Here is a 115343-nt window from a genome sequence, read left to right as displayed (position 1 = left end):
TGCTGGCCCACCAGCGCGATCACGCTGCCGCCCACCAGCAGCGTCAGTGCCACCACAGCCAGGTGGTCCATCCCCAAGCGCGCCCCACCGGTGCCGTCCCTGCCCCTGTCGCCGTCCATCGCAAGTTCCCTTGATATCCGCCCAAGCGCGGTCGACAGCAGGCTGGCAGCCTGCGTCGTCCTGCGGAATCGGAATCGGTGCTGCGTGCGCCACGATGTGATGGCAGGCACGCTGCCATCGGCAGGGTCGGTCCAGCAACGACAGAAAAATCGTCGCTAAGCAGAATTGATGAAGTTGATCACGACAACGCAGCGCAGCGCCGCCGACGCCGCAACGCCGGGATCACTCGCGTGGCGGTGGCAGGTGCGGTGCGACCAGCGCAAGCGTGCGCTGCAGCGCGCCACGGCCATTGCTGACCAACGTGCAGCCCGCACGCGCCATGTCTTCGCGGGCCTGCGCATCTTCAAGCAGATGCTGCAGCAGGTCGCCCACCGCCTGCGCATCTTCGCCGATCAGCAGCGCACCGGCCTCGCGCATGCGCCGGGAGATTTCCGCGAAGTTGTGCAGGTGCGGGCCGGTCACCGCCGCGGTTCCCATCGCAGCGGGCTCCAGCAGGTTGTGGCCACCGATGGCCTGCAGGCTGCCGCCGACGAAGGCGACCTGGGCGCAGGCGTAGAACGGCATCAGCTCGCCGAGGGTATCGATGACGAACACGTCTGTGGCGGCGTGCGGCCACTGGTCCACGCGGCGGGTCGCCACGCTCCAGCCCTGTTCGCGCGCCAGCGCTTCCACCTTGGGGAAACGTTCGGGATGGCGCGGTGCCCACAGCAGCAGCAGATCCGGATGCTGCTGGCGCAGGCGGCGGTGCAGGTCGATCACCGCCTGCTCTTCGCCGTCATGGGTACTGGCGGCGATCCATACCGGGCGCGCGCCCGGCACCCGTGCATGGAACTGTTCGACGAAGCCCTGCACGTCCGGCGTGGTGATGTCGAACTTCAGGTTGCCCAGTGCCTGCACCTGGCCGGGCTCCGCCCCCAGCTGCACGAAGCGCTCGGCATCGTCCTGCGACTGCGCGGCCACGCAGGTGACGGTGCGCAGGGCGCGGCGGATCAATGCGGCCAGCAGCCGGTAGCCGCGCAGCGAACGCGCCGACAAGCGGGCATTGAGGATGTAGACCGGAACACCACGGTCACGGCAGCCGAACAGCATGTTCGGCCACAACTCGGTTTCCAGGATCAGCGCCAGGCTGGGCTGGAAATGGCCGAGGAAGCGGTTGACGCTGCCCGGCACGTCGTACGGCAGGTAGACATGGTCCAGCGCGTCGCCCCAGAGCGCACGCACGCGCTCGGAGCCGGTCGGAGTGATGGTGGTGATGACCCAGCGGATGTCCGGGCGCTGCTGGCGCAGGGCATTGACCAGCGGCGCGGCGGCATTGACCTCGCCCACCGAGACCGCGTGCAGCCACACCCGTGGCTGGCCGGTCGGCTGCGGATAGGAGGCGTAGCGTTCGTCCCAGCGCCGGAAGTACTCACGGACCCGGAAACCGCGCCAGACCAGGTGGTACACGGTGATCGGCAGCAGGATATAGAGCACGACCGAGTACAGGCCGCGCAGGATCCATTCGACAGGGTCTTTACGCATGCGGCAAGGATACGGGAGCCCCCCGGGAAAGACACGCGGCCGCCTTGGTAGAATGGCCCCATGTCAGATGCCTCCACCGCCGTCCGCCCGTCGCTGCGCGATCCGCGCAACTGGCCGATGTTCGCCGCCATGTTCGGCGCCTTCGCCATCGCCCGCCTGCCGTGGATGCTGCAGCGCGCGCTGGGCCGGGGCGTCGGCTGGATCACCTGGCGCCTGCTCGGCAGCCGCCGCCGCGCCGCCGAGGTCAACCTGCAGCTGTGCTTCCCCGAGAACGACGAAGCGTGGCGGCAGCGCCTGGTGCGCGACAGTTTCGATGCGCTGGGCGTCGGCGTGTTCGAGTGCATCCGCGCCTGGTGGGGCAGCATCGACAGCATCCGCCCGCAGGTACGGGTCGAAGGCCTGGAACACCTGCGGCAGATGCAGGCCGAAGGCCGCGGCGTCCTGCTGGTCTCCGGCCACTTCATGACCCTGGAGATGTGCGGCCGCCTGCTGTGCGACTACGTCGATCTTTCCGGCATGTACCGCAAGCACAAGAACCCGGTGTACGAGTGGGCGGTCAAGTTCGGCCGCCTGCGCTATGCCAAGGCGATGTTCGCCAACGAGGACATCCGCGCGACCGTGCGCCACCTGAAGAAGGGCGGTTTCCTCTGGTACGCGCCAGACCAGGACATGCGAGGCAAGGACACGGTATTCGTGCCGTTCTTCGGCCACACCGCTTCGACCATCACCGCCACCCATCAGCTGGCGCGCATGACCGGCTGTGCGGTGATTCCGTACTTCCACCGGCGCGAAGGCGGAAAGTACTTCCTGAAGATCGGCGCGCCGCTGGAGAACTTCCCCAGCGAGGATGTGGAAGCCGATACCACCCGGGTCAACCAGGCCATCGAAGCGATGGTGCGAGAGGCTCCCGACCAGTACCTGTGGATCCACCGCCGCTTCAAGCGCCAGCCCGGCGGCCGGAGTGATTTCTACAAATAGCGGTGCGGCGGGAGGGTTTCATCCACGCATGGCGTGGATTTGATGACGCGGAGCATTCTGAAGTAGATCCACGCCATGCGTGGATGCTCTACATCCGGATGGCGGCACCTACAACGGCCAACGGCACCATGCGTGCGGGTACTCACCCAACGTGCTGGCCAGGCCCGCACGGACCGGATTGGCCATGATGTACATCGCCTTCTCATGAAGGGATTCATCGCTGCGTACGGCGTGATCGTGGTAACCGCGCTGCCACAGCGGCCCTTGTCGCTCCAATCGCCGGTTCAACAGACGGCTGCTGCGTGATTTGAGCAGGGCCATACACTCGGCCAGGGTTCCTCCGCGCAGCTCCATCAGCCAGTGCAGATGGTCGGGCATGACCACCCAGGCGAGGCTATGGCTGAAGCCCTTGCGCTCTACGAAGCGCAGTGTGTCGATAAGGATCGCAACGTTTGCCGCATCGGCGAACAACGGTTCGCGGCCGAGGGTTGCTGTGGTCAATGAGTACACGTTGCCGGATCGGGAATACCGACCGTAGCGAAGTCTGGGGCTGGCCATGCCTCCAGCGTGCGATACGCATGGAAACACCGGTAGTGGTGGTTGACCGGTATTCGCGTCGGGAATGCTCCATCCACGCATGGCGTGGATCTACCAAAGCACGCTCCGTTCGGTACATGCAGTAGAGCCGCGCCATGCGTGGATGGACGATCAGAGCACCGTCGGCGTGTCGTCCGCGTCCCGCGCCAGCAGGCTGCCGGCGAACAGGGCTGCCAGCAGCACCGTCAGGCCACCCCAGAAAGCGGAATAGAACGCCAGGTGCGTATTGAGCGGGAACACCGTGACCGCCAGCGCCAGCATCGCCGGCCGGGCGCGATCACGCGCAGCCGCCGGGGCATAGCGCCAGGCCCGCCAGGCCTGCGCCACCGCCGCCAACCACAGCAGCAGGCCCAGAACGCCGGTCTCGGCAAGGATTTCCAGCACGATCTGGTGGGCGTGCAACGCCGGTTGGTTGCCCCACACGGCGGGGCCCTCATCTGACACGCAGGCCGGATACGCATCGCGGAAGCCGCGCGCACCGACACCGTTGACCGGATGCTCCTCGATCATGCACACCGCTGCGGTCCAGATGCGCGCGCGCCCCGAAAGCGCCTCGTCAACGCCCTGCCCGTCTTCGTTCCATGCCTGCGCCGTGCGCGCGACACGCTCGCGCAGCTGCGGCACGCCCGCTGCCAGTGCGGCCGTACCCAGCGCTGCCACCAGGGCCAGCAGCAGCAGCCGCTTCCAGCCGAACTGGCGCACGCCGCTGTAGGCCAGCACCAGCACAAAGGTGATCCACGAGGCGCGCGAACCTGCCAGCAGCAGCACGCACCCCAGTGTTGCAGCGGCCAGCAGCCACCCTGCATTGCCGAAACGCCGCGCCATCGGCAGCAGCAGGAACGGTGACAGGCTGGCCAGCACCTGGCCGAATTTCAGATTGCAGGGCCCAAGCGCGCCACTGAGGCGGTCGGCCAGTGCGGCTTCGTCGGCCGGGCACAACGCGTGGCCACTCACGGCCAGCTTCAGGTGTTCCAGCGACCAGAACCACGGGCTGGTGCCAGCCAGCGCCTGCACCAGCGCGTCCAGCGTCCACACGCCGGTGATCAGCGCCAGGCCACCGAAGGTCAAGCGCCGCCGTTCCGGCGTGGCCACCGCGATCGCCACCAGCCACATGAAGGGCAGGTAGCGCAGTCCGGCGGCCGCCTTGGTCCACGAGGCCGAAGGGTCGATCGCATCGATGGCCGAAATCGCCTGCGGCAGCCAGTAGCCGAGGAACAGGATCGAGGTCAGCGCCCACGCCGCCGTGCTCAACAGGTGCGGGCGGCGCTGCAGCCGGCGCATCACCATGCGCGCGGCAGCATAGACCGCGCCAAGGCCCAGCACGGTTTCGGCAATGCCCGGCAGCGGCCACATCGCCACGTACGCCAGCACCCACCAGGGCGCCCAGCGCCCGGCACGGTCGTCGCGCACGATGGCAGCGGGGTCAGCCGGCGAGATCGGCATAGAGGCGGAGGGTGTCGCGCTGCATGGCCTGCAGGGTAAACGGGATGCGGGTCGGCAGGGACGGCGGCTGCGCCAGCAGGGCCAGCGCACGTTCACCCAGCGCGTGCGCGTCGCCCAGCGGCACCGCACCGCTGGGCTGCAGCTGCTGCAGCAGTTCGCCGACGCCACCGTGGTCCCAGCCCAGCACCGGGCGGCCGACCGACAGCGCCTCGAGCACGGTGCGGCCAAAGGCTTCCGGCTTGTCCGACAGCTGCAGCACCAGATCGCTGGCGGCGTAGGCCTGGGCGATGCGGACGGTAGGCGTGCTGATCTGTACGGCCTCGGCCACGCCCAGCGCCGCGGCCTGGCGGCGCAGGCCAGCCACGTAGGCCTCGCGCCCGGGTTCGTCGGTGCCCAGCATCCACAGCTGGGCAGGCACGCCGGCGGCACGCACGTCGGCCAGCAGCTGCAGCGCGTGGGCGTGGCCCTTCAGCCGGGTGCCGCGCCCCGGCAGCAGCAGCAGCGGGCCCTCAACCTGCGCCAGCCAAGGGTAGTCGGCCGCCAGGGCCAGCCGCGGGCGGCGGTCGGCGCGCGCCACGCGCGGGAACTGGTTGACGTCGACACCTCTCGGTACGACCCGCAGTTTTTCTTCCGGCACCGTCGGGTAATGGCGTTGCACGTAGGCACGCACGGTGTTGGACACGCAGATCACGCGTTCGCCACTGGTCATCACCGCGCTGTAGCGGCTGGGTGAGTTCAACCCGTGCACGGTGGTCACCCAATGCGGGCGCTGTGCGGCGGGCATGGCGCGGATCGCGTACAGGCCCAACCAGGCCGGCAGCCGCGAACGGGCATGCACGATGTCCGCACCAACTTCGGCAAACAGCCGGCGCAGGGTCGGCAGATGGCGCAGGGTCAGCAGCGACTTGCGGCCGATATCCAGGGTGAGGTGCTCGGCACCGCTGTCCAGCAGCGGCTGCACCAGGCGGCCGCCGGCAGACACCACCAGCGCGCGATGGCCGGCGGCAACCAGGGCCGCAGCGATTTCCAGGGTCGAGCGCTCGACACCACCGGAGTGCAGCGCCGGCAGCAACTGCACCACGGTCAATCGGCGCATCGAAGGGGCCGCCGTTTAGTCGGCCAGCACGAACACGGACCCGCAGTACGGGCACTGCGCTTCGCCGTTGGGCTCGTCCTCGATCGGCAGGTACACGCGCGGATGCGAGTTCCACAGCGCCATTTCCGGGGTCGGGCAGCTCAACGGCAGATCGCTGCGGTGCACGGTGTAGCGCTTCTCGGCGTTGGCGGGCGCGGTGGCGGTATGGCTCATGGCGGATTCGGTGAACGGGTTGCGAGGCCTGTGATTCTAGCATCTGGGCCGCAACGACATTGCCCCGCAACGGGCCTTTGCACGCCGCCGCCGATGCCTCGCATCTCCCCGCCGCACGCCGGGCGGCGGTGATTCCGGGGATTTCGCGGTCGTTCCGGCAGGTTCGCTCGCCAGAATCGGCTCCAGCGATATTTCCCGCATTTGGATCGAACTAAATGGCACTTGCCAGCGCGCGGCGGCTGTTGCAGGATCGGGCCAGGTCGCACCTCGACCCACCCAATCCAACCCGATCGCATGGCCCGCCCCCACCGGACCGGCATCGCCTCTTCCACTGCCAGCCTGGCGGGCGGAGCGATGCTGTCCGTGGTGTCCGCCGATGCGGGTTCGCCCGCCGCCAGCCCTTCCGGGAGACCCTTGCATGACCCTGTCCGATCCGCGCCGCGCCCTGCTTCCGCTCGCCCTGGCCCTGGCCTGTGCGACCACTGCGATGCCGGCGCGGGCGCAGGGGCTGCAGACCTCGTTCGAACCGGGCGAACCTGTCCCGGCGCAGGCCACCGGTGCGCTTCAGGTCACGATCGGCAATGGACCGGCCGCGCCCTACGCCGCCAAGCGCAATGCCGGCTACAGCGGCCTGCATGCGCTGCGCTACAGCAGCGAAGGCGGCAGCGCGCGGCGCGAACTGTTCAAGGCCGACCTGCCCATCGAGGCCGATACCACGCTGTCGTGGCTGGTGCTGCCGGAAATCGTCGGCAAGGATACCGTCGCCTCGACCTATGTATCGCTGGACCTGCTGCTGGACGATGGCAGCCGCGTTTCGGCCGGTGCGGCACGCGACCAGCATGGCGTGGCGATCGGCGCGCGCGCGCAGGGCGAATCGAAGACGCTGTACCCGCAACAGTGGGCCCGCAAGGCGGTGCGGCTGGGCGACGTGCCCACGCTGAAGGGCCGCCGCGTGGTGGCGATCGAGCTGGAGGTGGCCAGCGCCGAGGGTGCGCCGGTCTCTGGCTGGATTGATGACGTGCGCCTGGATGCCCAACCGCGGCAGCGGCCGCAGCGCGTCTCCGACTGGGTGCTGACCACCCGCGGCACCCAGGCCAACGGCACCTTCTCGCGCGGCAACAATTTCCCGGCCACGGCGGTGCCGCACGGGTTCAACTTCTGGACCCCGGTGACCGACGCCGGCGCACTGAACTGGCTGTACCGCTGGAACGAACAGAACGATGCGCAGAACCGCCCGCAGCTGCAGGCACTGGCACTGAGCCACCAGCCCAGCCCGTGGATGGGCGACCGCCAGACCTTCCAGGTGATGCCCTCGGCCAGCCGTGGCGTGCCGGACGCCGACCGCCGCAAGCGCGCGCTGTCGTTCGACCGCCGTCATGAAAGCGCGCGCCCCTACCGCTACGACGTGCGCTTCGACAATGGCATCGCTGCTGCCATCGCACCGACCGACCATGCCGCGCTGTTCCGCTTCGAGTTCCCCGAGGGCGGCGACGCCAACCTGCTGTTCGACAATGTCGATGCGCGTGGTGGCCTGACCCTGGACACGGCCACGCAGACCCTCAGCGGCTACACCGATACGCGCAGTGGCCTGTCCAACGGCGCCAGCCGCATGTACGTGGTGGCCAGCTTCGACAAGCCGTGGCGCAGCAGCGGCCGCCTCGACACCGGCCGCCCGACCGGTTACATCAAGTTCGATGCCGGCAGCGACCGGCAGGTGACGATGCGTATCGCCACCTCGCTGATCTCGGTGGAACAGGCGCGTCACAACCTGGCGCTGGAAATCGCCGCCGCCGACACGCTGGAAAGCGTGGCCGGCCGTGCGCAGGATGCATGGGACGCGCGCCTGGCCCGCTTCGACATCGGCAATGCCACTGACGACCAGAAGACCACCTTGTATTCCAGCCTGTACCGGCTGTACCTGTATCCCAACTCCGGCCACGAGAATGCCGGCAGCGCGGCCGCGCCTGACTGGCGCTACGCCAACCAGGCCAGCGCCAGCGACGACAACACCGAGGGCAGCGCGAACCGCAGCTTCACCGGCGTGCGCGACGGCAAGGTGTTCGTCAACAACGGCTTCTGGGACACCTTCCGCACCACCTGGCCAGCCTATGCGCTGTTCACGCCCGACGATGCCGGGCAGATGGTGCAGGGTTTCATCGAGCAGTACCGTGCCGGTGGCTGGATCGCACGCTGGTCGTCGCCGGGCTACGCCGACCTGATGGTCGGCACCAGTTCGGACGTGGCCTTCGCCGATGCGTGGCTGAAGGGCATCGGCGGCTTCGATCCGGCCGAGGCCTACGCCGCCGCGCTGAAGAACGCGACCGTGGTACCCCCTGACCGCCATGTCGGCCGCAAGGGCATGGACCGTTCGACCTTCCGTGGCTACGCCAGCGCGGACGTGCACGAAGGCATGTCGTGGACGATGGAAGGCGCACTGAATGACTTCGGCATCGCCAACATGGCCGAGGCCCTGGCCAAGCGCGCGACCACGGCGGCGGCACGCGAGCGCTACAGCACCGAGGCCGACTACTTCCGCCATCGCGCCGCCAGCTACGCGACGATGTTCGATCCGGCCGCCGGCTTCTTCCAGGGCCGCAAGGCCGATGGCCAGTGGCGCGTGGACGCCAGGGCCTACGACCCGCGCGTGTGGGGCCACGACTACACCGAATCCAATGGCTGGACCTTCGCCTTCACCGCCGCCCACGATGGCGAAGGACTCGCCGCGCTCTATGGTGGCCGTGACAAGCTGGCAGCGAAGCTGGATGCCTTCTTCTCCACCCCGGAAACCGCCGACCCCGCGTTTGCCGGATCCTACGGCGGCACCATCCACGAGATGACCGAAGCGCGCGATGTGCGCATGGGCATGTACGCGCACAGCAACCAGCCGGCGCACCACATCCCATGGATGTACCTGTACGCCGGGCAGCCGTGGAAGACCCAGCAGCACGTGCGCGAGATCCTGTCGCGGCTGTATGTGGGCAGCGAGATCGGCCAGGGCTATCCGGGCGACGAGGACAACGGCGAGACCTCCGCGTGGTACGTGCTGGCTTCGCTGGGCTTGTATCCGCTGCGCATGGGCGCCCCGGAGTACGTGATCGGTTCACCGGCGTTCGAACATGCGAGGGTGGAACTGCAGGGCGGTGCGGTGCTGACCGTGAACGCGGCCAACAACTCACGCGAGAACGTCTACGTGCAGTCGCTGAAGATCAATGGCAAGCCGTGGACGAAGACCTGGGTGCCGCACGAGCTGATCGCCAAGGGCGCGACGCTGGACTTCGTGATGGGGCCGCAGCCGTCGCGCTGGGGCAGCGGCGTGGACGATGTGCCGCGCTCGCTGACCGCGCGGGGCCAGCGCCCGCAGCTGCTGCACGACCTGCTCGGCAGTGGCGCCAAGGCGACGCTGGCCGATGGTCGCGCCCTGCCAGCGCTGGTCGACGACGATGCCGCCACGACCGTCGGCCTGGGCGGCGGCGCAACCATCGCACTGACCGGCCTGGGCGACGGCGTGCCGACCATGTACACGCTCACCAGCGGTGACGGCCGCATCCAGGGCGGCGAATGGACGCTGGAAGCGCGCAGCGGCAACGGCCGCTGGATCGTGCTCGACCAGCGCAGCGGCGAAGCCTTCGAGTCTGCCCGCCAGACCCGACCGTTCCACATCGCCAAACCCGGTCGTTACAGCGAGTATCGGCTGCGCCTGGCCGCACCGGGCCGGCTGCCGCTGGCGGAGATCGAACTGTTGGCGCCCAGCGCCGTACAATGAGCCCCATGCGCTACCGTCTGCTGCCTCTGGCCCTTGTTGCCCTTTCCTTCTCCAGCTTCGGCCAGACCCAGGCCTTTGATGCGCAGCTGATCCGCGACGGCGTGACGCTGAACTACCAGGACGCCCGTGGCGCCCTGGCCGCGCCGCAGCGCAAGCGGGTGATCGATACGTTCTACTTCGCCTACCTGCGCGAACGTGCGGACTTCCACCCGGCCGCGCCGTCGATGGTGCGCATCGTGATCGACCCGGCCTACACCGGGATCGCCTTCGTCGGTGACAAGGACCAGGCCGCAACGATCACCATCAACCCGGGTTGGCTGGCGCAGCACCCCAACGACATCGACCTGGTCACCCATGAGGCCATGCACATCGTGCAGGGCTATCCGGGCTATGGCGACGCACGGGTGCCGGGTTGGCTGGTGGAGGGCATCGCCGACTACGCACGCGACCGCTACGGCATGGACAATGCCGCCGCGGGCTGGGCACTGCCGGGCAAGGTCGAGAAGGGGCAGAACTTCGACAGCGGCTACCGTGTCACCGGTGCGTTCCTGAAATGGGCCGACGCCGAACATCCAGGCCTGGTGCTGGCACTGGACAAGGCCCTGCGCGACGGCCGCTATGCACCGGCGCTGTGGCAGAAGCACACCGGCAAGGCACTGCCGGCGCTGTGGGCGCAGTACGCCAAGCCGCGTTCCGACGCTCCGCCGCCGGCCCCTGCACGCCGCGGCAAGCGGCGCTGACGCCCACGCTGTCGCCGGCGCCTCAGCGCGACTGCACGAAACCGGCGTACAGCGCGAACAGCTGCTGGAAGTACCGCCGCGTCACTCGATTGCGCATGACACCCTCGCCGATGGGAAGTTGGTCGGGCCCAGGGTGGGAAGGCCGGTCCGGTCCCTTCCCACGGCCGGGCCGCGTGGGCGTATTGGGCCGCAGCGGCGTTGCAGGGAAATGACCGGGTTGCGTAGCGCGTGTGGCACAGCCCGGGGTAGAACCGGCCGCTGGCCGGCTGTCGTCGTGTATCTGGACATGATTGAGGTTGCCGGCCAGCGGCCGGCACTACCCGTTTCCGCTGCGCGGAAACAAAAACGCGCCACGTGGGGCGCGTTTCCGCAGCTGTCGCTGGAAAGAAGGCTTATGCCTTCTTTTCCGCTTCCAGCTGCTTCCTGATCTGCGCATCGACCGCCGCAATGGCGGTCATGTTCAGGATCCGGCGCGAGGTCGCGCTGGTGGTCAGGATGTGCACCGGCTTGTTCACGCCCATCAGGATCGGACCGATCGCCACGCCGTCGGTGAACACGCGCACCAGGTTGTAGGCGATGTTGGCCGCTTCCAGGTTCGGCAGCACGAACAGGTTGGCGCGGCCCTGCAGGGTCGAGCCCGGCAGCAGCTTCTGGCGCAGCGCTTCATCCCATGCGGTGTCGCCCTGCATTTCGCCATCCACGTTCAGGCGCGGGTTGCGCTTGAGCAGCAGCTCGCGCACCTGGCGCATCTTCAGCGCATCCTTCGAATCATGGCTGCCGAAGTTGGAGTGTGACAGCAGCGCCACCTTCGGCTCGATGCCGAACAGCTTCATGCGATAGGCCGCCTGCAGGGTCGCCTCGCACAGCTGCTCGGCGGTCGGGTCTTCCTGCACGTGGGTATCGACGAAGAAGAACACGCCCTGCTGGTTGATCACGCCGGTCATCGCCGAGGTCGAGGTGACCTTCGGCTCCAGCGGCAGCACGCTGCGCACGTAGCCCAGCTTCTTGTGGAAGCGGCCGACGATGCCGGTCAGCATCGCATCGGCTTCGCCACGGGCGACCATCACCGCTGCGATCAGGGTCGGGCGCGAACGCATCAGGTTCTTCGCCGCGGCCACGGTCACGCCACGACGGCCGGTCAGGCCGTGGTAGTACTGCCAGTATTCGTTGAAGCGCGGGTCGTCGTTGATGTTGGTGACTTCAACGTTCTCGCCGATCTTCAGGCGCAGGCCGAGGCGCTCGATGCGCGACTCGATCACTTCCGGGCGACCGATCAGGATCGGATGCGCCAGGCCGTCATCGACCACGTTCTGCACTGCCTGCAGCACCACTTCCTCTTCGCCCTCGGCGTACACCACGCGCTGCTTGTCGCTGCGCGCGCGGTCGTACACCGGCTTCATCATCAGGCTGGTGCGGTAGACGAACTGGGCCAGCTTGTCGCGGTAGGCGCCCATGTCCTCGATCGGGCGCGAGGCCACGCCCGAATCCATCGCGGCCTGGGCCACGGCGGCCGACAGTTCCACCAGCAGGCGGCGGTCGAACGGGCGCGGGATCAGGTATTCACGGCCGAAGCTCGGGGTCTCGCCGCCGTAGGCCGAGCCCATGTCGGTGGCTGCACGGCGTGCCAGTGCAGCGATGGCGCGCACGCAGGCGATCTTCATTTCCTCGTTGATCGCGGTGGCGCCCACGTCCAGCGCACCACGGAACAGGTAGGGGAAGCACAGCACGTTGTTGACCTGGTTCGGGTAGTCCGAACGGCCGGTGCCGATGATCGCGTCCGGACGCGCAGCGCGCGCCACCTCCGGCATGATTTCCGGGGTCGGGTTGGCCAGCGCGAAGATCACCGGATCCGGCGCCATGGTCTTGACCATGTCGGCGGTCAGGATGCCCGGTGCCGACAGGCCCAGGAAAATGTCCGCGCCGTCGACGATCTCGGCCAGGGTGCGCTTGTCGGTGTCGCGCGCATAGCGCTGCTTTTCCGGGTCCAGGTCGGTACGACCGGTGTGGATCACGCCCTCGCGATCGAAGGCCAGGATGTTCTCCGGCTTCAGGCCCAGCTGCACCAGCATGTTCACGCAGGAAATGCCGGCCGCGCCCATGCCCGTGGTCGCCAGCTTCACTTCCTCGATCTTCTTGCCGGTGATCGCCATCGCGTTGAGCACGGCCGCGCCGACGATGATCGCCGTGCCGTGCTGGTCGTCATGGAATACCGGGATCTTCATGCGCTCGCGCAGCTTGCGCTCGACCACGAAGCATTCCGGCGCCTTGATGTCCTCCAGGTTGATGCCGCCAAAGGTCGGTTCCAGCGAGGCGATGATGTCGACCAGCTTGTCCGGGTCGGTCTCATCCACTTCGATGTCGAACACATCGATGCCGGCGAACTTCTGGAACAGCACGCCCTTGCCTTCCATCACCGGCTTGCCGGCCAGCGCGCCGATGTTGCCAAGGCCCAGCACCGCGGTGCCGTTGGAGATCACCGCCACCAGGTTGCCGCGGGCGGTCAGCTCGCTGGCCTGCTGCGGGTCGGCCTTGATCGCTTCACAGGCGTACGCCACGCCCGGCGAATACGCCAGCGACAGGTCGCGCTGGGTCAGCATGGGCTTGGTAGCGGAAACCTTGATCTTTCCCGGCGGGGACATCCGGTGGTAATCGAGGGCGGCCTGTTTGAAATCTTCGTTGGACATCGATGTGGGTTACATGAATGGGCAGAAGGGACAGGGGATGATACCCCCGTTGGAGCGTCCGGACCTGTCGCAATCCTGTCGCAAGCATGCTGCGACCGCACAATTCCGTGCCGTATGCGACGGTACCGCGATACCAGCTTCGGCGCTGCCCATGACAGCCATGGGACGCCCTGAAACGCCGCGGGGCCGTACCACTGACGTGATCGGCCCCGCGGTACCACACACCTGGATCAGCCCTTGGCCGGCAGCGCCTCGGGCAGCGCATCGACCGGCGGCGGCAGTTCGCTCTCGCGGCCATCCAGCGCCAGCTGCAGGCGGTTGCGGTCCAGCGCGCCTTCCCAGCGCGAGACCACCACGGTGGCCACCGCATTGCCGATGAAATTGGTCAGCGAGCGGCATTCGCTCATGAACCGGTCCACGCCCAGGATCAGCGCCATGCCAGCCACCGGTACCTCCGGCACCACGGCCAGGGTGGCGGCCAGGGTGATGAAACCGGCGCCGGTGACACCGGCCGCGCCCTTGGAGCTGAGCATGGCGACCAGCAGCAGGGCGATCTGGTGGCCCAGGGTCAGTTCGGTGTTGGTGGCCTGGGCGATGAACAGTGCCGCCAGGGTCATGTAGATGTTGGTGCCGTCCAGGTTGAACGAGTAGCCGGTCGGGACCACCAGGCCCACCACCGACTTGCTGCAGCCGGCGCGTTCCATCTTCTCCATCAGCGACGGCAGCGCCGACTCCGACGAGGAGGTGCCGAGCACCAGCAGCAGTTCGGCCTTCAGGTAGCGCGCCAGCTTGAACACCGAGAACCCGCACAGGCGGCAGACCACACCGAGGATCACCGCCACGAACAGGAAGGCAGTGAGGTAGAACGAGCCCACCAGCCAGGCCAGGTTGATCAGCGAGCCGACGCCGTACTTGCCGATGGTGAAGGCGATCGCACCGAAGGCACCGATCGGGGCGGCCTTCATCAGGATGTGCACCAGCTTGAACACCGGGGCGACCAGCGCCTCCAGGAAGTTCAGCACCGGCTTGCCCTTCTCGCCCACCATCGCCAGCGCGATGCCGAACAGCACGGCCACGAACAGCACCTGCAGGATGTTGCCATCGACAAAAGCGCTGAGCAGCGTCTTCGGGATGATGTCCATCAGGAAGCCGACCAGGGTCAGGTCATGCGACTTCTCGACGTAGCTGTGCACTGCGGTCTGGTCCAGCTCGGCCGGGTTGATGTTCATGCCCGCGCCGGGCTGCACCACGTGCGCCACAATCATGCCGACAATCAGCGCCAGCGTGGAGAAGAACAGGAAGTACGCCATCGCCTTGGCGAACACCCGGCCCACCGTGCGCAGGTGGGTCATGCTGGCGATGCCGGTGACGATGGTGAGGAAGATCACCGGCGCGATGATCATCTTCACCAGGTTGATGAAGGCATCGCCGAGCGGCTTCATCTTCTCGCCGACCAGCGGTTCGTAGTGGCCGAGGATGGCACCCAGGACGATCGCCACGATCACCTGGAAGTACAGCTGGCGATAGATCGGCAACGGCTTTGCAGGCACCGGTGCTGCGGTCGGGATGTGCATGGCGGACTCCGGAAGGGGCGTTTTCAGGCACGTACGGCCCCGGGACTGCACGGGAGCCGTTACCGTGGAAACTGATCGCAGGCCCTGTACTGCACGCACAGGGGGTGCGACCAATGGACGCCTTTGTACGCGCCAGGCACGCCGGCGCAGATAACCTATTGGTACTAGCCCCCCGGTTCAGGTGGCACAGGTGCCTACACTGGCGCCGCACCGCCCGGAAACGGGAAGGCCGGTGGCCCGGGCTGAACGGCTGGGCATGTCCCTGCGAAAGTTTCGGCCCCTGCGGCCGTTGATGTCCTGTCCACACGCAATCTGAGAGAGCCGCACCCAACATGCGCCCGAATCCCACCTTGCTGGCCCTGTCGCTGGCCGCCCTTCCCGCCTTCGCCTCGGCCGCCGATTTCGACAACTGGCCGACCAAGTACACCTTCGGCGATGGCACCGAGCTGGCGGCCACCGCCAACATCGCCTACGACTACAACGACTTCTCCTCGGCCAGCGGCCTCGAGGACGACGACGCTGTGCGGCGCAAGGAATTCGGTGCGACGCTGAAGAAGAAGGGCGTGTACGACGCGATGGTCTACTACGACTTCCAGGCCGATACCTGGCTGGACGTGTTCGTGCGCTTCGAGAGCAAGGCCTTCTTCGGCCGTGACGTCGGCCGCTTCCGCTTCGGCTACATGAAGACCCCGGTCGGCCTAGATGCGAACACCTCTTCGCGTGCCGGCAGCTTCCTGGAAACCTCGCTGCCGGTGCAGGCCTTCTACGAAGGCCGCCGTACCGGTGTGGAATGGGTGCTGGAGCGCCCGCAGTACCTGCTGCAGGCAGGCGCCTATGGCGGCAAGGACCTGCAGGGCGACAACCCCGGAACCACCCAGGCGGTGCGGGCGGTGTGGACGCCGGTGAAGGCACCGGGTGACGTTATCCACCTGGGCCTGGCCTACTCGCAGGAGAACCCACGCGGCTACAGCGACGGCCGCGACGTGCACCACGAGGCCAGCGCCCGCCTGCGCGCGCGCCCGGAAGCCGGCCTGACCGACATCCGCTACGTCGATTCCGGCGCGCTGGTCACCGCCGACCAGATCCGCCGCACCGGCCTGGAAGGCATCTGGATCCGCGGCCCGTTCTCGCTGCAGGCCGAAGCGCTGCGCGCCACGGTCACCCGCCATGACGGCAAGCCCGACTTCACCGGCAGCGGCCAGTACGCGATGGCCAGCTGGGTGCTGACCGGCGAATCGCGGCCGTACAACGCCGGCGCGGTGGCCAACATCAAGCCGGCGCACAACTACGGTGCGGTCGAACTGGTGGCGCGTTACAGCCGCCTGGACCTCGACGATGGTGACATCCTGGGTGGCCGCCAGCACGACCTGACGTTGGGTGCGAACTGGTACCTGACCAGCCACTTCAAGTTCCAGGCCAACTACGTGAAGGTCGACGCCAGCCGTCGTGGCGTGCACAGCACGCCGGAGATCTTCGAACTGCGCGCGCAGATGCACTTCTGACCCCTTCCACGTCAGACCCCGGCGGGCGTGCACGCCGCGCCCGCCGGCCCTGCGTAGACTGCCGCCATGTATTGGCTCAGCCGCCACCGGATGCTGTTGCTGACCATCCTGGTGATGGTCGGTGGCACCGTGCTGTGCGCGGTCGCCGCTGGCCATTACGCCTGGCGGCGCGCGCTCGGCGACGAAAGCAGCCAGGTGCAACGCCAGCTGCAGCTGTATGGCCAGGGCCTGCAACAGCGCATCGACCGCTTCGGCACCTTGCCGCAGGTCATGGCGCTGGATCCGGATCTGCTGCACGCACTGCGTGTGCCGCCCTCGCCCGGCGAACGTCAGCGACTGAACCTCAAGCTGCAACGTGCCAATGAAGTCACCCGGGCCTCGACCCTGACCCTGGTCGGCCACGATGGTGTGGCGGTGGCGGCCAGCAACTGGGACCAACCGACCAGCAACGTCGGCGAGAACTACAGCTACCGCCCCTACTACCGCCAGGCGCTGGCGCAGGGCCGTGGCCGCTTCTACGGCATCGGCATGACCACCGGCGTGCCCGGCTATTACCTTTCGCAGGCCATCGAGGCTGACGGCAAGCGGCTCGGCGTGGTGGTGATCAAGGTCGAGCTGTCCGCGCTGGAACAGGAATGGTTGAGCAGCCCGGACGTGGTGCTGGCCAGCGACGACCATGACGTCGTATTCCTGTCCAACCGGGACAGCTGGCGCTACCGGCTGCTGCGTCCGCTGCGTGCCGGTGAGCGCCGCGAAATGCTCGATGCACGTCAGTACGCCGACCGTGCCCTGCAGCCCTTGCGTGCACGTACCGAAGACGTGCTGTCCGATGGCGGCCGCATGGTGCGGCTGCTGGATCCTGCGCTGCCGCAGCCGATGCTGTGGCAAAGCCTGGCGCTGCCCGCCGAGGGCTGGAACCTGCACCTGCTGCACGACGCCGGCGCCGCTACTGCAGCAGGTCGCGCGGCCGCCCTGACCGGCGGTGCCGCGTGGCTGGCCTTGGGCTTCCTGGTGCTGTTCGTGCAGCAGCGCAGGCGCCTGGCCAAGCATCGCCTGCGCAGCCGCCGCGAACTGGAAACCCTGCTCAAGCAGCACGCACAGGAGCTGCGCACCGCACAGGATGGCCTGCTGCAGGCCGCCACCGACGCCGACAGTGGTCTCAGCCGCAGCCTCGAACACCTGCCGCAGGGTGTGGTGGTGATCGACCGCGACCTGCGCCTGGTCGCGTGGAATTCGCGCTATCTGGAACTGTTCCGGTTCCCGGCAGACCTGGTGCGCGTCGGCCGGCCGATCGAGGAACTGTTCCGTTTCAATGCCCGTCGTGGCCTGCTCGGTCCCGGCCCGGTGGACGAGGCCATCGAGCGCCGCCTGAACCACCTGCGCAGTGGTCGCCCGCACATGCGCGAGAGCGAAAAGGACGACGGCACGGTGCTGGAGATCCGCGGCAATCCCCTGCCTGATGGCGGCTTCGTCACCAGCTACGCCGACATCACCAGCTACAAGAATGCGGCGCGCGAACTGCGCTCGCTGGCCGATGCGCTGGAACACCGCATCGCCGAGCGCACCCGTGACCTGGACGAGGCGCGACGCGAGGCCGAGCAGGCCAACCGCTACAAGACCCGCTTCGTCGCCTCGGCAGTGCACGACCTGCTGCAGCCGCTCAACGCTGCGCGCATGTTCGTCTCAGTGCTGCGCGGCAAGCTGGGCGACCCGGCGCAGCAGCAGACTGCCGATCATATCGATGCCGCGCTGGCGGCGCAGGACGCGATCCTCAACAGCCTGCTGGATATCGCGCGGCTGGAATCAGGCAGCCTGCCCACCCGCGTACAGGCGTTCCGGCTGGGCCCCCTGCTGCAGACACTGGCGCGCGAGTTCGGCATCGCCGCGCAGTCACGCGGGCTGGTGGTGGACTGGGTCGATAGCCATGCCGTGGTGGTCAGCGATGAAGCGCTGCTGCGCCGCATCCTGCAGAACTTCCTGTCCAACGCGCTGCGCTACAGCGAACGCGGTCGCGTGCTGCTTGGCTGCCGCCGCCGTGAAGGACTGCTGTGGATCGAAGTGCACGACCAGGGCCCGGGTATTCCCGACGCGTTGCAGGGCGAGATCTTCGAGGAGTTCCGTCGCCTGCACGACGGCCAGCAGCGCGGCGCCGGCCTTGGCCTGGCCATTGTCGACCGCATCGGCCGCCTCCTCGGCCATCCGATCCGGCTGCGCTCGCAGCTGGGCCGGGGCAGCGTGTTCGCGGTAGGCGTACCGTTCGGCGAAGCCAGCGCGATTCCGGCCACCGCGCCTGCGCCGGTACTGGCGCAGGAACCGGGCGCGGACAACCCGCTGCGTGGGCGTCGGGTGTGGGTGATCGACGACGATCCGCACGTGTGTGCGGCCAGCCGTGCGCTGCTGGAGCGCTGGGGCTGCGAGGTGGCGCTGGCCGATGGGCCACAGGCGGCGCTGCAGTTGGCCAGTGCCGAGACGGTTCCGGAGCTGGTGCTGCTGGATGTGCGCATGGGCGATCACCACGGGCCGGTGCTGTACGAGACGCTGGCGGAGTTGTGGCAGGCACGCCCACCGGTGGTGCTGGTCACTGCAGAGCGCGATGCGGGATTGCGTGAGATGGCCGCCGAGCGCGGCTGGGGAATGATGGCCAAGCCGGTAAAGCCGCCGGCGCTGCGGGCGCTGATGAGTCAGTTGTTGATCCGGCATCGCGGGTAGTTTCCAGCCAACGGCGCAGCCATCTGCCCGGCCGCGGACACATTCCGTGCGCGTCCACCCACGGAAGAGAAAAGAAGATCAAAAGCGGGTCCTGCGCTACGCTTGCTCGTGTAGAGCCGAGCCCATGCTCGGCTTCGCGGACCGGCCGCAAAGCAGCCGAGCGTGGGCTCGGCTCTATAAAAAGCGGCCTGCCAGGCTGCCTTTGCTTTTGATCCTCTTTTCTCTTCCGTGGGTGGACGCGCACGGAACCTGCCCAGCCTCTCCCATGAACTGCTCTACGTGTCCACCCACGAGGGGCTGTGCCGTTGGCTGGAAATTACAGCCCGATGCCGGCGTCGCCTTCAGGCTCCAGCGCCTTCACCAGCACCGCGGCCTGGGTGCGGCTATGGCACTCGAGTTTTTTCAGGATGGCTGTGACATGCACCTTCACCGTGTTCTCAGCCAGCCCCAGCGTGTAGGCGATCTGCTTGTTGAGCAGGCCATCGGCCAGGCAGAGCAGCACGCGGAACTGCTGCGGGGTCAGCTGGGCCAGGCGGCTGGCCAGCAGCGCATCGGCCTCCGAGCGCTCGGCGGCCATTGCCGGGAACCACAGGCCGCCGTCGAGCACCGCCTGCACGGCCTCGCCGATGGTCTCGGCCGGGGCCGACTTCGGGATGAAACCGGCCGCGCCGAACTGCTGGGCACGGCGGATCACCCGCGGGTGGTCGTTGGACGAGAGGATCACCACCGGAATGTCCGGATGCGAGCCACGCACGTGCAGCAGCGCGGAAAAGCCGTGCGCGCCAGGCATGGTCAGGTCGAGCAGCACCAGGTCCACGTCCGGCTGCGCGTCGAGCGTCTCGGCCAATGCCTCGGCGCTCGCAACCTCGCGCACCTGTGCCAATGGCAGGCTCTGCCGCAAGGACTGCACCACCGCCGAACGCAGCAGCGGGTGGTCATCGGCGATCAGGATGGTGTATTCGCTCATACCGCCATTGTACGGGCAGGTCGCCGCCTCAGCGCCCGGCCGGCTCGACGCTGCTGCGCCAGGCATCGAGGAACTGGCGACGCTTGAGCGCGTCCAGGTACACCAGCAGGCCCGGGCCGAGCTGGATCGGACGGCGGCTGCGGCCGGGCGCATCGTCACCGCGTGCGTTGCCGGTCACGATCGGCATCAGCCGCGCTTCGCGCGACAGCACCTGCTGGCCACGCGGCGACAGCAGGTAATCGAGGAAGCGCCGCGCTTCTTCCGGGTGTGGGCCGGTGCGCGGGATGACTGCGGTGCGCAGCACCACCAGCGTGTAGTCCTCGGGCTCGATGATGGCCAGTGGCGCGCCGGCATCGACACGTGCCTGCGCGTAGGAGCCGAGCACGTTGTAGACCAGCGACAGCTGGCCACTGGCCACCTGGTCCAGCAGCACGCCAGTACGCTCCTCGCGCACCACGTCGTTGTCGCCGAGCGCGCCCAGCAGCGCACCGGCAATGCTGCCGCGCTGCGCGTCCTGGGTGGCCAGCAGGTAGCCGACACTGCTGCGCTCGATGTCATAGGTGCCGACCTTGCCGCGCAGCGGTGCACCTTCAGCACGCAGCCGGTCGAGCAGCTGGCGGCGCGTGTGCGGCACCTTCGCTGCCGGCAGTGCGCGGGTGTTGTAGACCATCACCACCGGCTCGTAGCTGATGCCGAATGCCTCGTTGCGCCATTGCGCCCACGCCGGCAGCGCCGCAGTCTGCGCCGAGCGGTGCGGCAGCGCATGGCCATCGTTGACCAGCTTGGTCTGCAGGTCCATGCCGCTGGAGATCAACAGGTCCGGTGATGCCGGCCCGCCACGGTCGTGCAGGTAACGCGCGTACAGGTCCTGGGTGATGATGTCCTCGTACACCACTTCGGTGCCGGGGTGAAGGCGCTGGTAGTCGGCGATGACCACCGCGAACACTTCGATGTCGGTGGTGCCGTGGATGCGCAGCTGAGCGGTGGCCGCTCCCTGTGCGGGAAAACGGCGCACATCGCCGGGCGCGGCCAACACCGGCAGGGCCAGCAGCAGGGCAACGGCCGTCGCGAACAAGCGGATCATGGACTGCTCCGGGGCAGGCGGATGGTGGCGACCAGCCCGCCCTGCGGGCGGTTGCTGAGGTCAATGCGGCCGCCATGGCTGTCGACCACGCGCTTGACGATGGCCAGGCCCAGCCCCGCACCACCTGAGGGCGCGCCTTCGCCACGGGCGAAACGCTCGAATACGCGCTCGGCATCGGCCGGGGCGATGCCTGCGCCGTGGTCGGCGATGGTCAGCACGGCCTGCTCGCCTTCCACGGTAAGGGCAATCTGCAAGTCGCCGTCACCGCCGTACTTCAGTGCGTTGTCGACCAGGTTCTTGATCGCCTCGCGCAGCAGCAGCGCATCGCCGTGCACCAGTGCCGGTTCGGCGGTCATCGCCAACTGCACGCGCGGCGCCGGACCGGCCTGCGGCAGCGCTTCATGCAAGGCCTGGTGCACGGTCTCGGCCAGGTCCACCGCTGCAAAGCGCTGCAGATGCGAACGATGGATCACGCTGGCATCGCTGAGCAGCTGGTTCAGCAGCCGGCTCATATGGGTGGCGTTGCGCTCGATCGCCTGCAGGCTGCGCCGCATGTCCTCCGGATCGTCATCATCCAGCGCCAGCTGTGCCTGTGCGCGCAACGCAGCCAGTGGCGTGCGCATCTGGTGCGCAGCCTCGGCCATGAACGCGCGCAGTGTCTCGTTGCTGCTGGACAGGCGTTCCATGAAGCGGTTCAGCGCCGCCACCATCTGGTCCATCTCGCGCGGAACGCGGGCATCCAGCGGCTTCAGGTCGGACGGCTCCCGTCGCGACAGCTCGCGCTCCACCCGCACCAGCGGCCGGAATGCGCGATGCACGCCGAACGCCACCAGTGCCAGCAGCAGCCCGGACAGCACGCCGATCGCGAGCAATGCGCGATTGACCATGTCCTGCGCGACCGCTTCACGCGCACGCCGGGTCTGGCCGACCTGGACCTGCACCTCGCCCTGCGCCGAGGCAGCGGCGAAGCTGCGACCGACCACCACGAAGCGCACGGTCTCGCCGCTGTAGGTGGCATCGAACAGCTGCGGCTGGGTACCGGGCCGGCGCGGCGGTGCCGGCAGGTCGCCGTAGCCGGTGATCAGGGTGCCGCGGCTGTCGGCCACGCGATAGAACACGCGGTCCTCGGGCGCCATCGCCAGCAGGTCCAACGCCGCATACGGCAGATCGACCTGCCACTGCCCATCGACCAGGGCCACCGAATCGGCAATGGACAGCGCCGAGGACACCAGCAGGTGATCGTAGGATCGATTGGCGGCGCGCTGGCCGTAATCGCGCGCGGCGAACAGCAGGGCCACTGCGAACACCGCCAGCAGCACGCCGAGATAGAGCAGCAGCGTTCGCCGCAGCGAACCCGGCGCCGCAGTCGCAGCGCGCGCGTCAGCCATCGGCGTCGGCATGGGTATCGCTGGCCTCCAGCAGATAGCCGACACCGCGCACCGTGGTGATGCGCAGCGGTGCGCCCGCCAGCTTCTTTCTCAGGCGGCCAACATACAACTCGATGGCATTCGGGCCCGCTTCGTCATCGAAACCGAACAGGCCGTTGCCGATCTCATCCTTGCCGACCACTTGGCCGAGGCGCCCGACCAGGATCTCCAGCAGGCGGTACTCGCGGTTGGGCAGTTCGATCGGTTCGCCGTCGAGGCTGACCCGGTGCGCAGCGTTGTCGAACTGGAAGCCGCCGATCTGCACCACTTCGCTGGCCTGGCCACGCGCACGCCGCAGCAGCACACGGCAGCGCGCTTCGAACTCGCGAAAATCGAATGGCTTGCCCAGGTAATCGTCGGCACCGACATCCAGCGCCTGCACGCGATCCTCGATGCCATCGCGCGCGGTCAGCATCAGCACCGGCGTGCTGTCACCGCGCTCGCGCATGCCGGCCAGCACGCGCAGGCCATCGAGCTTGGGCAGGCCGATGTCCAGCACCACCAGGTCGAAGCTCTGGTAGCGCAGCACGCTGGCGGCGGCCAGGCCATCAGCCTGCCAGTCCACAGCGTGCCCGCTACGGCGCATCCGGCGGATGATCGCATCGGCCAGATCCGGGTTGTCTTCGACCAGCAGCAGGCGCATGGGCACACGGGTGGGAGGGAAACCGAATGCTACCGCATGCCGCCGCCGCGCTTGCCGGGCACGGCACGGCGAGATCGACGACAGCTTTTCGCTGCACCGCACAAACCGCTGACAGGACGATGACAGCTTGCCCGACCCAGACTGCGGCCGCGCACCGTCCGGTGCCCACGATTGCCGCGCGCCTGGCGCGCACCTGGGAGGGTTTGTGGAATTCACGTTTGCCTGGCGGCGTCCTGCCGCCATGATGGCGCTGGCTGCCCTGTCGGCGCCGGCCTTCGCTGCCGAAGACGACCGCCCGGTCACCGCCACTCTCGGTGGCCGCCTGCACCTGGACTTCGCCACCTTCGACAACGACAACCGCGGCACCCCGAACAAGGACGACACCGAGGTCCGCCGCGCCTGGCTGGACGTGTCGGGCAAGTTCTTCGTGGTCGACTACAAGCTGGAAGCCGATTTCTCCGGCGACCGCGTCGAGGCCAAGGATGTCTATCTGGCACGCAGCTTCGGCAAGGCCGGCAAGCTGACCGTGGGCCAGTTCAAGCAGTACTTCTCGCTGGATGACCGTACCAGCTCCAACTACGGCAGCTTCCTGGAGCGCGGCAACGCCGGCACCACGCTGGCGCCGCTGTACCGCCTGGGTGCGTCCTGGCAGGCCAACCCGGGTGACTTCACCTGGGCGGCCAGCATCTACAGCCTGGAGAGCATCGACGCCTGGCAGGTGAAGGGCCGCGCGGCGGGTGGTCGCGTCACCTGGGCGCCCTCGCCCAGCGACGGTGACGTGCTGCACCTGGGCCTGTCGCTGGCCCGCGAGGCCTACGACAACCCGGGTGCCAACGGCGTGCCCGGCCTGCGTATCCGCCCGCGCCCGGCCGGCCACCTGTCCGACAACAGCCGCCTGACCCTGGTCGACTTCTCCGCCGGCCGCGATACCGACGTCAACAAGTGGTCGCTGGAATACGCGCAGGTGCGCGGCCCGCTGTCGTGGCAGGGCGAGTTCAGTGGCGCCACCTTCGATGATGGCGCCCAGCGCGGCGACGTGATGGCGGCCTACGGCATGCTCAGCTGGTTCGTCACCGGCGAAAGCCGTGCCTACGACCGCAAGACCGGCCGCTTCGCACGGGTCAAGGACATCCGCCACAAGGCTGGGGCCTTCGAAGTGGCGCTGCGTTACGACCAGATGTGGGGCGCGCAGCACCTCGATGGCGCGCCGGACCTGCGCCGTGGCAGCACCGAAGCGTGGACGCTGGGTGGCAACTGGTACCTGCGCGACAACCTGCGCTTCATGCTCAACGTGATCGAAAGCCGCAATCGCGACCGCCTGGCCGGGGTCACAGTGGACCGCACGCGCGCGGTCACCGGCCGCCTGCAGTACGACTTCTAAGCCAGCTGTCCCGGGCAAACCGACCGCCCCCCTTCCACTCCCCCACATCCTGTTTTCGCAAGGAGTCCGCAGATGATGCTGAGCATCCTCGGCTTTGGCATGGTCATTACGTTCATGTACTTGATCATGAGCAAACGCCTGTCGCCGCTCGTCGCCCTGATCACCATCCCCATCCTGTTCGCGCTGATCGGCGGCTTCGGTGCCGGCATCGACGAGATGATGCTGGAGGGCATCAAGAAGATCGCGCCGACCGGCGTGATGCTGATGTTCGCCATCCTCTACTTCGGGGTGATGATCGACGCCGGCCTGTTCGATCCGCTGGTACGGGTGATCCTGCGCTTCGTCAAGGGCGATCCGATGAAGATCGTGCTCGGCACCGCGGTGCTGGCGATGCTGATCTCGCTCGATGGCGACGGTTCGACCACCTACATGATCACCGTCTCGGCGATGCTGCCGCTGTACCAGCGCCTCGGCATGAACGCGCTGAACATGACCTGCGTGACCATCCTGGCCGGCGGCGTGATGAACCTGACCCCGTGGGGCGGCCCGACCGCACGCGCGGCCACCGCGCTGCACGTGGACCCGGCCGATGTGTTCGTGCCGCTGATCCCGTCGATGGTGATCGCCTGTGCCGGCGTGCTGCTGCTGGCCTGGTACCTGGGCCTGAAGGAACGACGTCGCCTCGGCGTGGTGACCCTGCCCAAGGGCGGCAGCTGGATGGACAACAGCGTGTCCGATGACAGCAACCCGCTGCCGACCGTGGAAGACGCCGAGGACATCAAGCGTCCGAAGCTGCTGTGGGTCAACCTGGCCCTGACCGTGGCGCTGATGACCGCGCTGATCATCGGCGTGCTGCCGATGCCGGTGCTGTTCATGGTCGGCTTCGCCATCGCCCTGGTGATCAACTACCCGAACCTGGCCGAACAGCGCCGCCGCGTGGTCAACCACGCCGGCAACGTGCTGTCGGTGGTGTCGCTGATCTTCGCCGCGGGCATCTTCACCGGCATCCTCAACAACACCGGCATGGTCGAGGCGATGTCACACAGCTTCCTGGCGGTGATTCCGGAGTCGTGGGGCCCGTACCTGGCGGTGATCACCGCCGTGGCGTCGATGCCGTTCACCTTCTTCATGTCCAACGACGCGTTCTACTTCGGCGTGCTGCCGATCCTGTCCGAGGCCGCCGGCAACTACGGCATCACCCCGGTGGAAATGGCGCGCGCCTCGCTGGCCGGCCAGCCGGTGCACCTGCTCAGCCCGCTGGTGCCGTCCACCTACCTGCTGGTGGGCCTGGCCAAGGTCGAATTCGCCGACCACCAGAAGTTCACCCTGAAGTGGGCCATCGCCATCTCGATGCTGCTGATGATCGGCAGCCTGCTGTTCGGCCTGTATCCCCTCGCCGCCTGACCCTTTGCCAAGGAGCCTTCTGCAATGACGCTTCGAATCGCTTACGTCACCAGTGGAATGGGCAGTGTCGGCACTGCCATCTGCCAGAGCCTGGCCCGCAGCGGCCACACCGTGGTCGCCGGCTGCGCGCCCAACTCGCCGCGCAAGGCCAACTGGCTGCGCGAGCAGCGCGAACAGGGCTTCGACTTCATCGCCTCCGAAGGCAACGCCACCGACTGGGCCTCGACCAGCGCCGCGTTCGCCAAGGTCCGTGCAGAAGTCGGTGAAGTGGACGTGCTGGTCAACAACTCCGGCGGCAGCCGCGACCTTCTTTTCCGGCAGATGACGGTGGAAGACTGGAACGCGGTGATCGCCTCCAACCTCAATGCGCTGTTCAACCTGACCAAGCAGGTGGTCGATGGCATGGCCACGCGCGGCTGGGGTCGCATCATCAACATCGGTTCGGTCAGCGCCCACAAGGGCCAGATCGGCCAGGTGAACTACGCCACCGCCAAGGCCGCGATGCACGGTTTCAGCCGTGCACTGGCCGCCGAAGTGGCCTCGCGCGGGGTCACTGTCAACACGCTGTCGCCAGGCTACATCGCCAGCCAGGCGATCAGCAGCTTCCCGCCGGATGTACTGGATCGGCTGGCCGCCTCGGTGCCGGTGCGCCGGCTGGGTCGGCCCGAGGAAGTGGCCGGCCTGTGCGCGTGGCTGGCCTCGGATGAAGCCTCGTACGTGACCGGTGCCGACTATCCGGTCAACGGTGGCCTGTACATGGGTTGAGCCCTCCCCCACGGAGTGCGCGGGGCCGGTGAATCTTCGTTCGCGAGGGGGATCCGGCCCCTTTTTCTATCGGGTTGCAGGACACGCACGGGGGCCTGCGTCGTTCGTTGGTTTCTCGTAAAGAAGGTTTCATGTTCCGTTCGCATAGTGGCCATGCACCGCGCACGTGTGCCGGTGACCATCCCCCATGCAACGGACCACCATGCAGACCCGACACCTGACGATCGCCGTGGCGATCGCGCTCTCCGCCGCCACCAGCGCCCATGCCGCCACCGCTGCCGATACCGGCGCCAGCACCGATGCCGCGCTGAGCGCGCAGACGCTGGATACCGTCTCCGTGATCGGCCAGGGCGAGACCCGCCAGGTGCAGCGCATCGCCACCGTCGACAAGCAGGTGCTGCCGCCGGGCACCAGTGGCCAGAAAATCCTCGACCGCCTCCCGGGCGTGTCGGTGCAGTCCAACGATGCCTTCGGCGCCAACGAAGAATCGCAGACCATCAGCCTGCGCGGCTTCGACAAGAGCCGCCTCGGCTATACGCTGGACGGCATCCCGTTGGGTGACAACAGCTACGGCAACTACAACGGCCTGAGCATTGCCCGCGCGATCATTGCCGAGAACCTGGCCGGTGCCGAGCTGTCGCAGGGCATCGGTTCGCTGGGCGTGGCTTCGACCAGCAACCTGGGCGGCACCATCCAGTATTTCTCGATGGACCCGTCCACTGAATTCGGTGGCCGTGCCAGCGTCACCGTCGGCGACAACAACCAGCGCCGTGGCTACCTGCGCGTGGATACCGGCGACCTCAACGGCTTCTCGGCCTATGTGTCCGGCGTGCACCAGGACCAGGACATGTGGGCCGCGCCGTACCAGAACCAGACCACCCGCCAGTTCAACGCCAAGGCCGTGTGGAATGTCGGCGACCACCGTTTCGGTGCGTTCGTGGCGACCTCGCGCGCCAGCCAGGCCAACTACGCCTACCTGTCCAAGGACATGCTGGCCCGCGGCCTGGGTTATGACTGGAACATCTACGCGCCGGACTGGGATCGCGCCGTCGCCGCCGCGTACTGCGCGCCGGGCACCTACAACAAGGCGCGCTGCAGGTTCAGCGGCGGCGTCAACAGCATCGACGATGCGTACTACCAGAGCCGTGCACTGCGCGACGACAACCTTTATTCGGTCGATGCCGACCTGCGCCTGGGCGAGCAGGGCCGCCTGAAGCTGCTGGCCTACCACCACGACAACCGTGGCCAGGGCCACTGGTGGGCACCGGGCCAGCCGTCCTACCCGGGCACCGACAGGATGCTGCCGATTTCGATCCGCAGCACCAACTACACGATCAACCGCGATGGTGTGACCGCCGCGCTGTCGTGGACGGTGGGCATCCACGAACTGGAGGCGGGCCTGTGGTACGAGCAGAACGACCACAACGTGTCGCGCAACTTCTACTACATCAGCGGCCCGTTCCTGGACGACCTGTACCTGAAGAACCCGGACCGCCTGCTGTTCAACCAGGATTTCGACATCCGCACGCGCCAGTTCTACGTGCAGGACCGCATGCGCTTCCTGGACCAGCGCCTGACCGTGGACGTGGGCATCAAGAGCCCGAACACCCGCATGCGCGCCACCGCCCAGCCGGGCGTGGAAACCAGCATCGCCTCGGGCACGCTGACCGCCAAGAAGTCGGTGCTGCCGCAGGTGGGCCTGGGTTTCAAGCTCAACGCCAACAATGAACTGTTCGCCTCGTACGCCGAGAACATCGCCGCCTTTGTCGGTGGCGGCAGCGGTGGCCCGTTGCAGGTGTCGCCGGAATCGTTCGCGGCCAGCGCCGGGCTGGAACCGGAGAAGTCCAAGAGCCTGGAAGCCGGCTTCCGTACCTTCGGCGAGAAGTACCAGGCCTCGATCGCCGCCTACAACGTGAAATTCGACAACCGCCTGCTGTCGCTGAACCCGTGCTCGAGCATCGAAGTCGGCACGCGTCCGGAGTGCGTGACGCGCTTCATCAACGTCGGTTCGGTAAAGAGCCACGGCGCGGAACTGACCTTCATCCTCGAGCCGATCGACGGCCTGCAGTGGTACAACGCGCTGTCCTGGAACAAGACCACCTACGAGGATGACTACACCTCGGGCGGCGCGATCGTGCCGGTGGCCGGCAAGATCACGGTGGATACGCCGCAGCGCATGGCCTCCAGCGAGATCAGCTGGAACCGCGATGGCTTCTTCGCCAGCCTGCGTGCCAAGTACACCGGCAAACGCTACTACACCTACACCAACGACCAGTCGGTGCCGGGCGTGACCACCTTCGACGCCGGTGCAGGCTACGACTTCGGCCCGGGCCTGGGCCTGCGCAACATTCGGGTGTCGTTGAATGCGACCAACCTGACCAACAAGCGCTACGCCGGCCAGCTGAGCTCGTTCGCACCGACCGATCCGAAGGGCACGCGCTATGCGATCCATGCGAGCGCACCGCGGCAGCTGTTCATGACGGTGGCGGCGGAGTTCTAAGTCAAAAGCGGGCGCTGCGGCGCATCAGTACCGCAGCGGGGCGAGGTGGGACGGGCCGAGGCAGGACACGCCGCAAGTACGTCCATGTAGGCTCGGTCGGCGCATCCATGCGCCTCACGGTCCTGCCTCGGCCCGTCCCACCTCGCTCGACAATCCCCTGCGCCGGCGCGGAGGCAATGGAAAGCAAGAGCAGAAGCAAAGCGCCGGGCAGTGCCCGGCGCTTTGCTTTTCAAGCTTTTCAAACGCAATCCCTCTGGTGGATTGCTGGCCGTCTCGCGGAAATTGTTCAGAGCGGGGGGCTTGCGCTGGCCAGGACCGTCCACGGCATGGATGCCGTGGCCGAGCCTACAGGGACGTACTTGCGGCGTGTCCTGGCCAGCGCAAGCCCCCCGCTCTATCCGATATCAATCAAGACGCCACAAACCGCCAACGCATTTCATTCCGGCGCCAGCTGGTCCATCCGTATCCGGTTGGCAAACAGCGAAAACGCCAGCATGCCGGCCAGGCCGTTCGCCCGGCTCACCCAGTGCGGCAGCCAGCGCGGTGGCTTCAATACCCCCGCCTCGAACAGCGGCGCGAACGCGATCGCATCGGTCAAGCTCATCTTGCCGGCGAACAACCAGCGGCAGACCTGCAGGCGGTCCTCGGCCAGCATGTGGCGGAAGAAGGTGTGCACCGACACCAGGCCGCGCAGGTACACCGTGTCCTTGGTGAAGGCCAGGCCGCCACTCGGCGGCACGCCGCGGAACACGCGCTGCGCCGAGGCGAAACTCTCTTCCGCGTTCTGTCCCGCGTCGCAGAAGTAGCGGAACACCTCGATGAAGTCGGCGCCTTCGCGTGCCATGGCAATCGCTTCGGTACGCAGGCTGATGCGCTTGAGGCGCTCGATGTCGATGCTGCCGGTGATCTGCTCGGCAAACGTCGCCAGCCCTTCCTGGGTGGCCGTCACCCGCGGCGACGACAACGCCAGGCTGGGCAACACCGGTTGTTCGCGGCCGTTCAATGCGGTCAGCGAATGCACCAGCGCTTCGTGGTGGAACAGCTGCGCGCGGTCGTAGGCGCTGAAGCGGGCACTGGTGCGCAGTCGAATACGGGTCGGGCCGGCAGCCGCCTTGGACACCAGCTCCGGATCCAGCTGTACCTGGATGATGCGCGATTCGAAGAACGCATCCAGGTCGTTCTGCAACTGCAGTTGCAGGGCGATGGCCGAGACCGGTACCTGCTCTTCCGGTGCCAGCAGTTCGTGGTCCAGTTCTGCGGCAATCTGGATGAAGTGGCGTGCCGCGTCGCGCGTGCTCGGGCCATTGCCCGGCAGTGGCTGCTCGGGGGCACCGAACAGCTGCACCGAACAGGTATCGACGGCGGCAGTGCCCAGCCCTTCCAGCAGCTGCGCGGCCAGGTCCCAGCTCTGCGCCGACTGCTGCACATAGTGGCCCAGCGGGTGGCTGTCATCGCAGTCGGCAGCGATCGCGGCCAGGGCGCGGCGCTCTTCGCTGAAGTCCAGCCGAGGGTAATCCACCTTCGGCAGCACCGGCTGGCCGCGCGCCACGCTGTCCAGGAACGGTACCTGCACCGTGGCCGGCCAGCTGGTCAGCCCCAGCAGGCGGATGCCTCCCACGGCCTCGACCAGGCGCGCATCGAGCGCTGCATGGTGGGCCACCTCACGGTCCAGCGTCGCGGTCGGTTCCATGCGCGGACTATAGCGCCCCGCCGTGCCCGGCGCAGTGCGCCGCCGCCCGAGCATTGGCTCGGGCGCTACAAGGTGTCCCGGGATACAACCGTTGTAGAGCCGAGCCCACGCTCGGCTGCACTGTCAGCGCCGGCGTGGCTTTCCGGCCGGGCGGAACTGCTGGCCTTTGCCCTTCTTGCCGCCACGTTCCTGCGCGGTCTCGGCCTGGCGCACCGCCAGCTTGGCGGCAGCGGCAGCCACTTCTTCCTTCAGCTTGAAATAGTTCAGCAGCCGGCTCTCTTCGATCTCGCCAGCGTCGATCGCTGCACGAACAGCGCAGCCCGGTTCCTGCTGATGCTTGCAGTCGTTGAAACGGCACTGCGTGGCCAGCGCTTCGATATCGGCGAAGCCACCTTCGGACAGCGTTTCTTCGCCGGTCGGTTTCAGCTCGCGCATGCCGGGGGTGTCGATCAGGCAGGCGCCGGTCGGAAGCGGCATCAACGCGCGATGGGTGGTGGTGTGGCGGCCGCGCGAATCGTTGGCGCGGACCGCGTTGGTCTTCATCCGCTGCTCGCCGAGCAGGGTGTTGGTCAGCGTGGATTTGCCGGCACCGGAGGAGCCCACCAGCACCACCGTGCGCCCCGGGCCCAGCCACGGCCGCAGCACCGCCACGCTGTCGGCATCCAGGCCGTTGATCGCATGCAGCGCGATGCCCTGCATCTCCAGCTCTTCCAGCACTGCCAGCGCATCCTCGCTGTACCCGGTCTGGTCGGCCTTGGTCAGCACCACCACCGGTTCGGCGCCGCCACCACCGACCAGCAGCAGGTAGCGCTCGATGCGGCGCGGATTGAAGTCGGCATCCAGCCCACAGACGATGAACACCGTATCGATGTTCGCTGCGATCACCTGCTGGTGGTAGTGCTCACCGGCGGCGCCACGCTTGATCGCGGTGCGACGCGGCAGCAGCGCAACGATGCGGATGCCGTCCAGCAGCACCCAGTCGCCCACGGCCGGCCGCTCGTGGCTGGGAAAGCGCGGGCGCTGCCATTCCGGCAGTGACTCGGCCTTGATCGCCGCATCCGGGCCATCGGCCACCACGTAATGGGTCCGGTGCTGCTCGATCACCCGCGCCGGGCGGGCCTGCGGGTGTGCGGCCATCACGGCCTGCCAGTCGGCCTGCTGCGCCGGGCCCGGCCAAGGCCAGCCGATGGTCTGCAGGGCGATGAAATCGGGGGTCTGGGTCATCGCCGCCATTCTACCTGTGACGGCCCCCGGCCAGCCCAGCAATAGCAGGCCCGGAGCCATTGCCATGCACTGCAGCAATTCCGGTAGGATGGAATCCCCATGCCTTTTGACGGCCCAGCCTCATGTCCACCATCTCGCCCAAGCCCCTGGCCATCCGCGAGCGCCTTTCCGAAGTGCGCTACGAAATCCGCGGAGAACTGGCCCGGCGAGCGCGGGAGCTGGAGGCGCAGGGCCGCAAGCTGATCAAGCTCAACATCGGCAACCCGGGCAACTTCGGTTTCCGCGCACCCGAGCATCTGCAGCGCGCAATCGCCGACGACATGGGCCGCACCGACCCGTACACCCACCAGCAGGGCCTGCCGGTGGCGCGTGAAGCCATCGCCGATTACTACGCCCGCCGCGGCGCACCGGATGCACACCCGGACCGCGTATTCGTCGGCAACGGTGTCAGCGAGCTGATCGACCTGTCGCTGCGCGCACTGCTCAATCCGGGCGATGAGGTGCTGGTGCCGTCGCCGGACTACCCACTGTGGTCGGCCTCCACCATCCTCAACGATGGCCGACCGGTGTACTACCGCTGCGCCGCCGAGAACGGCTTCCAGCCGGACCCGAGCGAGATCGAGACGCTGGTGTCCTCGCGCACCCGCGCCATCGTGCTGATCAACCCGAACAACCCCAGCGGCGCCAGCTACCCGCGCGAACTGCTGGAGCGCGTGGTCGAGATCGCACGCCGCCACAACCTGCTGCTGCTGGTCGATGAGATCTACGACCAGATCCTGTACGACGATGCGGTGTTCCAACCGGTCGCGCCGCTGGCCGGCGACCATCCGTGCCTGACCTTCAGCGGCCTGAGCAAGGTGCACCGTGCCTGCGGCTGGCGCGTGGGCTGGGCCCATCTCAGCGGCGACGACGCGCGCCTGGGCGACTTCCGCGCCGCGCTGGACCTGCTGGGCGCGCTGCGCCTGTGCGCCAACGTGCCGGGCCAGTACGCCATCGAGGCCGCAGTGAACGGCCCGGACACCATCTCCGAACTGTGCACCCCGGGCGGCCGCCTGTATGAAACCCGCCGCGCGGTGATCGACGCCTGCGAAGCCAGCGAGCACCTGTCGCTGGTCGCGCCAGCCGGTGCGCTGTATGCGTTCCCGGCCGTGGTCGGTGCCGCTGCCAAGAGCTTTGACGACCACACCTTCGCGCTGGACCTGATGAACAACGAAGGCGTGCTGGTGGTACCGGGTTCCAGCTTCAACGTGCCCTACCGCCACCATTTCCGCGTGACCCTGTTGCCGGAAGCCTCGGTGATGCGCGATGTGTTCGCCCGCATCGACCGCGTGCTGGCCCGGCGTGCCGAGGACGCGACCAAGGTCGTGCCGCTGAAGCCGCGCCGTTCGGTGGCCTGAGCGGTGGCGCTGTCCTACCTGGCGCTGGGCGACTCGTACACCGTCGGAGAAGCCGTTGCTGTCGAAGGCCGCTGGCCGCACCAGCTGGCCGCCGCCCTGCGTGCGCAGGATGTGGCGCTGGCCGACCCGCAGACCATCGCCACCACCGGCTGGACCACCGACGAGCTGGACGCCGGCATCGATGCGGCTGCACCCCAGGGCCCGTTCGATTTCGTCAGCCTGCTGATCGGCGTCAACAACCAGTACCGCGGCCGGCCGCTGGACGAGTACCGCGTACAGTTCCAGGCCCTGCTGCAGCGGGCGATCGGCTTTGCCGGGGGCCGCCCCGGGCGCGTGCTGGTGCTGTCCTTCCCCGACTGGGGCGCGACGCCGTTCGGTGCCGGCAGCGGCCGCGACCTGGCCACCATCGAGATCGAGACCGACGAGTTCAACGCAGCTGCCGAGGTGATCAGCACCCAGCAGGGCGTGGCCTTCGTCGACATCACCGACATCAGCCGTGACCAGGGCGGCAACCCGGCAATGATCGCCGAAGACGGCCTGCACCCGTCGGCGCGGATGTACGCATTGTGGAGCGCGCGCGCGCTGCCGGTCGCCGCACGCCTGCTCGGTGGAACGGACTGATACGATGGATGGTAAGCCACGGAACGGCCCGCCGCTGCCCTGCACACCGCTGACCGCCCCGCAGGCCCGCGCGATCGCCGAAGCGTTCCGCCCGGCACGGGCCTGGGGCAGCCGTCGCGACTACTACTACACCCGCGGCAAGCTCGGCAGCGACCCTCTGTATGACGGCGTGCTGCAGCATCTGCGCGACGACGGGCAGCCGGTGCTGGACCTGGGCTGCGGGTTGGGGCTGTTCGCCCATGTGCTGCGCCAGCGCGGCGGCACCCACCCCTACCTCGGCGTGGACGTGGATGCCAGCAAGATCACCCGTGCCCAGCGTGCCGCCACCGGCCTGCACGCTGTGCGCTTCGACTGCCTGGACGTGCAGGCGCCACTGCCGGCGCAGCCCGGACACGTCCTGTTGCTGGATGTGTTGCAGTACCTGGACGCGGGCCCACAACTGGCACTGCTGCGTGCGGCCAGCGCGCGGGTGGCCGCCGGTGGCCGCCTGCTGCTGCGCACGCCACTGGCCACCGGCGATGGTCGCGACCGCACCACGCGGGTGGCGGACCGGTTGGCCTGGCTGGTCGGCTGGATGGGCACGCGGCCGCGCCACTACCCCGACCCGCACGTGCTGCAAGCGACACTGGCCGAGGCCGGATTGCAGGTGACGGCGCCGCGTCCCCTGCATGGGCGCACGCCATTCAACAGCTGGTTGCTGGTGGCCCAACGCCCCGCGCTGTAGAGCTGCGCTGCGACGTTTTTCCGGTGCTGCGCACCGCCGCCCGAGCATCGGCTCGGGCGCTACAGTAGCGCCCCCCTTGTAGAGCCGAGCCCATGCCCGGCTGCTCTACATTACCAGGGCCGGCGTTACGGGACCGGCAGCCGCGCTTTCAGCCCGCGCTCGTCCAGTGCCTTCAGCACGCCCTCAATGATCGCCAGGTTGTGGCCGTGGGCGGCCCCCTCATGCAGCAGCACGATGGCCCCCGGTCGCAGATCCGGCAGCAGGCGGTCGAGCACCCCCTGCGCCGTGCAACCGATGCCGTCGAAGCCGCGCGCGCTCCAGCCGACCCGGACCAGGCCCAGCCGCTGCAGCACCGGCGCCACGAACGGATTGGTCATGCCCACCACCGAGCGGTACCAGCGCACCGGGCGACCGCTTACCGCCTGCAGCGCGTGCTGGCAGCCCTCGATCTCGGCGCGCATCGCCGCCGGGCCCAGCCGCCAGAAGCGCGCCTGCGGATGGCTGTGGCTGTGGTTGCCCAGGTCGTGGCCGCGGCGCAGGATCTCCTGCACCAGTTCCGGCTGCGCCAGCGCGCGCTCGCCCACCAGGAAAAAGGTGGCATGGGCCTGGTGGCGGTCCAGCAGGTCGAGCACGGCACGGGTTTCCGGGCCAGGACCGTCATCAATGGTCAGCCAGACGCTGTTGCCGGCATCCGGCAACCGGCTCAGCACCGGCGCATAGAAGCGACTGTTGGGCAGGAACACCGGCACCAAGAACAGTGCGTGGCTGGCCACCATCAGCGGCACCCCCCAGTGCCAGCCCGCCAGGGCCCAGACCAGGATCACCAGCAGCTGCGACGCCACCAGCCAGGGCAGCCAGCGCCAGGGCCGGGTCGGAATGCGATGCAATGTTCCTGCGTTGCTCATCCCCCATGATGCCATGAGGGGTAGAATCGATGGTTCGAATTCCCGGAACCCCGACGTCCATGTCCCTCGATCCCGCCCTGCGTTCGCGCATCGAATCCATCCTCAACGCCAACCGCGTCGTGCTGTTCATGAAGGGCCAGCCGTCGATGCCGCAGTGCGGTTTCTCGGCCAAGGCCGTGGGCGCCCTGCAGGACCTGGGTGTCGAGTTCGCCCACGTCAACGTGCTGGCCGACCAGGAAATCCGTGAAGGCATCAAGGCCTATGGCGACTGGCCGACCATCCCGCAGCTGTACATCGACGGCGAACTGGTCGGCGGCAGCGACATCGTGCTGCAGATGGCCGCCAGCGGCGAGCTGAGCAGCGTGCTGGGCCTGGCTGCGCCGGACCGTACCCCGCCGAGCATCACCGTCACCCCGGCCGCCGTGGAAATGCTCAAGGGCGCGCTGGCCGATGCCCCGGGCGCGGCCCTGCAGCTGTCCATCGACGCCGGTTTCCAGCCGAACTTCCAGCTGGCCCCGCACGACGAAGGCGCCATCGCTGCCGAGTCCAATGGCCTGCGCGTGCAGTTCGACCTGGCCAGTGCCCGTCGCGCCAACGGCATCACCATCGACTGGGTGGACGACATCCGCGGCAAGGGCCTGGCCATCGACAACCCGAATGCGCCCAAGCCGGTGCAGGAAATCAGCGTGCGCGATGCCGACGACCTGGTGCGTGCCGGCAACATCACCCTGGTCGACGTGCGCCCCGCCGACGAACGTGAGATCGCCGCCGTCGGCGTGCCGTTCAAGACCTTCGACGGCAACGGCCGTGCCGCGCTGGAAGCCCTGCCGAAGGACACTGCACTGGCCTTCATGTGCCACCACGGTGGCCGCAGCGCGCAGGCCGCCGAGCAGTTCCGCGCCCTGGGTTTCACCAAGGTGTTCAACGTGACCGGCGGCATCAACGCCTGGTCGGAAGACGTCGACAACGGCGTGCCGAAGTACTGATTGACGGCGCGGGGTCAGCGCCCTTTCCTGCGGAAAGCGGATCTGGCCCCCGAAAAAAGAGGACGGAGGGGATTAAGTCGTTTATGCCACAAACGACTTAATCCCCTCCGTCCCCTTTTTTCAGCCGGCGAAACCGCCTTCGGCCAGGTAGTCCAGTTCCTCCGGCGAGGGAATGCGCCCCAGCACTGCGTTGCGGTGCGGGAAACGGCCGAAGCGGCGGATGATGTCGCGGTGCAGCTCGGCGTACTGCAGGTATTCCTTGTCGCCCAGCACATCGAACATCGCCACCGAACGGTCCTGGTCCAACGGGTCCTCGGAGTGCTCGAACGGCAGGTAGATGAAGGCGCGCAGCTTCGGCACCAGCTGCAGGTCCAGGCCTTCCTCGATGGCGCGCATGGCGTAGTGCCGGGCCAGGCCATCGGTGGCATAGGAATGGGCAGTACCGCGGAAGCAGTTGCGCGGGAACTGGTCCAGCAGCAGCATCAGCGCCAGTGCGCCCTCGGCACTGCCCAGCCAGTGTTCACGCCCACGCGAAGCGGCGGCGAAATGCTCATCCAGGAACAACTGGCGGAACTGCGCGTCGAACGCATCGTCGCGGGCGAACCACTTCGCAGGGCCCGCTTCTTTCCAGAAATCCACCACTTGCGCGGCAACGTCCATCACCTACTCCCCAGGGCCGGCGCGCCGCGCCAGGCCGTCATCATCATTCATCGAAGCGCAGGTGGCGGACCGACTTGCCGTTGCGCCGGATAAGCTTAAGCGCCTCGATACCGATCTGGATATGGTTTTCCACGAACTGGGAGCTGACCTTGGCATCGGAAGCCTCGGTCTTGACCCCGTCGGGGATCATCGGCTGGTCCGAGACCAGCAGCAGCGCGCCACTGGGAATGTGGTTGGCGAAACCGGCCGCGAACACGGTGGCGGTTTCCATGTCGATGGCCATGCAGCGCATCGCCCGCAGCCGCTCCTTGAAGGCCTCGTCGTGCTCCCAGACCCGGCGGTTGGTGGTGTAGACGGTGCCGGTCCAGTAGTCGTGGCCGAGGTCGCGGATCATGGTCGAGACTGCACGCTGCAGCGCAAACGCCGGCAAGGCTGGCACTTCCGGCGGCAGGTAGTCGCCCGACGTACCTTCGCCGCGGATCGCCGCGATCGGCAGCACCAGGTCACCCAGCTGGTTCTTGCGCTTGAGGCCACCGCACTTGCCCAGGAACAGTACCGCCTTGGGCATCACTGCCGACAGCAGGTCCATGATGATCGCGGCATTGGGGCTGCCCATGCCGAAGTTGATCATGGTGATGCCGTCGATGGTGGCACTGGCCATCGGCCGGTCCAGGCCGATGATGGGCGCACCGGTCAGCTCGGAAAAGGTGTGCAGGTAGCCGCCGAAGTTGGTCAGCAGGATGTGCTGGCCGAACTGGTCCAGCGGCACGCCGGTGTAGCGCGGCAGCCAGTTGTCGACGATTTCCTGCTTGCTCTTCATGGGCGGTCCGGTACGGCGTGGGGGCCGCCATTGTAGGCGTGCACGGGCCAACCCACACCTGGGCCGGCAACGAAGAAGGGCGGCCCTGCGGCCGCCCTCCTGGTTTCCCTGCGGTCACCGGCGGCTTAGAAGCGCACCGACCAGCGCAGGTTGGCACTGTGGTCACGGCTTTCGTCGCCATACTGGCCGCTATAGCCCAGCTCCAGCTGCTGGCGTGCGGTCAACCATGCCGACAGCCCCAGTTCGGCCACCACCGTCCTGTCAGCCATCGGGGCACCGCTGACCACGAAGCTGTCGCTGCCGGTGGCAAAGGCGAAGCGGGCCGCCGGGTCGCGATCCCCGCTGGCATGGCGGTACCCGACGCCACCGCGCAGGTGCAGCCAGCTGTCCTGCTGGAACGAAGCCTTCAGGCCCTTGTCAAAACGCAGGCCGGCCGTGGCCACGGTGGTACGCAGATCGTCCACCTCACCCTGCAGTGCAGCCGCACCGCCGCGCTCGTTGACGCGCTTCATGTCCACTTCCACACGTGCGAGCTGCAGGTAAGGTTCCAGCCCCGCCTCGCGGCCGCCGAAGCGATAGCTTGCCTCGACGAACGCCTGGCGGGTGCGGCCGTCATAGCGTGCCGCCAGCGTATCGCTGTAACCGGAGAAGGCCAGCTCACGGGTGCTCTTCACCTCATGCTCGCTCCAGGCCAGGCCACCCCGCAGGCCGAAGGCGCCCCAGTCGTGACTGGCATAGGCCCCCAGGTGCGTATTGTCGACCTTGGCACGCGCACGGCGTCCTTCCTGCTGCTTGGCATCGGTACGGCCGGTACCGGCCAGCATGCCCACCTGCCAGCCGTTGATCTCGCGGTCCACGCCTGCCAGCAGGCCGCTGCTGTTGGCTTCGGTGCGTGCGGTGTTGCCATTGCCGTCCAGCGTGGTGCTGCCACCGATGGCCTGTACCCAGACCCCCGCGGCGGCGTCGCCGTCTGCTCCCGGCGCGCGTACACCGACGCGGCGCGACAGTGCGGCATCACGCACGTAGCGGCTGCCCTCGACCAGGGCCATCGCGGTGGCCGCATGCAGCTCGCCGCTGAGGCCGTCCAGTGCAGCGCCTACCTGTTGAGGGAACAGCAGGGTCAGTGGGCGCGGCAGGCCCTGGTTGACCGCCAGCCGGTCGGCCACAGTGGCCACCGCGCGCTGGTTGTCGGTACTGGCGGCACTGGCGAGCGGATTGCCACGGGTGACTTCAATGCGCGCGCCACCGGTGCCATAGGACAGCCCGAATTTCAGGAACGGCGAGAACGCACTGAAGTCGGTGGTGGCGAACTGGCCACGGATTCCGCCGTCGGCACGGATGAAGTTGAACTGCTCACCCAGGTAATAGGTGCCCGCTTCCGGCAGGGCGATCAGGGTGCCGCCCAGGGTGGCGGTACCGGTGACGCGCAACTGGTCACTGTGCCCGCCCGGGGCCAGCTCGGCCTGGTACACACCGGTGGCGGTCTGCACGTAGTCGCCGTTGATGGTCAGCGTGCCGATCGAGTTGCCCGGTGCAACGATACCGGCCACGGTGGTATCGCCCAGCTGGCCGATGCCCTTCAGTGTGCCGTTGCGGCCAACGAGGGTGTGACCACCGGTCTGCGTGCCGTTGAACGACAGCACGCCACCGTTGACGGTCAGGTCGGAGCCTGCGAGTAACCCGCCTGCATTCACACGGCTGTTGCCCAGGCTGGTCAACGCGCTGTTTTCCAGCCTTCCGTTCAATTCGAACGTCCCCTGCGCGGCCACCGAGGTCTGGGCGCCGCGCTGCACGCCGTCGAAGATGACCACGCCACCGTTGACGTTCAGGTCGGAGCCATCCAGCACACCGCGTGCGTTGATGTGGCTGGAGCCCCCCTGGCTGTTCAGCGCAGTGTTCTTCAATGTGCCATTGAGCAGGAAGCTGCCGCCGGCCACGTCCACCGCTCCGGTGAGCGTATTGACACCATCCAGTTCAAGCACGCCCTCGCGCACCAGCGCACCGTTGAAGCTGTTGTCGCCGCTCAAGCGCAGCCAGCCGATGCCGCTCTTGGTCAGCTTGCCGGGGCCGCCGATGTCGTTGGTCCAGTTGTCCCAGGCATCGCCTTCCCACACTTTCAGGCCACCGGCACGCTGGTTCATCACCACGTCGGTGTCGACGCGCAGCGAACCGTAACCCTCGATGGCCTTGGCCAGGTTCAACAGGCCCCAACCGTAGATGTCGTCGATGCCGGGCGCGCCCAGATCGGTGGTCGTGGTCAGCAGCACATCGCGCACCTGAGCGCTGTCCAGATAGGGGAAGCGTTCAAACAGCAGGCCCAGCGCGCCGGTGACGTGGGGCGCGGCCATGGAGGTTCCACTCAGCAGCGCATAGCCATAGGTAGGCACGCGCTGCTGGATGTCCAGGCTGACGTTGCCGTTGGCGTCGATGCCGACGCTGCCGGCCAGGCTGGAATCATCACCATAGGCGGTCGATACGATGTCCGAACCCGGTGCGGCAAGGCACCAGTTGGCACTCAGGCCGCACTTGTTGGAACGATTGCTCAGGGTCAGATTGGTACCGACGTTGACCACGCTCAACCAGTACGGCTCGATGTCGGCGAATGCGCGCGGCAGCGTGGCGTAGAGGCCGGCGATGGGGCTCTGCGCAGGCGCCGGAATGACCGAACTGGTATTGCCGGCCGCCCACACCTGGATCATCCCGCGCGCACGCGATCCGTCGGCAAAGGTGTTCAGGTACTGGCGGTCGTCCGGGTCGTTGTAGATCGCGTCCATGTCCGTCGCTGTCGTCGGTTCCGTGACCAGGCCCCAGCTATGGTTGATGGCACGCACGCCCTGCGCGTTCATCTGGGCATACAGGTCCTGGAAGGCGCTGACTTTCGGGCCGATCGCGCCCAGTGTCACGACCGAGTAGCCAGTCGCCGTGCGCTGCCACTCGCGGATGCTGTCGGAGAACAGCCGGCCAACGGTCAGGTCCGAACCGAAGGACACACCGTGCATGCCGCTTCCGTCCCGGTTCGCCGCGATGGTGCCAGCAACGTGCGTGCCATGGATCTCGAACTGCATCCCCGGCTGCACATAGGGGCCCGACTCGATGATCCTGCGGATGTTGTCGGGCACGTTGGCGTTGTACCCGACATAGCTGATCTGGACGTCATCGCCATCACTGGCGAAGCAGGCCGCCGGCCCACGCACTGCGGTGGTGTTGGTGCAGCGCGTGCCGTCAGCCATCAGATCGGCGATGCGGATGCTGCGGTTGTCCTTGCCGGCGAATTCCGGATGGTCCAGACCCGTGCCACTGTCGAATACGCCCAGGCGGATGCCCGCACCGGTCAGCCCGCGCGCATAGGCCACGTCGGCATTGATCGCAGCCAGGCCCCAGTCGAGTTCGAATTCACTGGTACGCCAGCTCGCTGCGTCGCCGGGCTTGCCCATGACCGGCTTCGCGGAAGCACCGGCGCTGGGAGCCAGCGCCGCCACCGGAATCGCTACCGAGGGAGCGATCATCGCGGGAGCGGAGGCGCTCACCCCGCTTTGCGCGGCGAACGCCGACTGCAGGCTGCGCTGCAGCTGGTAACGGGCCAGGGCGTCGTCACTGTCCTGGGCCAGGACCGGTAGTGCGGTGGCCACCAGCAAGGAACCGACAATGGCCGACGCCAGCGGCGAGGGCAGGAAGGAACGGCGCGAAACGGTCGAACGGCGGAGCTTTGCAGCAGTCATCGGTTGCGTCCTTGATTCCATGAAAGGTACGGGCCCGGCTCCGTCGTTGGAGCAGGTGCGTAAGCTGGTGATACAGGTCAGCGCAAGACGTAATCAGCCCATCGCTTCATCCAACGTTAATATTTCCTTCACAAATCCTCCATCAGAAAATTCCTACCCCCCACGCCCCTGTCCAAGGTCACTTGGCAAGCCACACCGGCCCCGGCTAGCGTCGGTGGATTCATGTTTCTGGCGAGGGGAACTGCATGGCATCGACGTTGTTGCGCACCGGGGTGGCACTGGCGCTGGTTTCATTGAGCACGGCACCGGCGGTGGGCGCCTCGCGCTTCGTCGCCGATCCCTACCCCAGCACCTACCAGGCACACCCCGATGCACCGGTGCTGATCCAGAACGCCACCGTGCTGACCGGCACCGGCCAGCGCCTGGACAACGCCGACGTGCTGCTGCGCGAGGGCCGCATCGTTGCCGTCGGCCGCCAGCTGCAGGCCGATGCCGGTGTCACCCGCATCGATGCGCAGGGCAAGTGGGTCACACCCGGCCTGATCGACGTGCACTCGCACCTGGGCGTGTACCCCAGCCCGGGCGTCGGCGCGCACAGCGACGGCAACGAGATGACCGCGCCGGTCACCGCCAACGTCTGGGCCGAACACTCGGTGTGGCCGCAGGACCCGGGTTTCGCCACCGCACTGGCCGGCGGCGTGACCAGCATGCAGGTGCTGCCGGGCTCGGCCAACCTGGTCGGTGGTCGTGGTGTGACCCTGAAGAACGTCCCCGCCATCACCTACCAGGCGATGAAGTTTCCCGGCGCACCGTGGGGGCTGAAGATGGCCTGTGGCGAGAACCCGAAGCGGGTCTACGGCGGAGGCAAGGGCGTCGCCCCAGCCACGCGGATGGGCAACGTTGCCGGTTACCGCGCCGCCTTCATCGATGCCGCCGACTACATCGCCAAGAACAAACCGAGGCCGGCCAAGCGCAAGGGCTGGTTCGGCAGCGATAAGGGCGACAGCGCCGGTGATGCCGGCGGCAAGCGCGATCTCAAGCTGGACACGCTGGCCGGCGCGATCGAAGGCGACATCCGCGTGCACATCCACTGCTATCGCGCCGACGAGATGGCCACCATGCTCGACCTGGCCAAGGAATTCGGCTTCAAGGTGGCCGCCTTCCACCACGGCGTGGAGGCCTACAAGCTGGCCGACCGGCTGGCCGCCGACGGCGTCTGCGGCGCGCTGTGGGCCGACTGGTGGGGCTTCAAGATGGAAGCCTTCGACGGTATTCCGGAGAACATCGCATTGGTCGATCGGCCGAAGAACAGCTGCGCCATCGTCCATTCCGACTCCCCCGAAGGCATCCAGCGCCTGAACCAGGAAGCGGCCAAGGTGATTGCCGCCGCGCGCCGCGCACGCATGCCGGAGATCCCCCCCGAACACGCCATCACCTGGATGACCGCCAACGCCGCCAGGGCGCTGGGGATTGAAGGCCAGACCGGCACCCTGGAGGCCGGCAAGATGGCCGACGTGGTGGTGTGGAACGGCAACCCCTTCAGCTCGTACGCGCTGGCCGAGCAGGTCTTCATCGACGGCCGCCGCCTGTACGACCGCAGCGCACCTGCGGCCACGCCACGTTCCGACTTCCAGCTTGGCCAGGAGGTGCACTGATGCGCGCGTTGAACAAGCGTCGCCGGGCATGGCTCGGCGCTACGGTCATGGTGCTGGCCTGCCTCTCCGCATCCGCGCAGGCGCAGGACCTGCTGGTGCGCAACGCGACCGTGCATACGGCCAGCACGCGCGGCAGCCTGCAGCACGCCGATGTGCTGGTGCAGGGCGGGATCATCCGCGCAGTCGGCAGCGGGCTGTCCGCCCCGGCCGGCGCCAGCGTGGTCGAGGCCGATGGCCGCCCGCTGACACCGGCGCTGTTCGGGGGCATCACCGAGATCGGCATCGAAGAGGTCTCCGGTGAAGCGAGCACGGTCGACAGCACGTTGAAGATCGGCGAACAACCGTTGCGCCCCGAGTTCGATGTCACCCTGGCGTACAACCCGGCCTCGGTGCTGATCCCGGTGGCACGCCTGGACGGCATCGGCTTCACCGCCCTGGGGGCGGCCACCGGTGGCGGCTTCGTTGCAGGCCAGGGTGGCGTGATGCGGCTGGACGGCAGCGCCGATCCCCTCGGGCCGCGCGCGCTGTTCCTGCGCCTGGGGTCGGCCGTAGTGGAGCTGACCGGGCAGTCGCGTGCAGCGCAATGGATGCTGCTGCAGCAGATGGTGGACGAGGCGCGTGGCCAGGTTGCCGCGGACTCACCGCACGCGCTGCTGACGCCGGCCGGGCGCCGCACGCTCAGCCGCTACCTGGCCGGGCACGGCCGCATCGTGGTGGAGGTGGACCGCGCGGCGGACATTCGCCAGCTGCTGCGCTGGGCCGCCCGCGAAAAGGTGAAGATCGCCATCGCCGGTGGCAGCGAAGCCTGGCAGCTCGCGCCGGAGCTGGCCGCCGCACAGGTACCGGTTTTCGTCGATGTGTTGTCCAACCTGCCGGCCAGCTTCGACCAGATCGGCGCCACGCTGGAAAATGCGGCACGCCTGCAACGTTCCGGCGTGGCGGTCTCGTTCGTGCAGCGTGGCGACGCCTCGCACAACGCCCGCAAGATGCGCCAGCTGGCCGGCAATGCCGTGGCCAACGGTTTGCCCTGGGCCGACGGCCTGGCCGGCCTGACCCGGGTGCCGGCGCAGGCGTTCGGCGTGGCCGACCAGATCGGCAGCATCGAGCCGGGCAAGCGTGCCGACCTGGTGCTGTGGGAGGGCGACCCGCTGGACGTGGCGCACTATGCCGAACAGGTCTGGCTGGGCGGCCGGGCGATGCCGATGCGCTCGCGCCAGACCGAACTGCGCGACCGCTACCTGCAGCGCAACGCGCAGCCCTGACCTCCAGTTATTCAAGGAAACCTGCATGGCCACCCTGCGCTGGTACTTCGACTTCGTCTCGCCCTATTCCTACCTGCACTGGCAGAAGCTGAAGCAGCTACCCCAGTTCGCACAGATCCAGACCGTGCCGATCGCCTTCGGTGCCGTGCTGCATCACCTGGGCAACCTCGGGCCGGCCGAGATTCCGGCCAAGCGCCGCTTCATGTACCGCCAGCTGCTGTGGACTGCGCAGGCCGAAGGAACACGGCTGCGGTTCCCGCCGGGCCACCCGTTCAACCCGTTGTCTGCCCTGCGGCTGTGCCTGGCCGCCGGTGGCAGCGTGCAGGCGGTGGACGTGCTGTTCGACTGGATCTGGCGCGACGGCAATGCCGCCGATAGCGCCGAGGCCCTGCGCGAACCGGCTGCGCGGCTGGGGATCGAGGATGTCGCCAGCGCCATCGCGGCCCCCGCGGTCAAGGAGCAGCTGCGGAGGAACACCGAGGCCGCCATTGCTGCCGGCGTGTTCGGCGTACCAACCCTGGCCATCGATGACGAACTGTTCTGGGGCAACGACGCCCATCCGTTGATGGCCGCCGTGCTGGCCGATCCCGCCCTGCTGCAGCAGCCCGAATGGCAGCGCCTGGCCGAACTTCCGGTGGCCGTGCAGCGCAGTCGCTGAACAGGGCCTGGCGCGTTTCCCTCGCGCGCCACGCCGGAATTTGAGATAGATTTCACGTTTCCGAACCTACAACCGCCCTGGAGGGGGAGCCGCGGATGCGCATCGGAATCGTCGTCGACTCGGCCTGCGACCTGCCGCAGGACTTCATTGCCGAGCACAACATCGTGCTGCTGCCGATCACCGTCCGCATCGGCGAAGCCGTGCTGGCTGATCATCGCGATGAGCAGGCCACGCTGAGTTTCCTGCATGCACACGTGGCCGAGCACGGTGCCGAGGCGGAGACCATCCCCTTCAGTGTCAACCAGATCCGCGACCTGTTCCTGCAGCAGCTGGTGATCGATTACGACCACGTGTTCTGCATGACCATCACCAAGACCCGCAGCCCGATCCACGATAATGCGCTGCAGGCCAGCTTCGCCATCCTCAACGACTACAAACCGGTGCGGCAGGCGGCGGGCTACAACTCGCCGTTCGCGCTGCGCGTGCTAGATACCCAGAACCTGTTCGCCGCGCAGGCGGTGACTGCGGTGGAGGCGGTTCGCCTGCGTGACAGTGGCGCCAGCGTGCAGCAGATCCGCGAGCGGCTGGAAGAACTGGCCGGCAACGTGCACGGCTACATGGTCACCCGTGATCTGTACTACATGCGTGCGCGCGCCCGGCACAAGGGCGACCGCAGCGTCGGCCTGCTCAGTGCGGCGCTGGGCAGCGCACTGGACATCAAGCCGGTGCTGCACGGCTACCGCGGCGAAACCGGGCCGGTCGCCAAGATCAAGGGCTTCGACAGCGCCGTGCAGAAGCTGTTCGCGGTGGTCGGCCAGCGCGTACGTGCGGGGCTGATGACGCCGACGGTGTGCGTCAGCTACGGCGGAGAACTGGACGAGTTGCGTGCCCTGCCCGGCTACGCACAGCTGAAAGAGGTCTGCGCCGGCCATGGCGTGACCGTGTACGAATCGGTGATGAGCCTGACCGGCATGGTCAATGTCGGCAAGGGCGCGGTCACGGTGGGTTTCGCCGATGGGCCACATCGGTTTGAATGAAGGCCGACCGTGGCTGGAATCTGCACATCGATTCCACCGCGGTTGTGCCAGTCTTGCCGCACTTCAAGGAGAACTTCATGCCCGCGCAGTACCACATCAGCCTGCCCGACCCGTCCAAAGCCCGCGGCAACGACCCTGACCTGTCCTTCCATTCGCAGGGCGCCGCCGGGTTCGCCGAAGAGCTGCAGGACGCCCTGCGCAGCGGCACGCTGTTCGAGCGCTGGAAAGCCAAGCAACCCGACCCGGATGCGGTGGAACCGCAGTGGGGCGTGACCGATCCGGACGCCACCGTGACTGGCGAGCAGAAGGACCTGCGCATCAACCTGGTCGCCACCACCCGTATCGACAGTGACGTGTTCAAGCAGCGCCTGCGCCTGCTGGCCGGCCACCACTGGGAACTGCGCGACGTGCGTTGAGGCCACGCCGTGGTAGGGCCGGCCGCTGGCCGGCAACCGAGGAGATGCCGGCCAGCGGCCGGCACTACCCAGTGCGATGTCCCTGGACGGGCGGCACGCCATGGGCTGGTCCGCTCAACAGTCCATGGTGCCGTGCGCGTTGCCCTCGTCATCCAGCACGCGCGCATGCAGGACCACCCGGTTGCGGCCGGCACGCTTTGCGGCATACAGGCCGGCATCGGCATCGGCCAGCAGCTGGTCGGCACTGGCCAGCGCCGGTGGGTGCAGGTAGCCCACGCCGACGCTGATGCTGACCGGGCCTTCCGGCAATGGCAGCGCTTCGACCGCTTCGCGCAGGCGCTCGGCCAGCGCCAGCACGCCCGACAGTGGGCTTCCAGGCACGATGACAGCGAATTCTTCACCGCCATAACGCGCAACGCTGTCACCGCCGCGACCTGCGACGCCCTTCAGCACCCCGGCCACCGCCTGCAGGCAACGATCACCGGCCGGATGGCCGTGCCGGTCGTTGAAGGCCTTGAAGTGGTCGATATCCACCAGCAGCAGGCCCAGCTCGGTGCCGCTGCGCCGCGCGCGATTCCACTCGGAGGTCAGCCGCGCGTCGAACTCGCGGCGATTGGCCACGCCGGTGAGGCCATCCTGCCGCGCCAGTTGATCCAGCGCCGCCTGACGCTCCAGCAGATCGGTCTGCAGCAGGACGCTGCGCAGGCCGAAACCAAGGGTGGCTACGACGAAGCCCGCGACGGCCAACGGCCGCGCATGATCGACCACCAGCGTGCCGACCACCAGCAGCAGCAACGGCAGGATGATCGGACCGGCGGCTTGCACCGTCCTCGCCAGCCGCGGGTGTGCCGTGGTGCCTGTGTCCGGCGCCGTGTCCAGCGCCATGCAGGCGATCAGCAGAAAAGGTACGTCGATCAGCAGGTCGTTGAACGCACCGAATGCATCATCGGAGGTGTAGTGGTTGATGTAGTAGGCCACCAGCAGATAGGCCAGTGCGTACAGCGCCAGTGCACGGAAGAACCTGCGCCGTTCGGGCACGTCGCCGGCCAGCCATCGCACCACGGCGAACGCGGCGATACACAGGTTCTGGATGTCGAACATGCGCTGCATGTTGGACATGGCATGGGCGTCGACCTCGACACGGGCGGCGAACGATGCGGTGTGCACGAAGAACAGCACACCCAGCAGCGCCGCCATCGCCGCGTCGATCAGGCTGATGCTCGGGCGCTCGCGGCGTGCCCGGGCCAGGATGAACACCAGCGGCACGCCATACAGCACGTACAACAACAGGCTGACGCGTGGGGTGAAGTCAGCCCGGCCGGCACCCAGCGCATCCACCATGTTGAACGTCATGCCACCGGCCCACAGCAGCAGTGCCATCGCGGTAGAACGCCAGCCCAGAGCGGCGCGGTCACGTTGCGCCCGCAGCAGGCACGCGGCGGCGGCCAGCAGCGGTGCGCCGGTCAGGAACAGGAAAGAACCCACGCCCGCCGGGCTCGGCCAGAACGCCACGGCCAGCCCATGGCAGAGCACGTACAGCAGCGCCAGCACTACCGGCATGCATCCCCCCGATCCGCAAGGCCGTCTGAGCGCACGATAGCGCGCCGGCACGCCACAGCGGCGTGATCCACTGCGGCAAAACGACACTCCGCGTGCACCACCACGGTAGTGCCGGCCGCTGGCCGGCAACCCGCAGCCCTGTGATCCCCTGGGATTGCCGGCCAGCGGCCGGCACTACCGGAAAGCCCTCAGGCGTGCAGGGCGCGGGCGTGGTGGGCGACGTGCTCGCCGATGAAGCTGGCGATGAAATAGTAGCTGTGGTCGTAGCCCGGCTGCAGGCGCAGGGTCAGCGGATGGCCGGCTGCGCCGCAGGCCTGCTGCAGGCGCTGCGGCTGCAGCTGGGTCTGCAGGAACTCGTCCGCCTCGCCCTGGTCGACCAGCAACGGCAGGCGCTCGCTGGCCGTCGCCAGCAACGCACACGCGTCCCACTGCGCCCAGTCGGCTGGGTTGTCGCCCAGATAAGCCGTGAACGCCTTCTGCCCCCACGGTACGTGGCTGGGCGCGACGATCGGCGAGAACGCCGACACACTGCGGTAGCGCCCCGGGTTGCGCAGCGCGATCACCAGCGCACCATGGCCGCCCATCGAATGGCCGCTGATCGCGCGTGCATCGGTCACCGCGAAGTTCGCCTCGATCAGCGCCGGCAGTTCCTGCGCCACGTAGTCGTGCATGCGGTAGTGCTTCGCCCACGGAGCACGGGTGGCATTGAGGTAGAAGCCTGCCCCCTTGCCCAGGTCGTAGCCTTCGGCATCGGCCACGTCATCACCGCGCGGGCTGGTATCCGGCGCGACGATGATCACACCGTGCTCGACCGCATAGCGCTGCGCGCCGGCCTTGGTGATGAAATTCTGCTCGGTGCAGGTCAGGCCGCTCAGCCAATACAGCACCGGCAGCTTCTGCGTTTCCGCCTGCGGCGGCAGGTACACGGCGAACTGCATGTCGCAGCCCAGCGTGGTGGAATGGTGCCGGTAGACGTCCTGCCAGCCGCCGAAACAGGCGCGGTGTTCAATGCATTCCATGGTGCTCTCCTGCGCGGCGGCGTCAGCCGTCACGTGTGTTGATCAACTCATCCAGCTGCGACAGCAGGCGCAGAAGCGATTCGACGCCAGGCTGGCCATCCAGATTGCGGTACGCCGCCACCGCCACGTCGCTGCGCGGTGGCCATTGGCCGTCAGCGCGGGCTTCGTGCAGGCGCGGCAGGAATACCTGCGCAAGCCAGTGCTCGAACGGCATGCCATCGTCGCTGCCGAAGGCCGAAGTCACCGCACGCGGTGGCCCCACCTCGCCGTCGACCCAGCCCAGCGCACGCAACGCCTGCTCGATCGGGTCGACCAGGGCCGCGCGCGGATCTTCCGCACGCGGCCTGCGAAGGGCATCCAGCCAGCCCATGACGCGCCTCAGTAGTGGACCACCGAACGGATCGACTTGCCTTCATGCATCAGGTCGAAGGCGTCGTTGATCCTGTCCAGGTCCATGGTATGGGTAACGAACGGGGCCAGTTCGATGTCGCCCTTCATCGCGTCCTCGACCATGCCCGGCAGCTGGCTGCGGCCCTTCACGCCACCGAAGGCAGTGCCCATCCACTTGCGGCCGGTTACCAGCTGGAACGGGCGGGTGGAGATCTCCTGCCCGGCACCGGCCACGCCGATCACCACGCTCTGGCCCCAGCCACGGTGCGCGCATTCCAGCGCCGCGCGCATCACGTTGACGTTGCCGATGCACTCGAAGCTGTGGTCCACACCCCAGGTGGTCATTTCCACGATGACCTGCTGGATCGGCTTGTCGAAGTCCTTCGGGTTGATGCAGTCGGTGGCGCCGAATTCGCGCGCCAGTTCGAACTTGGACGGATTGGTGTCCACCGCGATGATGCGGCCGGCCTTGGCCTGGCGCGCACCCTGGATCACCGCCAGGCCGATGCCCCCCAGGCCGAACACCGCCACGCTGTCGCCTTCCTGCACCTTGGCGGTGTTGTGCACCGCGCCGATGCCAGTGGTGACGCCACAGCCGAGCAGGCAGACGTGCTCCGGGTTGGCGTCCGGGTTGATCTTCGCCAGCGAGACTTCGGCCACAACGGTGTACTCGCTGAAGGTCGAGCAGCCCATGTAGTGGTACAGCGGCTCGCCGTTGTAGCTGAAGCGGCTGGTGCCGTCGGGCATCACGCCCTTGCCCTGGGTGGCACGCACCGATACGCACAGGTTGGTCTTGCCGCTCTTGCAGAACAGGCACTCGCCGCACTCGGCGGTATACAGCGGAATCACGTGGTCGCCCGGCTTGACGCTGGTCACGCCCTCGCCCACTTCCACCACGATGCCGGCGCCTTCATGGCCCAGCACCACCGGGAACAGGCCTTCCGGGTCATCGCCGGACAGGGTGAACGCATCGGTGTGGCAGACACCGGTGTGGGTGATCTTCACCAGCACTTCGCCCTTCTTCGGCGGGGCGACGTCGATCTCGACGATCTGCAGCGGCTGGCCGGGACCAAAGGCGACGGCGGCACGGGACTTCATGATGGCTTCTCCAGGATCAGGCGGAAATGGGATACAGCGTGAGCGGCGCGACGTCGCGCCGTCGTTATTTCAGGTACGAGCGGATCAACGCGCTCATGTCGCGCACGCGTTCGGCGCGTTGTTCGTCGGAGGCGGCGGGCTGGCCGAATTCCTCGCGCAGATGGGCCTCCATCACCTCGGACATCAGGCCGTTGACCGCGCCACGGATGGCGGCGATCTGCTGCAGCACCGGCCCGCAGTCGGCGCCGGCTTCCAGCGCGCGGTCCAGCGCATCGCACTGGCCGCGGATGCGGCGCACGCGGGCCAGGACCTTCTTCTTCTCTTCGGGGGAGTGCGGCATGGCGGGCCAGCTCGGAACTATACTGGGGGATAGTATATACGCAAAAAGCAGAAGGGTTGACGCAATAGGCTGCTTGGCAGCTCTACGCCGGGTGCCTGCAGAAACCAGATGCAGCCACCGCACTGTCCTAGATGCACGTCATCCGCCGCGAGCTGGCCCAGCTGCCGCCGGCCCATGCCATCTGGTCGTTCGATGATAGGTAGCTGGAGCACGACCGATGGCGGCGCTCCGGCCTACCGGGTTCAGGCCTCCTCGCGCACGTAAGCGAACGACTCGTCCAACCGCTCGAAGCCGATCACATCAGCGACGATGGCCTGTGCGTCGTCTTCGCTGATGTTTCCTTCTTCAATATCGTCAACGCGGGCGAACAACCGCTGCAACGCCGCGAACTGGTCGCCGCGCAGGAACGACTGGTGGCTCTGCAGCCAGCGCTGCAGATTGCCGGCCAGCTCGCCATGCGACAGCAGCGTATACGGCGCTTGGTAGTCGGCAACGGCTTCGACCATCTTGCGGAACAGGAAATCCTGGTAGTTGGCGGCCAGCACATCGGCACGATCATCGTCATGCCACACGAGCACGACGGGCGGCTCGGCAGAATCGGGCGCGTTGCTCCAGAAGCAGTAGCTGTCGCCGCCGCCGGTCCGCGCGAACGGCAGCAGCTGCAGGTCGGAACGCAGGGGATTGTAGTGGTCCTCGGCGGTCAGCTCCTGCCACGCTTCGAGCAGCTCATCGTGTTCCAGGGGTTCGTATTCCTGCGCGTACAGCAGCACCGGCGGATCCGCCTGCAGCGTCGGGAACACCACCTCGGACCAATCCGGATGCGGACTGCCCCAGCTCAATCGGCCTGCTGTCTGCAACTGCTTGAACAAAGGGGGGAAGGCCTGCCCGGTGGCCTGTTCGATGTCAGAGAGTGCGCTCATGGAAGTCCTTGTCGATAGAGGTCGCCCAGCTTGCCCGAATCCTCGCAGGAGATGAACCGGCAGCAACAGGTGGCGGGACTAGACTGCAACCACCGGATGCAGGAAATCACTGCCATGAACGCCACTGCCCGCAACTTCATCATCAACATCGACGTGCCCGACCTGGCCGCCGCCGAAACGTTCTACCTGGCCGCGTTTGGATTGCGCATCGGTCGTCGGCTCGGCCCCGGCGCGGTGGAACTGCTCGGTGGACCCACGCCACTGTACCTACTGCAGAACGACGCCGGCAGCGCCGCCACCGAAGACGGCGACGTGCGTGACTACGAGCGCCACTGGACCCCGCTGCACCTGGACTGGGTGGTGGAGGACATCGACGCCGCGTTGATGCGTGCGGTCGCGGCCGGGGCGATGCTCGAGCAACCGGTGCGCGAGCGCCGCTGGGGCCGTATCGCCGTGCTGGCCGATCCGTTCGGGCACGGCTTCTGCCTGATCCAGTTCAGTGGCGAAGGCTACGACGCGCTGGTCGAATGAATTGCCGTCTGCATTGCGGGCGCCAATCCACGCATGGCGCGGATCTACTGGTCTGGTCCTGGTGGACGCCATCCGGTAGATGCCGACCGTTGGTCGGCACTCCTGCAGCACCTCACTCCCGCAACATATCCACGAACGCACGCAACGCACCGGGCATCTGCCGTTGCTTCGGGTAGTACAGCGCAAACCCGGCGAACGGTTCGCTCCAGTCTTCCAGCACCGCCACCATCTGCCCCGATTCGATGTACGGCCGCGCGGTGTCTTCCAGCACGTAGGCCAGGCCGATGCCATCAAGCACCGCGCCGACCACGGTGCCCTGCTCGCTCAGCGTCAGCCGTCCGGGCACGTCGATTTCCAGCGCCTGCCCACCGCGCTCGAACTGCCACTTGTACAGATGCCCGCTGGCAAAGCGGAAGCGGATGCATTCATGCGCGGCCAGGTCGCGCGGATGCAGCGGCGCCGGATGCCGCCGCAGGTAATCCGGCGAGCCGACGATCAGCCCGCGCAGCGGTGGCCCCATCGGCACCGCCACCATGTCCTCGGGCACGAACTCGTGCAGGCGCACGCCCGCGTCGTAGCCCTCGGCGACGATATCGACCAGCCCATCATTTTCGGTCAGCTCCACCCGCACGTCGGGATGAGCGTGCAGGAAGCGCGCCAGCCGAGGCCGCAGCTGGGTCGCCACCGCCGCGCGGGTGGCGTTGATGCGCAGCAGGCCGGCCGGGGCGGCGCGGAAGTGGTTCATTTCTTCCAACGCGTCATGCACCTGCCCCAGCGCCGGCTGCAAGCGCTCCAGCAGGCGCTGCCCGGCCTCGGTCAGGGCCACGCTGCGCGTGGTGCGGTGGAACAGGCCCACGCCCAGTCGTTCTTCCAGCGCGCGGATCGCATAGCTCACCGCCGAGGTCGACAGCGCCAGCTCGGCGCCAGCGCGGCGGAAGCTGCGGTGGCGGGCAACCGCCGCGAACGCGGCCAGGTGGGAAAGGTTGTCAGTGGCCATGATTGTGCAGTTTCACTTGATGAATCATGCCGATATCCACGCTTCTTGCCATTGGGAACGCGGCGTATTGTAAAGCGCCTTTCGATAAACCCTGCCAAGGATTCCCCATGTCCCTCGCCCGTGGTTACGCCGCCCATTCCCATACTGCTCCGCTGGTCCCCTATGAGTTCGAACGCCGTGCGGTCGGTCCCGACGATGTGCGCATCGAGATCCTCTACAGCGGCATCTGCCACTCCGACCTGCACCAGGCCCGCGATGACTGGGGTGGCTCGATCTACCCGATGGTGCCGGGCCACGAGATCATCGGCCGCGTCACCGAGGTCGGCAGCAACGTCACCCGCTTCAAGGTCGGCGACCACGCCGGCGTGGGTTGCATGGTCGACTCCTGCCGCCACTGCGACGCCTGCCAGCACGACCTGGAGCAGTACTGCGCCGAGGGCGCGACCTGGACCTACAACGGCCGTGAACGCGAAAGCGGCGCACCGACCTACGGCGGCTATTCCGACCACGTGGTGGTAGAGCAGCGCTTCGTGGTGAAGGTCTCCGACACCCTCGACCTGAAGGCGGCCGCACCGCTGCTGTGCGCCGGCATTACCACGTGGTCGCCGCTGCGCCATTGGAAGGTCGGCCCGGGCCAGAAGGTCGGCGTGATCGGCCTCGGCGGCCTCGGCCACATGGGCGTGAAGTTCGCCAAGGCGCTCGGTGCGCACGTGGTGATGATCACCACCACCCCGGAAAAGGGCGCCGATGCCAAGCGCCTGGGCGCCGATGAGGTGCTGGTCTCGCGCGATGCGGCGCAGATGAAGGCGCACGCCGGCAGCTTCGACTTCCTGCTCAATACCATCCCGGTCAGCCATGACACCAATCCGTACATGGGCCTGCTCAAGCGCGAAGCCACCATGTGCCTGGTGGGCGTGCTGACCGAACTGGACCCGCCGTTGACCGGCGGCAGCGTGATCTTCGGCCGCAAGCACCTGACCGGCTCGGCGATCGGCGGCATGGCCGAAACCCAGGAAATGATGGACTTCTGTGCCGAGCACGGCATCGTCAGCGATGTGGAGATGATCGACATCAGGAACGTCAACGAAGCCTGGGAGCGCATGGCGAAGAACGATGTGCGCTACCGCTTCGTGATCGACATGGCGACGTTGAAGAACGCGGCCTGAGCCAAGGCAGATGTGGAAATGAAAAACCCCGGCAATGCCGGGGTTTTTCTTCTGGTAGTGCCGGCCGCTGGCCGGCAACCCCGCATGACGGTCAGTACGCGAACTCGCGGAACACCGGATCGACGTCACCATGCCAGCGGCCATGGAACAGCGCCAGCTTGCGCTCGGCCGGGGTCAGGCCGGATTCGACGATCTCCTGCAGTACGTCCAGGAACTTGCTCTCGTCCTGGCCATCGGCATTGCGCGCAGCACGGCGCTTGAGGCCTTCCACGGAAATCCTGACCGCTTCCCGGGCCAGGTCGCGCACCGTGCCGTTGCGGAACGGCAGGTTCATTGCATGCTTCGGCACGCCGTCACGCAGCGCATGGCGCTCGGCCAGGGTGAAGTCACGCACCAGGTCCCAGGCAGCGTCCAGCGCAGTGTCGTCGTACAGCAGGCCCACCCAGAACGCCGGCAGCGCACACAGGCGGCTCCACGGGCCACCATCGGCGCCGCGCATTTCCAGGTACTTCTTCAGGCGCACTTCCGGAAACGCGGTGGTCATGTGGTCCGACCAGTCGCGCAGGGTCGGCAACGCGCCCGGCAGCACCGGCAGCTTGCCCTGCATGAAGTCGCGGAAACTCTGCCCGCTGGCGTCGTGGTAGGTGCCGTCGCGATAGGAGAAGTACATCGGCACGTCGAGCAGGTAATCGACATAGCGCTCGTAGCCGAATCCATCCTCGAACACGAAGTCGAGCATGCCGGTGCGGTCGGCGTCGGTGTCGGTCCAGATGTGCGAGCGATAGCTCAGGTAGCCGTTCGGCTTGCCTTCGGTGAACGGCGAATCGGCGAACAGCGCGGTGGCGATCGGCTGCAGCGCCAGGGACACGCGGAACTTCTTCACCATGTCCGCTTCGGTGGCGTAGTCCAGGTTCACCTGCACCGTGCAGGTACGGGTCATCATGTCCAGGCCCAGCGAACCGACCTTGGGCATGTACGCGCGCATGATCTTGTAGCGGCCCTTCGGCATCCACGGCATTTCATCGCGCTTCCACTTCGGCTGGAAGCCCATGCCGAGGAAGCCCAGCTGCAGTTCGCCGGCCACCTGCGCCACTTCGTTGAGGTGGGTGCCGGTCTCCACGCAGGTCTGGTGGATGGTCTCCAGCGCCGCACCTGACAGCTCCAGCTGGCCGGCCGGTTCCAGCGTCACCGAGGCCCCATCGCGCAGCAGGGCGATGGTGCAGCCATTCTCCTGTACCGGCTCCCAGCCGAAGCGGACCAGGCCGTTGAGCAGTGCTTCGATGCCGCGCTCCCCCTCGAAGGTCGGCGGTCGCAGGTCATCCAGGCGGAAACCGAACTTCTCGTGCTCGGTGCCGATGCGCCACTGCGCGCGGGGCTTCTCGCCGGAGGCGATCACCTCCACCAGCTGCGAGCGGTCGGTAATGGGGGTATCGGCGACGTGGCTGGGGCTCGACAAGGGGAAGGCTCGCTGGACGGTGGCGGGGGATGTGGGGCTCGCGGCCTTCCATCGCAAGGGCGCACTATAGCGTGGCACCTCGTTGCGTCATGCGACGGTGACGGGTTTCAGCATCCTACCGACGCCCTCTTGACCCTCGTACACTCAACGTCATGAGCCGCCATTCACGACACCCCGAACTGCACCGCTCCGAGCGCGTCGGCTGGCTGCGTGCCGCCGTGCTGGGCGCCAATGATGGCATCGTCTCGGTGGCCGGCCTGGTGGTCGGCGTGGCCGCCGGCGGCGCCTCCGCTACCACCATCCTCGCCACCGGCGTGGCCGGCACCGTGGCCGGCGCGATGTCGATGGCCGCCGGCGAGTACGTCTCGGTACAGACCCAGGCCGACACCGAGGACGCAGACCTGGCAATGGAAAGGCGCGAGCTGCGCGAAAATCCGCACAGCGAGCTGGAGGAGCTGGCTTCGATCTACCGCCACCGCGGCCTGGAGCCTGCGCTGGCACGGCAGGTGGCCGAACAGCTCACCGCCCATGATGCGCTGGGTGCCCACGCCCGCGACGAACTGGGCATCACCGATACCCTGCGCGCCCGCCCGCTGCAGGCAGCGCTGGCCTCGGCCGGTGCGTTCACCTGCGGCGCGGTGCTGCCTGTGCTGACCGCCCTGCTCGCACCGGTCGACAGGGTCGCACTGATGACCACGGCCAGTACCCTGCTCGGCCTGTGCCTGACCGGCGCAGTGGCGGCCAGGGCCGGCGGCGCACCGCCGGTTCGCGGCGCGATCCGGGTGATGTTCTGGGGCGCATTGGCGATGGCCGCGGCGGCCGGCGTCGGTCGCCTGTTCGGTGCCCACGTGTCATGACCGCCATGCTGCCACCGGCCACCGCACTGCTGGCCGAGATGGCCAGCCTGGCCGGCTGCGCACGCGCCGAAGGTTATGCGTGCATCACCGCTCGGCGCGAACATGGCGCCAGCTCGGTGGAGATTCCACAACCGCAGTTCGCGATCCTGCTGGAAGGCCGCAAGCAGGTGCGTACCGCGCACCAGTCGCTGGAGTTCATCCCCGGCGACATCCTGCTGCTGACCCAGCGCTGCCGCATCGATGTGGTCAACACCCCCGACCCACGCAGTGGCCGCTACCTCAGCGCCATCGTGCCGCTGTGTGCCGAAGTGCTGGCGGCCGCACGTACGCTGTGGAGCGGGGAGCTTCCCGCCGCCGGTCATGCGATGGCGCGACTGCCGTTGATCGATCATGGCGTGGTGCTGCGCCAGTGGCGGCAATCACTGCAGGACGGCCGTTACAGCGAAGCGCGGCTGGCCCTGGCCTCGTTGGTACTGACCCTGTGCCGGCAGGGCCACGGCAACCTGCTGCTGCCGCAGGCGCCGAGCCTGGGCGAACAGATCCGCGACCGCATCGCCGCCGAACCGGCTCGCGACTGGCAATCGCGTGATGTGGAAGCGCTGTTCGCGCTGAGCGGCGCGACCCTGCGCCGTCGGCTCGCCGCCGAGGACACCAGCCTGCGCCAGCTGCTCACCGAGGCCCGGCTGGCGCATGGCATGCAGTTGCTCTACACCACCGACCTGCCGCTGAAGACCGTGGCCGCACGCGCGGGCTACCGGTCTGCGGCCAGTTTCAGCAAGCGCTTCGCCGAGCAGTACGGGCTGGCTCCCACAGACATTTGAGGGGGTTCGGCAGGGCTTGCAGCCCTGCACCTGCAGACGCGACGGCAACAGCCGAAGCAACAGCAACAGCGTGCATTCCGTGAGGTGGCGGGACGGTGTCGGAGTGCGGGGACGCCGCAAGTACGTCCCTGTAGGCTTGGCAGCCGCATCCATGCGGCTGACACCCCGCACTCCGACACCGCCCCACCTCTGACAGATCGTCGCGGCTGTTGGTAGGTGTCGACCTTGGTCGACACATCTGTCAGACATCGAAATCGATCTGACCCCAAGAGAATTTCCAACAGATCACGGAAAACTGTCGAAGGCGGGGTGGGTCCGGTTGCGGGAGTGTCCGCGGCATGGATGCCGCGGCCAAGCCCCCATGGACGGGTTTACGGCGTCTCCCGCAACCGGACCCACCCCGCCATCCCACGGATAGCCCGCTGTTGCTGTTGCTGTTGCTGTTGCTGTTGCTTCGGCCGTTGCTCTGGCTCGTAGCGGGTGCAGGGCGCAGCCCTGCAGACAACACCCCCTTCCCTGAGCATTCCACGCAGTGGTTTGAGCGCCGTGCGCACGCCAGTCACGGCACGCTAGGCCAACGGAACCCCCGTCATCCACCGAGAACCCTCATGACCCTGCGCCACCTTCCCCTGCGCACCGCCCTGCTGCTGGCCCTGTCCGCCCTGCCACTGGCCGCGCTGGCCGAAGCCACCTCGCCCGCGCCCACCCAGCAGGTGCCCGGCGTCTACCACCAGCGCGTCGGTGCGCTGCAGGTCACCGCCCTGTTCGACGGCGTGGTCGCGCTGGGCCGGCAGGAAGTGGTCGACGTGCCGCCGACACTGGTCAGCCGCCTGTTGGAAGGCCGCTACGTGCCCGAAGACAAGAAGGGCCTGCAGACCGCGATCAACGCCTTCCTCGTGCGCCAGGGCAACCACCTGACCCTGGTCGATACCGGCACCGCGCAGTGCTTCGGCCCCGGCCTGGGCCAGGTGCTGGGCAACCTGCGCGCCTCCGGCGTGGACCCGGCCGAGGTGGACGAGGTGCTGCTGACCCACGCCCATCCGGACCACCTGTGCGGGGTGCTCGATGCGCAGGGCAAGCCGGCCTACCCGAATGCCACCGTGTGGCTGTCCAGGGCCGATGCCGACTACTGGCTCAATCCGGCCAGCGAGGCTTCTGCGCCGAAGGGTGTGCGCTTCGCCTTCCCGCTGGCACGCAACGCGGTGGCGCCGTACCAGGCCAGTGGCCACCTGCGCACGTTCAACCCCGGCGATGCCCTGCCCGGCGGCGCGGTGGCAATGGACACCCATGGCCACACCCCCGGCCACGTCTCCTACCGGTTCGACAGCCAGGGCCAGTCACTGCTGGTGTGGGGCGACGTGCTGCACTTCCATGCGGTGCAGTTCGCGCACCCCGAGGCCGCGTTCGAGGCCGATTCGGACCGCAAGGCGGCCATCGCCAGCCGTCGCGGGCTGCTGCAGCAGGCCACCGCCAACGGCTGGTGGGTGGCCGGTGCGCACCTGCCGTTCCCCGGCCTGGGCCACGTCCGCAGTGAAGGCCAGGCCTATGCGTGGGTCCCGGCGGAGTATTCGCCGTTGAAATGACCTCGTGTAGCGCCGAGCCCATGCTCGGCTACCACGCGCAGCGTGCCGGGATTCCGCAGCCGAGCGTAGGCTCGGCTCTACAGGAAGGCAGGGAAGGCCTTATTCCAGCCCCAGCCAGCCGCCGATCACGGCGCGGGCTTCGTCCACGCCGGTACGGTCTTCGCCGGAGAACACCTGCACGCTGACGCTGTCACCGTAGGCCGATTGCAGCTCCTTGCGCACCTTCTGCAGGGACTGCATCTGCTGGCTGCGGCTGAGCTTGTCGGCCTTGGTCAGCAGGGCGTGCGCCGGCAGGCCGCGCTGCACGGCATAGGACAGCATCTGCCGGTCGTAGTCCTTCAGCGGATGACGGATGTCCATCACCACCACCAGCCCCTTCAGGGCCTCGCGGGTGCGGAAGTACTTGTCGATGAAGGCCTGCCAGTGCGCCTGCAGGTCCAGCGGCACCTTGGCGTAGCCGTAACCGGGCAGGTCGACCAGATGCGCCTCCGGGGTGACCTGGAAGAACACCAGCTGCTGGGTACGGCCGGGGGTCTTGGAGACACGCGCCAGGGCGTTCTGGCGGGTCAGCGCGTTGAGCGCACTGGACTTGCCGGCGTTGGAGCGGCCGGCGAAGGCCACTTCGGCCCCTTCGTCGGGCGGCAGCTGCCGCACGTTATGGGCCGAAAGGTGGTAACGGGCGCGTTCGATGAGCAATGACATGTGCCTAGGATCGCATGTTGCGGCGCCGCGCGCCCGTGCCGGCGGCCTTTGCGGGCATTTTGCTGCACTGCTGCGTTGACCGTGCGCGGAAACGGCGTTGATAATCCGAACGATGCCGGCGGCCACCGCCCGGCCCGGTCCATACGGAGCTTCAGCATGCGCCACGCTCGCGTTCTTGCCGTATCCGCCCTTGCCACTGCTGTAGTCGTTGCCGCTGCTGCGTTCGCGCAGACCACGTTGACCCCGCTGCCCGACAATGGGCCGATCAACACCGCCTCGCTGGAGGTGGATTTCAGCAAGACCCACTGGGGCGATGCCAAGGCCGGCCAGGCCAAGGCCTCGGCCTGCGCGGCCTGTCATGGCGTCGACGGCAATTCCACGGTGGACATGTATCCGTCCATTGCCGGCCAGAGCGAGCGCTACGTGGCCCAGCAGATGGCCCTGATCGCCAATGGCCAGCGCAGTTCCGGCGCGGCAGTGGCGATGGTGCCGTTCGTGCAGAACCTCACCCCGCAGGACATGCGTGATATCGGCGCCTACTTCGCCACGCAGAAAGCCAACGCCGGCATCGCCGATGACACGGCGGTGACCGAGGGCCCGTACAAAGGCATGAAGTTCTACGAGATCGGCCAGCAGCTGTACCGCGGCGGCGATGCCAAGCGTGGCCTGCCGGCCTGCATGGCCTGCCATGGCCCCAGCGGTGCCGGCAATCCCGGTCCGGCCTATCCGCACCTCGGTGGGCAGCACGCCAGCTATGTCGCGCGCCGCCTGCAGGAGTACCAGGCCGGCCAGACCAACGAGACCGACAAGGCGCACTTCCAGATCATGGCCACGGTCGCGCAGAAGCTCAGCGAGCAGGAGGTGCAGGCGCTGTCGAGCTACCTGCAGGGCCTGCACAACAAGGCCGACGATGTGGCCGGCGCGGCCACGCCAACACAACCGGCTGCCGCCCCCTGACCACCACTGGTCGGCCCGGGCCGCGACGACGGCCCACGGCTGCGGTATGTTTCCTTCACGCCGGCGGCTGCGCCGGCGTTGCTTTTTTCAACGGAGATGCGTGTCGATGAGGTTGATTTCCCGCCTGCTGTTGTCCGTGCTGGTGCTGCTGCCGCTGGCAGCCTGCGCCGCCACCCCCGCCAATGCCCCGCTGGTCGAGGGCAAAGACTACGAGCGCATCGCCCAGCCGGGCCCGTTCCAGCCGCTGGCCGGCAAGATCGAGGTGGTCGAAGTCTTCGGCTACACCTGCCCGCACTGCGCCCATTTCGAACCGCAGCTGGAAGCCTGGGCGGCCAAGCTGCCGGCCGACGTGCGCTTCATCCCGGTCCCGGCGGCCTTCGGCGGTGCCTGGGATGCCTGGGCCCTGGCCTACTACGCCGCCGATGAAGTCGGCGTGGCCAAGCGCAGCCATGCCGCCGTGTTCAAGGCCCTGCACGAGCAGGGGTCGCTGCCGATGCAGAACGTCTCGGCCGATGAGCTCGCCACCTTCTACAAGGCCTACGGCGTGACCCCGGACCGCTACATCCAGGCCCTGCGCGGCGATGCCGTGCAGAAGAAGGTCGACGCCGCGCGCGCGTTCGCCCAGCGCACCAAGATCCCGGGCACCCCGGCCCTGATCATCAACGGCCAATACCTGGTGCGCGGCGAGAGCTTCGACGACCAGCTGCGCATTGCCTCGGCGCTGATCGCGCAGGCGCGCGCCGCCCGCGGCCGCTGAACCAACACCCACCACCGACACGGCGTTGTCGCCGCCGCATGTCATCATTTCCCCTTGGCCGGCGCTTGCCGCCGGCCCCACCTTTCCAGATGCTGGAGACGTTTCCATGAAGATCCGTTACGCCCTCGCCCTCGCAGCGCTGCTGCCGATCCTGGCCGCCTGCAAGGCCGACGACGGCAGCACCAACACCACCGCGGCCCCGGCCGAACCGGCAGCCACCCCGGCAGCCACCACCGAACCGGCTGCTGCGCCGGCAGCGGGCAGCGAAGGCGCCGCGCCGGCTGCCGCTGAAGGCGAGAAGGCCCCGGCCGAAGCGGCGCCGGCCGCCGCACCGGCCCCGACCACCGCCGCACTGACCGGCCCGGCTCCGGTGGAAGGTGCCGACTACCAGGTGATCCCGAACGGCCAGCCGTTCCAGCCGGCCGCCGGCAAGATCGAAGTGACCGAGATCTTCGGCTACGTCTGCCCGGCCTGCGCCGCGTTCCAGCCGCTGGTCGGCCCATGGAAGGCCGGCCTGCCCAGCGACGTGAACTTCGTCTACGTGCCGGCCATGTTCGGCGGCACCTGGGATGACTACGCCCGTGCCTTCTACGCCGCGCAGACCCTGGGCGTGCAGGAGAAGACCCACGAAGCGCTGTACGCCGCCATCCACTCGCAGAAGACCCTGAAGGGCGAGCGCGGCCGTGACTCGGTAGAAGACATCGCCAAGTTCTACGCCGCCTACGGCGTTGATCCGAAGCAGTTCGCGGCCACCATGGGCAGCTTCGCGGTGAATGCCAAGACCAACTCGGCCAAGCAGTTCGCCCAGCGCAGCCAGATCAGCGGCACCCCGTCGATCATCGTCAACGGCAAGTACCTGGTGAAGGGCAAGAGCTTCCCGGACATGCTGCGCATCGCCGACCACCTGATCGCCCGCGAACGCGGTGCGGCCCAGGCTCACTGATCCAAGAGAAGCATTTCCCGGCCGTGAATTCCCCCCGTACACGGACCCTGCGCTTGCTGACGGCCAACATCCAGGCCGGCTCAAGTACCCGCCGTTACAGCGACTATGTGACCCGCAGCTGGTCACATGCGTTGCCGGCGGGTCGCAAGCGCAGCAGCCTGGACGCGATCGCCACCCTGGCGCGCGAACATGACATCGTCGGCCTGCAGGAGGCCGACCCGGGCAGCCTGCGTTCGGGCTTCACCAACCAGACCCACTACCTGGCCCAGCGCGCCGGCTTCAACTACTGGAGCCACCAGCCGAACCGGCGCATGGGCGGGGTCGCATCCAGCGCCAATGGCCTGCTGAGCAAGCTCGAACCGGTGGAAGTGCAGGACCACGCCCTGCCCGGCCGCATCGGCGGGCGCGGCGTGCTGCTGGCCAAGTTCGGCGACGGTACCGACGGCCTGGCGGTGGCGGTGGCGCATCTGTCATTGGGCGCGGGATCGCGTATGTCGCAGCTGGGCTTCATCGCCGAGCTGCTGTCCGACCACCCCAACGCGGTGCTGATGGGCGACTTCAACTGCCTGGCAGAACGCCCGGAAATGCAGGTGCTGTACCAGAAGACCCGGCTGCAGCCGCCCGGCTGCATCGTGCCGACCTTCCCCAGCTGGCGGCCCGACCGCGCCATCGACCACATCCTGGTCAGCAGTGGCCTGCAGACCCGCACCGTGGAAGCCATACCGGCCGCGTTTTCCGATCACCTCGCCCTGGCGATGCAGATCGACGTCCCGGCCGACGCCCTGCGCTGAACGCTCCCGGTAGGTGCCAACCTTGGTTGGCACGCCGCTCTGGTGGGTGCGGACCGTAGGTCCGCACGCTGTCCGGCGCTACCCTGCCTGCACCACCGGCACCTTCAATCGCCGCGCCGTCATCGTGCTGCCCACCGAGGCCAGCACCGTGCAACCGATCGCCAGCCACTGCAATCCATGCAGGTGCTCGTGCAGCAGCAGCATCGCCCACAGCGCGGCCACCGCCGGCTCCATGCTGATCAGGATGCCGAAGGTTTCCTTTGGCAGGCGCTTGAGCGCCATCATCTCCAGCGACATCGGGATCGCACTGGACACCAGCGCCACCAGCAGGCCGGCCGCCAGGATCTTCGGATCGAGCAGCGCGGCACCGGCATGCGCCACGCCCACCGGCACCACCACCAGCGAAGCCGCCAGCAGCCCCAGCGACACCGAATGCCCAGCGTGCAGGTGGCCGGCACGCTTGCCGAACACGATGTACAGGCCCCAGCACGCCGCTGCGCCCATCGCATACAGCACGCCTGCCGGATCCAGTGCCGGCCCGCCGCCGATCGGCAGCAGCAGCAACAGCCCCACCGCCGCGCACCCCACCCAGACGAAATCGATGGGGCGTCGTGATGACAGCATCGCTACCGTCAGCGGCCCGGTAAATTCGATGGCCACCGCAATGCCGAAGGGAATCGTGCGCAGGGCCATGTAGAACAGCAGGTTCATCAGGCCCAGGGTGAGCCCGTAGCGCAGGAGGGTGATGGCATCCACGCGGCGGGTCTTCCAGCGCCAAGGCCGCCAGAACAGCAGCAGCAACAGCGCCGAGAAGCCCACGCGCAGCGCACTGGTGCCCTGTGCGCCGATCAGCGGGAACAGGTGTTTGGCGTAGGAGGTGCCGATGGCCAACGAGGTGACCGAGCCGAGCACCGCCAGCGCCGGCAACATCGGCGCAAGTCGTGAGGTCTGCATGGGCAAAGTCTATTGCGCCGGCGCCGAGCACTTGGCTCAATTGACAGCCTGTTCGTGCAACTTCTGCTCGCCATGGCCACCGCCCCCGTGCTCGACAGCTTCGACCGCGCCATCCTCGACCTGCTGCAGCGGGACAACACCCTGCCGCAGCGCGAGATCGCCGAGGCCGTGCACCTGTCCACCCCGGCCGTGCAGCGACGCATCAAGCGGCTGCAGGACAGCGGCGTGATCGCGGCCAATGTGGCGGTGATCGATGCCGCAAAGATCGGCCGGCCGCTGACCATCATCGTCGAGGTGCGCGTGGTCAGCGAACTGCGTGAACGCGTGGCGCCGTTCAAGCGCCGCGTGCAGGACGACCCGGCCGTGCAGCAGTGCTACTCGATCACCGGCGATGGCGATTTCCTGCTGCTGCTTTCGGCCGCGTCGATGGAGGAGTACGAAGCGATCACCGAGCGCCTGTTCGGTGACGATGACAACATCGAGCGCTTCCGCACCTCGGTGGCACTGGGAACGTTGAAGCGCAGTTTCGAAGTGCCGCTGGCCCCGGTTCTGTAGCGCTGAGCCATGCTCGACTGCGCTTTGACCACAAAGTAACAGCCGCCGAGCATGGCTCGGCGCTACAGTCGGAGACCATGAACATACCGCCCTCCCCCGCCCGTCGCCTGCGCCGCTGGCTGCTGCGCGGCCTGTGGCTGGTCATCGCGATCGTTGCCGCGATGGCGCTGTGGAACAGCCCATGGGCTGCTGCACCGAAACTGCTGTGGACACTGTCGCGGATGCCTCCGGCCACCGAGCTTCCGGTGCCGGTGGAAGGCGTGCGGCCCCGCCAGATCGCCGATACGTTCGGCGCTCCGCGCGGCCGTGACCGCTCCCACGCCGGCATCGACATCTTCGCCAGGCGCGGCACCCCGGTGCGCAGTGCCACCGCCGGCGTCGTCGTGGATGTCAGCGACCGCGGCCTCGGTGGCCGCCAGGTGTGGGTGATCGGGCCCGGGCGCGAGCGCTACTACTACGCCCATCTGGACGACTGGGCCGAGGGCCTGGCGCGCGGCCAGGTGGTCCAGGCCGGCGACCTTCTCGGCCACGTCGGCGACAGCGGCAACGCCAAGGGTACGCCGCCGCACCTGCACTGGGGCATCTACGGCGCCGACGGCGCCCGCGATCCACTGCCGCTGCTGCGCTGAACGCCGTGTGCTGCGTCGAGTCCTGCGCGAGCGCCTTCCGCGTTCATCATTTGTAAATAGGAATAGTTCGTATTACCATTTCTTTCGTTTCCGGTGGTGCCAGGACGGCCTGCCCGCCCGTTTCCCACCCGTAGCGCCTCGCCTTCTGGATGCTGGCCGAGCGCGCGTGCTCGTCCAGGACCCCCATGAACCGTTCCGCCTTCCGTATCCCGCAGCCGCAACGGCTGTCCGTTGCCGTGCTCGCTGCACTCTGCGCCGTGGCCCCGGCCGCCTTCGCCGACACCGCCGCCGACCCGACCACGCTCGACAAAGTGGTGGTCAAGGGCGAACGCGCCGAAGGCTATTCGGTGCGCCGCACCTCGGCCGGTACCCGCTTCGACCTGGCGCCGCGCGAGATCCCGCAGTCGCTCAGCATCATCAGCCACCAGCGCATCGAAGATCAGAACCTGGACGACATCATCGACGTGCTGGCCAACACCACCGGCGTCAGCAGCACCCAGTCCGACAGCGAGCGCACCGAGTTCTATTCGCGTGGCTTCTACATCGACAGCTACCAGTTCGATGGCCTGCCGACGCAGATGGTGCAGAACTGGAGCTACGGCGATTCCGGCCTGGACCTGGCGCTGTATGACCGCGTGGAAGTGGTGCGTGGCGCCACCGGCCTGCTGACCGGTGCCGGCAACCCGTCGGCGTCGGTGAACCTGGTGCGCAAGCACGCCGACAGCGCCGAACTGACCGGCAGCGTCTCGGTGAACGTCGGCAGCTGGGGCCGCACCCGCAGCACCGTGGACGTGACCACCCCGCTGAACAAGAGCGGTTCGGTGCGCGCCCGCGTGATCGGCAGCTACCTGGACACCGACGCGCAGATGGACCGCTACAACCAGCACAAGACGCTGGGCTACGCCGTCATCGACGCCGACCTGACCCCGGACACCCAGCTGAGCGTGGGCTACGACTACCAGCAGAAGCGCGCCAACGGCGCCACCTGGGGTGGTTTCCCGATGCTGTTCTCCGATGGAACCAGCACCGGCTACGACGAATCGTTCAATCCGAACCCGAGCTGGACCTACTGGGACACCACCAGCAAGCGCGCGTTCGCCACGTTGGAACACGCCTTCAACGATGACTGGAAAGTCCGCATCGGCGCCACCCACGACGAAACCAGGGCCGACGACAAGCTGTTCTACCCGGCCTACAACGACTGGGTCACCGGCGCTTCGTTCTTCGACAGGAACACCGGTGCCGGCATTTCGCCGTCGGCCGGCTTCTACAACACCGAACGCAAGGTCAATGCGGTGGACGGCTACTTCAGTGGCACGTTCGAGCTGTTTGGCCTGAAGCACGAAGTGATGGGCGGCCTGAGCTACAACAGGCGCGAGTACGCCAACTACGGCGACTACCAGATCGGCGGCGCCGGCCTCGCCTGGGACCCCTTCTCCAGCTACCTGAACTGGAACGGCAACATCAGCGAACCGAACTGGAATCCGCTGGCCCTGGCCAGCGAAGGCACCATCACCCAGAAGGCCGCCTATGCTGCAGCACGCCTGTCGCTGGCTGATCCGCTGAAGTTGATCGTGGGCGCGCGCTACACCGACTGGAAGAGCGAAGGCGAAGGCGCCGACCGTTCGCACAAAGTCACCACCCCGTATGCGGGCCTGGTGTTCGACATCAACGACACCTACTCCACCTATGCCTCGTACACCGAGATCTTCCAGCCGCAGATGCTGAAGGACCGCAACGGCAGCTACCTGGACCCGGTGGACGGCAAGAGCTACGAAGTGGGCGTGAAGGGTGCCTGGTTCGACAACCGACTGAATGCCTCGGTGGCGGTGTTCCGCATCGAGCAGGACAACGTCGGCCAGTCCACCGGCGAGCCGGTCATCGGCGGCACCGGCGGCGAAACGGCCTACGTGGCCGCGCGTGGCACCGTCAGCCGTGGCTTCGAGTTCGAACTGAACGGCGAACTGGCACCCGGCTGGAACGCGACCTTCGGTGCTTCGCGCTACGTGGCCAAGGACATCAACGGCGCCGACATCAACACCAACCTGCCGCAGACCGCGCTGAAACTGTTCACCAGCTACACCCCGCAGTCGCTGCAGGCACTGACCGTCGGCGGCGGCGCCAACTGGCAGAACCGCATCTACTACGCGGTGCCGGCTTACGGCCGCATCGAACAGAGCGGCTACGCCCTGGTCAGCGCCTTCGTGCGTTACCGCCTGTCGCCGGAATGGAGCGTGCAGGCCAACCTGAACAATCTGCTGGACAAGAAGTACTTCTCGCAGATCAACGGCTACGGTGCGTACGGCGATGGCCGCAATGGCTCGCTGACGTTCACCTGGGCGTTCTGATCAGACGCGGGGTACGACCGCCCCGCACCTGTAGAGCCGAGCCCATGCTCGGCTCAGAGAATCAGCCGAGTGCGGGCTCGGCGCTACATCCGCAAGGCAGCGCCGGAACTGACCGGCGCTGCCCCCCTCACATCAGAACCGCAGGTCCGCGCGCAGGTACCAGTAACGGCCACGCGGGATGTCGTAGGTCGAGGCGTCATACCCGTTCAACGAGCACGACAGGCAGATCGGCGGATCCTTGTCGAACACATTGTTCAGGCCCGCGGTCAGCTGCAGCCCCTTCATCCAGTCGATCTTGTAGCCCACCTGCATGTCGTGGAAGGTGGTGGCCGAGAGCGTGTTGGTGCCGTCGGCCTGGTTGCTGCACACCGGGAATGCCACGGCATCGCCGCAGTTCTCGGTCAGCTCGGAAATGTGCCGCACCGTCCAGTTCGCACTCCAGCGGTCCATCGTCCAGGCGATGCTGGCGTTGCTGGTCCACTCCGGAATGGAGCTGTCGGCCACTTCCACGCCCGGCTTCTGCGGCTGCTTCTGCCCGGCCGCGCCGGTGGCTTCGTAACGACCGACGAACGTGTTCTTCCACGCCAGCTTGAACTGACCGAAGGAGGTCTGCGGCAACGTCCAGAACAGGTCCACGTCCCAGCCGTCGGTCTTGATCGAGCCCAGATTGGTCAGGCGGTTGTTGAAGCTGCTGACCGCACCGGTGCTGGCGCGGGTGATGCCATCGCAGTACAGCGGGTCGAGCGTGTCCACGCACAGGTCCAGCTGGGTCTGCGCGTTGATGGCCTGGATCGCACCATCGATGGCGTGGCGGTAGAAGGTCACCTCCACATCGAAGCGCTCCGACCACGACGCGTTGTTGCCGAACCACGGGCTCCACACGAAGCCGGTGCTGAAGCTGCGCGAGCGCTCCGGTTCCAGATCACGATTGCCGCCGGTGGTCACCGAGATCTGCGAGTTGGCCTGCTGGAAGCCGGCCGGCACGCCCAGCGCGGCACAATTGGCGGCACTGCCACGTGGCGGCGTACCGCCCAGGCCCACCGAGCACGGATCGAACAGTTGCAGGTCGGCACGTGCGGCCGAGCCGTACAGTTCGCCGATGGACGGTGCGCGGAAACCCTCGGCGTACGTGGTGCGCAGCACGAAGTCATCGGTCACCTGCCAGCGCAGGCCGTACTTGGGCGTGAACTCGCCACCGAAAGTGGAGTAGTCCGAATAGCGGCCGGCCAGGCTCAGGTCCAGCTTCTTGCCGAACGAGGAGTCGGCGAAGATCGGCACGCTCAACTCCAGGTAGGCCTCGTTGACGTCGTAGGAACCGGAGGTCGGCTGCGACGGCACGCCGTTGTAGTGGCCGATCACCGTCAGCGGATCCGGCTGGTACCAGCCCTCGTACTTGCGGTACTCGAAACCGGTGGCGAAGGACACCGGGCCGGCCGGCAGCGAGAACAGCTCGCTGGACAGGTTGGCGGTGAACAGGCTCAGCTCGTTCTGGCTGCGGTCGCGCACCACCGGCTGGATCCACTTCAGCATGTCCGGGGTGATCGAACCGACGCCACCGAAGATGTTCAACGGCACGCAGCCCGGGGTAGCCGCGCACACCGCCGGGTCACCCAGCGCCATGTTGACGTTGTAGATGTTGTAGCTGCCGTAGTTGGTCTGTTCGGCCTTGTTCTTGCTGTACATGCCGTTGACGTCCCAATACCAGCTACGGTCGGCCGCCTGGAAGTTGCCGACCAGGCCGGTGGCCACGTAGGTCGTGTTGACCTCCTGCTTGAACACGCGCGCACCGCCTTCCACCGGGCGACGGCCGATCAGGCTCATGTTGCCCGAGGACACCAGGTCGAAGCCGAACGGGTTGTACGGGTTCAGGCGCGAGACCACGATGTTGTCGGCCAACGGATTGCCGGTGGCGCCATCGGGACCAAAGAACAGCGGCTCGGGGCCGGCCTGGTTGGTCGACTCGCGGCGGTTGCCCAGTGCCTTGATGTACCACTGCACGTTGTCAGTGATGTCGAAGCGGAACTGACCGAACAGGCCCTTGCGCTCGGACGGCGTGAGCACCATGTTGTATTCGGCGAAGTTGAAGCGGTCGGCGCTGGTGAAGCAGTGGTAGTCATCGCTGCGGTTGCAGCCGGCGCTGCCGTCGTAACGCGGGTTGGGCACGCCGCTGTTGGGCACGATGTCCTGCTCGGCACCGGTGTTGGGGTCGACGAAGGCGAAGCGGCCCTGTGGAATGCCGCCGCTGCCGAAGGCCAGGCCGGTGCCCGGAATCGGGAAACGTGACTGCTCGCGATCCTTGGCGAATACCGGGTCCTGCTTGGTCCAGCTGGCGCCCAGGAACAGGCTGAAGCGATCACCGCTCTTGCCCCACGCCAGGTCCACGCCCTTCTGGGTGCCGTCGCCCTTGCTGTACTCACCATAGTTCAGCGTCACCTGCCCGCCATCGAAGTCGCGGCGGGTGATGATGTTGACCACGCCGGCGATGGCATCGGAGCCGTACAGCGACGACGCGCCGTCTTCCAGCACCTCGATGCGTTCGACGATGGCCAGCGGAATGGTGTTGAGGTCGGTGGCCGCACCGACGCCCGATGCGGACGACTCATTGACCCAGCGGATGCCGTCAACCAGCACCAGCACGCGCTTGGCACCCAGGTGGCGCAGATCGACCTGCGCCGAGCCGGCACCCACGCCACTGCCATCGGGCGGGAAACCGAAGTTGCCGGACGAGTTGAACTTGGCGTTGAGCGCAGAGCCGGATCCGGTGAGCTGCTGCAGCACTTCGCCGATCGAGGTCAGGCCGGTGCGTTCGATGTCGCCACGGGTCAGGGTCTGGATCGGGACCTGGCCTTCGACTTCAGCGCGCTTGATGCGGGTACCGGTGACTTCCACCGCGTCGAGGTTGGTGGTGGATTGTGCAGCGGCACCCAACGGGGCCAGGGCCATCACGCACAGCGTGACGGCAACCGCCAACGGGCGGTGGTGCAGGTGATTCATTCGCTCTCTCTCCAAAGGAATGTCGGGACATGGACTGCCGTGCTCCCCCTGCATGGCGGCAGCGTCTCCTTTGTAAACAAGCGGTAAAAATCGCGGCGTGACGATCGACACTCTTTCACGCGAAATTGACGCAATTGCATGACATTTGCGTCAGATGAGTGCCGTTTAGAACCGGACGGTAATGTTCCGCCGCCTTCGCTTTGATGCTGGCCGCGACAGCGCGCGCCGGAAACTGCCGCGCGCATGAAAGTGCCTTTGCCGAACCATTTCAGGAATAGTCTGAAATTCCTTCATTCAGAAGGCCCGCTTGATCGACCCGGTGCAGACTCGCACCTCCAGCCATTCGCGGGAAGATCGATCATGAAAGCACTAACTGCCGTGCCGAGCGTCATGATGGTGATCACGCTGCTTCTTCCTCTGGCAGGCGAATCGAGGGCAGGCGGCGTGATCGAGTGCAACAACTGCCTCTCTCCCAGCGATGCGGCCTCGGCCTCAGGAGAGGGGTTGACGGTTGTGGTGGATTTCGAGAGAGCCGAGTTGATCGCTTTCGACGTTGAACATGACCCTGAGACCAGAAGGTGGCGAGCACATCCGACCCCGGTTCCGGCGCAGATTGAAATGGCTTTTCTGCGGATCCTGGATGCGACACTGTCAGCAGGGCAAGCGCCGCTCATGCTGCAATCACCGCATGAGCGGCAGTGAGACAACGCTCTATCGCACGAAGGCAATCCGCTCCATGCCGGTCGCCTCGGCCGCAGCCAATATCCGCGCCATGCCTTCGTACTCGGCCGCCGGATCGGTGGCGATGCGCAGCTCCGGCAGGTTGCCGGCATGTTCGCCCACCTGTGCCTGCAGGCGCGCCTGCAGCTCACTGATCGCCATCGGCTGGCCATTCCAGCTGAGCTGGTTGCCAGCGTCCAGGCGCAGCTCGATCGGCGGGGGCGGTTCGGGACGGTCAACCACGCGATCGGTGGCCTGCGGCAACTGCACGGCAATCGGCCGGGCCACGATCGGCGCGGTCACAATGAAGATGATCAACAGCACCAGCATCACATCCACCAGTGGCGTGACATTGATGTCCGCCAGCGGGCCGCTTCCTCCTGCGCTACTGAACGCCATGTGCCGCTCCCTGCAGCCGGGCCGTTCGCCCAGGGCCGACGTTACGACGCCTGCGACCCCGTGCGGCAGGGGCCTGCGCGGATTCATTCAGCTGTCGTTGCCGACGCCGGGCGTGCACGCAATGCGAAACTGAATTCAGCCATCGCCCGCTATGCTGGTCGCCATGACCCGACGCACTTCGACCGCCCTGTCCCTGCTGCCCTTGGCCACCACGCTGCTGATCGGCTGCGCCAATGCCCAGTCCCTCGATGCCCAGAACGCGCAGCTGAAAGCCGCGATCGCAGCCGCCGAACGCGGCCAGTACGATCCTGGCCAGGCCGCTGCGCTCAGCCGCCATCCGGCCTATGGCTGGCTGGAGTACGCCAACCTGCGGCGCAACATCGACACCGTCGATACCGCGCAGGCGCAGGCCTTCCTCAAGCGCTATGACGGCCAGGCCGTGGCCAGCACCTTCCGCAGCGTGTGGCTGCCCTCGCTCGCACGCCGCCAGGACTGGCCGACCCTGCTGGCCAACTGGGCGCCCACCGACAACCCCGGCCTGCGCTGTGCGCAGCTGACCGCGCGCCAGGTGACGGGCAGGGTCGATCCGCAGTGGATCAGTGAAGCGCAGGATCTGTGGCGCAAGAACGGCAAGTCGCTGCCGGACGGCTGTGATGCCGTTTTTGCCGTACTGCAGGCACAGGGTGGCCTGAGCGACGCCCTGCGCTGGGAACGCATCGATGCCGCCGCCGATGCCCAGCAACCGGCGGTGATGCGCAGCGCCGCACGCGGCCTGCCCGCCGCCGACCTGGCGCTGGCGAACAATTACGCAGCCTTTGTCGACAAGCCCAATGCCAGCGCGTTGAACTGGCCGCGCAACGAGCGCAGCCGGCGCATCGCCACCGATGGCCTGGCCAAGCTGGCCAAGGCCGACCCCGGCGCCACCGAGCAGCAGCTGCCGCAGTACGCCCAGGCGCTCGGCCTGAGTGCCGACCAGCAGGGCCAGGTGCTGTACCAGATCGCGCTGTGGACGGTGGCCTCCTACCTGCCCGATTCGGCACGCCGCCTCAACGCGGTACCCGAATCGGCCTACGACGAGCGCCTGCACGAATGGCGCGTGCGCGAAGCGATGTCGCGCGGCGACTGGCCGGCAGCGCTGGCCGCGATCCGCAAGATGGGCAGCAAGCAGCGCAGCGACCCGCGCTGGCGCTACTTCGAAGGCCGCATGCTGGAAAAAACCGGCCAGGCCCAGCAGGCGCAGCCGCTGTTCCGCGAAGCCGCACGCGCACCGACCTTCCACGGTTTCCTGGCCGCCGACAAGCTGCAGCAGGGCTACACCCTGTGCCCGTGGAAGCCGAACGACAGCGCACAGGCACAGGCGGTGATCGCGCGCGACCCGGCCATCCAGCGCGCGATGGCGCTGTACCAGATCGACCGCGCCGGTTGGGCCGTGGCCGAATGGAACAGCGCGCTGTCGCGCTTCGATGACACCCAGCGCCGCCTCGCCGTGCGCGTGGCGCAGGACAACGGCTGGTTCGACCGCGCCGTGTTCGCGCTCGGCAAGCAGCCGCAGGAACAGCGCCTGTACGACCTGCGCTTCCCGCTGCATCACGACGCCACCATCCGCCGCGAATCGGCACGCAACGCGATCGACCCGGCCTGGGTGGCCGCGGAGATCCGCGCCGAGAGTACCTTCACTCCGCGTGCGCGCTCGCCTGCCAATGCCATGGGCCTGATGCAGGTGCTGCCGGCCACCGGTGCCAGCGTGGCCAAGTCGATCGGCCTGACCGGCTACGGCGGCGCCGACAGCCTGTACGACCCGGACACCAACATTGCCATCGGCACCGCCTACCTGCGCCAGCTGATGAACAAGTACGACGGTCTGCCGTACGTGACCATCGCCGCCTACAACGCCGGCCCGACCCCGACCGCACGCTGGCAGGGCCAGCGCCCGGGCTTCGATCCGGACCTGTGGATCGAGACCATCAGCTACAAGGAAACCCGCGAGTACGTTGCCCGCGTTCTGGCCTTCAGCGTGATCTACGACTGGCGCCTCAATGGTGATGCCCTGCCGCTGAGCGACCGCCTGATGGGGCGCCTGGTGGACAAGCGCAAGAAATTCAGCTGCGCGGCCGACGCCGAGCAGGGTGGCGATTGACCGCAACACGGTACTGCCGGCTGCTGGCCGGCATTCCCCGGTATCCATTCCGTGGGGAGGGAAACGATGAGCCTGCTGGCCTGGCTCGGGCTGGCCGCTGCATCGGTAGTGCCGGCCGCTGGCCGGCAGCTTCGGGGTGACTGCGGTTGCCGGCCAGCGGCCGGCACTACCGGAACATCTGCGCCTACCGTGCGATCATTCCCCCATGAAGATCTATCTTGTCGGCGGCGCCGTGCGCGACCGCCTGCTGCAGCGCCCTGCCGGCGACCGCGACTGGGTGGTGGTTGGCGCCACGCCTGCGCAGATGGAAGCGCAGGGCTACACAGCGGTTGGCCGCGATTTCCCGGTGTTCCTGCACCCGAAGACCGGCGAGGAATACGCACTGGCGCGCACCGAGCGCAAATCCGGCCGCGGCTATCGCGGCTTCGTGGTCGATGCTGATCCGACGGTGACGCTGGACGAAGACCTGCAGCGCCGCGACTTCACCATCAACGCGATTGCCTGTGACGAAGACACCGGCACGCTGGTGGATCCCTATGGCGGTGTGCGCGATATCGAGCAACGCGTGCTGCGCCACGTTGGCCCGGCCTTCGTTGAGGATCCGCTACGCGTGCTGCGCGCGGCCCGGTTCATGGCGCGCTTTGCGCCGCTGGGCTTTACCGTCGCCGAAGAGACCATGGCGCTGATGCGCGAGGTCGCCGCCAGTGGCGAGCTGGACGCGCTGGTGCCCGAGCGCGTCTGGCAGGAACTGCGCAAGGCGCTGGTCAGTGAGCGGCCCTCCGCCTTCCTGCGCACACTGCACGATGCGCATGCCCTGGGCCCGATCCTGCCCGAACTGGAAGCGCTGTACGGCGTGCCGCAGCGTGCTGAGTTCCACCCGGAAGTCGATACCGGCATCCACCAGGAAATGGTCAGCGACATGGCCGCGAAGCTGGCCCCCGGCGATGACCTGGTCGGCTTCGCCGCGCTCACCCACGACCTCGGCAAGGGCCTGACCCCGCCGGAGGAATGGCCGCGCCACATCATGCACGAGCAGCGCGGCATCAAGCCGCTGAAGGCACTGTGTGCGCGGTTGAAGATTCCAGCCGAGCACCAGCAGCTGGCTGAAGCGGTGTGTCGCGAGCACTTGAACGTGCACCGCATCGACGAACTGCGCGATGCCACCGTGCTGGAACTGCTGGGCCGCTGTGATGCGCTGCGCCGGCCGGAGCGCGTGGCGCGCATCGCACTGTGCTGCGAAGCCGACAAGCGTGGCCGTCTCGGCTTCGAGGACGCCGACTACCCGCAGGGCGAAACGCTCAAGCGACTGCACCAGGCGGCGTTGTCAGTGCAGGCGCGGGATCTGGATACCACCCATCTGAAGGGCCCGGCCATCGGTGAAGCGCTGGCCAAGGCGCGGGTGAAGGCGATTGCCGCCGCCCGCTGAAGCACCTGGTAGTGCCGGCCGCTGGCCGGCACCCCTATATCACTGGCTTCAATGCGCCATCCCACGGGTAATCGCCGCCGCACGCTGCTTCAGCTGGGCCACGGCATCGGGAATCATCTCCATGCCCACGTCCAGGCCCGGGTTCAGCACCAGGCCGACGCCCTCGCCGATGCCGGCCAGCAGCGCGTGCACCGCGATCGGCATGGCATGCGCGAACTGCGGCAGCTGCTCGTGCCACAGGCCCGCGCGCTCGGGGGCAGTGAACACCGCGAACATCGGCTCACCGCTCTCGCTGGTCAGCACCAGCGGCGAGATGCTCTCGTCCCAGGCGCCATCTTCGCCGATGGCCTTGTCCAGCAGCACGAACGCCGTCGAGGTCAGCAGGCCGTCGAGGAACTGCGCTGCGGTCAGCGTACCGTCCTGGGCCTGCAGCAGGCGCACCTCGAGGTCGTTGAGGGGTTCGAACGGGGTGTCGTGGTCCATGGTCGGTTCCGGTACGTGGTTGCAGGGCAGACTTTAACAGGCCTAGGGTGAGGCACGACAGCGCATTGGCAGGGACACGCAGGGCGTCGGCGACCGTTATTCCAAAGCGCCCAGCGCTCACCGGTCTGGATCCAGCCAAAGGGAATCGGGGCCGCGGAAATCTTGATGGCCTTGGGAGGAAAGCACGGCGGGCAGGATACGGCCGGCCGCTGATTCTGCGAACGCTGCTCCCCCCTGAGCCGTTCGACGAGGTAATTGTTAAGACCCTGCTCCAACAGTTTGACGAAATCGTCAATGTGTCCGATTCGCTTCTGACCCTGTGCCGGCGTCGCTTCACTCAATCCTGGAAGGACGTTGAGACTGGCATGACCGAGAGCTTTGAGCACGGCTGGAGCGGATCGTATAGTCGGATGACGTAGAGCAACGGAACGCCGATGAACGCTACCTCGCAAGGCCTCGCGCCACAGGCATGCATGGATGAAGGCCAAGGAAGCTGGCAGCACGAGCAGCGCAACCTGTCAGATGTGCACCGTAGCGCGGTACATGGCGCCGTCTTCCTCGGCCTTCCCTCCTGTCCAGCCGATCAAGGATCAGGGCAATCCTGCCGGTATCGTCACGCGCAGAGAACCGTGCCCCGTAGTAACCCTGAAGAGGCGCCTACCTCAATCAGCGACATGGACCGCTCATGCTGAAACCCTCCCCCCCCCTCACTCACGTGGCGTTGATCGCCTTGATCACACTGGCCGTTACTGGATGCAACAAGGAACGCTCATACCCGGTCTATCGCGAGAATCCTGCACCCAAGGATGCACTACCGATTGTGATCCGGGTCCACGATGCGCCTGTGGAGCTCACCCTCCCGAAGGTTTTCGTCTCCTACGAGATAGATCCGCTCTGCCTCCCACCGATCAACAACTACGAGGGTGTGCAGTACGCCCCCCAACGGCAGTCAGTAGAGTTCCCAGTACAACGCGTCAGTGCAACCGAGTTCAGCAGCACCGTGTTCGAGGACGGCATGGCAGTCGCTGACTATTACGGGCGTGGGCCATGCGAATGGAAACCCAGCATCATTCGAGCTTCATTCCCAGTCATTTCCGAGGGACGCGAAGGCTTCATATCAGTTGCCGTCCACCATCTCGAACTGAAGAAACTACTCACATCGATTTCGTACGCAGACAGTCAAATGACCCTGCAAACAAAGAGTTCGACGCCTGGGTGGGTGCGAACGCAGTCCCAGTATAGCTACAACAGATTGTCTGATATCGAGAAGCAGAAGTACTTTGCCATAGAGATATCGTCTCCTTCGAAAGGAATCGTCCCATGAGACCTCTAACCAATGCAGCCCTGGCCAATGCAGCCTACTCCCCACCGTCACATCCAGCTCCAGGCGATAAGGAATCGCTGCGCGTTGATGGTGAAGACTTCGAAGTTCTAGGGCGACGTGACGCAGTCAGCGGCTATCAAGGCGTTGTGTACCGGAACATCAAGACCAACGAGATCATCATCGCCCACCGAGGCACCGAGTTTGATCGCCAGGCCATACTTGATGGCGGCGTCGACGCAGCGATGGTCAGCGCCAGAGTCAACGCACAGATTAATGATGCCCTCGTACTGACCAAGCAGGCAATCAAGCAAGCTGAGGAAAACGGATATGGCCCGGTGTACGTCACTGGACATTCCCTAGGCGGCGCACTCGCGCAGATCACTGCCCACCACTACAATCTTCCTGGCGACGCCTTCAACCCCTACGGCGCTGCCGGGCTGGCGTATCGCCTGCCTGAAGGCCAGCCGGCCAATGCGGCGCCCTTCACCAACCATGTGATGGCGGGCGACCTGGTTAGTGCGGCCGGCCCTCATTACGGCAAGGTTGAGATGTACGCACTCCCCAAGGAACTGGGAGTCTTGCGCGATGCCGAGCAGGGCCAGCGCATCGCCTCGCTCGTATCGCTTGGGATGAAAAGCGGCCATGTCATGTCCGCTGCGGTTGCGGTCCAGTTGGGTGATTCCCATCGAATGGTTCACTTCATTGACCGTATGACCGACAAGGGCCCAGTGCAGTCCGTACTGGACGACCCCGAGGCGCGGATCACTGATGCCGAGGACCTACGCCGGATAGCGGAGTATCGCAAAGACATCCACCAGTTGCGGCTGGGGGCGACCGTACTTGTCGGCGGTGGCCCTGGACTCCTGCGCGACGGGGTCAATCACCTTCGCGGCACTGAGGAAGCCGGAGCGTACGCCCGTCGCGAAGCCGAAGCCGTGCAGCGCGCAGAAAGTGCATTGAAACCTGGGGAGCGTCTGGTCCATGAGACAACCGAAAAGGGCTCGCCCTCTCTAAGCCACCCAGGCTTTGCTCCCAAGAGTCCATTGCAGGAAAGCATCGAATCAACCTTGGACAAGGCAGGCCTGGATCCCCGAACGGACGGCCACCCCGACCATGCGCTCTACCGGCAGATTCGCGACGGTGTATCTGCCGTGGATGCCAAGCACGGGCGCAGCTTCGATGAAACCAGCGAGCGAATGACGGCCAGCCTGCTTGCAAAGGCCAAGCACAGCGGCCTGGAACGCGTCGATCATGTTGCCTTGGGCGATCCTCCCAGCGATGGTTCAGGCCCTCGCATGTTCGTCGTGCAGGGAGCGCTCGACAATCCGGCACACTTGCGGGCGTCGATCGCGGTCAGCGAGGCCGTCAATACACCCGTAGAACAGTCGCTCGCCAAGGCCGAGCAGACTTCGCAGGCACAGCAGGTCGCCCAGCACGAGCAAACCCAAGAGCAGATTCGAACCGCGATGCGCATGGGCTAGGCCAGCGTGATTGCTTGGCCCTACTTGAGGCCGGCGCCCGTTGGAACGACCTGCTGAGGCCATGTCGGCCCGCCCTCTCTCTCTAGGAGGCCTACAGGTGCCGCCACATCCATCCGGCCACCGCCAGCCTCGCCACCACCACCAGCATCAACGGCAGGCCGAAGCGGTGCCGCCACGGGATCGGCACCCCACCCAGCTGCTGGTCCATGGTCTCGGTATCCAGCACCCAGCCGTGCTCGCAACGGGTACAGGCCAGTTCGTAGCGGCGGTGGTAGGTGAAGCCGAACAGCAGGTCGATGCGCGCCATTTTGTAGCGCAGCTGCGGGGCGAATTCGGTTTCGGTCTGGCAGCGCAGGCAGTGGTGGGCTTCGGTGGGGCCGACGATCAGCACCCGTTCCTGTTGACCGATCAGGATCATGACCGGGTGCCTTGGCAGGCGGGCTGGGCCAGCAGCCAGGCTTGGGCGGCGGCCACGGTGGCGGCGTCCCCGTCGACGCGCTGGTCGGGCTCGATCTTCAAGCCATCACCACGATCATTGCGGTCCCGCATCACGCTGGTGGTCAGCAGCAGGCGACTGCCATCGGCAAGCGTGTGCACGACATTGCCAGTGGATACACCCGCAGTAGGCTGACCGAAACTCCGCGTCTGCGGACGACCACGCCACGCCAGCACCGAGGCCTCGCCCGAACTGCCGGTGCGCGGCCCGAACAGCACCGCCACCGGCGCGCCGGGCTGCCGCAGCACATAGCCGGACTGGCCGAAGTCCAGCACCGACTTGCCTGCACGCTGTACAGCGGTCGCGGTCAACGTCCAGCGCTCCGGCCCCTGTGCGGCTTCGAACGCTCCCACATCTTCGTTGTTCACCACCGAGGTGCGCAGCAACGGTGCCATGCCCAGCAGCATCGGCCACATGTTGCCACCGCTGTTGTCACGCAGGTCGACGATCCAGCCACAGCGCATGCCGTCGTCCTTGCTACGGATTACCTGCTGCCACCGCGCGGCGCGCTGGATGTCCTGGCGGAATTTCTCCTGCGGCGTCGCGCCGGGCATAGGGGCATAGCCCTCGATGACCACCCAGCCGATGCGCGCATCCACCGCATCGACGGCCTTGGCCTGGTCCACGGCGGCGGCACCGGCCTGCTGCGCGCGCGCAAGGGATTCACGCTGGCGCTGGGTCGTGGTCCATGCACCATGGTGGCCGGTGCTGAGCGCAATGGCTTCGCGCAGAACGGCCAGCCGTTGCGCGGGGTCGGCCTGCGCCGATTGCAGGCGGATGCGGATGGCGGGCCAGTCCACCCGATCGCGATACAGCGCCTGGCGTTCAAGCAGGCTGAGGATCTCGGCCAGGGCCTCCGGCGAGGGCACCTCGACCGTGCTTGGCGTATCGGCCATGGCGCCGGTCGCCAGCAACACGAACATCAGCGCGCCGATGCGACGCACTCCCTTGCGAACCTGCATGCGACGCTTCCTTGTCGTTGAGTCAGGACCGCAGCATAACCGGGGCATGATCGCTTGCGCCACGCGCGAACCGTCGTATCCGGCCCGGTCGCTGGTTGCAGCAAGGCGGCTTGCGTGCAGTCACTACATTGCAACTTTGCCCATGTCATCGCGGCGCACAACGCGCCAAGGTGGCCCCCGTCGGCGCTTCCTGCGCTGACCGGGATTGGCGTCCCGAATCAAACATCGAAGCGATCGATTTGCCGCATCAGCGGCAGTCGCGACAATGCACCGGCTTGCCCATGGTGGGCGGTGCGTGGGGATCCTCGTGATCCGTCGGCTTTTTCGCTTTGATTTTGACCGGCACGCCAACCCGCACCGCCCGCCACCTTGCATCCCGCAGGTGGCCTTGCCTTGTGAGGTTGCTGCCATGAACACGCCCTACCCCACCTATCCGCGCCTGCAGGCACTGCTCGGTGCTGCATTGCCCGACCTGCAGCTGTCCACTACGGCAGCCGAAGCGCTGGAAGATGCGCTCACCGAAGCCGACGAACAGGCGCCGCAGTCGGCGTTCTTCGCCCGGTTGCGCGGCATCGCACACAGCCACGGAGCCGACGGCCAGGCGTGGCGCGAGCGGCAACTCAGCGAGGCGCGCGGCCGGGAACTGGCCGAGGCGACGCGCTGTCTTGCCGCATTGTCCGCCTGCGGCGGTGTGTTGCTGGCGGCGCAGTCGGCGCGCGAGATGGATGATGCGCAGGTGCAGTGTCCGCCACAGGTGGAGGAAGGGTTGCTGCATGCGGTGGTGGTGTTGGCCGATCATGCCGGGGCGTTGGTGGAGCCGGATGCGTGCGCGCCGTTGTCGTAGAGCCGAGCCTATGCTCGGCTGCACTGTGCTCGTGGCGTCGGTAGGTTCAGTGCCGACCAAGGTCGGCACCTACCAGAGCAGGGTCCCCCGAGCGCAAGGGCGCTACCAGTCCGCGCGCAGCCCGATGTTGCCTTCGATGATGCGGCGCTTCTCGTTGCGGTCGCCGCCCAGCTCGCGCGTGTAGTCGGCCACGGCGTACGCACTGATGGTGCGGTTGAAGCGCCCGACCACACCCACGCCGGCTTCCAGCGCGCGTGAACGCTGCGAATTGATGATCACGTCGTCGTCGAAGCGGATGCGATCCTCGCCGGAACGACCATGCCAGTAATTCAGCTTGAAATACGGTTGCCAGCCGTTGTCGGCCAGCTGGTAATGGCCGGCCAAACGCAGGCCCACACGGCCGGTCCAGGCGTTGTCGTTGTCGAAGCGCACGCTCGATATTTCATCGCGACGGTCATCCAGCGAAGTGCGTTGCCAGATCACCTGCACCTGCGGTTCCAGCCACCATGCGGACTGCCCGAAGTGCAGCAGCGGCTTGCCAGCCTCCACCGACACACTGGTGCCGTCGCCGCTCAGGCCGAAGCCGAGCCCGCGCGAGGAACGCGCGCGGCCGTCGTAGCGGCTCTGCATCGCCACGGCGTCGATGTAGGCACCGCTGCTGTCGGTGAACGTCCAGTACAGGCCCACGTGCTTGTCGTCCAGGCGGTTCTGGCCCACCTGTACGTTCTCCCAGCCCAGTGCCAGGCCGGTGGTCTTGCCCTGCGCGCGGGTGCGGCCGACGAACACGCCGATCTGGTTGCGGTGGTTGTCCGACGCCGCAGCCCATACGTCGAGGCCGGCCTGCAGGCCCATCACGTCGCCATCAAAGCCGGGCTGTGCATCGCCCTTCCAATGGATCTCGCTGCTCTGCCCCACCAGGCGACCCCAGGCGGTGCGGAATGCGCCCTGGTTGTACAGCAGGCGCTGTTCGCCCTGCCGCTCGTGGAAGGTACCGAGGCTGGCCAGCGAGGTCTCGCGCAGCAGCGGCGGCACCACCGCGTAGGCGGCGGTCTCCACGCGGTACAGCGGTACCACCGCGCCTTCGGCCGGGCGTGCACCCGGCGTCGGCGGCGCGCCGGTACCGGGCAATGCACCGCCGGCCACGGGCACGTCCGGCACCGCCGGATCGCTGGGCGGTGCCACCGGCGCCGGTTCCGGCGGCGGTGGTGGTGGTGCGGTCTCGCCTGCGGTCAGGTCCGGATCGGTGGCGCCTTCCGGCGGCGGCGGAGGTGCCGGGGCAATGGGGGGCGGGGGTGCCACCGGCGGCGTCAGCGGCGGCGGGGCGGCACTGCCACCACCGTTGGGTGCCGGCGTCGGGCCGGTCACCAGCGTCGAACGCAGGTACCAGTTCTCGCTGGTACCGGCACTGACACCGCCCTTGAACAGGAAGTACTCGTAGGCGCCGGCCGCGACCGGTGCGAACAGCGAGAACGCGCCCGGCGCGGTGCGGCCACCATTCAAGGCCTGCACCACCAGGATGCCATCGGCCAGCGTGGCCGCGCCGCTGCCGCCGGCATTCAGCACGCCGATGCCGGTGGTTCCGGTGGCGGTACCGCCATCGATCACCAGGCGATCGCTGGGGGAGTTGTCCGCGCCCAGCACGGTGCGCAGGTACAGGCCACCACCGTCACCGCGATAGTTGCCGCGCACGGTGAACACGTCGCCGGCGCCGGTACCGGTCAGGTCGATGCGCCCGGCATTGACCATCTCCACCAGTGCAGCACTGTTGAATGGGCGGATGGCATGGCCGCCACTGCCCGCGTAGACGGTGCTGGTGCCGTCCACCGTGAGCGTACCGGTGCCGGTTGCGCTGTCGCCCAGCACCAGGTCGCCATCGAAGCTCAGCTCCGTGCTGTTGGCCAGGCTGATCGCCTCCCAGTTCTGGAAGCGGCCCACGCCTGCGGTCTTGACGTTGCTCAGGTTGAGCTGGTCGATGCCACTGCCCCCGTCGAACAGCGGCACCGCACCCAGGTTGCCCTGGTTGAGGTTGCTGAGGTTGGCCACGTCGTTGTCCGGGCCCATGTCGATCGCACCGTAGACGATGCCACCGCCGTCCCAGTTGAAGGTGTCATCGCCGGTGCTGAGCAGTACCTGCCCGCGCACGGTGCCGTCGGTGATGGTCACGCTGTCGTTGCCGCCGCTGACGCTGATGTTGCCGCCGATGTAGGCCGTGCCCGAAATGATGATGGTGTCGGTGTCGAAGCCGGTCACCACGTTGCCATCCACGGTGCCGCCGGACTGGTCCCACAGGTTCTTGTCCAGCTTCATGTTGACGCGGCCGATGCGGCCAGCGGTCATCCAGGCCTGGTCGCCATCCTCGAACGCGCCGATGATGCGACCACCGCTCATGCGGAAGGTATCGATGTTGTCGCCCTGCTGCAGCGCGCCGATCGTGCCGCCACTCATGACGAAATCATCGCGGCCACTGTCCTGCGCTACCAGGCCGGTGACGGTGCCGCCGGTGACGGTCATCCGGTCATCGCCACTGCCCTGGTCGACGCTGTCGATGGTGCCATTGCCCAGCAGCAGCACGTCGTTGCCATCCCCTTGCAGGACACCGCCGCTGATGCTGCCGGCCTGCATGTCCAGGCGGTCGTTGCCTGAATCGAACTGTACGCCGGTACGCCCACTGATCGTTCCGCGGTTGACCAGCACGCTGTCGCCCGCACCGACGAACTGCAGCGCGGTGTTGTTGCCGGTGCTGATGCTGCCCGCATTTTCGACGCGGCTGCCACCACCGAGCTGGACCGCCACACCCCCCACCGAACTGATCGTGCCTTGGTTGGTCAACAGGTGACCACTTGCACCGACCAGGGTAACGGCCGACGCCCCACCGCTCTGCTGCAACTGGGCACCGCTGGCGACGTTGACGGTGATGCCCGCTTCGCCGCTGGCCGAGATGGGCACCGTCTGCGGATTCGGCGCGTTGGCGTCACAGGTGACCGTCTGGCCGGCGACCGGAGCGACGGTGCTGCAGCCGGCCCAGGCGGCGCTGGCGGTCAACAGCACCATGGACGGGACTGCCAGTGCCTGAAGCACGGAAACGGTGAGGCGGCGCGGACGGAAAGCGCGCGGGACGGCACGGGTCATACAGTCCTCCTGGACAGAGAATCAGGAACTGCAAATGCACGCTGCTGCGTATGCAGTCTGCCGTGATGTGAATCGTTTCGATAGATGAACTTGCGTGCGGAAAATCACATTTCGGATGTGAAATCGCCGGGCCCTCACGCCAATGTGATGTGGCTGAAATCGTTCATTTTTTCTGGGCGTTGGGAGCCGCACATGCGTGGATGCCGTTGGCGGATCGGGTCAGGGCCTTTTCCTGCGGAAAAGGGTCCGACCCCGGGACTGCTCAGATCTTCAGGTAGATCTTGCGACGGTCCAGCCACCAGGCCACGCCCCACCACAGCGCGACGAACACCAGTGCCTGCAGCATCGATGCCAGCTCGAGCGCCTGCGGCATCGCGTTGGCCAGCTGCTGCCAGATCCAGCCCCAGGCACCGCTGGCCATCAACGCCACCGACATCACCGAGGCCCCCAGATACGCGGTGATCGCGTTGACCCCGAAACGCCGGCCCAGCGGCGGCCATCCCTTCTTGTCGATCAGCACGTGGCCCAGCCACAGCGCCAGCGCGGCCAGGCCGCCGGTCCACAGCACGTAGCTGGGCGTCCACAGCGGCTTGTTCAACGGCAACACCCCGGCCAGCAACAGGCCCAGCACGGCGGTCGCCACGCCCAGCCCGGCCAGTGCCGTCGAACGCCCGCTGCGCAGCAGGCCACCGGCCAACAGGCCGAGCACGGTACTGGCCAGTGCACCCAGCGTGCTCAGCAATCCTTCCGGGTCATGGCCGAGGCCGGTATCGGCATGCCATTGATAGATCCACGGCGCGAACAGCGCGGTGTCCAAGCGGCTGGCCGGGTTGATCCACGGCGCCAGGTCACCCATGCCGAGCAGCAACATCGTGTATCCCACCAGCAATCCAACAAGCACGCCGGCCTGCATGCGCGGCCGTGCATACACCGCCAGCACGCCCACCAATGCCGCGCACACGGCGATCCGTTGCAGCACGCCCCAGATGCGGAAGTGGTGCGTATGCAGCGCCCACAAGATCAGCAGATGCAACAGCACGCCGGCCACCAGGATGCGCAGTGCGCGCTCCAGCACGCCGCGCGCCAACACCGGGCGTGCGGCGGCATCCAACGCGCGCGGTGCCACGCTGAAGGCCATCGACACACCCACCAGGAACAGGAAGAACGGGAACACCAGGTCGGTGGGCGTGCAGCCATGCCATTCCGAATGGCGCAGCGGTGCGAACACTGCACTCCAGTCGCCTGGGTTGTTGACCAGCAGCATCGCCGCCACGGTGATGCCGCGCAGGGCATCGATCGAGCCCAGACGGCGCGGCGGCGTACTGTTCATCAGGCGGCCTCGTACTGTCCTGCAATCCAGGTGCCACGCACCTGCAGGGCGTCATCCAGCAGCACCAGGTCGGCCTGGTAGCCCTCGGCGATGTGGCCCAGGCGGTCGTCGACGTTGAGGAACTGCGCCGGGTAGGTCGAGGCCATGCGCGCGGCCTCGGCCAGCGGCTGGCCCAGCAGCTGCACGGTGTTGCGCACCGCCGTGGCCATGTCCAGCGCAGAACCGGCCAGCGAACCAGCGGCATTGCGCACCACGCCATCGATGGCGGTGATGGTTTCGCCATACAGCACGTAGCTGGGATCGTCGGCACCGACCGGCGGCATCGCATCGGTCACCAGCAGCAGGCGACCGCGCGGCTTGGCCGCCAGCGCCACGCGCAGGCTGGCCGGATGCACATGCACGCCATCGACGATGATGCCGATCCAGCTGTCGCGGTCTTCCAGCGCAGCGCCCACTGCGCCAGGCTCACGGCCCTGCAGCGGCGACATCGCGTTGTACAGGTGGGTGAAGCCGCGTATGCCGGCATCCAGGCCGGCGCGGACCTCTTCGTACGTGCCTGCGGTATGGCCGGCGGCCACGATCACGCCACGTTCGACCAGCGCACGGATGGTTTCCAGTGGCACGCGCTCCGGCGCCAGCGTCAGCAGCGTCACGCCGTTGTCCAGCGACGCGGCCAGCGTGATCTCTTCTTCGTCAGGCACGCGGAACTTGCTGGCATCGTGCGTGCCCTTGCGCGCCGGCGCGATGTAGGGCCCTTCCAGATGGATGCCGATCACGCCCGGCACGCCCTGCGCGATGGCCTCGCGCATCGCACCGATGGCTTCGCGCATCACCGCCACGTCATCGCTGATCAGCGTGGGCAGCATCGCGGTGGTACCGAAGCGGCGGTGTGCCTGCGCGATGGTGCGCAGCGCCGCCACGTCCGGCGTGTTGTTGAACAGCGCACCGCCACCCCCATTGACCTGCACGTCGATGAAGCCGGGCAGCAGCCAGCCGCCGCCCAGGTCCACCTGCTCGGCAGCGTGGCCCAGCTGCGGTGCGGCGTCGGGCAACAGCGCGCTGATGCGACCCTCTTCGATCACCACAGCCAGATCGTCGCGGAATTCATCGCCTGCCAGGATGCGGGCATTGCGCAGTACGGTTGCCATCACACCGTCTCCGTGACCTTGTTCAGGTGCGGCGGCAGGTCCGGGTTGAAGCCACGGCGCAGCGCCAGCGCGTTGATCGCGCGATAGAAGCTCTGCACGGTCAGCAGCGGTGCGCACAGCGGGTGTGGCGCGGGCGCCACCGGCAGGTTGCCGCCGGCACCGGCCAGCCACACCTGCGCGCCGCGTGCAGAAAATTCCTCGACCACCGCGCGGGTGCCGGCGCCGGTTTCATCGGGCTGCGCGAAGGCCAGCACCGGGAAGCCACGGTCGACCAGTGCCATCGGGCCGTGCTTGACCTCGGCCGAGCTGTAGGCTTCGGCGTGCAGGCTGCAGGTTTCCTTGAACTTCAGCGCCGCTTCCTGCGCCGCACCCAGGCCCAGGCCACGGCCGAGCACGAACAGGTTGGTGGCCTCGACCAGGCCTTCGGTCACCGCGCTCCAGTCGCACTGCCAGGCTTCACGCATCGCGTCCGGCAGCAGGTCCAGCGCGTTGCGCAGGCTGCTGTCCTGCTTCCAGTAGGCGGCCAGCTGCAGCAGTGCAGCCAGCGAGGCCAGGTAGCTCTTGGTTGCCGCCACGCTCTTTTCGGCACCGGCATGCAGCGGAATGACCGTGTCGGCCAGCTGCGCCAGCGGCGAATCCTCGACGTTGACCAGCGCGATCACGCGTGCGCCAGCGGCCTTGGCCGCCTCGGCGTTGCGCAGCAGGTCCGGGCTCTTGCCCGACTGCGAAATGACGATGAACAGCGCACCGCGCAGCTGCAGTGGTGCGGCGTAGACCGAGCCTACCGACGGCGACGCGGAGGCGACCACCAGGCCCAGCTGGGTTTCCAGCAGGTACTTGCCGTAGGTGGCGGCATGGTCGGAGCTGCCGCGTGCACAGGTGACCACGAACGGCGGCGGCGCGGCGCGCAGGCTGGCGGCCAGGGTTTCCATGGTGGCGTGGTTGCGCGAGAACTGGCGGGCAACCACGTCTGCCGCTTCAGCGGCCTCGGCGAACATCAGGGTGGCGGTGGGGTCTGACAGCGACATGGCAGGCTCAGGCAGGATCGGAAGGAAGGGGGCGTGCGCCGGCCGGGCGCATCGGCGCGGTCGAACCGCGCACCACCAGTTGCGGCACGAAGCCCTGGTTGTGCAGCGGTGCCGGCGCATCGTCGTAGGCGTCGCTGCGCAGTTGTGCGATCAGCAGGCGCGCGGCGTGGCGGGCGATGTCCTCGGTGGCCTGCTTGGCGGTGGTCAGCGGTGGCCACGACTGGCGCGAGAACGGGCTGTCCTCGAAACCGGCGATGGACAGGTCGTACGGCACGTTCATGCCGGCCGACTTGGCGGCGGCCAGCACGCCGGCAGCGATTTCGTCGTTGGAACCGAAGATGGCGGTGGGCGGTTCGCGCAGCGCCAGCAGGCGGCGCGCCCCACGGAAACCATCGTCGAAGGTGTAATCGCCCTGCACCACCAGGTGCTTGTCCACGGTCATGCCGTAGTCCTTCAGCGCGGCTTCGTAACCGGCGTAGCGTTCGCCCGAGGAGCGGTGCGAGCTGCCGCCCCAGAGGAAGCCGATGCGCTGGTGGCCCAGCTGGATCAGGTGCTCGGTGATCTCGTAGGCCGCCTCGCGGTCGTCGACGAACACGCAGGCGCCGTCGGCCGGGTCTTCAGTGGCGGCGATGATGCGCACCAGCTTGATGCCACGCGCGGTCAGCGCCTGGATCAGGTCGCGGCGCTCGGACATCGGCGCGGTCAGCACCAGCCCCGCCAGCCGCGAGCGCTGCACCCAGTCGGCCAGTTCATCGGCCAGCAACGGCGAGCTCGAATCACAGGGATGGATCTGCAGGCCGAAACCGGTCTCGCGGCACGCGGCCAGCACGCCGTTCTGCACGCCGATGATGTGGTACGGGTTCGGGTTGTCGTAGACCAGCCCGATCACGAAGGTAGTGCCGCTGCGCAGGTTGCGCGCGGACGGATCGGGCTCGTAGTCGAGCTCGGCGATGGCACGCAGCACCCGCGCACGGGTGGCCTGCATCACCGAGGGCTCGTTGTTGATCACCCGCGAGACCGTCTTCAGCGAGACCTTGGCCTTCTCCGCAACGTCCTTGATGGTCGCTCTGCGCATGGGTTTTCCCTGGGGTTGGCTGCCGTCCATCATCGCCGATCAGGCCTTGTCCTGCGGCAGGCCGGCACGATGGCCGATCACCGAGTAGAACAGGATGTACAGGTAGCACGGCACCATCAGCAGCACGAACACCAGCTGGAAGTCGATGTGCTGCTTGAGCACGGCGAACAGCTGCGGAATGATCGCGCCGCCGGCGATGCCCATCACCAGCAGGGCCGAGCCGGTCTCGGTGAAGCGGCCCAGGCCGCGGATCGCCAGCGGGAAGATGGCCGGCCACATCATGGCGTTGGCAAAGCCCAGCAGCGCCACGAAAGCCACCGAGACGTAGCCGTGCGTAGCCCAGGCGCCCAGGCAGAACACCACGCCCATCACTGCCGAAATGGTCAGGTAGCGCGACTGCGAGACCAGGCCAGGGATCGCCAGCAGGCCGACCACGTAGCCGGCCAACATCGCACCCAGCGTCAGCGAGGTGAACATCTTGGTCTGGTCCAGCGGCAAGCCGAAACCGTGGCCGTAGGTGCCGATCGCATCACCGGCCATGACTTCCACGCCTACGTACACGAACAGGCACAGCACGCCCAGCCACAGATGCGGGAACTGGAAGATGCTGCGGCGCTCGGCCGTTCCCGGTGCCCCTGACGGCGTTGCATTGGCTTCGGAGGACTTGATCTCGGGCAGAGGCGAGAACAGCACGGCCACCGCCAGCACCACCAGCAGCGCGGCCATCGCCAGGTACGGCGCATGGATCTTGGCGGCGAATTCGTTGAGCAGCGCGGCCTTGGTGACCGCGTCGGCAGCCTGCACCTGCTTGTCCAGATCGCCGATGCCATGCAGCACCAGAGTGCCGATCAGCACCGGCGCCAGCATGCCGGCAATCTTGTTGCAGATGCCCATCAGCGCGATGCGGCGTGCCGCGGTTTCAATCGGACCAAGGATGGAGATGTAGGGATTGATCGCGGTCTGCAGCAGCGCCAGGCCGCTGCCGATCACGAACAGGCCGCCGAGTGCGCCCGGGTACCAGCGCTGGGTGGCGAATTCACCGAACAGCGCGGCACCACCGGCCATCACCAGCAGGCTCAGGCTCAGGCCCTTCTTCATGCCGGTGCGGCGCAGGATCCAGGACGCCGGCAGGGCCAGGAAGAAATAGGACAGGTAGAACACCATCAGCACCAGGAAGGCGCCGACCTCGCTGAGTTCGAAGGCCAACTTGACGAAGGTGATCAGCGGGCCGTTGAGCCAGGTGAAGAAGCCGATCAGGAAGAACAACACGCCAACGATGGCGATGGAGGTGGCCACGTTCGGGCGCGCGCTTGCAGCGGGGACGGCGGACATCAGGAGGGCTCCTGCGGCGACGGCCGCAGAACGCGGCGTCGGAGAGTGGCTGGGAACAACGTTGTCACATTCTTTCGATGGACAACGGCGGTTTGTCAACTTCCATGCACGCCTGCCTGAACCTTGTGCTGCACTGCGCAAGTCCGCCGCGGTACGCCCCGCTGAATGCGCGGCAGGCCTAGAGCCCCGTGCGCCAATGGTTCCCATGTGAAACCCGCACTCACACCGTGTAAACGTTTACTGCGCGCCGCATTCGTTGCGACGCAGCAACGAAAGTGTCACGAACTCGTTGACATCGTTGTCAGCGCGGTTACAGACTCCGCCCCAATCGCCGCCCCCGATCCCCGGGCCGGCCCACCTGCAGCAGGAGCCCGCGTGACCGCCAGCCACCCCGCCCCGTCGCATGTCCTGTCCCGCGTCGCGCCCTCGTTCCTGGCCGCCGACGTCGGTGGCACCCATGTGCGCGTGGCCCGGGTCCAGGCCAGCGGTGACGCCGCCCATCCGGTGCAGGTGCTGGAGTACCGCAAGTACCGCAATGCCGACCATGCCGGCCTCAGCGCGATCCTGTCCGACTTCCTGGGCGAAGGCCCGCGGCCCACGCATTGCGTGGTCGCCAGCGCCGGCTATGCCCGCGAAGACGGCACGGTGATCACCGCCAACCTGCCGTGGCCGCTGTCGGCGCGCCAGGTGGAGGCCGACGTCGGCCTGCAGCGGGTCTACATCGTCAACGATTTCGAAGCGGTGGCCTACGCCGCCGCGCAGGTGGACGCCAGCGGCGTGCTGCACCTGTGCGGGCCGGAGACCGCCGCGCGTGGCCCGACCCTCGTGGTCGGCCCCGGCACCGGTCTGGGCGCCGCGCTGTGGATCCCCACAGCGCACGGCCCGGTGGTGCTGCCCACCGAAGCCGGCCAGCCGACCCTGGCGGCCAGCACCGAACTGGAAATGGCCATCGTCCGCCACATGCAGCGCGACCGCGCGCACGTGTCGATCGAGCATGCGATCTCCGGCCCCGGCCTGATGAACCTGTACCGTGCGGTGTGTGCACTGCAGGGGCAGGCGCCGACCCTGGCAAGCCCCGACGCAGTCACCGCCGCCGCCATGGCCGATACCGATGCACATGCGCGCCAGGCGCTGGACGTGTTCTGTGGCCTGCTCGGCAGCACCATCGGCGACATGGCGCTGTTCTACGGCGCCCACGGTGGCGTCTACCTGGCCGGCGGCATCCTGCCGCAGATCCGCGAATACCTGCACGCCAGCACCTTCGTCGAACGCTACCTGCAGAAGGGGCCGATGGGCGAAGCGCTGGCACGCATCCCGGTGAAGGTCGTCGAACACGGCCAGCTGGGCGTGGTCGGCGCTGCCAGCTGGTACCTGCAGCAATCGGCCGCCTGACACCGCAACAGGCTTCAACGCAATCGCAGCACGCAGTACGTGGCACGCCAACGCACGGGACTTCGCCGCCGCCCCGCGCATGTCATCGCAACCGTAACCGAACACCGCCGCCGGCACCCAATCGAGTGATGAGGAGAGACATCATGAACACCCGCAAGACCCTGCTTTCGGCCGCCATCGTCAGCTGCATCGCCTTCAGTGCGCACGCACAGCAGGCGGCCCCGACCGCCACCGATCTGGACACCGTGACCGTTACCGGCATCCGTGGCTCGATGGAAAAGTCGCTGGACACCAAGCGCGAAGCCAATGCGCGCGTGGAAGTGGTCACCGCCGAAGACGTGGGCAAGCTGCCCGCGCACAACGTTGCCGATACCCTGCAGCGCCTGCCGGGCGTGAACATCAGCTCGTCCAGCGCCGACGAAGGTGGCTTCGATGAAGCCGACCGTGTCAGCCTGCGCGGCACCAGCCCGAGCCTGACCCAGACCCTGATCAACGGCCACACCGTCGGCTCGGCCGACTGGTTCGTGCTCAGCCAGGGCAACAACGTCGGCCGCAGCGTCAGCTACTCGCTGCTGCCGTCGGAACTGGTCAGCTCGGTGGAAGTGAACAAGTCCTCGCAGGCCAAGCTGCAGGACGGCGGCACCACCGGTACCGTCAACATCATCACCCGCAAGCCGCTGGAATTCTCCAAGCCGTTCACCGCGGAAGGCTCCATCGGTGCGGTGCGTTCGGACCTGGCCAAATCGACCGATCCGCAGTACTCGGCATTGTTCAATTACAAGAACGACGAAGGCACCTTCGGCGTGATGGTGCAGGGCTTCAGCCAGAAGCGCGAACTGCGCCGTGAAGCGCAGGAAATCCCGGGCGGCTTCTTCAAGATCGGCGCCGGCGACCCGGTCGCCAGGACCAATCCGGACCTGATCGGCGTCAACGTGCCGGGCCTGCTGGGTTCGACCCTGTTCGAACAGACCCGCGAACGCAAGGGCGGCCTGGTCTCGCTGCAGTTCAAGCCGAGCGACAGCCTCACCCTGGGCCTGAATGGTTTCAGCTCCGAGCTGAAGGCCAACAACTACAACCGCAACTTCATGATGTTCGGCAACAGCTTCGCCAAGTCGCAGGCGCCGGATCCGGGCTATGTGGTCAAGGACGGCGTGCTGACCAACGCCACCTACAGGGGCGTGCCGGGCACCGACTATGCGGTGTACGACATGATCTACCGCGAGTCGAAGGCCAAGTCGAGCTATGTCACCTTCGATGCCGACTGGCAGATCAGCGACAGCCTGACCGCCACGTTCCAGGCCGGCAGCACCAAGGGCACCGGCGAGACGCCGCGCCAGTACATCGCCGAGGTCACCCTGGCCAACGGCGGCGGCGCCAGCTGGGCCACCCACGGCAATGGCTCGCCGATCGACTGGAACGTCGGCGGCGACCTCTCGCCCAACGGCGTGACCAGCTTCGGCACCTGGGGCAACCAGCAGGTCACCGCTGAAGACAAGGAGAAGTGGGCCACGCTCGACTTCAACCAGTACTTCAATGATGGCGGCGTACTGAGCTCGATCGACTTCGGCCTGCGTTTCGCCGACCACAAGCGCGAAGCGCTGTCGCCGGAAGGTGCAACCCCGGGTGACATCTGGAGCGCGCTGAAGAACGGTGCCACGGCCAACTATCCCAGCGGCTTTGCCGGTGACATCGGCGGCACTTTCCCGCGCAACCTGTGGTACTTCACCCCGGGCGCGCTGAAGGACGCGGTGACCAACAACTCCACCTGGCTGGCCGGCAATGACGGCCCGACCGGTCGCCACAACTATGGCGCCGAGTGGAAGGTGAAGGAAAAGAACTTCGCCGGCTACGTGCAGGCCAACTTCCGCGGCGACTGGTGGAGCGGCAACGTCGGCCTGCGCTACGTCAACATCAAGCAGGACATCGACACCTACAACGCCGTCAGCAAGGCCGCAGATGCCGATGTCAGCAGCCTGTTCGGCATGTGGGAGCGCCTGGCCTTCCAGAACAAGCGCAACCGTGTCCTGCCCAGCGCCAACATCAAGTTCGACCTGGACGACTCGCTGGTGCTGCGTGTCGCCGCCTCGCAGACCCAGACCCTGCCGGACTACTCGGCACTGGGCGCGTCCTCGTACGGCTCGGACCTGAACCGCACCGGCGGCGGCGGCAATCCGAACCTCAAGCCGACCCTGTCGACCAACCTGGATGCCAACCTGGAGTGGTACTTCATGCCGCGCGGCCTGCTGTCGGTGGGTGCGTACCACATGAAGCTGAAGGACTACATCGCCTTCGACGTGGTCTCGCGCCAGCTCTACAGCGAACTGACCAACCAGCTTGAGACCTACCAGATCTCCACCCCGATCAATGCCGACGGCAAGGTCACCGGCGTGGAAGTGGCCTACGAGCAGCCGATCGGCGAGTACTTCGGCATCAATGCCAACTACACCTACGCCAACGGCACCACCTCGCACACCTGGTCGGATGGTTCGCACAACCTGCTGGGCACCTCGAAGAACACCTACAACGTGGGTGCCTACTTCGAGAACGAGCGTTTTGGCGCCCGGGTCAGCTACACCCGCCGTTCCTCGTTCCTGATCAGCCTGTCGGGCACCAACCCGTATTATCAGGATGATTTCGGCACGCTGTCGGCATCGCTGAGCTACAAGGCCACCGATTGGCTGAGCATCAGCCTGGATGGCCTGAACCTCAACAACCCGACCTACAAGTACTACCAGACCGCGGCCATCCCGACCTCGTTCTACAGCAACGGTCGCCAGTACTACCTCAACTTCCGCTTCAAGTACTGATCCAGCGGCAGCAACATCGCCGAGTCGTGCACGCACGCCGGGCCTGGGTCATTCCGGGCCCGGCGTTTTTCATGTATAGCGTTCATCGCACCGTTCCAAGGAGTCGTTCCGATGGTCAAGCCTTCCCGCGCCCGGATGCGCAGCGCAGTGCTGCTGGGCAGCCTGCTCGCCCTGTTGCCGGCACTGCCCGCACTCGCCGCCGATCCCACGCCGGCCGCTGAAGCACCGGGTCCGCAGCTGCGTGCCGGCAGCCTGATGCTGATTCCCGCGCCCGCTACCGTGCAGCACGGCCAGGGCAGCGGCATCACCGTACGCGCCGATACCGCGCTGCACGCCGAAGGCGAAGCCGCGCAGCGCGTCGCCACCCAGTTCGCCGACCTGCTGGCCCGCAGTGGCGGTCCGCGACTCATACCGGCCAAGGGCAAGGCGGCAGGCACGTCGGGCAGCATCCGCTTCCAGATCGTTCCGACCTTCCGCGACAGCGGTGAGAGCTACACGCTGGAAAGCACCGCGCAGGGCGTACTGGTGCAGGCCGGCAACGAAACCGGCCTGTTCTACGGCGCAACCACGCTTGCCCAGCTGGCCACGGGTGGCAGCAACGGCGTGCTGCCGGCGGTGCAGATCCAGGACGCGCCGCGCTTCGGCTGGCGCGGTTTCATGCTCGACTCGGCGCGGCATTTCCAGAGCCTGGACGAGATCAAGCGCGTGCTCGATGCCATGGCCGCGCACAAGCTCAATACCTTCCATTGGCACCTCACCGATGACCAGGGCTGGCGCATGGAGATCAAGCGCTACCCGAAGCTGACCGAGGTGGGCAGCTGCCGCCTGCCGGCCGGCGACGGTGGCATCGATCCGGCCAGTGGCAAGGAGCATCCGTACTGCGGCTTCTACACGCAGGAGCAGATCCGCGAAGTGATCGCCTATGCCGCCAGGCTGCATATCCAGGTGATTCCAGAAATCGACGTGCCCGGCCATGCCACCGCGGCGATCGCCGCGTACCCGGAATTGGGTTCAATCAACACCCCGCTGAAGCCGATCAGCGAATGGGGCGTGTTCCCGAACCTGTTCAACGTGGAAGACAGCACCGTCACCTTCCTCGAGAACGTACTGGAAGAAGTGATCGCGCTGTTCCCTGCGAAGTACGTCCACGTCGGCGGCGACGAAGCAGTCAAGGACCAGTGGGAAGCCTCGAAACAGGTGCAGCAGCGCATGCGTGCGCTGGGCATCAAGGATGAAATGGCCATGCAGAGCCACATCATCAAGCGCCTGGAGACCTTCCTGGAGCAGCACGACCGGCGCCTGATCGGCTGGGACGAAATCCTCGAAGGCGGCCTACCACCGCAGGCCACGGTGATGTCGTGGCAGGGCACCGAAGGTGGCCTGGCTGCAGCCAGTGCCGGCCATGACGTGGTCATGTCGCCGGTGGGGTACCTGTACCTGGATTACCTGCAGACGGCCTCGCCGAATGAACCGCCGGGCCGCCCGACCCAGGTCAACCTCGGCAAGCTGTACAACTTCGAGCCGGTGCCGGCCGAGCTGGCGGCCGACAAGCGCCAGCACATTCTCGGCCTGCAGGCCAACATGTTTACCGAGCACACGCGCACCTACGCGCGCCTGCAGCACAACCTGTTCCCGCGCCTGGCCGCCGTGGCCGAGACCGGCTGGAGTACGCCGGAACATCGCGACTTCCGCGATTTCCTCGCGCGCCTGCCCGCGCAGCTGCAGCGCTACCGTGCCTGGGGCCTGGCCTACGCTCAGACCCCGTTCGAAGTGGGCGTGGACTACACCGATGATCGCGCGAAAAACTCCGTGACCCTATCGCTGGCCAACCCGCTGGGTTATGAAGTGCGCTACAGCACCGATGGCCAGCCGGTGACCGCGCAGTCGCCGTTGTACCAGCAGCCGCTGACCGCGACGCTGCCGACCACCGTGCAGGCCGCCGCGTTCTACCAGGGCCAGATGCTGGCCGCGAAGCCGACCATCGCCACGTTCACCGCGCAGTCGCTGCTCAGCCGCCGCAGCGATGCGCTGCTCAGCTGTGTGGGCAAGAAGGGGCTGGTGCTGCGCCTGGAAGACGACGGCCCGAGCGAGGGAACGCGTGCGGTGTTCAACGTCGACATCTTCCAGCCATGCTGGCGCTGGCCGCAGGCGCAGCTGGACGGCATCGGCAGCGTGGAGGTCCGCGCGGGCCGCATTCCGTACTACTTCCAGCTGGCCCACGATGAACCCAAGCGTCGCTTCGAAAAGGCCCGGAGCGCACACGGCGAAATGCTGATCCGCCGCGGTGATTGCACGGGCAAGGTGCTGGCTGAAGTACCGCTGCCGGCCACGCCCGATGCCGATGGCTTCGTGACCCTGCGTGCGGCGCTGCCGAAGGGCACGCAGGGCACGGGTGACCTGTGCATCAACTTCACCGGCGATACGCGCCCGGCGATGTGGGTGCTGGATGAGGTCACGCTGAAGAAGTAACCGCAAGCCTGTCCTGGCGCAATCCATCCACGCATGGCGTGGATCTACTGTACAGCCGAGCCCATGCTCGGCTGCCTTTCGGGAGGGAGCCGAGCACGGACTCGGCTCTACAGGAACCTCAGCCCCGCCAGCGCATCAGCAGATCGCGCAACGGGGTCAGTGCCGTGGCCATGCCGGCCAGCACGCCGATCGTGTTGGCCAGCGCATCCATCGGGTCAGCAGTGCGGTTGCTGGTCAGCGTACCCTGCGCGAACTCGATGCCGACGCCCATCAGCACCAGCCCCACGCCCACCCACAGCAGCGGGCGCCCCGGCCGGAACAGCTGCACCGCGCTGCCGGCCAGGAGGAAGTAGGCGAGGAAGTGCTCGCCCTTGTCGCTGTTTTCCGGCAGCGGGATCGGCGGTGGTGGGATCAGGCAGACCACGATCACCAGCAACACCGCCAATGTCCAAAGCGCGGTCCACAGCCGCGGCCGCCGCAGCGGCTTGATCAGCGGCAACGCACTGCTCACAGGCGCCAGCTCAGGTCGCCCAGTTCGAACGCCGGCTCGAAGTCGACGCCGCGCTGCAGGCCGATGGCCTGGAAGCGCTCGCCCATCTCGGTCGGCAGGGTCAGCTTCTTCACCTGGTCACGCAGCTGGATGCGGCCGACCTCATCCGTACGCTCTTCGGCCAGCAGCAGCACCTGGTCCAGGCCGTTGCCGAGCAGGAAACTGGCCTGGCTGCAGTACCCCGCCAATTCGAAACCACCGTGCATGCCCGCCTCGGCCATCGCGGTGAAATCCACCGACGCGGTGATGTCCTGCAGGCCGGGCCAACGATGCACGTCGTTATGCACGTGGTGGCGGTAGAACGCGCGGACCGTGCCATCGTCGCGGTCGTGCTGGTAGAACTCGCTGCGGCTGTAGCCGTAATCGACAAACAGCATCGCACCACGCTGCAGGCCGCCAGCCACTGCCTGCAGCCAGTACGGCAGCTGCGGCAGCACCTCGGAGCGGTAACCGTCGGCAAAGGGCTTTTCCAGGTAGCGCTCGATGTGGCGCACCGCACCGTTGAGCAGGATGTCAGCCGGCTGCGCGCCACGGATGAAGTTGCCTTCGCCATCAAGCTCGACGGTTTCCTCATAGACCTCGCCGTCCCGGATCAGGAAACGCGGGGTCGGCAGCGCGTCGATCACCTCGTTGGCGAACACCACGCCCTCCCAGTCCTCCTCGAACGGGCGGTCGATCCAGCCCACGCGCGCGGCCAACTCGGCCGGCAGGTTCTGCTGCAGGCGCTGCTGCTGGCGCTCGCGCAGGTCGGCGCTGGGTTCGAGGATGGCGTAGCGCGATGGCAGCGCGTCCAGTTCGTCCAGGCGCAGCAGCACGGCCTCGGCGAAGGCGCCGGTACCGCCGCCCAGTTCCAGCATGCGGGCCTGCGCGCCCAGCTGGGCGAACACTGGCGCCAGCGCATTGGCCACGCTGCCGGCGAACAGGCTGCCGAGCTCGGGTGCGGTGGTGAAGTCGCCGCTGCCTCCGAACTTGCTGGCGCCGGCGCTGTAGTAGCCCCAGCCTGGGGTGTACAGGCACAGCTCCATGAAGCGCGAGAACGGCATCGCCCCGCCCTGCGCAAGGATTTCGGCGCGCAGGGCGGCCGCCAGCTGGTCGCTGTGGGCCAGGGCATCGGCTTCGGGCAGGGGGAAGGTGGGCTGCATGGCGTCTTCGAATGCGGTGACAATGGTGCACAGGATAGCCGAGCCTTGGAGGACCCTCGATGAGCGATACCCACCCCGTGGTCCTGATCACCGGCAGCGCGCGCCGGATCGGTGCGGCCATCGCCCGCCAGTTCCACGCCTGTGGCTGGTCGGTGGTACTGCATGCCAACACCTCCAGCGCCGAACTGCAGCAGGCCGCGTTCGATTTCGACAACGTGCGCCCCGGCAGCGTGCTGGCCCTTCAGGCCGACCTGCGTGATGCCGACGCCCTGCCCGACCTGGTGGAACAGGCCGTTACCCACTTCGGCCGCCTGGACGCTCTGGTCAACAACGCCTCCAACTTCTATGCCACCCCGCTCGGCCAGATCACCGCCGAGGCGATGGACGAGCTGTATGCAGTCAATGCGCGCGCGCCACTGCTGTTGTCACAGGCGGCCGCGCCCTACCTGCGCCGCCAGCAGGGCTGCATCGTCAACCTGACCGACCTGCACGGCACCGACCCGATGCGCGACCACATCGCCTACACCATGGCCAAGGCCGCGCTGGAGATGGCCACCCGCTCGCTGGCGCTGGAGCTGGCGCCCAAGGTGCGGGTCAATGCGGTGGCGCCCGGCGCGATCCTGTGGCCGGAACAGGGCAAGGACGATTTCGCCCGCGAGGCCCTGCTGGCGCGCACGCCTTTGGCGCGGATCGGTACGGTCGAGGAGATCGCCGAAGCGGTGTACTGGCTGGTGGCCGAAGCCAGCTTCGTCACCGGCCACACGCTGCGCGTGGATGGCGGGCGCACGGTCAGCTGAGAGGTTGCCGGCCAGCGGCCGGCGCTACCGGTCATGCCGGCCGCTGCCGGCAACCTCCATCAATCCAGGTCAACCACCTCGAACGCCTCCCCAAACTGCGCGTGCGCGCGCCACAGCGTGGCCAGGTCCAGCCCGCTGACCGGATCGATGAAGTCGGGCGCGATGTCGGCCAGCGGCTTCAGCACGAAGGCATGCTTCAGTTCGGGACGGGGAATGCGCAGGTGGCCGGGACCTTCCACCACCAGGTCGCCGTAGAACACCACGTCGATATCCAGGGTCCGGTCGGAGAAGCGCGGCCCACTACGGTCGCGGCCGTGCGCGTCTTCCAGCGCATGCAGCCAGTCGTCCAGTTCCTGCAGCGGCAAGTCCGTCTCGATCGCCACCGCGTTGTTGAGGAAGGCCGGGCCGTCGAAGCCGACCGCGGCGGTACGGTAGGCCGGCGAGACCTGCAGCGCGCCGAAGCGCTCGCGCAGGGCCGCCACCGCGGCGTGGAGGTAGCGGCGGGGCTGGACATTGCTGCCCAGGCTCAGGAGCACGGTCGTCATGCGGTTCAGGTGGCAGCGAGGGGGGCGTGGACATGCCGTCGTCACGGCGGCCTGCCTACAATCCGGGACGCACATGATAGGGCACCGACATGACCTATTGCGTTGGAATCGAGGTGGACGAGGGCCTGGTCTTCGCTGCCGACACCCGGACCAATGCCTCGCTGGACGATGTACGCGTGCATCGCAAGCTGCACGTGTTCGAATATCCCGGCCAGGCAGCCTACGTGCTGATGGCGGCTGGCAACCTGGCCACCACCCAGCTGCTGGTGTCGCGCCTGGGCCGCGACGCCGCAGAGCGGCGCGTGCCCAACCTGCGCGACATGACCCACCTGTTCGAAGCCGCCGCGTATGTGGGGCAGCTGCTGGTGGACAGCCAGGTGCACAGCAGCCACAGCGAACACGGCCATGACGGGGTCAACACCCAGGCCACGCTGATCTTCGGCGGCCAGATCGCCGGCGAGCGGCCCGGGCTGTACATGATCTACCCGCTCGGCAACGCCATAGCCGCCTCGCCGGAGACGCCCTACCTGCAGATCGGTGAATCCAAGTACGGCAAGCCGATCCTCGACCGCATCCTCAGCCCCGCCACGCGCCTGGAGGATGCTGCCCGCACGGCGATCGTCTCGTTGGACTCCACCATCCGTTCCAACCTGTCGGTAGGCCTGCCGATCGACCTGGCGCTGCTGCGCGACGGTGAACTGCGCATCGGCCAGCAGCTGCGGCTGGGCGCGGATTCCACGCTGTATGCCGACATCCACCAGAACTGGTCGCGGCGGCTGGAACAGGCGGTGGACGCGCTGCCGCGGTTCCCCTGGGAAACCGCCCTGTAGAGCCGAGCCCATGCTCGGCTGTCGAGGTCAATGCGAACAGCAGCCGAGCATAGGCTCGGCTCCACAGAACCCCAGCGGCATCAGCCCAGCGCCTCGGCCACTGCCCGGAACACCTGCTGCATCTGCAGCGGCTTGCGCAGTACATGGACGTCCACGCCGGCCGGGAAGGCATCGGCAGGCACCGCCACCGCCGCGTCCTCCAGCACCAGCGCCGGGCCGCGATAGCCCAGCGCAGCCATCTCGCCCAGCAGCTGGCTGGCCGGCAGCAGCTTTGAGCCGGCGTCTGCAATCACCAGCGCCGGCATCGCCTCCTGCTGCATCCAGCGCAGCGCCGCCGGGCCATCGGAGGCCAGCTGCAGCTGATACCCCTGGCTGGACAGCGCGTTGCCGAGCAGCGACAGGCGCGTGGCTTCGCCGTCGACCACCAGGATCGACTGGCCACTGCCCAGGGCCACCAGCTGCTCGATCGGCTCGCTGCCGTCGCTGGCTTCGTGCATCGGCAAGCGCAGCTCGAAGCAGGTGCCCTGCCCTGGTTGGCTGCTGACATGGATGCTGCCGCCGGCGCCTTCGACGATGCGCTTGCAGGAAATCAGGCCCAGGCCGGTGCCATCGGCCTTGGTGGTGAAGAACGGATTGAACAGGTGCGACAGCGTGTCCGCATCCATGCCGATGCCTTCGTCGGACACGCAGATCTGCATCCAGTCCACGCCATCGCGCTGGCCGGCATGGCTGGCGGTCAGGCTCAGGCGGCCACCGTTGGGCATCGCCTGGATCGCGTTGAGCGCCAGGTTCAGCATTACCTGCTGCAGTTCGGTGTAGTTGGCGTCGACTACCAGGCCTTCGTCCAGCACCTGCAGTTCCAGGCGCACGGCATCGGGCACGTTGCTGCGCAACAGCAGCGCCACCGCATCGAACAGGCCATCGATCTCGATGCGCTCGCTCGGCTTGCGCGAACCACGCACGAACGACAGCATCGACTCGGCCATCTCATGGCCGCGGCGGCCACACTCGGCGATGACGTCGGCCAGGTGGTGCAGCTGCGGATCCTCGGTGCGGGCCTTCAGCAGGTCCGGCATGATCAGCAACGGCTGCAGGATGTTGCGCAGGTCGTGGCTGAGCCCGGCGGCAAGCAGAGACAGGCTTTCCAGCCGCTGCGCACGCATCAGTTCGGTTTCCACGCGTGCGCGCTCGACCGCACTGCGTGCATCGCGGATCGCACGCGCGACCGCCGAAGGCAGGCGCGCAGGCTGGTGCTTGATGATGTAGTCGTTGGCGCCCTTCTGCAGCGCCGCCACCGCATTCTCCTCACCCATCGTGCCGGAGACGAAGATGAAGGGCACCTCCGGCGAGGTCTCGCGCACGATGCGCAGCGCGTCGTCACCGGAGAACCCCGGCATGCTCAGGTCGGACAGCACGATGTCCGGCTGGAACACCGCCAGTGCCTGGCGCAGTTCCGCCTCGCTCTCGACACGCTCGAAGCGGGCCTCCAGGCCCGCGTCGAGCATCTGTTCGGACATCAGCTCGGCATCTTCCGGTGAGTCTTCCACCAGCAGGATGCGCAGCGCCCCCAGGGCGGGACCGGTCAGGGGCATGGGCTCACTCGAGTTCCGGTGCCTGGTTGATCAACGCCCAGAACTTGCCCAGGGTCTGCACTGCGCCGAAGAACTGGTCCACGTCCACCGGCTTGACCACGTAGGCGTTCACGCCCATGTCCCAGCTGCGGGCCAGGTCGCTTTCCTCGCGCGAGGACGACAGGATCACCACCGGCAGCCGCTTGAGTTCTTCGTGCTCGCGGATCTGCCGCAGCACTTCCAGGCCATCCATGCGCGGCATCTTGATGTCCAGCAGCAGCACCGCCGGCAAGCCTTCCTCGCGGTTGGCGAAGGCACCGCGACGCAGCAGGTAGTCCATCACTTCCACGCCGTCCTCGACGTGCACGATGGGATTGGCCAGACGCGCTTCTTCCAGGGCGTCGATCGCCATTTCGGCGTCCGCCGGGCTGTCTTCGGCGAGAAGAATGGTGCGCAGAGTCGTCATGCAGAGGGACCTTGTTTGTCCGCGTCGGTCGCGGGAGGCAGGTAGAAGTGGAAAGTGGCGCCGACGTCCGGTTCGGCCTCGGCCCAGATACGGCCACCATGGCGGGTCAGCACGCGGCGCACGCTGGCCAGGCCGATGCCGGTCCCCGGATAGTCGCTGGCCTTGTGCAGGCGCTGGAACACACCGAACAGCTTGCCGGCGTAGGCCATGTCAAAGCCTGCACCATTGTCGCTGACCGTGAACTGATGGCCGCCGTCGGGCTGCTGCTGGTAGTCAACGCGGATCTTCGCCGGCTCGCGGTTGCCCGAGTACTTCACTGCGTTGCCGAGCAGGTTGAGCCAGACCTGGCGGATCATGTTCTCGTCGCCCACCACGATCGGCAGCGGCGCGATGTTCCACTCCACCTGGTGCACATGGCCGCTGTTCTCGGCCTCGGCCTGCAGGTTGGAATCGAGCATGGCCCGGGTGTCGGCCACCAGCGACTGCATGTCCACCGCCTGCTGCCGCATCGCCGCACGGCCAAGGCGCGAGTAGACCAGCAGGTCGTCGATCAACGCTGCCATGCGCCGGGCCGAACTGGAAATCACGTCCAGATAGTGGCGGCTCTTGTCATCGGCCTGATCGCCGAGGTGGCGCGACAGCTTGTCGGAGAATCCGGCCACGTGGCGCAGCGGTGCACGCAGGTCATGCGAGACCGAATAGCTGAAGGCCTCCAGCTCGCGGTTGACCTCGGATACCTGCGCAACCTTGCCTTCCAGCTGGCGGTTCAGCTCTTCCACGCGCAGCTGCACTGCGCGCTGCATGGTGACGTCGCTGATGGTCAGCAGCACTACCTCGTCATCGCTGTCGGGCAGCGGCATGCGCCGCGCGTTGAGCAGCATGTAGCGCACCACGCCGTCAGCGGTGCGCTGCTCGTGCTCGAAGTCCCACAGTTCGCGACCGCGCGACAGTACGTCGGCCAGGCGCTGCCGGACCACCGGGTCCTGCCATGCATTGTCGCCAACGTTTTCCAGCAGCAGGCCGTCGGCACGCTCGTCCTGCAGGCCGTACAGCTCAGCGAATGCTGGATTGTGCAGCTGCACGCGCAGGTCGCGGTCGAGCAGCACGATCGGTTCGCGCACGGTCTGCAGCACCGACGCCGCACGTGCAGCCGAGCGCAGCGATTGCCGCTCCGCATGCAGGCGACGGCCGATCTGCCGCTGCAGCAGCCACAGCACCAGGCCGAGCAGCGCCAGCTGGATCACCAGCGAACTCCACGACACCAGTTCGGTCTGCTTGCGTTGGCGCGCCGCCTGCTCGGCGCGCAGCGCCAGCAGCTTCTGCTCGCTGGCCTGCAGTTCTTCCACCAGCCCGCGGATGGGATAGCGCGTACTCAGGTCCTGCACCAGCTCGCGCTGGTCGCTGTTCGGCTCGGACCTGGCCAGCTCGCGGGCGAGTGTCATGCGGCCTTCCAGCATCGATTCGATCCGACCGATGCGGATCAGCTGGTCGGGATTGTCGCGGGTCATCCGGCCCAGTTCGGCCAGGCGCCCGGGAATTTCATCGGCGCGGGCCATGCGCTCGCGCAGGCCGGGGGCATCCACGCCCTTGGACAGGGTCAACGCGGCCGATTCAACGTCGCGCACATCGGCCTGCAGTTGCTGCAGTGCCACGCCCACGGCCTGGGTGTGGTTGACCCAGGCCATCGCTTGTTCGCTGTCCTGCTGCAGTTTACGCAGGGTCAACCACGGCACCACGATAATCGCGGCGGCGGCCAGCGCCAAGGCCGGCAACCGCCAGCGGTCCCAGATGTCGTCACTGAAAACCAGCGCCATAGTTCCTCGTCAGCTCTGCCGCGACGCGTTGGCCGGGTCGAGCCCGGTTGCGGCGGAACCGGCAATATAGCGCAGGCGGTCACAACTCTGGAATTTCCAGCGCGGTCGGCTGAACGGGTTGGCAATCAGACCTGTAGGGCCAAGCCCATGCTCGGCTGCCTTGGAGTTCCAGCCGAGCGTGGCTCGGCTCTACAGGTCACCGGGCGCCCCACGCGGGGGCGCCCAACCGGTTCAGCGCTTGGCGGCAGCGCTGACCTTCAATGCGGCGGCATCGACGCGGGTCACGCCCTTGATGCCCTTGGCGGTGGTGACCGCCTTGTCCTTCTCGGCCTGGGTGGCCACGGTGCCGCTCAGGCTGACCACGCCGTTCACCGTTTCCACCTTGATCTCGGTGCCGGGGACGTTGCTGCTGGTCAGCAGGTCCGCCTTCACCTTGGTGGTGATCCAGCTGTCGGTCACCGGTTCGTTGGAATCATGGCGATCCGCATGGGTAGCCGGATGTGCGCTGGTGGCCGGCGGGCTCTTCGCGGCCGGGTCCTTGGCGAAGGCGGCCGAGGAGGACAGTGCCAGGCCCAGCGTCAGGGCAGAAGCAATCAGCGTGCGAGTGGTATTGCTCATCGTGTCGTTCTCCTTCGGGATGTGCTGCCAGTCTGGACAAGCGCACGTAGAGCAGGCGTGGCGTCGCGGTCATGCCGCCGTGAATCGAAGCGTTTCCAACGGCAACGGTTCAGTTTTGGGCTGTCCGCATCCGTCGTTTACCCTGCCCTTCCCCCCCAGCCGGAGCTCTGCCATGCGCCCCGACCTGCACCTGGCCCTGATCGGCTACGGCCTCGCCGGCCGCGTCTTCCATGCCCCTCTGATCCAGCACACGCCCGGCCTGGTCCTGCACAGCATCGTCAGCTCGCAGCGCGACACGTTGCTGCGCACGTTCAGCAACGTACACGTGCGTGCAACGCCACAGGACGTGTTCGACGATCCAGCGGTGGATGCGGTGGTGATCGCCACGCCGAACGAACAGCACGTGCCACTGGCGATGGCCGCGCTGGCCGCCGGCAAGCACGTGCTGGTCGACAAACCCTTTGCGCTGGATGTGGCCGAAGCGGAAACAGTACTGGCCGCAGCACGCGACGCCGGCCGCATCGCCACCGTGTTCCAGAACCGGCGCTTCGATGCCGACTTCCTCACGCTGCAGGCGCTGCTGTCCGAAGGCACGCTGGGCGAGGTGGCCGAATGCCATGCGCATTTCGACCGCTACCGGCCGCAGGTGCGCGACCGTTGGCGCGAACAGGACGGGCCAGGCAGTGGCCTGTGGTACGACCTCGGCCCGCACCTGCTGGACCAGATGCTGGTGCTGTTCGGCTGGCCCGACGCCATCGATGCGGATCTGGCCGTGCAGCGCCAAGGTGGCGCCGGCATCGACTACTTCCACGCCGTACTGCACTACCCGCGGCATCGCGCCATCGTGCATGCCGGTTCGCTGGTGGCTGCCCCTGCCCCGCACTTCAGCGTGCATGGCAGCAAGGCCAGCTGGATCAAGTACGGCCTGGATGTGCAGGAGGCCCAGCTGCGCCGCGGCGTAGCGCCGGGTGCGCCCGGTTGGGGCATCGATCCCCGGCATGGCGAACTGGTGCGCTGTGATGCAGAAGACAATGTTCTGCGCAGCACCGTCGACAACCTGCCCGGCGACTATCGTCGGTTGTATGCGCAGTTCGCAGCGGCGATGCACGGCGACGGCGAAGCGACGGTCAGCCCGATGCAGGCATTGCAGTTGATGCGGCTGCTGCAGGCCGGCATGGACAGCGCGCGCGAAGGGCGGCGGATCGCGTTGGACTGACCAGTAGATCCACGCCATGCGTGGATGACGTGGCAACGATCAGAGACGGCTTTTGTAGAGTCGAGCCATGCTCGACTGGCTGCATGGGGTCAGAGCCCTTTCCTGCGGAAAGGGATCCGACCCCGATCTGCCCGGGGTCGGATCCCTTCGGCAACGCCGAAGGACTCTGACCCCACCGCAGTGCTTACGACTTCTTGATGGCGTGGCCGCCGAATTCATTGCGCATCGCCGACAGCAGGCGATCGGTGAACGAATTCGATTCGCGCGAACGCAGGCGCTCCAGCAGCGACAACGTGATCACCGGTGCCGACACGTCCAGCGCGATGGCTTCGGCCACGGTCCAGCGGCCTTCGCCGGAATCCTCCACGTATGGCGCGATGCCATCCAGCGACGGATTGCGCTTGAGTGCTTCGGTACTCAGGTCCAGCAGCCACGAACGCACCACGCTGCCGTGGCGCCAGACTTCGGCCACCTGGGCCAGGTCCAGTTCCATTTCCTGCTTGCGCTCCATCAGCGCGAAGCCTTCGGCATAGGCCTGCATCATTCCGTATTCGATGCCGTTGTGGACCATCTTGGTGAAATGGCCGGCGCCGGATGGACCAACACGCGCCCAGCCGCGATCCTCCGCCGGAGCCAGCGTGCGCAGCAGCGGTGCGATCTGCTCCACCACCGGCGCTTCGCCACCGACCATCAGGCTGTAGCCTTCCTGCAGGCCCCACACGCCGCCGCTGGTGCCGCAGTCGACGTAGCCCAGATCGTCCTCCGCCAGCGCCTTGGCGCGACGGATCGAGTCCTGGTAGTTGGAGTTGCCGCCGTCGATGACGATGTCACCCTCGGCCAGGTGCGGGGTCAGCTGTCCCAGCGTCTGGTCGACGGTTTCACCCGCCGGCACCATCAGCCACACCACGCGCGGCACCGGCAGCGCGGCCACGGCGGCGGCCAGCGAATCAACCACTTCCAGGCCGGCTTCTGCAGCGCGCTGGCGCGCACTTTCGCCCGGGTCGTAGCCGACCACGCGGTGGCCGCCGCGATGCAGGCGCTGGGCCATGTTGGCGCCCATGCGGCCGAGGCCGATCATTGCAATATCCATTGTTTCACCTTCAGTTGGGGTCTAGGGTCAGGCTGCCTGGCCTGCCGGTAGCCGCGCAGTGGCGCAGTTGCGCCTCGCGCCAACGCCGGTAGAGCGTGGTATGCAGATTGTGCACCGCCAGGTCGATCGAAAACGGCGTTCTCGGGTTGCGATCGAGCAGGCGGACGATGTGGTAGCCGATAGGACGTATACCGCGCGGATGCACGTAGATCACGAACTGCTGGTAGAACGGATCGTCCAGCAGCTGATCCATGCGCACCAGAGCCGCGTGGTAGCGCGGTGCCAGGCGTGCGCGCAGCTGTGGATCGCGCTCGAACAGCAGGCGCTCGAAATAGCGCTGGCCGGCGCGCGGAATGTCCTGCGCCAGTTTCCAGAGCTCGGCATTGCGCTGGTCGTACCAGGCCAGGCCGGCGTGCAGCGCCAGCGCCTGCGCAGCGCCCTCGCCCACCTCGACCACCACGAAGTTCTCGGCCTGGTTGCTCAGGTCGTCCAGCGTGCCTTTGTCGTACACATGTTCGATGAAACCGGGCACGCCCACGAACGCCTGCCGCCCCATCGCCGCGGTGCGCACCGCCTTGCCATCGGCGAAGAGGTCGCCCGCATGCGCGCCGAGCAGGATGCTGTCGGTGTCGTGCAGCGCGAGGAAGGTGCCGATCGACAGTTCCTCCGCTGCGAACCCGGTGTCGAACGCAGCATCGCCATACAGCTCGCGCTGGGTGGCCAGCTGTGCGACCTGGCGGCCGACACCGCATTCGGCACGCACGGCACCGCTGTAGAACGCCTGCAGCGCATGGCTGTTGCCCGCGCGGGGCACGAAGCCACGACCGAAACTGCGCGTACGCTGCCAACCCTGTGCCGGTGCGCCCTGCAATCCGAAGCCGATCCATCCCAGCTGCGGGCCGGAGAAGCGGAACGTGGGATTGCCCTGCAATGCCGAAGTCGCGCGCCGCGTGGCCGCCCCCAGCTCGAAGGCATAGGCGCAGACGGTGGCGGGGTCATCCAGCAGCTGCTGCAGCAGTGCCTGCCGAGCGGCAGCGGGCAGCGCCGCCGGCCACCGCACCTGCAGGTCGCCGGCCGCCTGTGAATCAGCCAGCGAGGCACGCGTACATACGGGACCACCGCGCACCTGCGGCGCGGTGAGGGACGCTTCTTCGAAGCGCCACCCCAACCGCTGCAGCAGGCCCTGCGTACAGTCCGGGGATGGCGCTGCCACGACCCACGCGGGCGCCAGCAGGGCTGCAATCAGCCACCTGCCGCGCACACTCAGCCCTGGTCCGTGACCGCCGGTGCGGGTTCCGGCGCCGCTGCCGGCGACGGCGATGGCGATGGCGTGCCAGCCGCCGCCGGCAGATACTGCTGCAGGCGCTGGAAGAAGCGACGATAGAACTCGGCATCCGTGACCGTGCTGCTGGCCACCTTCACCAGCGAGTCGTCGTTGCTGCCGAACGGCAGCGACACCGAGCCCAGCGCACCCACGCCGACACTGGCCGAGGTCGGGCTCTTCTTCAGCGCGTAGCGGTCCTGCACGGCACTGACGAACACCAGCGTCTGGCTGCCGCGCGGGGCGCAGGAGATGCGCAGCACCAGCTGCTCATGGTCATCCTCGCGCGGCTGGAAGTTCTTGTTGCCCTCCACCTGTGCGTCATCGGAGCGGGCGATGGCATAGCCTTGGCTGAGCAGCGTGCGGCGCGCGGCCTCGCAGGCTTCGCCGGGGCGTCCCTCAACGGTGCGCGAGAAGGTATCGCCGGAATCGAAAGACTCGCGCAGCACGGTGCTGTCGGCGGCGCGGCCACCACAGGCCGAAAGGATCAAGGCGCTGGCGCACGCCATGGCAGCGCGGGAAAGACGGGAGGCCCGCATGGGTACTCCTGCGAGGACGGAAGCACCAAGGGTAGTCCCGCCCCCGTGTGCGGCAGGTCGATATGCCCCCCCACGTTGCTCCCGGTTCATGCACGTAGAAGGGGACGGAGGGGATCAAGTCGTTTGCGGCACTTCATTGGCCCGGGCATGGCCCGGCGCGACCGGGAATGGGCTTCCCAAACAGATAGGGGCCGGCAATGCCGGCCCCTGCGGATGTCGTGCGCCGCCTCCGGCTCAGTCCGCCCAACGCCCCGCGCCGGTGGACTGCGGCAGCACCTGGGCCGACAGCGGACGGTCATTGGCCAGCAGGTTCACCGCGTCGGCCAGGATCGAGGCCGACTCGCGCAGCAGCGGGTCCGGACGCTTTTCGGCGGCCTTCTCGCGGGCGGCATCCTTCACGATGTCGCGTTCGTTGCCGGTCAGGCCATCATCACTGCTGTCATCGGCCAGCGGGTCCAGGGCCAGGCCCAGCTCCTTGCGCTGCAGCTGGCGTTCCTTGCGCTGGGCGTCCTGGCGCTCGCGTTCGGCGCGACGGGTGGCCTCGTTGAGCGAGATGTACTTCTTCGCCGCCTCGGTCCGGAACTGCTGCACGTCCTCGTTCCACCACTGGAATTCCTTGTCGGTGGCGATTCGCGCGTCGTGGCGGACCTCCAGCTTCGGCAGCAGCGGCGCGAAGTTGCCGTACTGGGTGTGCGGCACGGCGGCGATGCGGGTCCACGGCAGGGCGTTATCGTAGGTGCTCTCGCCGAACTCGGTGGCATCGACGCTGGCCGGGAAGGCCAGGTCCGGCACCACGCCCTTGTGCTGGGTGCTGCTGCCGCTGATGCGGAAGAACTGGGCGATGGTCAGCTTGACCTGGCCGAAGCGCTGGGTCTCGCCACTCGGCCAACGGTCGAGGTCGACGATGTTCTGCACGGTGCCCTTGCCGAAGCTGGTTTCACCGATCACCAGGCCACGACCATAATCCTGGATCGCACCGGCGAAGATCTCCGAGGCCGAGGCCGAACCGCGGTTGATCAGCACCGCCAGCGGGCCATCCCACGCCACACCCTGGTTGCGGTCGCTGTTGACGGTGACGCGGCCACCAGACTCACGCACCTGCACCACCGGGCCCTGCTCGATGAACAGGCCGGTCAGTTCGATGGCTTCATCCAGCGAACCGCCGCCATTGTTGCGTAGGTCCAGCACCACGCCGTCCAGCTTGTCGTTCTTGAAACCAGCCAGCAGCTTGGCCACGTCGCGGGTGGCCGAAGCATAGTCGGCGGCGTTGCGGCGACGGCCTTCGAAGTCCTGGTAGAAAGTCGGCAGCTTGATCACGCCGATCTTCCGTGCCGGCTCGCCGTTGGCGGCCGGAATGGTCATGGTCTCGCCCTTGGCGGCCTGTTCGGCCAGGCGCACCTTCTGCCGGGTCAGTACCAGGGTGTGGTGCTTGCCGTCGGCACCTTCGGCAGCCGGAATGAACTCCAGCTTGACCTGGGTGTCCTTGGCGCCGCGGATCTTGGCCACCACATCGTCGATGCGCCAGCCGATCACGTCCTCGACCTGGCCAGACTTGCCCTGGCCAACGCCGACGATGCGGTCACCCGGCTTCAGCGTGCCGTCCACCGCAGCCGGGCCGCCGGCGATGATCTCGCGGATCACCACCACGTCGTCCTGGCGCTGCAGCTGCGCACCGATGCCTTCCAGCGACAGCGACATCGCCTGGTTGAAGTTCTCGGCCGTGCGCGGGGTGAAGTAATCGGTGTGCGGATCAACCGCGCTGGTGTACGAATTCATGAAGAACTGGAAGACGTCTTCGCCCTTCAGCTCATTGACCGACTTCTCCAGCGTCGCGTAGCGCTTGTCCAGCGTCTTGCGGATATCGTCCGGCTTCTTGCCTGCGAGCTTCAGGCGCAGCCAGTCGTTCTTCACCGACTTGCGCCACAGCTCATCCAGCTCGGCGCTGCTGGCCGCCCACGGCACCTTCTTGCGGTCGTACTCGAAGCGCTCGTCGGTGGTGAAGTCCGGCTCCTGCTTGAGCAGCTTGCGCGCAAAGGCCACACGTTCGCCGACACGCTGCTTGTAGACCGCGAACACCTGGAACGCCGGTTCCAGTTCGCCGCCACGGATGGCCGAGGAGATGTTGGCTTCGAAGGGCGCGAAGCGCGCCACGTCGGCCTGGGTGAAATACTGTTTGGCGCCGTCCAGCGTCTCCAGATAGCGCTTGAACACGTCCTTGGAGGTGGCCTCGTCCAGCGCACGCGGGCGGTAGGCGTAACGACTGTCGGACAACAGGCCATATACCAGCTTGGAGGTGGTCACCTGATCGGCAGTTGCCGCAGCGGGCAATGCAGGCGAGTCGGCCTTGGCCGCCAGCGCCAGCGGCGCGACCAGCGCCAGGGCCATCAGGAATGCGGGGGCTTTGAATTTCATTGACGTGCTCGAAGGCGCCTTGCCAAGGGGGAGACTGCAGGGTGTTCAGACACCCCGACAGTGCCGAAAGTTGCCGGGTTTGTCACCCGGCCGCGCTCGGTGGAAAACCAGCCTAGCCGGGCCGGTGTAGCAAATTGTGAATGCATGTAGAGCCGAGCCCATGCTCGGCTGGCCGGCAGCAAGCAGCCGAGCATGGGCTCGGCTCTACCGCAGGCAGAGGTGTGCGGACCAACGGTCCGCACCCACAGGAGAAGCAGCTCCCACCCACCGGGAGGGTGTCAGGAAACCCCTGCGCCCTTGGCCTGCACGTCGGCGTGGTACGAGGAGCGCACCATCGGGCCGGACGCCACATGGCTGAAGCCCAGCTCGTAACCGTAGTCTTCCAGCGCCTTGTAGTCCTCGGGGGTCCAGTACTTCAGCACCGGGTGGTGGTGCGCGGTCGGCTGCAGGTACTGGCCGATGGTGATCATGTCCACGTCGTGCGCGCGCAGGTCACGCATCGTGGCCTTGATCTGTTCGAAGTCCTCGCCCAGGCCCAGCATGATGCCGCTCTTGGTCGGCACGTCCGGGTGCTGCGCCTTGAAGTTCTTCAGCAGGTTCAGCGACCACTGGTAGTCCGCACCCGGGCGCACGTTGCGGTACAGGTCCGGCACGGTCTCGATGTTGTGGTTGAACACATCCGGCGGGTTCTGCGCCAGGATCTCCAGCGCACGTTCCATGCGGCCTTTGCCGCGGAAGTCCGGGGTCAGCACCTCGATGCGGGTACCCGGCGACTTCTCGCGGATGGCGGTGATGCAGTCAACGAAGTGCTGGGCACCCCCGTCGCGCAGGTCATCGCGGTCGACGCTGGTCACCACCACGTACTTCAGGCCCATGTCGGCCACGGTCTGGCCGAGGCTGGCCGGCTCGTTGGCATCCGGCGGCTTCGGGCGACCATGGGCCACGTCGCAGAACGAGCAGCGCCGGGTGCAGACCTCACCGAGGATCATGAAGGTGGCGGTGCCATGACCGAAGCACTCGTGGATGTTCGGGCAGCTGGCTTCCTCGCATACCGTCACCAGGCGGTTCTCGCGCAGCTTGGCCTTCAGGTTCTGCACGGCATTGCCCGAAGGAATGCGCACGCGGATCCAGGACGGCTTGCGCAGTACCGGCGCGTCGGCGAACTGCACCGGCGAACGGTTGATCTTGTCACCGCCCAGCTGCTTGACCCCGGCCTGCAACGGCGCGGTGGACGGAGAATCGCCCTGCACGATCTGCAGGGGAATGGAACGGGCGGTGGTTTCAGTCATGGCAGTTCCGGGGGGCGGTCAGGCGGCCGCAGAAAGATCGGGCAGTTCGGGCGTGTGCTGCAGCAGCAGGCCAAACTGGCGGGCCAGGTGGTCCAGCAGCACTGGCTTGACGGCGTCCATCCCGGAGGGGCCGCCCAAGTCCAGCACCGAGGTCACCTGCAACCCCTGATAGCCACAGGGATTGATGCGGTGGAAGGGTTCCAGGTCCATGGCCACGTTGAAGGCCAGCCCATGGAAGGTGCAGCCGCGGCGCACGCGGATGCCGAGTGCGGCAATCTTGGCACCACCGACGTAGACGCCCGGGGCGCCCTCGCGGCGTTCGGCGCCGATGTTCCACTCGGCCAGGGTATCGATGAGCGCCTGCTCGATGCGGCACACGTAATCGCGTACACCGATGCCCAGCCGTGGCAGGCGCAGCAACGGATAGATCACGATCTGGCCGGGACCGTGATAGGTCACCTGGCCGCCGCGGTCCACGTGCAGCACGGGGATGTCGCCCGGCGCCAGCACATGCTCGTCCTTGCCGGCCTGGCCCAGGGTGAACACCGGATCGTGCTCGACCACCCACAGCTCGTCGGCATCGGCGTCGCTTCGCTGGTCGGTGAAGCGCTGCATGGCGCGCCACACCGGTTCATACGGCTGGCGGCCGAGGTCACGGACCAGCGCCGGACGCGGCGCACGGTCCTCCGGGGCGGCTTCGGCCGGGCAGGAGTCGGCTACAGCGTCCACTTCACTTCCGGGTGGTCACGCAGCGCCTGGTGCGCCAGGTCGTACTGTTCGCGGCTCCCGGCCTTGAACACGATGCGGACGGACACGTACTTGCCGTTGGAGGAGTGCTTCCAGCTGATGCGTTCGTTCACCACATCGATGCCGGCGGCCAGCAACAGGCGGGGAAGCTCATGCTCCAGGCCGCGGTTGGCCGGGCCCATGGCGCTGAGCTCGAACTGGCCGGGGAACTGGAAGCCGTGGTCGGGGTTGTCGGACTTGATTTCCATGGCCCCATTATCGGGCCGCAGGGCAACAAACCCAAGAGTATTCATCAACGCCAGGACCGCACCGGCGGTCTGCTGCGTTGCAGGCGGCCCAAAGGGACGGGCCTGAGGCCCAACGGCAGCTGACTGCAATCTCCTGACCGTCACCAACGCGAACATCGTACGGGCGGCCCGCGACCGCCTTCACGCCAGGCCCGCGGCGCGTGCGCGGGTAACAAATTGTGCCCGCCGGACAATGTTGTTTTCGGAACAGACAAGTGATCCGGACGTGCTCGTTCCGACGCGCGGGCACGAGTACCGTAGCGTTGCAGAAAACGACTGAAAACCGCCCCCTTCCCCATGAGCATTCCATCCATGCGTAGTGTCGCAGCTCTCGGGCTCGCCGGCCTGCTGGCCTCTGCCCTCCCCCTTGCCGCCCAGGCGGCCGAACAATGTGGCCCGGACGCCATGCGCGACCACCCGCCGCAGGTCAATTTCCGCGTCGACAACGACCTGTTCGGCGGCCGCCACCAGGATCAGGGCTATACCAACGGTGCGCTGTTGACCCTGGTTTCCCCCAATCTGGTCGATTACACCGACGACCCCTGCCTGCCGCGCATGGCGCGCTGGGTGAACCGGTACCTGGAAGGGCTGCATCCGGGCAAGTTCGAACAGCAGAACATGATCTTCAGCATCGGCCAGGGGATCTTCACCCCGACCGATTTCACTCGCAGGGACCTGATCGAGGACGACCGCCCTTACGCCGGCGTGCTGATCGCGAACTTCGGTTTCAATGCGCGCAGCGGCGACCGCCTGCAGACCACCCAGCTGACACTGGGCGTGGTCGGTCCGTGGGCACAGGGCAAGCAGGTGCAGAATGCCGTGCACGACGTGCTGGGCGACGAAAAATTCAAGGGTTGGGACAACCAGCTGCACA

General features: G+C 67.2%; 96 protein-coding genes (2 of these 96 running past the window's edge). 43 read left to right on the top strand and 53 right to left on the bottom strand.

What is annotated here, in order from left to right; all coding sequences use genetic code 11:
• A protein-coding gene (locus AC5P8U_RS05865) for an amino acid transporter (protein ID WP_409349621.1) crosses the window boundary here: on the bottom strand, nt 1-71 show its start. Its footprint begins 1132 nt before the window's first position; 71 of the gene's 1203 nt are visible here — the first part of the coding sequence; the start codon lies at nt 69-71; the stop codon falls past the left edge of the window.
• 271 nt (nt 72-342) lie between these two features.
• Nucleotides 343-1641, bottom strand: coding sequence for a lipid IV(A) 3-deoxy-D-manno-octulosonic acid transferase (gene waaA, locus AC5P8U_RS05860; protein ID WP_065178339.1), 1299 nt, complete (start codon nt 1639-1641; stop codon nt 343-345).
• A 60-nt stretch (nt 1642-1701) separates the two neighbouring features.
• Between waaA and AC5P8U_RS05855 the strand changes: the two genes are divergently transcribed.
• Nucleotides 1702-2619: an LpxL/LpxP family Kdo(2)-lipid IV(A) lauroyl/palmitoleoyl acyltransferase gene (locus AC5P8U_RS05855; RefSeq protein WP_495213954.1), complete on the top strand. Its 918-nt coding sequence runs from the start codon at nt 1702-1704 to the stop codon at nt 2617-2619.
• 108 nt (nt 2620-2727) lie between these two features.
• Here AC5P8U_RS05855 and AC5P8U_RS05850 read toward each other — a convergent pair whose 3' ends face one another.
• The 4 genes from AC5P8U_RS05850 to AC5P8U_RS05835 all read right to left on the bottom strand — a co-directional run bounded on the left by AC5P8U_RS05850 (nt 2728) and on the right by AC5P8U_RS05835 (nt 5968).
• Entirely contained in the window at nt 2728-3177 is a 450-nt protein-coding gene (locus AC5P8U_RS05850) for an REP-associated tyrosine transposase (RefSeq protein WP_072167598.1), read from the bottom strand.
• 150 nt (nt 3178-3327) lie between these two features.
• A complete protein-coding gene (locus tag AC5P8U_RS05845; protein WP_439426365.1) occupies nt 3328-4659 on the bottom strand; it encodes an O-antigen ligase family protein in 1332 nt (443 codons plus the stop codon).
• Nucleotides 4640-5755 carry a glycosyltransferase gene (locus tag AC5P8U_RS05840; protein WP_061479571.1) on the bottom strand — a complete coding sequence of 372 codons (1116 nt, stop codon included), beginning with the start codon at nt 5753-5755 and terminating at the stop codon, nt 4640-4642. Before AC5P8U_RS05840 ends, AC5P8U_RS05845 begins: the two co-directional genes overlap by 20 nt.
• A 15-nt stretch (nt 5756-5770) precedes the next feature.
• Nucleotides 5771-5968: a zinc-finger domain-containing protein gene (locus tag AC5P8U_RS05835; protein ID WP_005410967.1), complete on the bottom strand. Its 198-nt coding sequence runs from the start codon at nt 5966-5968 to the stop codon at nt 5771-5773.
• 418 nt (nt 5969-6386) lie between these two features.
• Here AC5P8U_RS05835 and AC5P8U_RS05830 point away from each other — a divergent pair, with 418 nt between their 5' ends.
• Both AC5P8U_RS05830 and AC5P8U_RS05825 read left to right on the top strand, forming a co-directional pair.
• Complete coding sequence (locus tag AC5P8U_RS05830) at nt 6387-9731, top strand: GH92 family glycosyl hydrolase (RefSeq protein WP_188240622.1); 3345 nt, start codon at nt 6387-6389, stop codon at nt 9729-9731.
• The gene (locus AC5P8U_RS05825; protein WP_072167601.1) at nt 9728-10471 is read left to right on the top strand and encodes a basic secretory protein-like protein; all 744 of its coding nucleotides are present in this window, start codon (nt 9728-9730) and stop codon (nt 10469-10471) included. Before AC5P8U_RS05830 ends, AC5P8U_RS05825 begins: the two co-directional genes overlap by 4 nt.
• A 392-nt stretch (nt 10472-10863) precedes the next feature.
• On the opposite strand, the gene AC5P8U_RS05820 is transcribed toward AC5P8U_RS05825, so the two are convergent.
• Together AC5P8U_RS05820 and AC5P8U_RS05815 are read right to left on the bottom strand one after the other, a co-directional pair.
• Entirely contained in the window at nt 10864-13155 is a 2292-nt protein-coding gene (locus AC5P8U_RS05820) for an NADP-dependent malic enzyme (protein WP_005419150.1), read from the bottom strand.
• Between the two features lie 230 nt (nt 13156-13385).
• On the bottom strand, nt 13386-14729 hold the full coding sequence (locus AC5P8U_RS05815) for a dicarboxylate/amino acid:cation symporter (RefSeq protein ID WP_072167602.1): 1344 nt from the start codon (nt 14727-14729) through the stop codon (nt 13386-13388).
• A 332-nt stretch (nt 14730-15061) separates the two neighbouring features.
• On the opposite strand from AC5P8U_RS05815, the gene AC5P8U_RS05810 reads away from it, so the two are divergent.
• Entirely contained in the window at nt 15062-16231 is a 1170-nt protein-coding gene (locus AC5P8U_RS05810) for an OprO/OprP family phosphate-selective porin (RefSeq protein ID WP_072167603.1), read from the top strand.
• Nucleotides 16232-16297: 66 nt separating this feature from the next.
• A complete protein-coding gene (locus AC5P8U_RS05805; RefSeq protein WP_334271265.1) occupies nt 16298-18940 on the top strand; it encodes a hybrid sensor histidine kinase/response regulator in 2643 nt (880 codons plus the stop codon).
• Nucleotides 18941-19256: 316 nt separating this feature from the next.
• On the opposite strand, the gene AC5P8U_RS05800 is transcribed toward AC5P8U_RS05805, so the two are convergent.
• Genes AC5P8U_RS05800 through AC5P8U_RS05785 form a run of 4 tightly spaced genes read right to left on the bottom strand, consistent with a single transcriptional unit; the run spans nt 19257 to nt 23061 of the window.
• Nucleotides 19257-19907 (bottom strand): response regulator, encoded by a 651-nt coding sequence (locus tag AC5P8U_RS05800; protein WP_065185360.1) that lies wholly within the window; start codon nt 19905-19907, stop codon nt 19257-19259.
• Nucleotides 19908-19935: 28 nt separating this feature from the next.
• Nucleotides 19936-20991: an ABC transporter substrate-binding protein gene (locus AC5P8U_RS05795; protein WP_111008233.1), complete on the bottom strand. Its 1056-nt coding sequence runs from the start codon at nt 20989-20991 to the stop codon at nt 19936-19938.
• Complete coding sequence (locus AC5P8U_RS05790; protein WP_072167687.1) at nt 20988-22379, bottom strand: sensor histidine kinase; 1392 nt, start codon at nt 22377-22379, stop codon at nt 20988-20990. The genes AC5P8U_RS05795 and AC5P8U_RS05790 overlap by 4 nt, the downstream gene beginning before the upstream one ends.
• The gene (locus tag AC5P8U_RS05785; RefSeq protein WP_005419188.1) at nt 22372-23061 is read right to left on the bottom strand and encodes a response regulator transcription factor; all 690 of its coding nucleotides are present in this window, start codon (nt 23059-23061) and stop codon (nt 22372-22374) included. The genes AC5P8U_RS05790 and AC5P8U_RS05785 overlap by 8 nt, the downstream gene beginning before the upstream one ends.
• Nucleotides 23062-23302: 241 nt before the next feature.
• On the opposite strand from AC5P8U_RS05785, the gene AC5P8U_RS05780 reads away from it, so the two are divergent.
• From AC5P8U_RS05780 to AC5P8U_RS05765, 4 genes are all read left to right on the top strand, one after another.
• Nucleotides 23303-24442 carry an OprO/OprP family phosphate-selective porin gene (locus AC5P8U_RS05780; RefSeq protein ID WP_180885031.1) on the top strand — a complete coding sequence of 380 codons (1140 nt, stop codon included), beginning with the start codon at nt 23303-23305 and terminating at the stop codon, nt 24440-24442.
• 75 nt (nt 24443-24517) lie between these two features.
• Nucleotides 24518-25846, top strand: a complete 1329-nt coding sequence (locus AC5P8U_RS05775) for a CitMHS family transporter (protein ID WP_005419191.1) — start codon at nt 24518-24520, stop codon at nt 25844-25846.
• 24 nt (nt 25847-25870) lie between these two features.
• Nucleotides 25871-26611 (top strand): acetoacetyl-CoA reductase, encoded by a 741-nt coding sequence (gene phbB, locus AC5P8U_RS05770; RefSeq protein WP_005419193.1) that lies wholly within the window; start codon nt 25871-25873, stop codon nt 26609-26611.
• A gap of 202 nt (nt 26612-26813) precedes the next feature.
• A complete protein-coding gene (locus AC5P8U_RS05765; RefSeq protein ID WP_111202291.1) occupies nt 26814-29111 on the top strand; it encodes a TonB-dependent receptor in 2298 nt (765 codons plus the stop codon).
• Between the two features lie 436 nt (nt 29112-29547).
• Here the strand turns inward: AC5P8U_RS05765 and AC5P8U_RS05760 are convergent, their stop codons facing one another.
• Together AC5P8U_RS05760 and rsgA are read right to left on the bottom strand one after the other, a co-directional pair.
• Nucleotides 29548-30801 (bottom strand): flavohemoglobin expression-modulating QEGLA motif protein, encoded by a 1254-nt coding sequence (locus AC5P8U_RS05760; RefSeq protein WP_151355246.1) that lies wholly within the window; start codon nt 30799-30801, stop codon nt 29548-29550.
• Between the two features lie 123 nt (nt 30802-30924).
• Nucleotides 30925-32034: a ribosome small subunit-dependent GTPase A gene (gene rsgA / locus AC5P8U_RS05755; RefSeq protein WP_088497402.1), complete on the bottom strand. Its 1110-nt coding sequence runs from the start codon at nt 32032-32034 to the stop codon at nt 30925-30927.
• A gap of 113 nt (nt 32035-32147) precedes the next feature.
• Between rsgA and AC5P8U_RS05750 the strand changes: the two genes are divergently transcribed.
• Genes AC5P8U_RS05750 through AC5P8U_RS05740 form a run of 3 tightly spaced genes read left to right on the top strand, consistent with a single transcriptional unit; the run spans nt 32148 to nt 34767 of the window.
• The gene (locus AC5P8U_RS05750) at nt 32148-33422 is read left to right on the top strand and encodes a pyridoxal phosphate-dependent aminotransferase (protein ID WP_072167610.1); all 1275 of its coding nucleotides are present in this window, start codon (nt 32148-32150) and stop codon (nt 33420-33422) included.
• Between the two features lie 3 nt (nt 33423-33425).
• Nucleotides 33426-34043, top strand: coding sequence for an SGNH/GDSL hydrolase family protein (locus AC5P8U_RS05745; RefSeq protein WP_065196456.1), 618 nt, complete (start codon nt 33426-33428; stop codon nt 34041-34043).
• 4 nt (nt 34044-34047) lie between these two features.
• Nucleotides 34048-34767 carry a class I SAM-dependent methyltransferase gene (locus AC5P8U_RS05740; RefSeq protein WP_072167611.1) on the top strand — a complete coding sequence of 240 codons (720 nt, stop codon included), beginning with the start codon at nt 34048-34050 and terminating at the stop codon, nt 34765-34767.
• A 125-nt stretch (nt 34768-34892) separates the two neighbouring features.
• On the opposite strand, the gene AC5P8U_RS05735 is transcribed toward AC5P8U_RS05740, so the two are convergent.
• Nucleotides 34893-35672, bottom strand: a complete 780-nt coding sequence (locus AC5P8U_RS05735; protein ID WP_065196458.1) for a polysaccharide deacetylase family protein — start codon at nt 35670-35672, stop codon at nt 34893-34895.
• A 59-nt stretch (nt 35673-35731) separates the two neighbouring features.
• Between AC5P8U_RS05735 and grxD the strand changes: the two genes are divergently transcribed.
• On the top strand, nt 35732-36658 hold the full coding sequence (gene grxD, locus AC5P8U_RS05730) for a Grx4 family monothiol glutaredoxin (protein WP_032956577.1): 927 nt from the start codon (nt 35732-35734) through the stop codon (nt 36656-36658).
• A 120-nt stretch (nt 36659-36778) separates the two neighbouring features.
• On the opposite strand, the gene AC5P8U_RS05725 is transcribed toward grxD, so the two are convergent.
• The 3 genes from AC5P8U_RS05725 to AC5P8U_RS05715 form a co-directional block, all read right to left on the bottom strand.
• Nucleotides 36779-37318: a DUF924 family protein gene (locus tag AC5P8U_RS05725; RefSeq protein ID WP_005419210.1), complete on the bottom strand. Its 540-nt coding sequence runs from the start codon at nt 37316-37318 to the stop codon at nt 36779-36781.
• A gap of 43 nt (nt 37319-37361) precedes the next feature.
• Nucleotides 37362-38138: an AMP nucleosidase gene (locus AC5P8U_RS05720; protein WP_049415280.1), complete on the bottom strand. Its 777-nt coding sequence runs from the start codon at nt 38136-38138 to the stop codon at nt 37362-37364.
• A 125-nt stretch (nt 38139-38263) separates the two neighbouring features.
• On the bottom strand, nt 38264-41857 hold the full coding sequence (locus AC5P8U_RS05715; protein ID WP_188240617.1) for an autotransporter domain-containing protein: 3594 nt from the start codon (nt 41855-41857) through the stop codon (nt 38264-38266).
• Nucleotides 41858-42102: 245 nt separating this feature from the next.
• Here AC5P8U_RS05715 and AC5P8U_RS05710 point away from each other — a divergent pair, with 245 nt between their 5' ends.
• The 5 genes from AC5P8U_RS05710 (at nt 42103) to AC5P8U_RS05690 (ending at nt 46885) form a co-directional block, all read left to right on the top strand.
• Complete coding sequence (locus AC5P8U_RS05710) at nt 42103-43512, top strand: amidohydrolase (protein WP_188240616.1); 1410 nt, start codon at nt 42103-42105, stop codon at nt 43510-43512.
• Nucleotides 43512-44774 (top strand): amidohydrolase family protein, encoded by a 1263-nt coding sequence (locus AC5P8U_RS05705; protein ID WP_188240615.1) that lies wholly within the window; start codon nt 43512-43514, stop codon nt 44772-44774. The genes AC5P8U_RS05710 and AC5P8U_RS05705 overlap by 1 nt, the downstream gene beginning before the upstream one ends.
• Before the next feature lie 25 nt (nt 44775-44799).
• Nucleotides 44800-45432 (top strand): 2-hydroxychromene-2-carboxylate isomerase, encoded by a 633-nt coding sequence (locus tag AC5P8U_RS05700; RefSeq protein ID WP_111202285.1) that lies wholly within the window; start codon nt 44800-44802, stop codon nt 45430-45432.
• A 95-nt stretch (nt 45433-45527) separates the two neighbouring features.
• Nucleotides 45528-46469, top strand: coding sequence for a DegV family protein (locus AC5P8U_RS05695; protein WP_019662081.1), 942 nt, complete (start codon nt 45528-45530; stop codon nt 46467-46469).
• 77 nt (nt 46470-46546) lie between these two features.
• A complete protein-coding gene (locus AC5P8U_RS05690) occupies nt 46547-46885 on the top strand; it encodes a hypothetical protein (protein WP_006469105.1) in 339 nt (112 codons plus the stop codon).
• 114 nt (nt 46886-46999) lie between these two features.
• On the opposite strand, the gene AC5P8U_RS05685 is transcribed toward AC5P8U_RS05690, so the two are convergent.
• The 6 genes from AC5P8U_RS05685 to AC5P8U_RS05660 form a co-directional block, all read right to left on the bottom strand.
• Nucleotides 47000-48445, bottom strand: coding sequence for a GGDEF domain-containing protein (locus AC5P8U_RS05685; protein ID WP_072167618.1), 1446 nt, complete (start codon nt 48443-48445; stop codon nt 47000-47002).
• A gap of 188 nt (nt 48446-48633) precedes the next feature.
• The gene (gene fghA / locus AC5P8U_RS05680; RefSeq protein ID WP_072167619.1) at nt 48634-49464 is read right to left on the bottom strand and encodes an S-formylglutathione hydrolase; all 831 of its coding nucleotides are present in this window, start codon (nt 49462-49464) and stop codon (nt 48634-48636) included.
• A 22-nt stretch (nt 49465-49486) separates the two neighbouring features.
• The gene (locus tag AC5P8U_RS05675; protein WP_072167620.1) at nt 49487-49834 is read right to left on the bottom strand and encodes a YqcC family protein; all 348 of its coding nucleotides are present in this window, start codon (nt 49832-49834) and stop codon (nt 49487-49489) included.
• An 8-nt stretch (nt 49835-49842) separates the two neighbouring features.
• Complete coding sequence (locus AC5P8U_RS05670; protein ID WP_061479597.1) at nt 49843-50952, bottom strand: S-(hydroxymethyl)glutathione dehydrogenase/class III alcohol dehydrogenase; 1110 nt, start codon at nt 50950-50952, stop codon at nt 49843-49845.
• Between the two features lie 64 nt (nt 50953-51016).
• Nucleotides 51017-51292 carry a formaldehyde-responsive transcriptional repressor FrmR gene (frmR, locus tag AC5P8U_RS05665; protein WP_005411009.1) on the bottom strand — a complete coding sequence of 92 codons (276 nt, stop codon included), beginning with the start codon at nt 51290-51292 and terminating at the stop codon, nt 51017-51019.
• 242 nt (nt 51293-51534) lie between these two features.
• On the bottom strand, nt 51535-52212 hold the full coding sequence (locus tag AC5P8U_RS05660) for an SMI1/KNR4 family protein (protein WP_439426372.1): 678 nt from the start codon (nt 52210-52212) through the stop codon (nt 51535-51537).
• Between the two features lie 114 nt (nt 52213-52326).
• Here AC5P8U_RS05660 and AC5P8U_RS05655 point away from each other — a divergent pair, with 114 nt between their 5' ends.
• Nucleotides 52327-52743 (top strand): VOC family protein, encoded by a 417-nt coding sequence (locus AC5P8U_RS05655; protein WP_088497890.1) that lies wholly within the window; start codon nt 52327-52329, stop codon nt 52741-52743.
• 112 nt (nt 52744-52855) lie between these two features.
• Here the strand turns inward: AC5P8U_RS05655 and AC5P8U_RS05650 are convergent, their stop codons facing one another.
• Entirely contained in the window at nt 52856-53740 is an 885-nt protein-coding gene (locus AC5P8U_RS05650; RefSeq protein ID WP_061479601.1) for a LysR family transcriptional regulator, read from the bottom strand.
• A 107-nt stretch (nt 53741-53847) separates the two neighbouring features.
• Between AC5P8U_RS05650 and AC5P8U_RS05645 the strand changes: the two genes are divergently transcribed.
• Complete coding sequence (locus AC5P8U_RS05645; RefSeq protein WP_061479602.1) at nt 53848-54906, top strand: NAD(P)-dependent alcohol dehydrogenase; 1059 nt, start codon at nt 53848-53850, stop codon at nt 54904-54906.
• Nucleotides 54907-54997: 91 nt separating this feature from the next.
• On the opposite strand, the gene AC5P8U_RS05640 is transcribed toward AC5P8U_RS05645, so the two are convergent.
• The gene (locus AC5P8U_RS05640) at nt 54998-56362 is read right to left on the bottom strand and encodes a glutamate--cysteine ligase (protein WP_065185383.1); all 1365 of its coding nucleotides are present in this window, start codon (nt 56360-56362) and stop codon (nt 54998-55000) included.
• Between the two features lie 152 nt (nt 56363-56514).
• Here AC5P8U_RS05640 and AC5P8U_RS05635 point away from each other — a divergent pair, with 152 nt between their 5' ends.
• The 3 genes from AC5P8U_RS05635 (at nt 56515) to AC5P8U_RS05625 (ending at nt 59623) form a co-directional block, all read left to right on the top strand.
• On the top strand, nt 56515-57219 hold the full coding sequence (locus AC5P8U_RS05635) for a VIT1/CCC1 transporter family protein (protein ID WP_072167623.1): 705 nt from the start codon (nt 56515-56517) through the stop codon (nt 57217-57219).
• Nucleotides 57216-58040 carry a helix-turn-helix transcriptional regulator gene (locus tag AC5P8U_RS05630; protein WP_061479605.1) on the top strand — a complete coding sequence of 275 codons (825 nt, stop codon included), beginning with the start codon at nt 57216-57218 and terminating at the stop codon, nt 58038-58040. The genes AC5P8U_RS05635 and AC5P8U_RS05630 overlap by 4 nt, the downstream gene beginning before the upstream one ends.
• A 608-nt stretch (nt 58041-58648) precedes the next feature.
• Nucleotides 58649-59623 carry an MBL fold metallo-hydrolase gene (locus AC5P8U_RS05625; RefSeq protein WP_134970508.1) on the top strand — a complete coding sequence of 325 codons (975 nt, stop codon included), beginning with the start codon at nt 58649-58651 and terminating at the stop codon, nt 59621-59623.
• 99 nt (nt 59624-59722) lie between these two features.
• Here AC5P8U_RS05625 and yihA read toward each other — a convergent pair whose 3' ends face one another.
• Nucleotides 59723-60325 carry a ribosome biogenesis GTP-binding protein YihA/YsxC gene (yihA, locus tag AC5P8U_RS05620; protein ID WP_049414655.1) on the bottom strand — a complete coding sequence of 201 codons (603 nt, stop codon included), beginning with the start codon at nt 60323-60325 and terminating at the stop codon, nt 59723-59725.
• 156 nt (nt 60326-60481) lie between these two features.
• On the opposite strand from yihA, the gene AC5P8U_RS05615 reads away from it, so the two are divergent.
• The 4 genes from AC5P8U_RS05615 to AC5P8U_RS05600 all read left to right on the top strand — a co-directional run bounded on the left by AC5P8U_RS05615 (nt 60482) and on the right by AC5P8U_RS05600 (nt 63773).
• On the top strand, nt 60482-61282 hold the full coding sequence (locus AC5P8U_RS05615; RefSeq protein ID WP_111007821.1) for a c-type cytochrome: 801 nt from the start codon (nt 60482-60484) through the stop codon (nt 61280-61282).
• Between the two features lie 106 nt (nt 61283-61388).
• Nucleotides 61389-62039: a thiol:disulfide interchange protein DsbA/DsbL gene (locus AC5P8U_RS05610; protein ID WP_447897476.1), complete on the top strand. Its 651-nt coding sequence runs from the start codon at nt 61389-61391 to the stop codon at nt 62037-62039.
• 106 nt (nt 62040-62145) lie between these two features.
• The gene (locus tag AC5P8U_RS05605; protein WP_072167155.1) at nt 62146-62982 is read left to right on the top strand and encodes a thiol:disulfide interchange protein DsbA/DsbL; all 837 of its coding nucleotides are present in this window, start codon (nt 62146-62148) and stop codon (nt 62980-62982) included.
• A gap of 53 nt (nt 62983-63035) precedes the next feature.
• A complete protein-coding gene (locus AC5P8U_RS05600; protein WP_172412138.1) occupies nt 63036-63773 on the top strand; it encodes an endonuclease/exonuclease/phosphatase family protein in 738 nt (245 codons plus the stop codon).
• 78 nt (nt 63774-63851) lie between these two features.
• On the opposite strand, the gene AC5P8U_RS05595 is transcribed toward AC5P8U_RS05600, so the two are convergent.
• Nucleotides 63852-64727, bottom strand: a complete 876-nt coding sequence (locus tag AC5P8U_RS05595; protein ID WP_072167156.1) for an EamA family transporter — start codon at nt 64725-64727, stop codon at nt 63852-63854.
• A gap of 72 nt (nt 64728-64799) precedes the next feature.
• On the opposite strand from AC5P8U_RS05595, the gene AC5P8U_RS05590 reads away from it, so the two are divergent.
• From AC5P8U_RS05590 to fhuE, 3 genes are all read left to right on the top strand, one after another.
• A complete protein-coding gene (locus AC5P8U_RS05590) occupies nt 64800-65282 on the top strand; it encodes an Lrp/AsnC family transcriptional regulator (protein ID WP_334271272.1) in 483 nt (160 codons plus the stop codon).
• A 77-nt stretch (nt 65283-65359) separates the two neighbouring features.
• On the top strand, nt 65360-65911 hold the full coding sequence (locus tag AC5P8U_RS05585) for a M23 family metallopeptidase (protein ID WP_334271273.1): 552 nt from the start codon (nt 65360-65362) through the stop codon (nt 65909-65911).
• A 185-nt stretch (nt 65912-66096) separates the two neighbouring features.
• Nucleotides 66097-68259, top strand: coding sequence for a ferric-rhodotorulic acid/ferric-coprogen receptor FhuE (gene fhuE, locus AC5P8U_RS05580; protein WP_439426373.1), 2163 nt, complete (start codon nt 66097-66099; stop codon nt 68257-68259).
• Nucleotides 68260-68391: 132 nt separating this feature from the next.
• Here the strand turns inward: fhuE and AC5P8U_RS05575 are convergent, their stop codons facing one another.
• Complete coding sequence (locus tag AC5P8U_RS05575) at nt 68392-71202, bottom strand: TonB-dependent receptor (protein ID WP_404830553.1); 2811 nt, start codon at nt 71200-71202, stop codon at nt 68392-68394.
• Between the two features lie 411 nt (nt 71203-71613).
• Here AC5P8U_RS05575 and AC5P8U_RS05570 point away from each other — a divergent pair, with 411 nt between their 5' ends.
• Nucleotides 71614-71955 (top strand): hypothetical protein, encoded by a 342-nt coding sequence (locus tag AC5P8U_RS05570; protein WP_439426374.1) that lies wholly within the window; start codon nt 71614-71616, stop codon nt 71953-71955.
• Nucleotides 71956-71964: 9 nt separating this feature from the next.
• On the opposite strand, the gene AC5P8U_RS05565 is transcribed toward AC5P8U_RS05570, so the two are convergent.
• Nucleotides 71965-72372 (bottom strand): ExbD/TolR family protein, encoded by a 408-nt coding sequence (locus AC5P8U_RS05565; RefSeq protein ID WP_088497183.1) that lies wholly within the window; start codon nt 72370-72372, stop codon nt 71965-71967.
• A 151-nt stretch (nt 72373-72523) separates the two neighbouring features.
• On the opposite strand from AC5P8U_RS05565, the gene AC5P8U_RS05560 reads away from it, so the two are divergent.
• Nucleotides 72524-74509, top strand: a complete 1986-nt coding sequence (locus AC5P8U_RS05560; RefSeq protein ID WP_111200770.1) for a transglycosylase SLT domain-containing protein — start codon at nt 72524-72526, stop codon at nt 74507-74509.
• 205 nt (nt 74510-74714) lie between these two features.
• Nucleotides 74715-75935, top strand: coding sequence for a multifunctional CCA addition/repair protein (locus AC5P8U_RS05555; RefSeq protein WP_495213950.1), 1221 nt, complete (start codon nt 74715-74717; stop codon nt 75933-75935).
• A 48-nt stretch (nt 75936-75983) separates the two neighbouring features.
• Here the strand turns inward: AC5P8U_RS05555 and AC5P8U_RS05550 are convergent, their stop codons facing one another.
• Nucleotides 75984-76418 carry an SseB family protein gene (locus tag AC5P8U_RS05550; protein ID WP_072167163.1) on the bottom strand — a complete coding sequence of 145 codons (435 nt, stop codon included), beginning with the start codon at nt 76416-76418 and terminating at the stop codon, nt 75984-75986.
• Nucleotides 76419-77103: 685 nt separating this feature from the next.
• Between AC5P8U_RS05550 and AC5P8U_RS05545 the strand changes: the two genes are divergently transcribed.
• The gene (locus AC5P8U_RS05545) at nt 77104-77742 is read left to right on the top strand and encodes a hypothetical protein (protein WP_072167164.1); all 639 of its coding nucleotides are present in this window, start codon (nt 77104-77106) and stop codon (nt 77740-77742) included.
• Nucleotides 77739-79223 (top strand): XVIPCD domain-containing protein, encoded by a 1485-nt coding sequence (locus AC5P8U_RS05540; RefSeq protein ID WP_447897362.1) that lies wholly within the window; start codon nt 77739-77741, stop codon nt 79221-79223. The genes AC5P8U_RS05545 and AC5P8U_RS05540 overlap by 4 nt, the downstream gene beginning before the upstream one ends.
• Nucleotides 79224-79314: 91 nt before the next feature.
• Here the strand turns inward: AC5P8U_RS05540 and AC5P8U_RS05535 are convergent, their stop codons facing one another.
• Nucleotides 79315-79641, bottom strand: coding sequence for a hypothetical protein (locus tag AC5P8U_RS05535; protein WP_438915070.1), 327 nt, complete (start codon nt 79639-79641; stop codon nt 79315-79317).
• Nucleotides 79638-80681 carry a S41 family peptidase gene (locus tag AC5P8U_RS05530; RefSeq protein WP_438915071.1) on the bottom strand — a complete coding sequence of 348 codons (1044 nt, stop codon included), beginning with the start codon at nt 80679-80681 and terminating at the stop codon, nt 79638-79640. The genes AC5P8U_RS05535 and AC5P8U_RS05530 overlap by 4 nt, the downstream gene beginning before the upstream one ends.
• A gap of 409 nt (nt 80682-81090) precedes the next feature.
• Between AC5P8U_RS05530 and AC5P8U_RS05525 the strand changes: the two genes are divergently transcribed.
• Nucleotides 81091-81525: a hypothetical protein gene (locus AC5P8U_RS05525; protein ID WP_072167168.1), complete on the top strand. Its 435-nt coding sequence runs from the start codon at nt 81091-81093 to the stop codon at nt 81523-81525.
• 102 nt (nt 81526-81627) lie between these two features.
• On the opposite strand, the gene AC5P8U_RS05520 is transcribed toward AC5P8U_RS05525, so the two are convergent.
• The 6 genes from AC5P8U_RS05520 to AC5P8U_RS05495 form a co-directional block, all read right to left on the bottom strand.
• A complete protein-coding gene (locus AC5P8U_RS05520; protein WP_447897361.1) occupies nt 81628-84654 on the bottom strand; it encodes an autotransporter family protein in 3027 nt (1008 codons plus the stop codon).
• Between the two features lie 262 nt (nt 84655-84916).
• On the bottom strand, nt 84917-85984 hold the full coding sequence (locus tag AC5P8U_RS05515; protein WP_252744720.1) for an acyltransferase family protein: 1068 nt from the start codon (nt 85982-85984) through the stop codon (nt 84917-84919).
• A complete protein-coding gene (gene nagA / locus AC5P8U_RS05510) occupies nt 85984-87132 on the bottom strand; it encodes an N-acetylglucosamine-6-phosphate deacetylase (RefSeq protein ID WP_439426376.1) in 1149 nt (382 codons plus the stop codon). Before nagA ends, AC5P8U_RS05515 begins: the two co-directional genes overlap by 1 nt.
• Nucleotides 87132-88160, bottom strand: coding sequence for an SIS domain-containing protein (locus AC5P8U_RS05505; RefSeq protein WP_072167172.1), 1029 nt, complete (start codon nt 88158-88160; stop codon nt 87132-87134). Before AC5P8U_RS05505 ends, nagA begins: the two co-directional genes overlap by 1 nt.
• Before the next feature lie 7 nt (nt 88161-88167).
• On the bottom strand, nt 88168-89235 hold the full coding sequence (locus AC5P8U_RS05500; protein ID WP_005411045.1) for a LacI family DNA-binding transcriptional regulator: 1068 nt from the start codon (nt 89233-89235) through the stop codon (nt 88168-88170).
• A gap of 39 nt (nt 89236-89274) precedes the next feature.
• Nucleotides 89275-90567, bottom strand: coding sequence for a sugar MFS transporter (locus tag AC5P8U_RS05495; protein WP_072167173.1), 1293 nt, complete (start codon nt 90565-90567; stop codon nt 89275-89277).
• Nucleotides 90568-90942: 375 nt separating this feature from the next.
• Here AC5P8U_RS05495 and AC5P8U_RS05490 point away from each other — a divergent pair, with 375 nt between their 5' ends.
• The 3 genes from AC5P8U_RS05490 to AC5P8U_RS05480 all read left to right on the top strand — a co-directional run bounded on the left by AC5P8U_RS05490 (nt 90943) and on the right by AC5P8U_RS05480 (nt 97235).
• Complete coding sequence (locus AC5P8U_RS05490; RefSeq protein WP_072167174.1) at nt 90943-91959, top strand: glucokinase family protein; 1017 nt, start codon at nt 90943-90945, stop codon at nt 91957-91959.
• Between the two features lie 143 nt (nt 91960-92102).
• Nucleotides 92103-94766 (top strand): TonB-dependent receptor, encoded by a 2664-nt coding sequence (locus AC5P8U_RS05485; RefSeq protein WP_088496524.1) that lies wholly within the window; start codon nt 92103-92105, stop codon nt 94764-94766.
• Between the two features lie 111 nt (nt 94767-94877).
• A complete protein-coding gene (locus AC5P8U_RS05480) occupies nt 94878-97235 on the top strand; it encodes a family 20 glycosylhydrolase (protein WP_447897360.1) in 2358 nt (785 codons plus the stop codon).
• Nucleotides 97236-97353: 118 nt separating this feature from the next.
• Here AC5P8U_RS05480 and AC5P8U_RS05475 read toward each other — a convergent pair whose 3' ends face one another.
• Nucleotides 97354-97755 carry a VanZ family protein gene (locus AC5P8U_RS05475; protein WP_181503425.1) on the bottom strand — a complete coding sequence of 134 codons (402 nt, stop codon included), beginning with the start codon at nt 97753-97755 and terminating at the stop codon, nt 97354-97356.
• Nucleotides 97743-98927 carry a class I SAM-dependent methyltransferase gene (locus AC5P8U_RS05470; RefSeq protein WP_111007683.1) on the bottom strand — a complete coding sequence of 395 codons (1185 nt, stop codon included), beginning with the start codon at nt 98925-98927 and terminating at the stop codon, nt 97743-97745. Before AC5P8U_RS05470 ends, AC5P8U_RS05475 begins: the two co-directional genes overlap by 13 nt.
• Nucleotides 98928-98986: 59 nt before the next feature.
• Here AC5P8U_RS05470 and AC5P8U_RS05465 point away from each other — a divergent pair, with 59 nt between their 5' ends.
• Entirely contained in the window at nt 98987-99724 is a 738-nt protein-coding gene (locus tag AC5P8U_RS05465) for a pteridine reductase (protein ID WP_072167179.1), read from the top strand.
• Nucleotides 99725-99783: 59 nt separating this feature from the next.
• On the opposite strand, the gene folK is transcribed toward AC5P8U_RS05465, so the two are convergent.
• On the bottom strand, nt 99784-100269 hold the full coding sequence (gene folK / locus AC5P8U_RS05460; protein WP_053498221.1) for a 2-amino-4-hydroxy-6-hydroxymethyldihydropteridine diphosphokinase: 486 nt from the start codon (nt 100267-100269) through the stop codon (nt 99784-99786).
• Nucleotides 100270-100358: 89 nt separating this feature from the next.
• On the opposite strand from folK, the gene AC5P8U_RS05455 reads away from it, so the two are divergent.
• Nucleotides 100359-101099, top strand: coding sequence for a proteasome-type protease (locus AC5P8U_RS05455; RefSeq protein ID WP_061479677.1), 741 nt, complete (start codon nt 100359-100361; stop codon nt 101097-101099).
• Nucleotides 101100-101179: 80 nt separating this feature from the next.
• On the opposite strand, the gene AC5P8U_RS05450 is transcribed toward AC5P8U_RS05455, so the two are convergent.
• The 4 genes from AC5P8U_RS05450 to AC5P8U_RS05435 all read right to left on the bottom strand — a co-directional run bounded on the left by AC5P8U_RS05450 (nt 101180) and on the right by AC5P8U_RS05435 (nt 105568).
• Nucleotides 101180-102691 carry an ATP-binding response regulator gene (locus AC5P8U_RS05450; protein WP_005419354.1) on the bottom strand — a complete coding sequence of 504 codons (1512 nt, stop codon included), beginning with the start codon at nt 102689-102691 and terminating at the stop codon, nt 101180-101182.
• 4 nt (nt 102692-102695) lie between these two features.
• Nucleotides 102696-103136, bottom strand: coding sequence for a response regulator (locus tag AC5P8U_RS05445; RefSeq protein ID WP_005411057.1), 441 nt, complete (start codon nt 103134-103136; stop codon nt 102696-102698).
• Nucleotides 103133-104950, bottom strand: a complete 1818-nt coding sequence (locus AC5P8U_RS05440) for a sensor histidine kinase (RefSeq protein WP_111007681.1) — start codon at nt 104948-104950, stop codon at nt 103133-103135. The genes AC5P8U_RS05445 and AC5P8U_RS05440 overlap by 4 nt, the downstream gene beginning before the upstream one ends.
• A gap of 231 nt (nt 104951-105181) precedes the next feature.
• Nucleotides 105182-105568 (bottom strand): BON domain-containing protein, encoded by a 387-nt coding sequence (locus tag AC5P8U_RS05435; RefSeq protein ID WP_072167181.1) that lies wholly within the window; start codon nt 105566-105568, stop codon nt 105182-105184.
• Nucleotides 105569-105740: 172 nt separating this feature from the next.
• Between AC5P8U_RS05435 and AC5P8U_RS05430 the strand changes: the two genes are divergently transcribed.
• Complete coding sequence (locus AC5P8U_RS05430; protein ID WP_072167182.1) at nt 105741-106784, top strand: oxidoreductase; 1044 nt, start codon at nt 105741-105743, stop codon at nt 106782-106784.
• 184 nt (nt 106785-106968) lie between these two features.
• On the opposite strand, the gene gnd is transcribed toward AC5P8U_RS05430, so the two are convergent.
• The 7 genes from gnd to AC5P8U_RS05395 form a co-directional block, all read right to left on the bottom strand.
• On the bottom strand, nt 106969-107874 hold the full coding sequence (gene gnd / locus AC5P8U_RS05425) for a phosphogluconate dehydrogenase (NAD(+)-dependent, decarboxylating) (RefSeq protein ID WP_447897359.1): 906 nt from the start codon (nt 107872-107874) through the stop codon (nt 106969-106971).
• Nucleotides 107875-107884: 10 nt separating this feature from the next.
• Nucleotides 107885-109135, bottom strand: a complete 1251-nt coding sequence (locus AC5P8U_RS05420; RefSeq protein ID WP_088496531.1) for a hypothetical protein — start codon at nt 109133-109135, stop codon at nt 107885-107887.
• 2 nt (nt 109136-109137) lie between these two features.
• Entirely contained in the window at nt 109138-109734 is a 597-nt protein-coding gene (locus AC5P8U_RS05415) for a DUF2242 domain-containing protein (protein WP_111007679.1), read from the bottom strand.
• Between the two features lie 234 nt (nt 109735-109968).
• Complete coding sequence (locus tag AC5P8U_RS05410) at nt 109969-112146, bottom strand: carboxy terminal-processing peptidase (protein ID WP_072167186.1); 2178 nt, start codon at nt 112144-112146, stop codon at nt 109969-109971.
• A gap of 278 nt (nt 112147-112424) precedes the next feature.
• Complete coding sequence (lipA, locus tag AC5P8U_RS05405) at nt 112425-113435, bottom strand: lipoyl synthase (protein WP_072167187.1); 1011 nt, start codon at nt 113433-113435, stop codon at nt 112425-112427.
• 18 nt (nt 113436-113453) lie between these two features.
• Complete coding sequence (lipB, locus tag AC5P8U_RS05400; RefSeq protein ID WP_005419373.1) at nt 113454-114164, bottom strand: lipoyl(octanoyl) transferase LipB; 711 nt, start codon at nt 114162-114164, stop codon at nt 113454-113456.
• Entirely contained in the window at nt 114152-114430 is a 279-nt protein-coding gene (locus tag AC5P8U_RS05395) for a YbeD family protein (RefSeq protein ID WP_065196483.1), read from the bottom strand. The genes lipB and AC5P8U_RS05395 overlap by 13 nt, the downstream gene beginning before the upstream one ends.
• A gap of 351 nt (nt 114431-114781) precedes the next feature.
• On the opposite strand from AC5P8U_RS05395, the gene AC5P8U_RS05390 reads away from it, so the two are divergent.
• On the top strand, nt 114782-115343 hold the 5' portion of the coding sequence (locus AC5P8U_RS05390) for a lipid A deacylase LpxR family protein (protein WP_080376906.1). 497 nt of this gene lie beyond the right edge of the window; 562 of the gene's 1059 nt are visible here — the first part of the coding sequence; the start codon lies at nt 114782-114784; its stop codon lies beyond the right edge, outside the window.

Source organism: Stenotrophomonas sp. YJH_SMC_81 (assembly GCF_059370875.1).
This window is presented reverse-complemented; position numbering and strand designations above follow the sequence as displayed.

Bases quoted from the DNA above. Each gene is read 5' to 3' on its own strand.
- AC5P8U_RS05430 (WP_072167182.1), top strand. From the start codon at position 105,741: ATGCGCCCCGACCTGCACCTGGCCCTGATCGGCTACGGCCTCGCCGGC.
- AC5P8U_RS05585 (WP_334271273.1), top strand. From the start codon at position 65,360: ATGAACATACCGCCCTCCCCCGCCCGTCGCCTGCGCCGCTGGCTGCTG.
- AC5P8U_RS05635 (WP_072167623.1), top strand. From the start codon at position 56,515: ATGAGCCGCCATTCACGACACCCCGAACTGCACCGCTCCGAGCGCGTC.
- AC5P8U_RS05595 (WP_072167156.1), bottom strand. From the start codon at position 64,727: ATGCAGACCTCACGACTTGCGCCGATGTTGCCGGCGCTGGCGGTGCTC.
- AC5P8U_RS05670 (WP_061479597.1), bottom strand. From the start codon at position 50,952: ATGAAGTCCCGTGCCGCCGTCGCCTTTGGTCCCGGCCAGCCGCTGCAG.
- AC5P8U_RS05470 (WP_111007683.1), bottom strand. From the start codon at position 98,927: ATGCAGCCCACCTTCCCCCTGCCCGAAGCCGATGCCCTGGCCCACAGC.
- AC5P8U_RS05765 (WP_111202291.1), top strand. From the start codon at position 26,814: ATGCAGACCCGACACCTGACGATCGCCGTGGCGATCGCGCTCTCCGCC.
- AC5P8U_RS05675 (WP_072167620.1), bottom strand. From the start codon at position 49,834: ATGGGCTGGCTGGATGCCCTTCGCAGGCCGCGTGCGGAAGATCCGCGC.
- AC5P8U_RS05850 (WP_072167598.1), bottom strand. From the start codon at position 3,177: ATGGCCAGCCCCAGACTTCGCTACGGTCGGTATTCCCGATCCGGCAAC.
- fhuE (WP_439426373.1), top strand. From the start codon at position 66,097: ATGAACCGTTCCGCCTTCCGTATCCCGCAGCCGCAACGGCTGTCCGTT.
- phbB (WP_005419193.1), top strand. From the start codon at position 25,871: ATGACGCTTCGAATCGCTTACGTCACCAGTGGAATGGGCAGTGTCGGC.
- AC5P8U_RS05790 (WP_072167687.1), bottom strand. From the start codon at position 22,379: ATGGCTGACGCGCGCGCTGCGACTGCGGCGCCGGGTTCGCTGCGGCGA.
- fghA (WP_072167619.1), bottom strand. From the start codon at position 49,464: ATGGAATGCATTGAACACCGCGCCTGTTTCGGCGGCTGGCAGGACGTC.
- AC5P8U_RS05625 (WP_134970508.1), top strand. From the start codon at position 58,649: ATGACCCTGCGCCACCTTCCCCTGCGCACCGCCCTGCTGCTGGCCCTG.
- AC5P8U_RS05565 (WP_088497183.1), bottom strand. From the start codon at position 72,372: ATGGCGTTCAGTAGCGCAGGAGGAAGCGGCCCGCTGGCGGACATCAAT.
- AC5P8U_RS05450 (WP_005419354.1), bottom strand. From the start codon at position 102,691: ATGCCCCTGACCGGTCCCGCCCTGGGGGCGCTGCGCATCCTGCTGGTG.
- AC5P8U_RS05445 (WP_005411057.1), bottom strand. From the start codon at position 103,136: ATGACGACTCTGCGCACCATTCTTCTCGCCGAAGACAGCCCGGCGGAC.
- AC5P8U_RS05560 (WP_111200770.1), top strand. From the start codon at position 72,524: ATGCTGGTCGCCATGACCCGACGCACTTCGACCGCCCTGTCCCTGCTG.
- AC5P8U_RS05780 (WP_180885031.1), top strand. From the start codon at position 23,303: ATGATGGCGCTGGCTGCCCTGTCGGCGCCGGCCTTCGCTGCCGAAGAC.
- AC5P8U_RS05525 (WP_072167168.1), top strand. From the start codon at position 81,091: ATGAACACGCCCTACCCCACCTATCCGCGCCTGCAGGCACTGCTCGGT.
- AC5P8U_RS05530 (WP_438915071.1), bottom strand. From the start codon at position 80,681: ATGCAGGTTCGCAAGGGAGTGCGTCGCATCGGCGCGCTGATGTTCGTG.
- AC5P8U_RS05735 (WP_065196458.1), bottom strand. From the start codon at position 35,672: ATGAGCAACGCAGGAACATTGCATCGCATTCCGACCCGGCCCTGGCGC.
- AC5P8U_RS05830 (WP_188240622.1), top strand. From the start codon at position 6,387: ATGACCCTGTCCGATCCGCGCCGCGCCCTGCTTCCGCTCGCCCTGGCC.
- AC5P8U_RS05840 (WP_061479571.1), bottom strand. From the start codon at position 5,755: ATGCGCCGATTGACCGTGGTGCAGTTGCTGCCGGCGCTGCACTCCGGT.
- frmR (WP_005411009.1), bottom strand. From the start codon at position 51,292: ATGCCGCACTCCCCCGAAGAGAAGAAGAAGGTCCTGGCCCGCGTGCGC.
- AC5P8U_RS05395 (WP_065196483.1), bottom strand. From the start codon at position 114,430: ATGGAAATCAAGTCCGACAACCCCGACCACGGCTTCCAGTTCCCCGGC.
- AC5P8U_RS05750 (WP_072167610.1), top strand. From the start codon at position 32,148: ATGTCCACCATCTCGCCCAAGCCCCTGGCCATCCGCGAGCGCCTTTCC.
- AC5P8U_RS05645 (WP_061479602.1), top strand. From the start codon at position 53,848: ATGTCCCTCGCCCGTGGTTACGCCGCCCATTCCCATACTGCTCCGCTG.
- AC5P8U_RS05740 (WP_072167611.1), top strand. From the start codon at position 34,048: ATGGATGGTAAGCCACGGAACGGCCCGCCGCTGCCCTGCACACCGCTG.
- AC5P8U_RS05465 (WP_072167179.1), top strand. From the start codon at position 98,987: ATGAGCGATACCCACCCCGTGGTCCTGATCACCGGCAGCGCGCGCCGG.
- AC5P8U_RS05520 (WP_447897361.1), bottom strand. From the start codon at position 84,654: ATGACCCGTGCCGTCCCGCGCGCTTTCCGTCCGCGCCGCCTCACCGTT.
- AC5P8U_RS05760 (WP_151355246.1), bottom strand. From the start codon at position 30,801: ATGGAACCGACCGCGACGCTGGACCGTGAGGTGGCCCACCATGCAGCG.
- AC5P8U_RS05725 (WP_005419210.1), bottom strand. From the start codon at position 37,318: ATGGACGTTGCCGCGCAAGTGGTGGATTTCTGGAAAGAAGCGGGCCCT.
- AC5P8U_RS05570 (WP_439426374.1), top strand. From the start codon at position 71,614: ATGAAAGCACTAACTGCCGTGCCGAGCGTCATGATGGTGATCACGCTG.
- folK (WP_053498221.1), bottom strand. From the start codon at position 100,269: ATGACGACCGTGCTCCTGAGCCTGGGCAGCAATGTCCAGCCCCGCCGC.
- AC5P8U_RS05610 (WP_447897476.1), top strand. From the start codon at position 61,389: ATGAGGTTGATTTCCCGCCTGCTGTTGTCCGTGCTGGTGCTGCTGCCG.
- AC5P8U_RS05800 (WP_065185360.1), bottom strand. From the start codon at position 19,907: ATGAGCGAATACACCATCCTGATCGCCGATGACCACCCGCTGCTGCGT.
- AC5P8U_RS05820 (WP_005419150.1), bottom strand. From the start codon at position 13,155: ATGTCCAACGAAGATTTCAAACAGGCCGCCCTCGATTACCACCGGATG.
- rsgA (WP_088497402.1), bottom strand. From the start codon at position 32,034: ATGGCGGCGATGACCCAGACCCCCGATTTCATCGCCCTGCAGACCATC.
- AC5P8U_RS05795 (WP_111008233.1), bottom strand. From the start codon at position 20,991: ATGATCCGCTTGTTCGCGACGGCCGTTGCCCTGCTGCTGGCCCTGCCG.
- grxD (WP_032956577.1), top strand. From the start codon at position 35,732: ATGTCCCTCGATCCCGCCCTGCGTTCGCGCATCGAATCCATCCTCAAC.
- AC5P8U_RS05655 (WP_088497890.1), top strand. From the start codon at position 52,327: ATGAACGCCACTGCCCGCAACTTCATCATCAACATCGACGTGCCCGAC.
- AC5P8U_RS05835 (WP_005410967.1), bottom strand. From the start codon at position 5,968: ATGAGCCATACCGCCACCGCGCCCGCCAACGCCGAGAAGCGCTACACC.
- AC5P8U_RS05605 (WP_072167155.1), top strand. From the start codon at position 62,146: ATGAAGATCCGTTACGCCCTCGCCCTCGCAGCGCTGCTGCCGATCCTG.
- AC5P8U_RS05410 (WP_072167186.1), bottom strand. From the start codon at position 112,146: ATGAAATTCAAAGCCCCCGCATTCCTGATGGCCCTGGCGCTGGTCGCG.
- AC5P8U_RS05695 (WP_019662081.1), top strand. From the start codon at position 45,528: ATGCGCATCGGAATCGTCGTCGACTCGGCCTGCGACCTGCCGCAGGAC.
- AC5P8U_RS05650 (WP_061479601.1), bottom strand. From the start codon at position 53,740: ATGGCCACTGACAACCTTTCCCACCTGGCCGCGTTCGCGGCGGTTGCC.
- AC5P8U_RS05815 (WP_072167602.1), bottom strand. From the start codon at position 14,729: ATGCACATCCCGACCGCAGCACCGGTGCCTGCAAAGCCGTTGCCGATC.
- AC5P8U_RS05575 (WP_404830553.1), bottom strand. From the start codon at position 71,202: ATGGCCCTGGCCCCGTTGGGTGCCGCTGCACAATCCACCACCAACCTC.
- AC5P8U_RS05555 (WP_495213950.1), top strand. From the start codon at position 74,715: ATGAAGATCTATCTTGTCGGCGGCGCCGTGCGCGACCGCCTGCTGCAG.
- AC5P8U_RS05825 (WP_072167601.1), top strand. From the start codon at position 9,728: ATGAGCCCCATGCGCTACCGTCTGCTGCCTCTGGCCCTTGTTGCCCTT.
- AC5P8U_RS05505 (WP_072167172.1), bottom strand. From the start codon at position 88,160: ATGTCGCTGTCAGACCCCACCGCCACCCTGATGTTCGCCGAGGCCGCT.
- AC5P8U_RS05700 (WP_111202285.1), top strand. From the start codon at position 44,800: ATGGCCACCCTGCGCTGGTACTTCGACTTCGTCTCGCCCTATTCCTAC.
- AC5P8U_RS05480 (WP_447897360.1), top strand. From the start codon at position 94,878: ATGGTCAAGCCTTCCCGCGCCCGGATGCGCAGCGCAGTGCTGCTGGGC.
- AC5P8U_RS05455 (WP_061479677.1), top strand. From the start codon at position 100,359: ATGACCTATTGCGTTGGAATCGAGGTGGACGAGGGCCTGGTCTTCGCT.
- AC5P8U_RS05495 (WP_072167173.1), bottom strand. From the start codon at position 90,567: ATGTCCGCCGTCCCCGCTGCAAGCGCGCGCCCGAACGTGGCCACCTCC.
- AC5P8U_RS05715 (WP_188240617.1), bottom strand. From the start codon at position 41,857: ATGACTGCTGCAAAGCTCCGCCGTTCGACCGTTTCGCGCCGTTCCTTC.
- AC5P8U_RS05845 (WP_439426365.1), bottom strand. From the start codon at position 4,659: ATGCCGATCTCGCCGGCTGACCCCGCTGCCATCGTGCGCGACGACCGT.
- AC5P8U_RS05630 (WP_061479605.1), top strand. From the start codon at position 57,216: ATGACCGCCATGCTGCCACCGGCCACCGCACTGCTGGCCGAGATGGCC.
- nagA (WP_439426376.1), bottom strand. From the start codon at position 87,132: ATGGCAACCGTACTGCGCAATGCCCGCATCCTGGCAGGCGATGAATTC.
- AC5P8U_RS05590 (WP_334271272.1), top strand. From the start codon at position 64,800: ATGGCCACCGCCCCCGTGCTCGACAGCTTCGACCGCGCCATCCTCGAC.
- waaA (WP_065178339.1), bottom strand. From the start codon at position 1,641: ATGCGTAAAGACCCTGTCGAATGGATCCTGCGCGGCCTGTACTCGGTC.
- AC5P8U_RS05720 (WP_049415280.1), bottom strand. From the start codon at position 38,138: ATGAAGAGCAAGCAGGAAATCGTCGACAACTGGCTGCCGCGCTACACC.
- AC5P8U_RS05785 (WP_005419188.1), bottom strand. From the start codon at position 23,061: ATGCGCCTGCTGCTGGTCGAAGACAACCCGGATCTGGCCGATGCGATC.
- AC5P8U_RS05440 (WP_111007681.1), bottom strand. From the start codon at position 104,950: ATGGCGCTGGTTTTCAGTGACGACATCTGGGACCGCTGGCGGTTGCCG.
- AC5P8U_RS05855 (WP_495213954.1), top strand. From the start codon at position 1,702: ATGTCAGATGCCTCCACCGCCGTCCGCCCGTCGCTGCGCGATCCGCGC.
- lipA (WP_072167187.1), bottom strand. From the start codon at position 113,435: ATGACTGAAACCACCGCCCGTTCCATTCCCCTGCAGATCGTGCAGGGC.
- AC5P8U_RS05485 (WP_088496524.1), top strand. From the start codon at position 92,103: ATGAACACCCGCAAGACCCTGCTTTCGGCCGCCATCGTCAGCTGCATC.
- AC5P8U_RS05710 (WP_188240616.1), top strand. From the start codon at position 42,103: ATGGCATCGACGTTGTTGCGCACCGGGGTGGCACTGGCGCTGGTTTCA.
- AC5P8U_RS05545 (WP_072167164.1), top strand. From the start codon at position 77,104: ATGCTGAAACCCTCCCCCCCCCTCACTCACGTGGCGTTGATCGCCTTG.
- AC5P8U_RS05690 (WP_006469105.1), top strand. From the start codon at position 46,547: ATGCCCGCGCAGTACCACATCAGCCTGCCCGACCCGTCCAAAGCCCGC.
- AC5P8U_RS05550 (WP_072167163.1), bottom strand. From the start codon at position 76,418: ATGGACCACGACACCCCGTTCGAACCCCTCAACGACCTCGAGGTGCGC.
- AC5P8U_RS05500 (WP_005411045.1), bottom strand. From the start codon at position 89,235: ATGCGCAGAGCGACCATCAAGGACGTTGCGGAGAAGGCCAAGGTCTCG.
- gnd (WP_447897359.1), bottom strand. From the start codon at position 107,874: ATGGATATTGCAATGATCGGCCTCGGCCGCATGGGCGCCAACATGGCC.
- AC5P8U_RS05435 (WP_072167181.1), bottom strand. From the start codon at position 105,568: ATGAGCAATACCACTCGCACGCTGATTGCTTCTGCCCTGACGCTGGGC.
- AC5P8U_RS05775 (WP_005419191.1), top strand. From the start codon at position 24,518: ATGCTGAGCATCCTCGGCTTTGGCATGGTCATTACGTTCATGTACTTG.
- yihA (WP_049414655.1), bottom strand. From the start codon at position 60,325: ATGTCATTGCTCATCGAACGCGCCCGTTACCACCTTTCGGCCCATAAC.
- AC5P8U_RS05685 (WP_072167618.1), bottom strand. From the start codon at position 48,445: ATGCCGGTAGTGCTGGCGCTGCTGTACGTGCTCTGCCATGGGCTGGCC.
- AC5P8U_RS05705 (WP_188240615.1), top strand. From the start codon at position 43,512: ATGCGCGCGTTGAACAAGCGTCGCCGGGCATGGCTCGGCGCTACGGTC.
- AC5P8U_RS05660 (WP_439426372.1), bottom strand. From the start codon at position 52,212: ATGAGCGCACTCTCTGACATCGAACAGGCCACCGGGCAGGCCTTCCCC.
- AC5P8U_RS05535 (WP_438915070.1), bottom strand. From the start codon at position 79,641: ATGATCCTGATCGGTCAACAGGAACGGGTGCTGATCGTCGGCCCCACC.
- AC5P8U_RS05810 (WP_072167603.1), top strand. From the start codon at position 15,062: ATGCGCCCGAATCCCACCTTGCTGGCCCTGTCGCTGGCCGCCCTTCCC.
- AC5P8U_RS05415 (WP_111007679.1), bottom strand. From the start codon at position 109,734: ATGCGGGCCTCCCGTCTTTCCCGCGCTGCCATGGCGTGCGCCAGCGCC.
- AC5P8U_RS05540 (WP_447897362.1), top strand. From the start codon at position 77,739: ATGAGACCTCTAACCAATGCAGCCCTGGCCAATGCAGCCTACTCCCCA.
- AC5P8U_RS05805 (WP_334271265.1), top strand. From the start codon at position 16,298: ATGTATTGGCTCAGCCGCCACCGGATGCTGTTGCTGACCATCCTGGTG.
- AC5P8U_RS05515 (WP_252744720.1), bottom strand. From the start codon at position 85,984: ATGAACAGTACGCCGCCGCGCCGTCTGGGCTCGATCGATGCCCTGCGC.
- AC5P8U_RS05615 (WP_111007821.1), top strand. From the start codon at position 60,482: ATGCGCCACGCTCGCGTTCTTGCCGTATCCGCCCTTGCCACTGCTGTA.